Origin of the sequence: Paenibacillus sp. FSL R5-0378, assembly GCF_038009285.1 — a bacterium.
GTDB lineage: Bacteria > Bacillota > Bacilli > Paenibacillales > Paenibacillaceae > Paenibacillus_AQ > Paenibacillus_AQ favisporus.
In genome coordinates this window covers 1,380,330-1,495,672 of sequence record NZ_JBBPAY010000001.1, presented here as the reverse complement: position 1 = coordinate 1,495,672, position 115,343 = coordinate 1,380,330, and the positions used below count along the sequence as shown (strand labels likewise).

Sequence of the window (115,343 nt, the reverse complement as noted above, 5' to 3'; positions counted from 1 at the left end):
TTCAGGACGATCTTATCTCCAGACTTGCTTGCACGATATCCGACCCCAACCAACTCCAGAGATTTCGAAAAGCCTTCAGTTACTCCGCTCACCATATTGTTGACAACGCTGCGGGTCGTGCCGTGAAGCGAACGATGCGCTTTGTTGTCAGATGGGCGCTCAACGACGATTTCGTTGTTTTCTACCGTTACCTTCATGTCTTTATGAAGTTCACGAGTCAAAGATCCTTTCGGTCCTTTAACCGTAATAACGGAATTGTTCAGTGTGATATCCACACCGCTTGGTACTGCGATTGGTTTGCGACCAATACGGGACATGTGTTGCACCTCCTTGTTCTGTGACGTGTATTACCAAACGTAGCAGACAACTTCTCCGCCAGCTTTGGATTGACGAGCTTCTTTGTCGGTCATAACTCCCTTGGATGTGGAGATAATCGCAATACCCAAACCGCCGAGGACACGAGGAATTTCGTTGCTCTTCGTGTACACGCGCAGACCTGGTTTACTGATTCTCTTCAAACCGGAGATGACGCGTTCATTGTTGGCACCGTATTTCAGGAAAACACGGATAATCCCTTGTTTGTTGTCATCGATATATTCTGCATCACGGATGAAACCTTCACGCTTCAAAATGTCAGCGATTTGTTTTTTCATCGTCGAAGCAGGCATTTCAACCGTTTCGTGACGCACAGTGTTGGCGTTACGAATACGAGTCAGCATATCTGCAATTGGATCAGACATAGTCATTTTGTGTGAACCTCCTTCCCGATTGTAAACTTCTTACCAGCTTGCTTTTTTCACGCCAGGGATCTGGCCTTTATAAGCTAATTCACGGAAACAAATTCTGCAAATTTTGAACTTTTGCAGTACCGAATGTGGACGACCGCAACGTTCGCAGCGTGTATAAGCACGCACTTTAAACTTAGGCGTACGTTGTTGTTTTACTTTCATCGAAGTTTTTGCCACTTAGCCTGACACCTCCTAAAAATTTTCGGAGAAATGGATTTGCGAATTACTTCGCAAAAGGCATTCCCAATTGAGCGAGCAGCTCGCGGGACTCTTCGTCAGTTTTAGCCGTCGTTACGATAACGATATCCATACCACGGACTTTATCAACTTTATCATACTCGATCTCAGGGAAGATCAGCTGTTCCTTGAGGCCAAGCGTGTAGTTGCCGCGTCCATCAAATGCTTTGGTAGACACGCCGTGGAAGTCACGGACACGTGGAAGGGTAACGTTGAACAATTTGTCCAGGAAGTAGTACATACGCTCTCCGCGCAGTGTTACCTTCACACCGATCGGCATATTCTCACGCAGTTTGAATCCGGCGATGGATTTTTTAGCACGAGTAATTACCGGCTTTTGACCAGCAATCAGCTGCATATCATTAACTGCGGCATCCAGTACTTTCGAGTTGGATACGGCATCACCCACACCCATGTTGATGACAACCTTCTCGATTTTAGGTACCTGCATTACCGTAGAATAACTGAACTTCTGCATCAAAGCAGGAGTAACTTCATTCAAAAAACGTTCTTTCATTCTTGCTGCCATGAATTATGAACCTCCTTTCTAAACGATTCGATTAGTCGATAACCTCTCCGGACTTCTTCGCAACACGGACCTTTTTACCGTTATCCAGCGTTTTGTAACCGATACGGGTTACTTTGCCGCTCTTCGGATCGATATGCATCACGTTGGATACATGGATCGGTGCTTCCTGCTCGATGATTCCGCCTTGAGGGTTGGATTGGTTCGGCTTTTGGTGTTTCTTCACCATGTTCACGCCTTCGACAAGCACACGGTTTTCACGAGGATACGCTGCGATGACACGGCCTTTTTTGCCTTTGTCTTTACCGCTGATGACCATAACCGTATCTTCTTTCTTCACGTGCAGTTTGTTGCTGTGCGATTCCAGAACCTTTTTCACTTTCGGCATTTTGTTACACCTCCTATGACTGCATGTCAGCGATTTATCGGGATCCCGTAACAGCTCACTGTCCGGGAATCAGCTATTAGATTACTTCCGGTGCCAAGGAAACGATTTTCATGAAATCTTTGTCGCGAAGTTCGCGAGCCACTGGTCCGAAAATACGAGTTCCGCGCGGGCTTTTGTCTTCTTTAACAACAACCGCTGCGTTTTCGTCAAAAGAGATGTAAGATCCGTCTTTGCGGCGTACAGAACGCTTCGTACGAACCACAACAGCTTTAACAACATCACCTTTTTTGACAACGCCGCCTGGTGTTGCTTGTTTGACGGAGCAAACGATCAAATCACCGATGGCTGCTGTACGACGTCCTGTACCACCCAGCACGCGGATACACATCAGTTCCTTCGCACCAGAGTTGTCAGCTACTTGAAGACGTGTAAATGGTTGAATCATTGAAATTTCCTCCTTTCGGAAAAACTAACTCTATCTTTAGATGATAACCGCTTTTTCAACGACTTCTACCAGTCTCCAACGTTTGTCTTTAGAGAGTGGACGAGTTTCCATGATTTTAACGGTATCTCCGATTTGTGCTGTGTTGTTCTCATCATGCGCTTTAAATTTCTTCGTGTATTTAATGCGCTTGTGGTAGAGATCATGCTTTTTGTAAGTTTCAACGGCTACAACAATGGTTTTATCCATTTTGTCACTGACAACTTTACCGATTTGCACTTTACGAGCATTGCGTTCTTCGCTCATAGTTAGCCTCCTTCCTGATTACAGACGAGCACGGCTGTGATCTATTAACTAATCCCAAGTTCTCTTTCACGGATGACGGTTTTAGCACGAGCTATTTCCTTGCGTACATCACGGATCCGAGTTGGGTTATCAAGCTGTCCGGTAGCCAATTGAAAACGGAGGTTAAAGAGTTCCTCTTTAAAGCCCGCAATCTTTTGCTCGATTTCTGCAGTGGTCAAGTTACGCAGATCATTAGCTTTCATTTGCTTCACCACCCAATTCTTCACGTTTCACAAACTTCGTTTTGATCGGCAGCTTGTGAGCGGCGAGACGCATCGCTTCGCGAGCGATTTCCTCAGACACGCCTCCAAGTTCAAACATAATCTTGCCTGGTTTGACAACTGCGACCCATTTCTCAACGTTACCTTTACCGCTACCCATACGAACCTCAAGAGGTTTTTGAGTGATCGGCTTGTCAGGGAAAATCTTAATCCATACTTTACCGCCACGCTTGATGTAACGCGTCATCGCAATACGCGCTGCTTCGATCTGACGGTTCGTGATCCAAGTTGGCTCCAGAGCTTGCAAACCGAATTCACCGAAGTTCAGTTCAGTTCCGCCTTTTGCCATACCCTTCATGTGACCGCGTTGTTGCTTGCGGTGTTTTACACGTTTTGGTACCAACATGATTAGTTGCCTCCTTCCTGAGCAGCTTGTTTCTTAGCCGTAGGAAGAACCTCTCCACGATAGATCCATACTTTTACGCCGAGACGGCCATAAGTTGTATGTGCCTCAGCCGTACCGTAGTCGATGTCAGCACGAAGCGTATGAAGTGGAACAGTTCCTTCACTGTAGCCTTCCGAACGAGCGATCTCGGCGCCGCCAAGACGTCCGCCCACTTGAGTTTTGATTCCTTTAGCGCCAGCACGCATCGTTCTTTGGATCGCTTGTTTCAATGCACGACGGAAAGAAACGCGGCGCTCCAATTGCTGAGCAATGCTTTCTGCAACCAGGACTGCGTCCAGGTCAGCTTGCTTAATTTCAGAGATGTTGATGTGAACTTTTTTACCGCCTGCAATTTTCGTAACTTGGCTGCGAAGTACTTCAACTTCGGAACCACCTTTACCGATAACCATGCCTGGTTTCGCAGTGTGGATAGTGACGTTCACACGATTTGCCGCTCTCTCGATTTCGATGCGAGAAACAGCAGAATCCTTCAATTTATTTTTCAGGTATTCACGGATTTTGACATCTTCCAGCAAAAGATTACCGAAATCTTTGCCAGCATACCATTTCGATTCCCAATCACGGATGATCCCGATACGGAGTCCGACTGGATTTACCTTTTGGCCCACACGTTATCCCTCCTTATTTTTCAGATACCACCAAAGTAATGTGGCTGGTGCGTTTATTGATCCGGCTCGCACGACCCATGGCGCGTGGACGGAATCTCTTCATTGTTGGGCCTTGGTTAACGAAAACCTGGCTCACAACCAAATTGTTAATATCCATCGAGTAGTTATGCTCAGCATTGGCGATCGCTGAGTTCAGCAGCTTCTCCACAACCAGGGAAGCCGATTTCGGAGTGTGGCGGAGAATGGCGATGGCCTCACCAACTTGCTTACCGCGGATCAAGTCAACAACGAGCTTGACTTTACGAGGAGCAATCCGAATAGATCTGGCATGTGCTTTTGCTTCCATTTGTTTTACCTCCTCTCAAACAAAGAGCTTCGAAATTATCTTCTTGTTTTCTTGTCATCGTCCGTATGACCCTTGTAGGTACGTGTTGGAGCGAATTCACCCAACTTGTGTCCTACCATGTCTTCCGTTACGTATACCGGAACGTGCTTGCGTCCGTCGTATACACCGAACGTGTGACCGATAAATTGTGGGAAAATCGTAGAGCGACGGGACCAAGTTTTGATAACCGCCTTCTTGTTCGATTCGTTCATCACTTCTACTTTTTTCAGCAGGTACCCGTCAATGAAAGGCCCTTTTTTCAAACTGCGACTCATCTATAAAATCCTCCCTTCATCCAATCTTCTCGTTACTTTCGGCACTTCACAAAGTTATGCACAGCGTGCATTATTTTGTGCGGCGGCGAACGATATATTTGTCAGAAGCTTTGCCTTTTTTACGCGTTTTGTAACCAAGGGTTGGTTTGCCCCATGGAGACATTGGCGATTTACGTCCGATTGGAGCGCGGCCTTCACCACCACCGTGAGGGTGATCGTTAGGGTTCATAACTACCCCGCGAACTTCAGGACGTTGTCCGAGCCAGCGGCTGCGGCCTGCTTTACCGATTTTGATCAGCTCGTGGTCTTCGTTACCAACGGAACCGATTGTAGCACGGCAAACTTTAAGCAGTCTGCGAACTTCGCCCGAAGACAAACGTACGGATACGTATTTATCTTCTTTACCAAGAAGCTGAGCTTCGGTACCGGCTGCGCGAACCAATTGTCCGCCTTTGCCAGGCTGCAGTTCGATGTTGTGGATAACAGTACCTACCGGAATGTTCTCCATTGGAAGTGCGTTACCGATTTTGATGTCGGCGTTTGGACCGGATTCAATTTTGTCTCCCACTTTCAGACCTTTAGGAGCGATGATGTAACGCTTCTCTCCGTCTGCGTAGTGGATCAGAGCAATATTGGAAGTACGGTTCGGGTCATACTCGATCGTAGCAACGGTACCTGGTATGCCGTCTTTCGTACGTTTGAAGTCGATGATGCGGTATTTACGCTTGTGTCCGCCGCCGTGGTGACGAACCGTAATTTTACCTTGGTTGTTGCGGCCAGCTGTTTTGCTGAGCGGTGCAAGCAACGATTTCTCCGGCTGATTTGTCGTGATCTCTTCAAAAGTAGACACGGACATGTTACGTCTAGCCGGGGATGTCGGCTTATACTTTTTAATAGGCACGTGATTTCCTCCTTACTCTACAGATTCAAAAAACTCGAGCGCTTTGCTGTCTTTGCTCAGCGTTACGATGGCTTTTTTCCACTCGGTTGTGTAACCGTTGTAGCGGCCATAACGTTTCGGCTTAGCAGGGACGCGCATTGTATTTACATTCGTTACTTTCACTTTAAAGATCGATTCAACAGCTTGTTTGATCTCGGTCTTGTTCGCACGGATATCCACTTCAAAGGCATACTTCAAGTCGCCCATGTATTCAGCAGTACGTTCAGTGATCACCGGACGTTTGATAATATCACGAGGATCTTTCATTACGCGAGCACCTCCTCTACCTTCTGAACTGCTTCTTTCGTAATGATCAGTTTGTCGTACAGAAGTACGTCAAGAACATTAATGCCGTCTGCTGCAACAAATTTCACGCCAGGAATATTCCGTGCGGAAAGAGCCACATTATCATCATAGCCAGGAGCTACGATCAGAGCCTTACGTTCTACTTTCAGATTGTTCAGGATCGCTGCGAATTCCTTTGTTTTAGGCGTGTTCAGAGCGAGTTGGTCCAGAACGATCAGATTGTTAGCGATCACTTTGGAAGACAATGCAGATTTAATAGCCAGACGACGAACTTTCTTAGGAAGCTTGAACGAGTAGCTGCGTGGTGTTGGACCGAATACAGTACCGCCGCCCTTCCATTGTGGTGAACGGATCGAACCTTGACGAGCACGGCCGGTTCCTTTTTGTTTCCAAGGCTTACGTCCGCCGCCGCGTACTTCAGAACGGCCCTTCACTTTGTGTGTACCACGACGCAAAGATGCTCTTTGCAGCAATACCGCTTGGTTCATCACGTGTACGTTTGGCTCTACGCCAAATACCGCATCGTTCAGTTCCAATTCTCCTACTTCGCTACCGCTGACATTAAACAGGGTTACTTTTGGCATTATGTGTTCCTCCTTTCCTTAGGTGATTATTTCTTCACCGTTTCGTTAATTTTAACGAAGCTGTTTTTAGGTCCAGGAATAGCACCTTTAACGAGCAATACGTTGCGTTCAACGTCAACTCTAACAACTTCAAGTTTTTGTACAGTTACCGTAGCATTACCCATGTGACCTGGCAGACGCTTTCCTTTAGGAACACGGTTAGCCTGGATCGAGCCCATGGAACCCGGTCTGCGATGGTAACGCGAGCCGTGAGCCATTGGTCCGCGGCTTTGTCCCCAACGTTTGATAACGCCTTGGAAGCCTTTACCTTTGGAAGTACCGGTTACGTCAACAAATTCGCCTTCTGCGAAGACATCCGCCTTCAGTTCTTGGCCAACCTCGAAAGCTCCGAGGTCAACACCGCGAATTTCGCGAACGTAGCGCTTAGGTGCAGTGTTAGCTTTTTTAGCATGTCCTGCTTCTGGCTTGTTTGCACGCTTCTCCTTCTTATCGGCGAAACCGATTTGAATAGCTTCGTAGCCATCGTTCTCAAGATCTTTCTTTTGCAGAACAACACAAGGACCTGCTTCGATAACCGTCACAGGAATTACATTACCTTCTGGAGTAAATACTTGAGTCATTCCGAGTTTTTTTCCTAAGATACCTTTCATGTTGACACCTCTTTTCCCGTCTTAATTCATTTCGAATTACAATTTGATTTCGATATCTACACCGGACGGCAGGTCCAAGCGCATAAGAGCATCCACAGTTTGTGGAGTTGGGTTAACAATGTCGATCAGACGCTTGTGTGTGCGCATTTCGAATTGCTCCCGAGAATCCTTATACTTGTGTACCGCACGGAGAATAGTAATGATTTGTTTCTCAGTTGGAAGCGGAATCGGTCCAGATACACCAGCACCCGAACGTTTTGCAGTTTCAACGATTTTCTCAGCGGATTGATCAAGAATTCTGTGATCGTAAGCTTTCAAACGAATACGAATTTTTTGCTTTGCCATTTTAGTCCCTCCTTCTATCGCCCAATTTGGTATCGGACATACTCCGTGAAAATTTTCTAACCCACCGCTCCATGGCAAAGGGGCCGGGTGTGTCAGTAACCTCTCACATCATCGCAACGTCTCAGAACAACATTCACTATTATATATAAAGAATGGGCATAATGCAAGCTTTTAATGAAAAGGTGTTGTTGTTCTTTTCTTCCTATATATAAAGAAAGGAATCCTCCCGCCAGGAGAGGATTCCTCTGTATCTCTTGCGTTTACAACACAGCGTTACTCGTTCCAGCACATCGTTGCTATATAGAAGGCAATTTGCCTTTTAATTATTTGCTGATTGTTGCGATGGCACCAGCAGCTACTGTACGTCCACCTTCACGGATCGTGAACTTCGTTCCTTCTTCAATCGCGATTGGAGCGATCAGTTGAACGGATACAGTGATGTTGTCGCCAGGCATAACCATTTCAGTTCCTTCTGGAAGGTTAACCACACCAGTTACGTCCGTTGTACGGAAGTAGAACTGTGGACGGTATCCAGTGAAGAAAGGCTTGTGACGGCCACCTTCTTCTTTAGTCAAAACGTATACTTGAGCAGTGAACTCAGTATGCGGTTTAACGGAAGCTGGTTTGCAAAGTACTTGACCGCGCTCGATTTGGTTACGGTCTACACCGCGAAGCAGGGCACCGATGTTGTCACCAGCTTGAGCGGAATCCAGCAATTTACGGAACATTTCAACGCCTGTAACGACGGATTTCTTAGTTTCTTCAGCGATACCAACGATTTCAACTTCGTCGCCCACTTTAACCGTTCCGCGTTCTACACGGCCTGTAGCAACCGTACCACGACCAGTGATGGAGAATACGTCCTCGACTGGCATAAGGAAAGGTTTGTCAGTGTCGCGCTCTGGAAGAGGAATGTACTCATCGATGATGTTGAACATTTCGATGATTTTTTGTGCCCACTCGCCGTCTGGGTTTTGCAGAGCTTCACGAGCAGAACCTTGGATGATCGGAGTGTCGTCGCCTGGGAACTCATATTCGTTCAGCAGGTCACGAACTTCCATTTCAACCAGTTCAAGAAGTTCAGCGTCTTCAACCATGTCGCATTTGTTCAGGAATACGACGATGTAAGGTACGCCTACCTGACGGGAGAGCAGGATGTGTTCGCGAGTTTGCGGCATTGGGCCGTCAGCTGCGGATACAACCAGGATCGCTCCGTCCATTTGAGCAGCACCAGTGATCATGTTTTTAACATAGTCGGCGTGCCCTGGGCAGTCAACGTGTGCATAGTGACGGTTAGGTGTTTCGTATTCCACGTGTGCAGTGGAGATTGTGATACCGCGTTCGCGCTCTTCTGGAGCTTTGTCGATTTGATCGAATGCTACTGCAGCACCACCGTAAGTTTTGGACAATACAGTCGTGATAGCAGCAGTCAGAGTTGTTTTACCATGGTCGACGTGACCGATAGTACCGATGTTAACGTGCGGTTTAGTACGTTCAAACTTAGCCTTTGCCATTTGAACAATTCCTCCTTAAATGGATTGAATATAGGTTTTATGTTTGAACTGACCGGTGTTTATGCAAGCAGTTCTGGATGTAATCGTACCGGTCAGGGTTTAAAACTCAAAAGCAGATATTACTCGTCAGATCCTTTGGACTTCGAAACAATTTCTTCAGCAATGTTCTTAGGAACTTCTTCGTAGTGGGAGAGTTCCATGGAGAACACGCCGCGTCCTTGGGTACCGGAACGAAGTGTCGTCGAGTATCCGAACATTTCGGAAAGAGGCACTTTCGCACGGATGATCTGAGCGCCGGAACGGTTATCCATACCTTCGATACGTCCGCGGCGGGAGTTCAGCATACCCATTACGTCGCCCATGTATTCTTCAGGCACCGTAACTTCGACTTTCATGATTGGCTCGAGCAGGACAGGTTTACACTTGTCTTTAGCCGCTTTAAGCGCCATGGAACCGGCAATCTTAAACGCCATCTCATTGGAGTCGACATCATGGTAGGAACCGTCTACGATTGTAGCTTTGATGTCTACAAGCGGGAAGCCGGCAAGAACACCATTCTTCATGGCTTCTTCAATACCATTCAGTGCAGGCTGGATGTATTCTCTTGGTACAGAGCCACCGACGATCTTGCTGTCAAACTGGCTGCCAGTACCTGCTTCGAGAGGTTCGAACTCAACCCAGACGTGACCGTATTGACCACGACCACCGGACTGACGAACGAATTTACCCTCAACGCGTGCAGCTTGACGGAAGGTTTCACGGTATGCAACCTGTGGTTTACCCACGTTGGTTTCTACCTTGAATTCACGACGCATACGGTCAATGATGATGTCGAGGTGAAGCTCACCCATACCAGCCAAGATTGTTTGGCCAGTCTCTTCATCTGTATGAGCACGCAGCGTAGGATCTTCTTCTGTCAATTTGCCCAAAGCAACGCCCATTTTGTCTTGGTCGGCTTTGGTTTTAGGCTCAACTGCGATTTCGATAACCGGATCCGGGAAGTTCATGGATTCCAGGATAACCGGAGCTTTCTCGTCGCAGAGTGTGTCGCCCGTACCGGTATCTTTCAAGCCTACGGCAGCCGCGATGTCACCGGAGTAAACTTCGCTGATCTCTTGACGGCTGTTCGCGTGCATCTGAAGGATACGTCCGATACGTTCGCGTTTGCCTTTGGTAGCGTTCAATACGTAAGAACCGGATTGAAGGATACCAGAGTATACGCGGAAGAACGTCAATTTACCAACATAAGGGTCGGTCATGATTTTGAATGCCAGAGCCGCGAACGGTTCTTCATCGGAAGAATGACGCTCAACTTCCGTACCGTCTTCAAGGTGACCTTGAATCGATGGTACATCAACTGGAGCTGGCAGATAATCGATAACAGCGTCCAGCATCAGCTGAACCCCTTTGTTGCGGTAAGAGGAACCACAGATAACCGGGAAGATCTTAACTTCGCAAACCCCTTTGCGGAGGGCTGCTTTCAGTTCCGGAATGGTGATTTCTTCACCTTCCAGATACTTCATTGTCAGGTCTTCGTCGAGTTCTGCGACTTTTTCGATCAGTTCAGCGCGAAGTTCTTCAACTTTGTCTTGGAACTCGGCCGGAACATCGACCACCTCAATGTTTTGACCCAGGTCGTCTTTGTACATATGAGCTTTTTGCTCAACCAGGTCGATGATGCCCACGAAGTCGTTCTCCGCACCGATCGGCAATTGAATCGCTACTGCGTTCGCTTGCAGACGATCGCGCATGTCGTTAACGACGTTCAGATAGTCGGCACCGATAATATCCATTTTGTTTACATATGCGATCCGCGGAACGCCGTAGCGGTCAGCCTGTCTCCATACGGTTTCAGACTGAGGCTCAACGCCCTCTTTCGCACTGAAAACACCTACTGCCCCATCCAATACACGAAGGGAACGTTCAACTTCAACCGTGAAGTCAACGTGCCCTGGGGTGTCAATGATATTAACGCGGTGACCTTTCCACGAAGCGGTCGTCGCAGCGGAAGTAATCGTGATCCCGCGCTCCTGTTCCTGCTCCATCCAGTCCATTGTAGCCGCACCCTCGTGAACTTCACCGATTTTGTGCGTACGGCCTGTGTAGAACAAGATCCGCTCTGTGGTGGTCGTTTTACCAGCGTCAATATGCGCCATGATCCCGATGTTGCGTGTATTTTTCAAGGAGAACTCTCTTGCCATGAAAATAGTCTCCCTTCAAAATTGAAGTGTAATTTGTTGAGCCGAATCCTACCAGCGGTAGTGAGCAAACGCTTTGTTCGCTTCAGCCATTTTGTGAGTGTCCTCGCGTTTCTTAACGGAAGCGCCTGTGTTGTTGGAAGCGTCGATGATCTCAGCCGCCAAACGCTCTTCCATTGTCTTCTCACCGCGGTTGCGGGAGTAGTTCACGAGCCAACGTAATCCCAAAGACGTACGTCTTTCAGGTTTTACTTCAATCGGCACCTGGTAGTTGGCACCGCCGACGCGGCGAGCTTTAACTTCCAGTACTGGCATGATATTTTTGATAGCTGCTTCAAACACTTCCATAGGATCTTTACCCGTACGTTCTTGAATCAGGTTGAACGAATTGTAAAGGATGCTTTGGGCAACACCTCTTTTACCATCCAGCATGATGCGGTTGATAAGGCGTGTAACCAGTTTGCTGTTGTACACCGGATCCGGCAATACGTCTCTCTTACTAACTGGACCTTTGCGTGGCATGGATATCCCCCTTTCTCAAGTCTTTGAATTCTTATAGAAATCAATTACGATTTTTTAGCTTTCGGACGTTTCGCGCCGTATTTGGAACGAGCTTGCATCCGGTTGTTCACACCTGCAGTATCAAGCGCACCGCGAACGATATGGTAACGTACACCTGGAAGGTCTTTTACCCGTCCACCGCGAACCAATACCACGCTGTGCTCTTGCAGGTTGTGTCCGATCCCCGGAATGTAAGCAGTCACCTCGATGCGGTTCGTCAAGCGAACACGGGCATATTTACGAAGCGCGGAGTTCGGTTTCTTCGGAGTCATTGTACCTACACGGGTGCAGACACCACGTTTTTGAGGAGCGCTAAGTCCTGTCTCTTCACGCTTCAGAGCGTTGTATCCTTTCTGCAATGCAGGGGACTTCGACTTGTAGATCTTAGCTTGACGTCCTTTGCGAACTAGCTGGTTAATTGTTGGCATGTTAGCCACCCCCTTCCCATAATACTTATCCTCATTACAAACCTCTTTTTAAGTCCACAGACCCAGGCGGTTCATAAAAGAACAAATGAAAAGTCTTTGCCGGAAGAACTCTGTTGATTTCCCCAACAAAAACGTTCCTTACCCTATGATTTAACGATGGCAGCCATCGCTGCGCCCACTTCAATTCCACATGCTTTACCCAAATGATGCATAGTATCCACATAGGTGATCTTCACTCCATGCTTACTGCAAAGAGCTTCAACCTTTGAAACGAGCCGGTGTTCCGCATCTTCCGCCACAAACACTTCGGCGGCTTGGCCCAATTCTACGAGTTTCATCGTTTGTTTGGCACCGATCTTGACATGAGCATCCTGTAATCCTTTATCATTAGACATTTTAATATCCTCCAAAAGCACAGGGGTACTTAACTACTCACGCACCTTTGCTATATTAGCACTTGCATTAGGCGATGTCAAGAATGTTTCAGGAAAGTTTTCGCGGAAGCAGCCCTTTTTCATGCCGCCTCCGCGCAAAACCGCCTGTATAGCAGTCTATTACTCTACTGTTGCCGTTTCAAGCTCTTTGGAGTCCTGATCTTCGGCGTTCGGATCATCGAACTTGACGCTGCGGTAACGGTTCATACCGGTACCTGCAGGGATCAATTTACCGATGATGACATTTTCTTTCAGGCCGAGCAGCTGGTCAACCTTGCCTTTGATCGCCGCATCGGTAAGAACGCGTGTCGTCTCTTGGAAGGATGCCGCGGACAAGAAGGAATCGGTCTCCAGGGAAGCCTTGGTGATACCGAGCAGAACCGGTTTAGCCACCGCAGGCTCTTTTCCGGACAGGATTGCTTCTTTGTTCGCTGCTTCATATTCATGAATGTCGGTGAATGATCCAGGAAGAAGCGGTGTATCTCCCGCATCGACGATACGGATTTTACGCAGCATCTGCTTGATCATTACTTCGACGTGCTTATCGTTGATTTCTACGCCCTGGTTACGGTATACGCGCTGTACTTCCTGCAGAATGTAGTTCTGCACCCCGCGGATGCCTTTAATGCGCAGCATTTCTTTCGGGTCGATGGAACCGTCTGTCAGCTCGTCGCCGGCTTCGATTTCCTGACCTTCGCTTACGCGCAGACGGGAACCGTAGGTAACGGAGTACACTTTCGTTTCCGCTTCACCTTGGACTTCGATTTCACGACGGTCTTTCGCTTCGCGGATTTCCTTCACGACGCCGTCGATTTCACTGATAGTTGCTTGACCTTTCGGATTCCGGGCTTCGAAAAGCTCCTGAATACGCGGAAGACCTTGGGTAATATCGTCCCCTGCGACACCACCGGTATGGAACGTACGCATGGTAAGCTGGGTTCCTGGTTCACCGATGGATTGCGCGGCGATGATGCCGACTGCTTCCCCGATTTCCACGAATTTGCCTGTGGCCAGGTTGCGTCCGTAGCACTTCTTACATACGCCGTGACGGGCACGGCAGCTGAGTACCGAACGGATTTGCAGTTTTGTTACGCCGGAGTTGACGATCAGGTTTGCTTTATCCGAATCGATCAGCTCGTTGCGGTTAACCAGAATTTCGTTGGTTTCCGGATGACGAACCGTCTCGAAGCAGTAGCGTCCTTCAATACGGTCATACAGATCCTCGATAACTTCTTTACCATCCTGAATCCGGCTGACGGTAAAGCCTTTATCGGTACCGCAGTCTTCTTCGCGGACGATAACATCCTGGGCAACGTCTACCAGACGGCGTGTCAGGTAACCGGAGTCCGCTGTACGCAGCGCGGTATCCGCCAGACCTTTACGGGCACCGTGCGTCGACAGGAAGTACTCGAGGACGGTCAGGCCTTCACGGAAGTTGGATTTGATCGGGAGTTCGATAATCCGGCCGGATGGGTTCGCCATCAGACCCCGCATGCCGCCGAGCTGAGTAATCTGCGATTTGTTACCCCGTGCTTTGGAATCAACCATGAGCATGATGGAGTTAAAGCGGTCCATGGATTTCATCAGGATGTCAGTAATGTCATCCTTCGCCTTGGACCAAATATCGATAACGCGGTCGTACCGTTCTTCGTTCGTAATCAAGCCGCGGCGGTATTGGTTTGTAACGACTGCAACCTTCTCGTCGGATTCCTTCAGGATCGCCTGTTTCTCATCAGGAACGATAACGTCGGATACCGCAACGGTTACGCCGGCACGCGTCGAATACGTGAAGCCGAGCTGCTTGATTTTGTCCAGAATAACGGAAGTTTCCGTCGTGTGGTAAATCTCGAAGCAGCGGGCAATGATTTGACCCAGATACTCTTTACCAACAGCGCTGCTTATAGGCAGGTCGTACATGCGCTCGCGGATGTCCGCGCCTTTTTCATAGACGAAATATTTTTCCGGCGTTCCGTTGAACAGATTGTCGCGGGTTGCTTCGTTAATGTACGGGAAGCTGCTCGGAAAAATTTCGTTGAAAATGATGCGTCCGACGGTCGTCAAGAGCATTGCGTCCTGCTGCTTGTCGGTAAAGCTCGTTTTACCAAGCGCTTTTACCGGAATGGCTACCCGTGCATGCAGACCTGCGGTTCCGCGTTGGTAAGCCGATACGGCTTCGTTCACGGAGCTCAGGATCATACCGGAACCTTTCTCTTCCTTGTTGTCCATGGTCAGATAGAAAGATCCGAGAACCATATCCTGCGAAGGAGTTACGACAGGTTTACCGTCTTTAGGGTTCAAAATGTTGCCGGAGGCCAGCATGAGGATACGGGCTTCAGCCTGTGCCTCAGCGGACAGCGGAACGTGAACCGCCATCTGGTCACCGTCGAAGTCGGCGTTGTAAGCCGTACATACGAGCGGATGCAGACGGATCGCGTGACCTTCCACCAGGATCGGTTCAAACGCCTGGATACCGAGACGGTGAAGCGTAGGGGCACGGTTCAGCAGAACCGGATGCTCTTTAATGACTTCTTCGAGAACGTCCCAGACTTCCGGACTCACGCGCTCAACCTTACGTTTGGCGCTCTTAATGTTATGGGCGAGGCCCTTGTTTACAAGTTCTTTCATGACAAACGGCTTGAACAGTTCCAGCGCCATTTTCTTCGGCAGACCGCACTGATACATTTTCAGGTACGGACCAACGACGATAACGGAACGGCCGGAATAGTCAACACGTTTACCGAGCAGGTTTTGCCGGAAACGTCCTTGCTTACCTTTCAGCATGTGGCTGAGGGATTTCAGCGGACGGTTGCCTGGCCCAGTAACCGGACGGCCGCGGCGGCCGTTGTCGATCAGGGCGTCAACCGCTTCCTGCAGCATCCGTTTTTCGTTCTGAACGATGATGTCCGGAGCTCCCAGGTCAAGCAGACGCTTCAAGCGGTTGTTCCGGTTGATCACGCGGCGGTACAGGTCGTTCAGGTCAGACGTTGCAAAACGTCCGCCGTCCAGCTGTACCATCGGGCGCAGTTCCGGAGGGATAACCGGCAATACGTCCATGATCATCCACTCTGGCTTGTTGCCGGAGTTGCGGAAAGCCTCGATGACTTCCAGACGCTTGATCGCACGGTTACGGCGTTGGCCTTGAGCCGTGCGCAGCTCTTCCTTCAGAAATTCGAGTTCCTTTTCGATATCGAGATCCTGCAGCAGCTTCTTGATCGCTTCAGCACCCATGCCCGCTTGGAAACCGTAGCCGTATTTTTCACGGTAGCTGCGGTATTCTTTCTCGGACAGAAGCTGTTTCTTCTCCAGAGGCGTATCTCCAGGGTCGGTTACTACATAAGATGCAAAGTAAATGATCTCTTCCAGAGATCTTGGCGACATATCCAAAGCGAGACCCATACGGCTCGGAATGCCTTTAAAGTACCAGATATGGGATACAGGAGCTGCCAGCTCAATATGGCCCATCCGTTCGCGGCGCACCTTCGCGCGGGTAACTTCTACGCCGCAGCGATCGCAGACTACGCCTTTGTAACGGACACGCTTATATTTGCCGCAATGGCATTCCCAGTCTTTTTGCGGTCCAAAAATCCGTTCGCAGAACAGGCCTTCTTTCTCCGGTTTGAGCGTACGGTAATTGATGGTTTCCGGCTTTTTCACTTCTCCGCGGGACCATGAACGAATTTTCTCCGGGGATGCAAGCCCGATCTTCATGAATTCGAAATTGTTAACGTCCAACAAGGAGCAACCCTCCTTAACCTAGTCCTAATGATTTGAACCGTGAATGAGGACGGACGGTATTCCCGCCCGCCTTCACACGGTCTTTATTCCACTCCGACTTCTTCGCCTTCCAGGTTGAGGCTCAGCTTATCGCCGGCTGCCTCGTCTTCATCATCGAGCTCTTTCATCTCGATCTCCTGCTCGTCACCGCTCAGGATCTTAACATCCATACCGAGGGATTGAAGCTCTTTGATCAGAACCTTGAACGATTCAGGAACACCCGGTTCCGGAACGTTCTCGCCTTTAACGATGGACTCGTAGGTTTTCACCCGGCCGACCACATCGTCGGATTTGACGGTCAGGATCTCTTGCAGTGTATATGCGGCGCCGTATGCTTCCAGCGCCCAAACTTCCATCTCACCGAAGCGCTGTCCGCCGAACTGGGCTTTACCACCCAGAGGCTGCTGCGTAACGAGCGAGTATGGTCCAGTTGAACGAGCATGGATTTTATCGTCAACCATGTGGGCCAGCTTGATCATGTGCATGACGCCGACGGTAACTTCACGTTCGAACATCTCGCCCGTGCGGCCGTCGTACAGACGCGTCTTACCGTTGCGCTGCATGCCGGCTTCTTCCATGGTGTCAAATACGTCATATTCATTGGCACCGTCGAATACCGGCGTAGCCACGTGAATACCAAGACGCATGGCTGCAAAGCCCAAGTGGACTTCCAGAACCTGCCCGATGTTCATCCGGGAAGGTACCCCCAACGGGTTCAGTACGACCTGTACAGGCGTACCGTCCGGCAGGAACGGCATATCTTCTTCCGGCAGGATGCGGGCCACGACCCCTTTGTTACCGTGACGTCCGGCCATTTTGTCACCTTCAGAAATCTTACGCTTCTGAGCGATGTACACCCGAACCAGTTGGTTTACACCAGGAGGCAGCTCGTCGCCGTTCTCACGGGTAAACACTTTGACGTCCACGATAATCCCGTCACTACCATGCGGTACGCGCAGGGAGGTGTCGCGCACTTCACGCGCCTTCTCACCGAAGATGGCGTGCAGCAAGCGCTCTTCCGCCGTCAGCTCCGTTACGCCTTTCGGTGTAACTTTGCCGACGAGAATGTCGCCAGCGCTGATTTCGGCACCGATCCGGATAATTCCGCGCTCGTCGAGGTTCTTGAGAGCTTCCTCGCCGACGTTCGGAATATCGCGGGTAATTTCTTCCGGTCCGAGCTTGGTGTCGCGTGCTTCGGATTCGTATTCCTCAATGTGAATCGAAGTGTACACATCTTCCTTCACCAGCTTCTCGCTAAGGAGGATGGCATCCTCGTAGTTATAACCTTCCCAGGTCATGAATGCTACGACGACGTTACGTCCAAGAGCCAACTCGCCCATTTCCGTCGAAGGTCCGTCCGCAAGGATGTCGCCCTTCTTAATGACGTCGCCTCTCTTCACGATTGGACGCTGGTTGATGCATGTGCCTTGGTTCGAACGCATAAATTTGTGTAATTTATGTTTAACGATGTCGCCTTTGACTTCTTTGCCGTCCACGGTCTCAATGCGGCGCACCCAAATTTCGTTGGCGGAAGAACGTTCAACTACACCGTCATATTTGGAAACGATACATACTCCGGAATCCTTCGCAGACTTGTGTTCCATTCCTGTACCAACCAGCGGAGCTTTAGGTACGAGAAGCGGCACAGCCTGACGCTGCATGTTCGATCCCATCAGGGCGCGGTTGGAGTCATCGTTCTCGAGGAACGGAATGAGCGCCGTTGCGACCGATACGACCTGTTTCGGCGAAACGTCCATGTAGTCCACGCGATCGCTCGGCATCGGCAAGATGTTGTCGGACTGCTTGTTGTAACGGACGATAACCATATCCTCCGCGAACGTGCCGTCTTCATTCAGCTTCGCGTTTGCCTGTGCGACCACATAGTTGTCTTCCTCGTCAGCTGTCAGGTAGTCGATCTGGTCGGTTACAACACCCGTCTTCGGATCGACCCAACGGTACGGAGCTTCGATAAAGCCGTATTCGTTGATCCGTGCGAACGTAGACAACGAGTTGATCAAGCCGATGTTCGGACCTTCCGGCGTCTCGATTGGACACATCCGGCCGTAGTGACTGTGATGGACGTCACGAACTTCAAAGCCCGCGCGCTCACGCGTCAAACCGCCGGGTCCGAGTGCAGACAGACGGCGTTTGTGCGTCAGTTCAGCAAGCGGGTTGGTCTGGTCCATAAACTGGGACAGCTGGGAGCTTCCGAAGAACTCTTTGATCGACGCGATAACCGGTCGAATGTTGATCAGGGCTTGCGGCGTGATGACATTCGCATCCTGGATGGACATTCTTTCGCGTACGACGCGTTCCATACGGGACAGACCGATACGGAACTGGTTCTGCAGCAGTTCACCGACCGAACGCAGACGACGGTTACCAAGGTGGTCGATATCGTCCGTGTCGCCAATGCCATGCAGCAGGTTAATAAAGTAGCTGATCGAGGAAATAATATCAGCAGGCGTAATATGTTTAACCGATTTATCAATATTTCCGTTCGCAATCACTTTAACGACCTTGCCGTCTTCGATCGGGGAGAATACGTCGATGCTCTGCATCGGAATGTCATCGGCATCAAGCACACCATTGGCAACATGGTACGTCTTGTGTCCGACATTCTTCTCCAGGTGCGGCAGGATTTCGTCAAGGAGACGGCGGTCCACCATTTGTCCGGCTTCGGCAATGATCTCACCGGTATCGGTATCGATCAGTGATTCAGCAAGACGCTGGTTGAACAGACGGTTCTTGATATGCAGCTTTTTATTGATTTTATAGCGGCCGACATTGGCCAGGTCATAACGCTTTGGATCAAAGAAGCGCGCTACCAGCAAGCTCTTCGCATTGTCGAGGGTAGGCGGCTCGCCCGGACGGAGGCGTTCGTAAATTTCGATGAGCGCTTTTTCCGTGGAATCGGTGTTGTCTTTGTCCAGCGTGTTGCGGATGTATTCGTCGTTGCCGAGCAGGTCCAAAATTTCGGCGTCGCTGCCGAAACCAAGCGCCCGCAGCAAAACGGTAACCGGGATTTTACGGGTACGGTCGATCCGGACATACATGATGTCCTTTGCATCCGTCTCCAGTTCAAGCCAGGCACCACGGTTTGGAATCACTGTTGCAGTGTAGGTTTTCTTACCGTTTTTATCGACTTTCGTGCTGAAATAGACGCTAGGAGAGCGTACCAACTGGCTGACAATGACCCGTTCTGCACCGTTGATAATAAATGTACCGGTCTCCGTCATCAGCGGGAAATCTCCCATGAATACTTCCTGTTCTTTGACTTCTCCGGTTTCTTTGTTGATGAGCCGTACTTTCACCCGAAGCGGCGCCGCATACGTCACGTCACGCTCTTTCGCGTCATCGACGGTGTATTTGGGTTCGCCCAGGCTGTAGTCGATGAACTCCAGCACCAAATTGCCCGTAAAATCCTGAATTGGCGAGATATCCTGGAACATTTCGCGCAATCCTTCCTCCAAAAACCATTCATATGATTTCTGTTGGATTTCGATCAGGTTCGGAATCTCAAGTACTTCATTAATTCGTGCATAACTTCGCCGAGTGCGTCGACCATACTGAACAAGATGTCCTGCCAACTTTAACTCACCCCTCATGTCTACTCACTTTAAAAATTGATTGCGAACCTCTGTTTGGAACCTTATAATGGATTCATGCAGAGGATTCATCCACAAATAAAGAAAAGCCCTTACCCGAATGCTTTCGAACAAAGAGCAACTTATCCATGGTCTTGCCTTCTAAACATAGAAGTGACTTCATATCCAGTAGATTTGCCCAAAATGTACATATTATACGTGGACATGCCCTATTTTATGCATATCTCCGCATAAAAACTATTGACATTTCAGCCAACTAAAGACAAGAAGCCTATCCTAATACTGACATTTTATAATAATATCACACATGATTTTTCAAGTCAATAGTCCTATTGCATATTATTGAAAAGATTTTGTAGCCTTAAAAATCCGGTACCCTTTATCTTTGGTGACTTCCTCCACCTGTGCGAACAAGCTCTCCAGCTTCGCCTTTGCCGATGGTGCCCCCTGCTTCTTCTGAATCACGATCCACAAGGTTCCACCTTCATGAAGATGCTCATACGCTTGCTCGAAAATCCGATGCACCGTTTCCTTGCCCGCACGAATCGGCGGATTGGTCAGGATGACATCGAAAGCTTTCCCTTCTACCTGCTGCAGCAGATCGCTCTCCAGAATCGTCACGTTCGTAATTCCGTTCAGCCTGGCGTTTTCCTTGGCGAGTTCCACTGCACGGCTGTTCACATCCAGCATCGTCACATGCCCATCCCCGGCCAGTCTTGCCGCCACCAGTCCGATAGGACCGTACCCGCAGCCCACATCCAGAACCTCAGCCCCCTGCGGAATATCCATCGCTTCGATCAGTACCTTGCTGCCAAAATCAATTCCCTTCTTAGAAAACACCCCGGCATCGCTCGTGAACTTGTAGACTGCACCCCGCAGTCGCTCTTCCAGACTCCGCCGGTCATGTCCGGCTTCGGGCTGGTTGGAATAGTAATGCTGTGACATGCTTTCCCTCCGAATCCTTGGTTTCATTACACAGGATCCCCTGGTTCTAGTCGTTTAGTCACAAGGGATGCGGTTTTACAAAAACAAACCCCTTGAATGATCAAGGGGTTTGCTATGTGCTTCAACTGAGAAGGAATTACTTCACTTCTACAGTAGCGCCTGCTTCTTCCAATTTAGCTTTAACGGATTCAGCTTCTTCTTTACCCACTTTTTCTTTCAGTGGTTTTGGAGCGTTGTCAACGAGTTCTTTAGCTTCTTTCAAGCCAAGACCTGTGATTTCGCGAACGGCTTTGATAACGTTGATTTTGGAAGCACCAGCGTTAGCCAGGATTACGTCGAATTCAGTTTGCTCAGCAGCTTCAGCTGCGCCAGCGCCGCCGCCAACTACAGCTACTGGAGCTGCAGCAGTTACGCCGAATTCTTCTTCGATTGCTTTAACCAGGTCGTTCAGTTCCAAAACAGTCATACCTTTGATTGATTCCAAGATTTGCTCTTTACTCATGGTTGAACCTCCATTTTATAATAAAATTATTTTTTGTTTACTTTTAAGCTGTCAGAACGGGAAGCTTACGCTCCTTGTTCTTCCTTCTCAGCCACAGCCTTAACTGCAAGCGCGAAGTTGCGAACTGGAGCTTGAAGCACGCTGAGGAGCATGGAAAGGAGACCTTCGCGGGATGGCAGTTCTGCCAACGCCTTGATTTGGTCAACGCCGACTACACGGCCTTCAACCACGGCACCTTTCAGTTTCAAAGCTTCGTTCTTCTTAGCAAAATCGTTAAGGATTTTAGCTGGTGCTACGGCGTCTTCTGCACTGAATGCGATAGCTGTTGGACCGGTCAATACTTCGTCCAGTTCAGTCAGCTCAGCAGCGGCAGTCGCACGGCGCAGCAAAGTGTTCTTCAACACTTGGAATTCAACACCCGCTTCGCGAAGCTGCTTACGCAGTTCGGTAGCTTGGGCAACGTTCAATCCGCGGTAGTCGGCCACTACTGTCGTTGCACTTTCGCGCAATTTCGCAGTTACCGCATCTACAGCTTCTTGTTTCGCTTGAATCACTTTTGCGTTTGCCAATGTCTACACCTCCTGAAAGTTTCAATGACTGTCCAGCCGGACTTGCCGGCCGCCAGTTCGATCTACGTCGGAGTCCGCTTCGAGTCTGAGTACTCTTGGCTTCTCCGATTTCATAGGCAAGTAAAAAGCCTCCGTAGATTTACGAAGGCCTGATGAATGATGATTGTCCGGGCAAAGCGCAGGAAAATCATATATATTCTATCACAACACCTCGGTAGGAAATTAAGCCCTTAGGCACCTACTGTCTACGGTAAGCATATTCAACTTTAGTGGTCGGTCACAAGGACCTAAACAACAACTTTTATATAGTAACAGATAACTCAGAACGAGTCAACGATAACTTATTTAAAGGTTGCTGTATTCACGCGTGCGCTTGGTCCCATCGTCGAGGATACGGCGATCCCCTTCAGATAAACACCTTTTGCAGCAGCTGGTTTAGCACGGTTGAGTGCGTCGATGAGAGATTTGAGGTTCTCATTCAGTTTGGCCGCATCAAAAGATACTTTACCGATCGGTGCGTGAATTTGACCTGCTTTGTCCAGACGGTATTCGATTTTACCGGCTTTGATTTCTTGAACAGCCTTGGCAACATCGAACGTAACTGTTCCTGCTTTAGGGTTAGGCATAAGGCCTTTACCACCGAGCAGACGACCCAGTTTACCGACTTCGCTCATCATATCAGGTGTAGCGACGCAGACGTCGAATTCGAACCAGCCTTGTTGGATCTTGTTGATCATGTCTTGATCGCCAACAAAATCTGCGCCAGCCGCTTCCGCTTCCTTCGCTTTGTCACCTTTCGCAAATACCAATACGCGTTGTGTTTTACCCGTGCCATGAGGCAGGACAACAACACCACGAACGGCTTGGTCTTGTTTACGTGGGTCAACGCCCAAACGAACTGCAACTTCAACGGTTTCGTCGAACTTGGCAGTCGCAGCCTTTTTCACAAGCTCTACAGCTTCTGCTGGCTCGTATACTGCTTCACTGTCGATCAGCTTGGCAGCTTCAACATACTTCTTACCATGTTTAGCCATGTTTGTTCCTCCTTTGTGGTTTTAGCGGATATTCCTCCCACATGTGCCGGCCTCATAGGCCGGGTGTCGCAAGAAAAACCGGATTAGTCTTCGATTGTGATACCCATGCTGCGTGCAGTACCTTCAACCATACGCATAGCTGCTTCAACGGAAGCTGCGTTCAGGTCAGGCATTTTTTGCTCAGCGATTTCACGGACAGTGCTGCGTTTAACGGTAGCGACTTTCTTCTTGTTAGGTTCGCCGGAACCCTTCTCGATTTTGGCAGCTACGCGAAGCAGAACTGCAGCCGGTGGAGTTTTGGTAATGAACGTAAAGGAACGATCCTCAAATACCGAAATTTCAACCGGAATGATCAGACCAGCTTGATCAGCGGTACGAGCGTTGAATTCTTTACAGAATGCCATGATGTTGACACCTGCTTGACCCAATGCTGGACCTACTGGCGGCGCCGGATTCGCTTTACCTGCAGGGATTTGCAGTTTAACAACCTTGATTACCTTCTTTGCCATGTAAGACACCTCCTTCAAAAGTGGTTAGCGGGCCTCGAGGCCCTCCCACAAGAAACCTGAAGAACTTTATATCTTCTCCACCTGAGTATAATCCAGCTCAAGCGGGGTTTCCCGTCCAAACATGTTGACGTGTACCTTCAGCTTGCTCTTGTCGACGAGAATTTCTTCTACCGAGCCAACAAAATTCGCAAAAGGACCAACTTTGATACGTACGGATTCTTTAATATCGAATTCGATCTTCGGCTTCGGCTCTTCCATACCCATATGCTTCAGAATCTGTTCCACTTCTTCCGGAAGCAAAGGCGTCGGCTTGGAACCCGAACCCGTCGAACCGACAAATCCCGTAACCCCTGGCGTATTGCGTACAACGTACCAGGAATCGTCAGTCTGGATCATTTCCACCAAGACATATCCGGGGTAAACCTTTCTCATGACGACCTTTTTCTTGCCGTCCTTGTTTACCACTTCTTCTTCCATCGGAACAAGAACGCGGAAAATCTTGTCTTCCATGCCCATGGACTCAACGCGTTTTTCCAAATTGGCTTTGACCTTATTCTCATACCCAGAGTAGGTATGAACTACGTACCATCTTTTTTCCATATCAAGCCACCCGGGACCCTTCTTAAATAATCGCTTCGATCACAGCGGAAATGCCGATATCTAGAACCCAAAAATAAATCGTGACGATCGCAATGGTGCCAAGTACGATAAGCGTGTAATTCGTCAACTCTTTACGATTAGGCCAGCGAACTTTTTTAAGTTCCGCCCAGCTTTCAGAGAAAAAGGAAAACAGAGACTTGAAACCTTTCACGCCGACTACACCTCCAAAAAACTATCTGGTTTCGCGATGAGGAGTTTGCTCGTTACAAAACTTGCAAAATTTCTTCATCTCCATGCGGTCGGGGTGATTTCGCTTGTTTTTGGTAGTCGTATAGTTTCTTTGTTTGCAATTCGTACAAGCCAAAGTGATAATTACCCGCATGCTGTGCACCTCCCGAAGACGTCCTTCTATTTCAGAAGAGTCAATATTGATCCCTAGTAGGAAACAGCCTAAACTTTTCATCGCTGAAAAGAAAAAAAACCGTTCCTGCGAAATGAACGATTAAGCTCGTGCCGAAGCCTTTGCTCTCTCATTCATTAAAACACGCGAATTTAGGCCTACCTAAAACACTTTATCACAAGGGTCAAACCATGTCAACGAAAGAATGGCCTTGTCAATACGCGTTTAAAAACCACGATTCCCTGTCGTTTCAAGCCTTTTTTCTCATCATAAGCCGCCTGCATTCATTTACCAGTATGATTCATTCGTCCAGAGGTTAAACCTCGGCACTTCCGAGTGAATAAAAAAAGACTCCTTACGAGCCTTTCTTCACCTTAGCGTCTGTTCAATTGTCGCGAACTTCCAAATATCTCTCCAGCTTGCGCTTGACCCGCTGCAGAGCATTATCGATCGATTTCACATGCCGTTTCAAATCCACCGCAATTTCCTGATAGGAGCGGCCGTCCAAATACAGCATCAGCACTTTGCGCTCCAAGTCGCTCAGAATCTCGGACATCTTGTCCTCGAGTCCGACGAACTCTTCCTGGTTAATAATCAGCTCTTCCGGATCGCATACCTGCGAGCCGCAAATCACGTCAAGCAGCGTACGGTCGGAGTCCTCATCATAGATAGGCTTGTCCAACGACACGTAAGAATTCAGCGGGATATGCTTCTGTCTCGTCGCGGTCTTGATCGCCGTAATGATCTGCCTCGTAATGCACAGCTCGGCAAAAGCCTTGAACGAGGACTGCTTGTCCCCTCTGAAATCACGGATCGATTTGTATAAACCGATCATGCCTTCCTGGATGATATCCTCGCGGTCGGCGCCGATCAGAAAATAAGATCTGGCTTTGGCCCGCACGAAATTCCGGTACTTGTTAATCAAGTACTCCAGCGCTTCACTGTCACCTTCGCGGAAATATTCGACTACGTCCTCATCCGTCTTGTAATCATAATCAGATAACATTAACTCTTTAAGGTCGACGCTCACCAAGAAACCCCCCGGCTGCAACGCAAGGTACCCGTTACTCGTGAAATATACGAACAGTATAAATGATGCTCTCCAAGCCGTCAACCACGGATTATCCAAAAAAGAACAGCGATAGCAAAATTGTCAAGAGCTGCAAATTTGTCATTTCATACAAAAGTTGGCTATTCCCGCCGCCATCGTTCGAAGATTTCGCGGATGTCCGGCGACAGCTTGCTGTCCAGCGTATTGCGCGTCGATCTGGCCTGATCTTCCTTGATCCGCTTCTGGATCATCTGCTCGCTGTTCTCCACTTCGATCAGCAGCTCCCGGGCGGACAAGCGAAGCGCTCCCCGCGCGAAGATGACATGCTGTTCGATCAAATCGCTGGTCGCCACATAAATCTGCCTGCTTCGCCGGGTCAGCTCTCCAACAAGACGCTCAATGCATTCGTCCGCCGTCTCCTTCTCCTTCGTAAAGTACACCTGGACCTTGCTCTGCGAAAAGGATTTGCCCAGACCCGGCACCCGGTAGGCGTCAAATACCGCGATCACTTTTCTTCCGGAAAAAGCCTGGTAATCGGCCAGCCTGGCCAGCAGCTCGTCCCTGGCCTCCTGCATGCTGATCTGCGACAGCTCTGCAAGGGACGGCCATCCGCCGATCATGTTATAGCCATCGACCAGAAGCACATCGCGCAAAGCCGCCATTCCGGCTAACCTTGGGTGCGGCGCCGGCGCAGAACTTCGTACATCACGACTCCCGCGGCCACGGAAGCGTTAAGCGAGTTGATTTGACCTTTCATGGGGAGTTTCACCAAAACATCGCATTTTTCGCGGATCAGTCTGCCCATGCCTTTCCCTTCGTTACCGATGACTACGGCGACGGGGCCGTCAAACACATTCGTGTCGTACATCTCGGAGGAAGCCGACACGTCGGTACCGACGACCCAAATCCCTCTCTCTTTCAGCTCCTCAATGGTCTGCCCCAGGTTCGTTACGCGTGCGACCGGGACGTATTCGGCGGCGCCGGCGGACGTCTTGGACACGGTCGCGGTAACCTGCGCCGACCGGCGTTTCGGCACGATTACCCCATGAACGCCGGTGCAGTCTGCGGTCCGGAGAATCGAGCCGAGATTGTGCGGATCTTCGATTTCATCCAACAGCAAGATGAACGGCGCTTCCCCCTTGGTTTCCGCGGCCTGCAGGATGTCCTCCACTTCGGCGTAGGCGTAAGGCGCCGCCTGCGCGACTACCCCTTGATGCTGCATACCCGGCGCCATCTGGTCCAGCTTGCGCTTGTCCACCTGCTGAATGACGACGCCAAGCTTTTTGGCCTCGAAAATGATCGGCTGCGTCAGATGCTTTTGGGCATTTTCCGCAATCCATATTTTATTGATCGTCCGCCCGGATCGAAGCGCTTCGGTGACCGAATGCTTCCCGGCAATGATTTCTTCCTCCATCGATTTTCCTCCTGATTCTTATTGCCTGTGATGGCCTGCCATCTTATTTCTTCTTGGGCTGCTGCTCTATGAACTTGATCCCCGTGTCGATTAACTCCTGCATGCGCTCGAACTGCCCGGTATAGTACAAGTATCCGATCAGGGACTCGAACGCGGTGGCATGCCGGTATTCCAGCACATCGGCATTTTTCGGAATGGTGCCCGACTTGGCGTTGCGGCCTTGGCGGACTACGTCGCGCTCCTCTTCAGTCAGCATCTCCTCCAGCGCGCCGATAATCCGGCTTTGGGCCTTGGCCGAGACAAGTCCGGTCGCCGAACGGTGCAGCTGATTGGGCCGCAGGTTCGTCTTGGAAATCAAATATTGGCGGATGGCCACCTCATAGATAGCATCGCCAATATAAGCCAAGACGATTGGCGGAATCAGCCGGGCCGGCTTGGATGGCGGGTAGCTGAACATCCAGCTTCCCGCACTTTCCGGCAGCAGTTCGTTGCCGTCCGCCCCGCTCATTTGCGGCGCCAGCGCATGCCCTGCGCCGTATCCTCCAGCAGAATTCCCTTGGCCGCGAGCTCGTCGCGGATTTCATCCGCGCGGCCCCAGTTTTTGTTCTTCCGGGCTTCGGCACGCTCGGCGATCAGCTGCTCCACTTCCTCGTCCAGAAGCTCGGCCTTTTCCTCGAAATAGAGCCGCAGCACCGCGTTCAATTCGTCAAAAGCCGCCAGCATCGCCTGCAGTTCCGCAGGGTTCGCCACAGGCTCCTGAAGCAGCAGATTGGCTTCGCTCACCCATTCGAATACGGAGGTAATCGCATCCGGCGTATTGAAATCATCGTTCATTTTTTCATAGTAGGAAGCGAGAATCGCATCCAGCTTCTGCTGCACGGATTCGCGGACCGGACCGTTTCCGTCCGGAGCCACCGTATCCAGGCGGTGCTTCATATTCGTGACGGCGTTGGCGATCCGCTCCACGCTGTTCATCGCCTGATCCATCGTCTCGCTGTTGAAGTTGAGCGGATTGCGGTAATGCGTGGACAGCATGAAGTAGCGGATTGCTTCTTTTTTATATTGGGCGCGCAAATCCTTGACCAAAATGCCGTTTCCGAGCGATTTCGACATTTTCTCGTTATTGATCTTGATGTACCCGTTATGCATCCAGTAGTTGGCCAGCGGCTTACCGGTCAAAGCTTCCGACTGCGCAATTTCGCACTCGTGATGCGGAAACTGCAGGTCCTGTCCGCCTCCGTGGATATCCAGGGTGTCGCCAAGGTAGCGGCGGGCCATGGCCGAGCATTCGATGTGCCAGCCAGGGCGGCCGTCGCCCCAAGGGCTTGCCCAGTAAATCTCCCCCGGCTTCGCCGCCTTCCAAAGCACGAAGTCTTCCGGGCTTTCCTTCCGCTCGTCGACGCCGATCCGGATGCCGAACTGCAGCTCCTCCAGCTTCTGATGCGAAAGCTTGCCGTAACCCGCAAATTTGCCGGTCCGGTAGAAAACGTCGCCCCCTTTTTCATAAGCGAAGCCTTCGTCTTCCAGCTCCTTGATAAAGGCGATGATGTTATCCATGTTCTCCGTCACCCGCGGGTTGATCGTCGCCTTATGAATGCCCAGCCCGTCGAGGTCCTCGTAGTACGCTTTAATAAACGTATCGGCCACCACCGGCACGGTGCTGTTCATCTGCTCGGCTTTGCGGATCAGCTTGTCGTCCACGTCCGTGAAGTTCACCACGTAATTGACTTCGTTGCCGATCTGCTCGAGATACGAGCGAACGACGTCGAAAAAGATCATCGGACGCGCATTCCCGATATGAATGTAGTCGTATACGGTCGGACCGCACACGTACATGTTCACTTTTCCCGGCTGCTTCGCCACAAACTCTTCTTTCGCCCGGATCATCGTATTATAAATTTGAAGGGACATATCCACATTTCCTTTCATCCATGAAATTCGCTGCTTCTTTATTTCGAACGTGCTCCAGCCGGGGTTTCCTCCTGCTGCAGCCGGTTGTTTTCCGTTTGTAGTCTTTCCAATTCACCGCGAAGCTGTTCGATCTCCTGCTGCATGCTGCGCAGCGAATCGACGATCGGGTCAGGCAGCTGGTGGCTTAGACGGTCCACCCGGCGCCCGTCCTGCTTCACGATTCTTCCCGGAATGCCCACCACCGTGCTGTTCGAGGGGACTTCCTTCAGAACGACCGAGTTGGCTCCGATGTTGCACTGGTCGCCGACCGTAAACGATCCCAGCACTTTCGCGCCGGACGCAATGACGACATTGTTGCCGATGGTCGGATGCCGTTTGCCTTTTTCCTTCCCGGTGCCCCCGAGGGTAACGCCCTGGTAAATGACGACGTCGTCCCCGATCTCACAGGTCTCCCCGATGACCACACCCATGCCATGGTCGATGAACAGGCGCTTGCCGATCTTCGCTCCGGGATGAATCTCGATCCCCGTCATGAAACGGCTGACCTGGGAAATCACGCGCGCCAGCGTATACCACCGGCGTTTGTACAGTGCATGCGCAACCCGATGAGCCCAGATGGCATGCAGTCCGGAATAGGTGAAAATGACCTCGAACAGACTTCTGGCCGCCGGATCATTCTCGAATACGGTTTGGATATCCGATTTCATGTGCTTGAACATATCCGTTCCCCTCTTTGCTTCTTCTGTTCTCCATCGTTACGTGGAGGCACAACACCCTTCTCATCCTGACAACAAAAGCGTTCATCGACGTTTCTTCATCGACGCTTGTTCATCGAGTCCCAACACGCTCAGCGAAGATTCTTTCAACAAAAAACGCCCCTGCAGCATCATGCTGCAGAGACGTTATACGCGCGGTCCCACTCTGCTTGGGCCTTGCTGCTGACGTGCCCGCCGGTAATTCCGGCAGACTGCATCGCAAACGAAAAGCCCCACTTTCTGTCCTCATAACGGCGGACGTCCGGCACAGTCTAACGGGGGAGATCCTCCTCCGCTCATCCATGCAGCTCACAGGTGCATTTCCACTGCCGGCCAATAGGTAACTTCCAGCCTAAAGGAAGACTTGCGCCTCCCTTGCGGTCACCCTCTCTGTCAATGGCGTGATCAATGTACTTCTCCTGATCTTCGCTGATCGCACATTGGATCATTCGGCACTCCCAGTAACAGCGGGGCCGAATTGATTTTGCTTGTAATTATAGCCGATAAGTCGTCTTACTGACAAGAAGTGTTTCAGGGAGCTTATGGGTTAGAATATGCTGTGATTACAAGAAAGAATCCACTTATGCTCCCTTAATTTGCGATTTAAGCCGCTCGATCACGCGTCCGCGGCCCAGCAGGAAGATCGTCTCGTTCAGATCGCGGCCATGCATCTGGCCGGTCAGCGCGACACGGATCGGCATAAAGAGCTGCTTGCCTTTCACGCCGGTCTCCTTCTGAACCTCTTTGATAAGCGCGGCAATATGCGAAGCGGTATACTCCTCCGAAGCTTCGATCTTCGCCAGCAGCGCCGACAATACGGTAGGTACCTGCTCCTCAGCCAGCACCGGCAGGGCTTCCTGATCGATTTCCAGATGGGTGCGGAAGAACACCTCCGACAGATCGACAATATCCGATGCGGCTGTCATCTGTTCCTGATAGAGGGCGACCAGCTTGCGCGTCCATGCCTTCTGCTCCTCATCCAGTTCGGCCGGCAGGCGGCTCGCTCGCTGCAAGTGCGGTATCGCCAGCTCCGTAATCCGGTCGGTATCGGCATTCTTAATGTACGTATTGTTCAGATGAGCCAGCTTGTTCTGATCGAACACGGCCGGGCTCTTCGACAGGCGGTCCGGATTGAAGATCTTGATCAGCTCTTCTCTGCTGTAAATCTCTTCTTCACCTTCCGGAGACCAGCCCAGCAGGGCGATAAAGTTCACCATCGCTTCCGGCAGATAACCCAGCTGGTCGTACTGCTCGATGAACTGGATGATCGACTCATCCCGTTTACTGAGCTTCTTGTGGTTCTCATTCACGATCAGCGTCATATGACCGAACTGCGGCGGCTCCCAGCCGAACGCCTCGTAGATCATCAGCTGGCGCGGCGTGTTGGAAATATGGTCTTCCCCGCGCAGGACGTGGGAAATTTCCATCAGATGGTCGTCGAGCACCACCGCGAAGTTGTAAGTCGGAATGCCGTCCTTTTTCACAATGACAAAGTCACCGGTGTCCTGGGTATTGAAAGAAATCGTTCCTTTGACCATATCGTTGAACGTGTACGTCTTATTGTCCGGTACCCGGAAGCGAATGCTGGCCACCCGGCCTTCCGCTTCGAATGCCTGGCACTGCTCAGGCGTCAAGTCACGGTGCTTGCCGGAATAGCGCGGCGTCTCGCCGCGGGCGATCTGCTCTTCCCGTTCCTTCTCCAGCTCTTCCTCAGTGCAATAGCAGCGGTAAGCCAAGCCGCGGTCCAGCAGGTCCTGCCAGTATTTCTTATAAATGTCCAGACGTTCGGTCTGGCGGTAAGGGCCATACGCCCCGCCCACATCAACGCTTTCGTCCCAGTCCATGCCAAGCCATTTCAAATACTTCAGCTGGCTTTCTTCGCCGCCTTCGATATTCCGCTTCACGTCCGTATCTTCGATTCGGATAATAAACTCTCCGCCCTGGTTACGGGCATACAAATAGTTAAACAGCGCCGTTCTGGCATTGCCAATATGTAAATGTCCGGTTGGACTCGGTGCATAACGTACACGCACTTTGCTCATCCTGATCCCCTCCGTCATATCATTGATCAATAAAGTCCGTTCAGAAATACTTTACCCTATTCCAGCTTAAATCCTTCAAGATGATAGCACATCTTGGATCAAGCATACAACCGATTGGGCCGCAATGCCTTCTCCCCGACCGGTGAATCCGAGCTGCTCCGTCGTAGTTGCCTTCACATTGACCTGTGTCACGTCGGCATCCAGCGCCTTGGCGATGATTTCAGCCATCTGCGGAATATAAGGAGCCATTTTCGGACGCTGGGCGATAATGGTCGAATCGATGTTGCCCAGGCGGTACCCCCGCTCCTTGGCGAGGTCCCATACATGCAGCAGCAGCTTCAAACTGTCCGCGTCCTTGAATTCCGGATCCGTATCGGGAAAATGCTTGCCAATGTCCCCCAGCGCAAGCGCACCCAAAATCGCATCCGCAACGGCATGCAGCAGCACGTCCGCGTCGGAATGTCCCAGCAGCCCCTTCTCGTACGGAATCGTGACTCCGCCAATGATGCACGGCCTGCCCTCCACCAGCTGGTGAACGTCAAACCCTTGTCCTACACGTATCATCCCTTTTTCTCTCCCTTGCGTTTCTGCATAAATGCGGCGTACTCCAAATCTTCCGGCGTCGTAATTTTGATATTCGTATAGCTGCCTTCCACAACCGCCACGGGAATGCCCAGCCGCTCCACGAGCATGGAGTCGTCGGTGCCGGCGAAGCCGTCCGCTGCGGCGCGTTCATGAGCTCTTTTCAAATCGGAAAGACGAAAAGCCTGTGGGGTGTGAATGGCCCACAGACTCCGGCGATCAGGGGTCGCCAGAATCGTCCCCGAATCGTTCACCTGCTTGATGGTATCCTTCACCGGCACCGCCAGCACGGCCGCTCCTTCCTGGAGCGCCTTCCGGTAGCAGGCCTCAATGTGTTCAGGTTCCACGAACGGGCGAACCCCGTCATGAACCATTACCCATTCTGTGCCGATTTCCATCAAGCCGTTGTATACGGATTGTTGTCTTTCGCTTCCGCCGGCGATGACCTTGGTTACTTTACCAAGTCCGTAATCCCGGATCCACTGCTCGCAGCGCGGAATATCGTCCGCACCGGTGACCAGGACCACTTCTTTCACCAGCGGCATTTGTTCAAAAATGTCCAGCGTATGCATAATGATGGGCTTGTCTTCAAGCATAAGGTACTGCTTGCTTTCCTGCGTCCCCATCCGGGAGCCGCGGCCCGCGGATACCACAATGACGCCCACCTGATTCTCTGTGCCCAAGTCGATGCAAAGCCTCCTCAACAACTGACCGAAAAAGAGTATACCCCCATCATACCGCGTTTACTGGGCTTTTTCCAACAGTTTCGGTTTGGCGAAGATCATCCGCCCCGCGGAGGTCTGCAGCACGCTCGTTACCAGCACTTCCATCATATTGCCTATATAGTCGCGTCCGCCTTCAACCACAATCATGGTTCCGTCGTCGAGATAAGCCACTCCCTGGCCATGCTCTTTGCCGTCCTTGATCACCTGCACCATAATTTCTTCCCCCGGCAGGACGACCGGCTTCACGGCGTTGGCCAAATCGTTAATGTTCAGTACGGATACGCCTTGCAGCTCGCACACCTTGTTCAGGTTAAAATCGTTGGTCACCACTTTGCCCTGCAGCACCTTGGCGAGCTTCACCAGCTTGCTGTCCACTTCGGAAATTTCTTCGAAATCCCCTTCATAGATCAGCACCCTGACGTCCAGTTCCTTCTGGATCTTGTTCAAAATATCGAGTCCTCTTCGTCCGCGGTTCCGCTTCAAGAGGTCAGAGGAATCCGCGATATGCTGAAGCTCTTCCAGTACAAATTCGGGAATGACGATCGTTCCTTCGATAAAACCGGTTTTGCAGATGTCCGCGATCCGGCCGTCGATAATGACGCTTGTATCGAGAATCTTATGCTCCTCAATCCGGCGTTCCTCCGGCAGCTCGCCCCGGCTCCATTTACCGGAAGTCCACAGGGAAGCGAGCTCCTCTTTCTTTTCCAAGCCAATCCGAAGTCCCATATAACCGCACACAAACGTCACGCCGACAGCCAGTAAATCCCCGGCATGTCCAATCCAGGCAAGGCTGGGGTAGATTAATAGAGCCAGCAGCAGTCCTCCGATCAGACCCGACGCTCCGGCCGCCAGTTCATTCATCGGCGTGTTCGAGAACGAAGCGATAAACGAATGCAGACGATACGATACAGCTTGAGCACACAGGGAACCAATCAACATAAATAAAATTGCGCCAACCACAGCGAACATCAGGCTGCCCCACAGCGAATCATCAATTCCAATTCCAGGGAACGACCAGCCTGCTGCATGATGCAGCGAGTACCCGATCCATGCCCCGCATAATCCGGCAAATGCCGTGATCGATTTCCTCAGCATCAGTTCCCTCACCTCCTTAAATCCATATTTTTAATAGTTGCAGATTTCATTAGCAGTATGGTCCATTTTGCAGCAACCTAATCCTGTATATTCCAATTTTTATTGGACGGCTGAACCTTTCTTTTGTACCATCCTACAGAAGTCTCGTTTTTGGTTGAAAATGGGGAATTGACTGGAATATAATAAGTTCAATTCAAAAAACTAGAGGTTAGAGGTGAATAGGTTACATGGGCACACCAAGTTTACAAGACTTTCAAGATCAGGTTTCCGAACTGTTGCTCCGTCACCGCAGTCTGCTGGATGTATTGTCAAAGAATGGACAAAGCAGTGCCTCCGTGAACCGGTCCGTCGCCAAAGCGATTACCGATTGCGGCTGTATTGAACTTCATGCCACCAAACAAACCTTTGCTCCGGGACTGAACCTCGAGGAAGCCAAGGAAACGGTACGGACCCATGTCCAAGGGGAGCTGTGCGAGAACTGCCGCGAGGTGATCAGCACCGAGCTCGGGCGGAACCTGTTCTATATGTCGGCGCTGTGCAATCTGCTCGATATCAATATGGATGAAGTGGTCCGGAAGGAATCGCAAAAATGCTCTACCCTCGGTCTGTTTAACATGTCATAGAAGACAAGATTTTTTTATACATCAAAAAAAGCATTTATCTCGCTGCTCCGGGCAGGAAATAAATGCTTTTTATTTTTGCATCCCGTTCTATTAAACAGGACGTCGTTTATGAGGAGTGGTCGTTGAACACTTTATCGGACTGCTCGCGATGGCGCCGGCGTCTCCGCGACAACCTTCTCACGTTCTCCTTCACACCGTAAGCGGCATACAGCACCAGCGGCAGGAAAATCAGCTTGGAGAGCTGATCCGGGAACGTAACGGCGACCGCAACTCCGGCAAGGATGACGAACGGCGCGTACATCATCGCTTTCTTCGGAAAACCGATTTTCTTGAAGTTCGGATACCGGACCGTGCTGACCATCAGGTATGACAGCAGCAGCATGGCGATGATCATATAGGGGGCGGAAATATCATCACGGAACAAAGATAATGTTGCAAGCACACCGCCCGCTGCCGGTATAGGCAGACCTATAAAGTAGCCCGGGCTGCCTGATTGGACGTTGAAGCGGGCAAGCCGAAGCGCCCCGCACATGGGAAATACGGCGGTTACCGTCCAGATCAGCGCATGATGCATATCGTGGAAACAAGAAATGTACATGATAAGAGCGGGTGCAACACCAAAGGAAATTACATCCGAGAGGGAGTCCAGTTCCTTGCCCAACTCACTCTGTGCATTGAGCGCCCGGGCCACCCGGCCGTCCAATCCGTCGAGAAGCATTGCAATGATAATCATGATGGCCGCCAAGCTCAGCTTGTTGTCGAGGGCCAGCATAATCCCTACCATTCCGAGAAACAAGTTACCCAAGGTACACATGTTCGGAATTGATTTCGTAAACATTTTCTCACCTCAAATATCGTAGTACCCCCATGTCATCCATTGATTGTATGGCATTTAAATTTGTCTGTCAATGAATACTTGTTCCTGCAAGCGTTTCAGTCCCTCTTTAATATTGCGGGCTCTGACTTCGCCAATTCCATCCACTTCATCCAATTCTTCGATCGTAGCCATCATGATATGCGGCAGCCGTTCAAAGCGTTCCACCAGGTTGTGAATGATGACGTTCGGCAGACGTGGAATTTTATTGAGGATCCGGTAACCACGGGGTGCTACAGACTCTTCTGAGGTTGCCGCCGACAACGGATATCCCAGCAGGCGGACGACATAGTGGATATCGAGCAGCTCGTCGTCGGTCGCCCGTTTCAGTCCGGCGATCATCTCGCGGATCTTCTCATCGTTGTCGTCACGGGCATAGTCTTTGTACAGGAGCCAGGCTTCTTCCTCCATGTTGCTCACGAGCTCTTCCATCTGCATGCTGATCAGGCGCCCTTCGTTCCCCAGCTCGTTGATGTAGCGCTTGATTTCCATCTTGATGCGCAGAACCATCTCCACGCGCTGGATGACGTTGACCACTTCGGGTACGGTGACCAGCTCTTCGAATTCGGAAGCCGACAGATTCGTCAGCGACTGGTTCAGCACCGCCCGGTACTTCTCCAGTGTCTGAAGCGCCTGGTTGGCTTTGGTTAGAATGACGCCGATCTCTTTCAACGCGTAGCGGAGCGTCCCTTGGTACAAGGTAATGATGTTCCGGCGCTGGGAAATCGACACGACCAGCTTGCCGGTCTGTTTGGCGACCCGCTCGGCCGTCCGGTGCCGAATCCCCGTTTCGATCGAAGATATGGACGAGTCCGGAATCAGCTGGGTGTTGGCATAAAGAATCCGCTTCAGGTCTTCACTCAAAATGATGGCCCCGTCCATCTTGGCCAGCTCATATAAGTAGTTGGGCGAGAAATCGCAGTTGATGGAGAAGCCTCCGTCCACAACCTCCATCACTTCGGGACTGTAGCCGACCACCAGCAGTCCCCCGGTTTTGGCGCGCAGCACGTTTTCCAGGCCGTCGCGAAACGGCGTGCCGGGTGCCACGAGCTTCAATAAATCGTTCATTTTCTCCAATTGGCTCGGTTCTTTCATCTTCATTTGCCCCCTAATCTAACGCGACCGCTAGTGCATCTGCAACGGTACTCACTCCGATGATTTCAATACCTTTGGGGTGCCTCCATCCTTTCAAACTTTTCTCCGGTAAAATAATCCGCTTGAACCCCAGCTTCTCCGCTTCCCGGACGCGCTGTTCCACACGGGAGACGCCCCGGACTTCGCCGGTCAGGCCGACTTCGCCGAACATGACGTCATACGGCTTTGTCGGAATATCCCGAAAGCTGGAGGCGATGCTGACAGCGATGGCCAGATCGACTGCCGGTTCGTCCAGCTTGACGCCCCCCGCCACGTTCAGGTACGCATCCTGATTCTGCAGGAACATGCCCATCCGCTTCTCCAGCACTGCAATGATCAGTCCCATCCGGTGATGGTCGATCCCGGTGCACATGCGCCGGGGTGACGGAAAATGCGTGGAAGAGATCAAGGCCTGAAGCTCGACCAGGACGGGTCTGGTGCCCTCCATGCTGGCCACGACCGTGGATCCCGCCACGCCGAGAGGACGTTCGGACAGAAACAGCTCCGACGGGTTCCCTACTTCGACCAGCCCGACCTCGTTCATCTCGAAAATGCCGATCTCATTCGTCGATCCAAAGCGGTTCTTAACGGCTCTTAACAGCCGGTAGGTATGATGACGCTCGCCTTCAAAATAAAGCACACAGTCCACCATATGCTCCAGCAGCCTCGGTCCGGCGATGGCCCCTTCCTTTGTAACATGCCCCACAAGGACGGTGGCGATGCCGAGCCCCTTGGCTACCCGCATAAACCGGGCCGTACATTCCCGGACCTGCGCCACGCTTCCCGGCGCGCTGGTCACCTCGGGAATGTAGACCGTCTGGATGGAGTCGATCACCAGAAACTGAGGCTTTACACTCTCGATCGCCTCTTCGATCAGATCCATATTCGTCTCGCACAGAACGTACAGTTCCGGCGACAGGGCACCGAGGCGATCCGCCCGGAGCCTGGTCTGACGGACCGATTCCTCACCGGACACGTACAGCACGCGCAGGCCGGACTGCGTCAGGGCGTGCGACGTTTGCAGGAGCAGGGTCGACTTGCCGATGCCGGGGTCGCCCCCGACAAGAATGAGCGATCCGGGAACGATCCCGCCGCCCAGAACGCGGTTGAGCTCGCCGATCCCGGTCAGCACCCTTGCTTCCTGGCTGCTCTCTATATTTATGATCGAAAGCGGCTTTTCTTTACTATGAAAAAGCGGGGAATTCATCCCCTGCGTCTTGATGATGCTTTCCGTTTCTTCTACCATCGAGTTCCAGGCCTGGCAGCCCGGACACTTTCCGTACCACTTGGCAGCTTCATAGCCGCACTCGGTACAGTAAAATTTCGTTTTCGATTTGGCCATGCTCTCTCCTTTGCTGCCGCCAATTTGTCTAATTATGTCGTTACCTCAGAATTTTGGCATTATTTTAAGTTTACCATTTATTAAGATTTATCGTAAAGTCTATCCAAAAACTTTACATTGATTTATCACTGCGATACAAACAGAAAAGGGACCGACCCGCCGGGTCCATAAAAACCGGCGGGGCAATCCCTTGTTGTTTCAGGCTTCGTATGAAGTCACCGGCTCATTTACGACTGTGTATTGGCCGATACATTTTCGTTTTTGCTGACCGTCAGCGCGCCGTTCTCTTCATCGATAATCAGCGAGTCGCCCTTGGACACATGGCCCGTGAGCAATTCTTCCGACAGACGATCCTCAATATGCTTCTGGATCGCCCGGCGAAGCGGACGGGCACCGAATGCCGGGTCGTAGCCTTCTTTGGCGAGGAATGCCTTGGCTTTATCCGTCAGGGTAAAGTCGACATTGAATTCGCGCAGGCGTTTACGCAGCTCTTCGGTCATCGTCGTCACGATTTCGGCGATGTGCTTCTCTTCGAGCGAGTGGAAGACGATGATTTCGTCGATCCGGTTCAGGAACTCCGGACGGAAGCTCTTCTTCAGCTCTCCCATCACTTTATCCTTCATGTTGTTGTAATCGGCCCCGGCGTCAGCGGCGGCCGTGAAGCCCATCGTGGAGTTCCGCTTGATCGCTTCCGCACCGACGTTAGAGGTCAGAATGATCAGCGTGTTGCGGAAGTCCACCACACGGCCCTTGGAGTCGGTCAGACGGCCGTCTTCCAGCACTTGAAGCAGAATGTTGAATACTTCAGGGTGTGCCTTCTCGATTTCGTCCAGCAGAACGACCGAGTACGGCTTGCGGCGTACTTTTTCGGTCAGCTGGCCGCCTTCGTCATAGCCGACGTATCCCGGAGGCGCTCCGACCAGCCGGGACGTGGAGTGTTTCTCCATGTACTCGGACATGTCGATGCGGACTACCGCATTTTCGTCGCCGAACATCGCTTCGGCCAGCGCACGGGCCAGCTCGGTTTTACCGACACCCGTAGGTCCAAGGAAGATGAACGATCCAATCGGACGTTTCGGATCCTTCAGACCGGCACGAGAACGTCTTACCGCGCGGCTGACCGCCTTGACGGCTTCTTCCTGGCCGATAACGCGCTCGTGGAGAATGGTCTCCATATTCAGCAGGCGTTCCGTTTCTTCTTCCTTCAGCTTGCTGACCGGAATACCGGTCCAGCTGGCTACAACCTGGGCGATATCCTCAGGCGTCACTTCGGAGTCCGTACGGCCCTGTTTCTCTTTCCATTGGTTCTTCGTAACGTCGAGCTCTTCGCGGATCTTCTGCTCCGTATCGCGAAGGGCGGCCGCTTTCTCGAATTCCTGGCTTTGCACGGCCGAATCTTTTTCCTTGCGGATATCTTCAAGCCGGCTTTCCAGTTCTTTCAGATTCGGCGGAATGGTGTACGTGTGAAGCCTTACCTTGGAGCCCGCCTCGTCGATCAGGTCGATCGCTTTATCCGGCAGGAACCGGTCGGAAATGTAGCGGTCCGACAGCTTCACGGCTTCCACGATCGCCTCATCCGTAATTTTCACACGGTGATGCGCTTCGTAGCGGTCGCGCAGGCCGAACAGAATTTGAATCGCTTCTTCCGGAGACGGCTGATCCACCGTGATCGGTTGGAAACGGCGCTCCAGAGCGGCGTCCTTCTCGATATATTTGCGGTACTCATCCAGCGTGGTGGCACCGATGCACTGCAGCTCGCCGCGGGCAAGCGACGGCTTCAGAATGTTGGATGCGTCGATAGCGCCTTCCGCGCCGCCGGCACCGATCAGCGTGTGCAGCTCGTCGATAAAGAGGATGATGTTGCCCGCTTGGCGGATCTCATCCATGATTTTCTTCAAGCGGTCCTCGAACTCGCCGCGGTATTTCGTACCGGCTACAACCGATCCCATGTCCAGCGTCATGACGCGTTTGTCGCGCAGCGTTTCCGGGATTTCGTTGTTGATGATCTTTTGCGCTAGGCCTTCGGCGATGGCGGTTTTACCGACCCCCGGCTCACCGATCAGCACCGGATTGTTTTTGGTCCGGCGGCTGAGGACCTGGATAACTCTTTCAATTTCGTTGCTGCGTCCGATAACCGGATCCAGATTGCCTTCCTTGGCAATCGCAGTCAAGTCACGGGCCAGGCTGTCGAGCGTCGGCGTGCTGACGTTGGATTGGTTGCCGTGATGGCTGGATACAGCCTCGCTGCTGCCCAGCAGCTGCAGCACTTGCTGGCGTGCCTTATTCAGGCTGATGCCAAGATTATTCAACACACGGGCGGCTACGCCTTCGCCTTCGCGAATGAGGCCGAGCAGGATGTGCTCTGTGCCCACATACGTATGACCCAATTTGCGCGCTTCGTCCATGGACAGTTCAATTACCTTTTTGGCGCGAGGGGTATAAGCGATATTCGTCGGCTGTTCCTGCCCCCGTCCGATGAGCGTCTCCACTTCATCCTGGATTTTTTCAAGGCCAAGTCCGAGTCCGATTAAAGCTTTAGCGGCTATGCCGTCCCCTTCCCGGATCAGTCCGAGCAAAATATGCTCCGTACCAATGTTGTTATGCCCTAAACGAACCGCTTCCTCTTGTGCCAATGCGAGCACCTTCTGCGCACGTTCCGTAAATCTTCCGAACATCATATCTCCTGCACCTCCATGAGTTTTATCATCGCTTCTCCACTTGCGTTCTTCATCGTAAAGCTGTATATCATAAAGGCTCAGCGCTTTCCGAGGGTTTCCCGGATGAGCTTCGCCCGGTAAATATCGCGTTCTTCGGTGTTCATCTCGTGACCGTAAGTTTTCTGCAGGAAGCCCGGCTGGGTCATCACATTCAGTTCATTCATCACCGAAATAGACGGTCCCTCAAGAATCCCGAGATCCACTCCAAGGCGCACGTCGGAGAGACGCTGCCCTGCCTCTTTCGAATCCATCACTTCCGCGTAGGATAAAATCCCATAGGACCGTTTGATGCGGTCGGTAATGCGGAGTCTGGAATCGTTCATAAGCCGCGTGCGTGCATTTTTCTCATGCTCGATAATCTGCAGCACAACGCTGTGGAGGTTGTCGATGATTTCATTCTCGGTCTGTCCCAAGGTAATCTGATTCGAGATTTGGAACAGGTTACCTATTGCTTCGCTGCCTTCCCCGTAAATTCCTCTAACGGTGAGCCCAACTTGTGAAACAGCGGATAAAATCCGGTTGATCTGCTGGGTCATCACCAGCGCCGGGAGGTGCATCATGACCGAAGCCCGCAGGCCTGTGCCCACATTGGTTGGACAGCTGGTCAAGTACCCGTGCTTATCGTCAAAGGCGTAATCGATATATTCCTCAAATTTATCGTCAATGCTCGAGGCCTTCTCCCAGGCTTGGCGGATTTGAAAACCGGGGTATAGACATTGAATGCGAAGATGGTCCTCTTCGTTAATCATAATGCTGACCGATTCGTCCTCACTGAGGATGACCGCGCCGTTCTGGGATTCATTCGCCAAATTGGGGCTGATCAAATGCTTCTCTACCAGCACCCTTTTGTCCAGCGGATCGATGTGGTCGAGCTCCACGGTATAAAAAGTTCCAAAAGACTGAAGGTGATCACTGGGAATACCCGTCAGACGTTTGAGCACTTCCTCCGCCTGCTGGCGAGTGGCCAATAGCGGAAAAGGAAGATGCTGCAGGTTGCGCGCAACCCGAACCCGGCTGCTGATGACGATTTCGGAAGCATCGGCTTGGCCGCGCATCCAATCGCTCAGCGCTTTCTCGGTAAACCGGAGATTTGGCATCACGCATTCCTCCTCCTTCGAGTGAACTTTACTGTTCCGACAATTCTTTCTCAAGCTTACGGATCTGGTCGCGCAGCTTCGCAGCCTCTTCGAATTCCTCTTCGTGAATACGCTGCTGAAGCTCGAGCTTCAAGCCGTCGATTTTCCGTTTGGCTTGAATTTTGCTGCCGCCTCTCTTAGGCAGCTTGCCGACATGTACGGTACTGCCGTGAACTCTTTTGAGCAGAGGGTCCAGGCGGTTGCCGAAGTACTTATAACAGGAGCTGCAGCCGAACCGGCCGATCTTGCTAAACTGCGAGTACGTCATCCCGCACTCTTCACATCTCAGCGATTGAGCAGCCTTGGCGCTGCTTGCCGCCCCTTTGCCGGCCATGTCAATGTCCATGAGACCAGACAGCAGGCTGTGTATAGAAAATCCGCCAGAGGTTCCGGGGATCATTTCCCCTTTCTCCCGGGCACAGGATTCGCAAAAATGAAACTCCGTCTTCTCACCATTCACAATCTTGGTAAAATGGAGAGTCGCCGGTCTCTTACCACATTCTTGGCAAAGCATACCGATGTACCTCCTTTTTCTCCGTAAGCCTATTTGCCTAACAAAGAAATCAGCATCGCCTTCATCAGCCGAGCACGTATCTCATCCCGGTAAGGAAGCTTGATCATCAGGCACTCTCTGGATATCGCGGCGCGCATAATGCTCGCTTCGCGTTTGCTAAGGATGCGTGCCTCCTCCAACTGATAGATCAGCCCTTCGGCCACGTTCTGATCGATGCGTTCCCCAATCGTTTGGTGGAGATGCGTATGAAGCGCCGAGTATTGCGGGAGTTCAATCCGTTGAATCCGGATATACCCTCCGCCACCGCGCTTGCTTTCCACAAGATAACCTTTTTCCAGCGTGAATCGTGTACTGATCACATAGTTGATCTGGGATGGAACGCATGAGAACTGATCAGCCAGATCGTTGCGCTGAATTTCAATCATTCCTTCGGGACTATCATGCAGAATACCCTTCAGATATTGTTCAATAATATCAGAGATATTACGCATTGTTCATCCTCCATTACGTTAAAACGTCAAGACCTTCATGGTCATTCGTTAGTCCGTTCGCATACCCAAACCATCTCCTTTAAACTTAACCAATGGTCTTGGGCTCGAATCTGGATCTTAACCCGGTGAATATGTTATAACTGATCTAAACCTTGCGCATTCACTATTGTGAGTTCAACCGTAAACAAACATACATTTGAATTTACGTTGACTTTGACTTTCTTTGATCTAAATTATAACATATTCTCACGTTTTGCCAAGAGGGTGTATCTTCATTTTTGACGTTCTCCTTCTTTTTATACCGCACCGATACGAAATAACCCCCTGCAACGTATGCAGAGGGTTATTATTCTGACCGGATCCCGGCTCATTAGAATTGTACAGCAAGGTATTTTATTCCATAATTAAAAGAAGTCCATAAACAAGGTCTGTCGGACGGGGATCCGCGCTTCCAGGATGCTCACTGCCTTCGCACTGCCTGCAATTCGTCCGGATTGGTATAGTTCAGCCGGCCGTTTGAACCCCGTCAGCAGGACGGTCAGTGCCTGGATGTCGCAGCTAAGGATCTCTTCCTGCTGTTCTTGAGATGAATCCAGGGGAGAGACCGATGCGGTTCCGTCCGATGAGAACGCCCAGCTCCAAACGCCTTCATTCCAAGGTGCATACATATCCGTCAGCTGAATCGTTAGACGCTCGGATCCCCCCTCGCCGGAGGCTGTAAAAGGATACGTTTCGACGAGTTTCTTCATATTTACGACACGGGCCATCCCATATGGGATAATCTCCTGGTTAATCCGCGGATCGGCCAAATGATATGTAAGACTGTCATCCATCGGCATGAAATTGACGATTACTAGCGTCACCATTGAATCGTGATTGGCGATATATGTCCATAGCGCACGGCGTGCCTCATCCGTGACATAAACGAGTTCATCGATGGTAAACTCCTTGTTTTCCACCTTATAAAGAACATATCCTTCCGGCGCACCTGAAGCCGAATAATAAACCGCCGTATGTCCATCCTCGTCCAGTACCGAACGGGTCCACCATTCCCGCGTCCGAACCATTAATCCATTATAACGTTTGGAAAATGCAGCATAGACCGTATCCAGAACATCCACGTCTTTGATATCCCGCCGAACCGCACCTTCAGTGGTGACCTTTGCCGGCAATTTATCGGTCGAAATGACATATTTCTTGTACTCGCTGAACATTTCCCAGCCGTATTTCCGGTAAAACGGGTAGGAAAAAGGATGCAGCATGGAAAAGACCTGCCCGTTCTCATTCATCTGCTGCAGCGCGTGCGTCAACAGATGCTTAATATAACCCTGCCGGCGGTTCTCCGGCCATGTGGAAACGCTCGCAATCCCGCCCATAGGAAAAGTCTCACCTTGAACCGATACCGTAAACGGGATTAACACCAGCTTAGCCGCCAGTTGCTCATCTTCGTCAAAAATGCCCCACACCTGCTCAGGTTTAAATCGTTCTTTGGCCAGCTGCTTCCGATCGGGAGTCATCTTGTATTGAAAAGCATATTCGCTTAGCCGAGTGCTTTGCTCAAATTCTTCTTCCCGTAAATTCCGGATTTCCATGCTTCCACCTCGCCTATTAAGGATGTGCCTGCGAATTCAGTCTGACCATCATCGTCCTGACAATCATTGAATTCAAAGACGAGTATGGCAAAACCTGTGTGCAAAGTCAATCCATCCTGCAATCTATCCTGTTTACCTGGGGACAACTTATATAAAGAATAGGATCTTGTCGTGGTTATTCACGATCATCTGTGGGTTATGGGGATCATTTTGTGTATTTGTGGATGGTTTTTTGGCGAAACGGGGAGTCGAAAACGTTATCTGTGCATAATTAAGATGAAGAAATGTTAAAAACATTGGAGCCTGTGGATGAAAAAAGCCCCTTATCAACAGGAGCGGGGGAACAAAAAAACCACTGTCGATGTTATCAACAGTGGTTCTTCGCTTGGCAACGTCCTACTCTCCCAGGACCCTTCGGTCCAAGTACCATCGGCGCTGGAGGGCTTAACGGTCGTGTTCGGGATGGGTACGCGTGGAACCCCTCCGCTATCGCCACCAAACGTTCAAGTGTTTGATCACCTGAAAACTAGATACGAAACGAATCTGCGAATTAATAAGCATATGCTTCCGTAGCAAGCTTTCTTTCAGAAAGCTTTTAGGATAAGCCCTCGACCGATTAGTATTGGTCAGCTCCATGCATTGCTGCACTTCCACCTCCAACCTATCTACCTCGTCGTCTACAAGGGGTCTTACATACTGGGAAATCTCATCTTGAGGGGGGCTTCACGCTTAGATGCTTTCAGCGCTTATCCCGTCCGTACGTAGCTACCCAGCCATGCTCCTGGCGGAACAACTGGTGCACCAGCGGTACGTCCATCCCGGTCCTCTCGTACTAAGGACAGCTCCTCTCAAATTTCCTACGCCCACGACAGATAGGGACCGAACTGTCTCACGACGTTCTGAACCCAGCTCGCGTACCGCTTTAATGGGCGAACAGCCCAACCCTTGGGACCTACTTCAGCCCCAGGATGCGATGAGCCGACATCGAGGTGCCAAACCTCCCCGTCGATGTGGACTCTTGGGGGAGATAAGCCTGTTATCCCCAGGGTAGCTTTTATCCGTTGAGCGATGGCCCTTCCATGCGGTACCACCGGATCACTAAGCCCGACTTTCGTCCCTGCTCGACTTGTAGGTCTCGCAGTCAAGCTCCCTTCTGCCTTTGCACTCTTCGAATGATTTCCAACCATTCTGAGGGAACCTTGGGGCGCCTCCGTTACTCTTTAGGAGGCGACCGCCCCAGTCAAACTGCCCACCTGACACTGTCCCCATACCGGATCACGGTACCAGGTTAGAACCTAGATACGATCAGGGTGGTATCCCAACGGCGCCTCCACCCAAGCTGGCGCTCAGGTTTCAAAGGCTCCCACCTATCCTGTACAGATCGTACCCAAATCCAATATCAAGCTGCAGTAAAGCTCCATGGGGTCTTTCCGTCTTGTCGCGGGTAACCTGCATCTTCACAGGTATTAAAATTTCACCGGATCTCTCGTTGAGACAGCGCCCAAGTCGTTACGCCATTCGTGCGGGTCAGAATTTACCTGACAAGGAATTTCGCTACCTTAGGACCGTTATAGTTACGGCCGCCGTTTACTGGGGCTTCGGTTCACAGCTTCGGGGTAAACCCCTAACCGCTCCCCTTAACCTTCCAGCACCGGGCAGGCGTCAGCCCGTATACTTCGCCTTGCGGCTTCGCACAGACCTGTGTTTTTGCTAAACAGTCGCTTGGGCCTTTTCACTGCGGCCCCCTCGTGCTATTCACACTACCGGGGCACCCCTTCTCCCGAAGTTACGGGGTCATTTTGCCGAGTTCCTTAACGAGAGTTCTTCCGCGCGCCTTAGAATTCTCTTCTCGCCTACCTGTGTCGGTTTGCGGTACGGGCACCTTCACCTGGTTAGAGGCTTTTCTTGGCAGTGTGAGATCATGACCTTCGGTACTATAATTTTCCCTCCCCGTCACAGCCCAGCCTTAAAGTGTGCGGATTTGCCTACACACCAGCCTCACTGCTTGGACGAGCATCCATCAGCTCGCGTCACTACCCTCCTGCGTCACCCCATCACTCATAACGGTTTACGGTGGTACAGGAATTTCAACCTGTTGTCCTTCGATTACGCCTGTCGGCCTCACCTTAGGTCCCGACTTACCCTGAGCGGACGAGCCTTCCTCAGGAAACCTTGGGCTTTCGGCGGATCAGATTCTCACTGATCTTTTCGTTACTCATACCGGCATTCTCACTTGTATACGCTCCAGCACTCCTTACGGTATACCTTCAACGCTGTATACAACGCTCCCCTACCCCTGATGCATACGCATCAAGCCATAGCTTCGGTGGTGTGTTTAGCCCCGTTACATTTTCGGCGCAGAGTCACTCGACCAGTGAGCTATTACGCACTCTTTCAATGGTGGCTGCTTCTAAGCCAACATCCTGGTTGTCTGTGCAACTCCACATCCTTTCCCACTTAACACACACTTGGGGACCTTAGCTGATGGTCTGGGCTGTTTCCCTTTTGACAATGGATCTTAGCACTCACTGTCTGACTCCCGGTTACAAGTCAATGGCATTCGGAGTTTGACTGAGCTTGGTAACCCTTGCGGGCCCCGCACCCAATCAGTGCTCTACCTCCACGACTCTATTCACCGAGGCTAGCCCTAAAGCTATTTCGGGGAGAACCAGCTATCTCCGAGTTCGATTGGAATTTCTCCGCTACCCCCACCTCATCCCCGAATTTTTCAACATTCGTGGGTTCGGGCCTCCAGTGCGTGTTACCGCACCTTCACCCTGGACAGGGGTAGATCACACGGTTTCGGGTCTACGTCCACGTACTTAATCGCCCTATTCAGACTCGCTTTCGCTGCGGCTCCGGCTTCTCACCTTAACCTTGCACGGGAACGTAACTCGCCGGTTCATTCTACAAAAGGCACGCCATCACCCATAAACAGGGCTCTGACTTCTTGTAAGCACACGGTTTCAGGTTCTATTTCACTCCCCTTCCGGGGTGCTTTTCACCTTTCCCTCACGGTACTGTTTCACTATCGGTCGCTAGGGAGTATTTAGCCTTAGCAGATGGTCCTGCCAGATTCATACGGGGTTTCACGTGCCCCGCACTACTCGGGATCCGTCTCGGAGGGAACTGACTTTCGGCTACAGGGCTTTTACCTTCTATGCCGGGCCTTTCCAGACCTCTTCGCCTAACCAATTCCTTTGTAACTCCATGTGAGACGTCCCACAACCCCGGCCAGCAAGCTGACCGGTTTAGGCTGTTCCGCGTTCGCTCGCCGCTACTGACGGAATCACTCTTGTTTTCTCTTCCTCAGGGTACTTAGATGTTTCAGTTCCCCTGGTATGCCTCACCATAACCTATGTATTCAGTTATGAGTGACTGACTATTACATCAGCCGGGTTTCCCCATTCGGACATCCCCGGATCAAAGCTTGCTTACAGCTCCCCGAGGCAGTATCGTTGTTCGCCACGTCCTTCATCGGCTCCTAGCGCCTAGGCATCCTCCGTGTGCTCTTAGTAGCTTAACCATGCTACTTTTAAAACTTAAACTTGTTGACACAAGTTCAGCTAAAAGGATATTTCTAAAACGCAGATTCGTTTCGTTATCTAGTTTTCAAGGATCAAATCGATGAAAGATGATTGGTGGAGCTAAGCGGGATCGAACCGCTGACCTCCTGCTTGCAAGGCAGGCGCTCTCCCAGCTGAGCTATAGCCCCTCAAATTCCATCAAAACTGAACAAATGGAATGATGTTTGGTTGCTTTGCTTACGCAAATCGGGTACGGCGACTTGCGTCAACCGTTATTTGAATGCTTCCATCGCAGGAAGCGATTCTCCATAGAAAGGAGGTGATCCAGCCGCACCTTCCGATACGGCTACCTTGTTACGACTTCACCCCAATCATCTACCCCACCTTCGGCGGCTGGCTCCTTGCGGTTACCTCACCGACTTCGGGTGTTGTAAACTCTCGTGGTGTGACGGGCGGTGTGTACAAGACCCGGGAACGTATTCACCGCGGCATGCTGATCCGCGATTACTAGCAATTCCGACTTCATGCAGGCGAGTTGCAGCCTGCAATCCGAACTGAGACCAGCTTTGATAGGATTGGCTCCACCTCGCGGCTTCGCTTCCCGTTGTACTGGCCATTGTAGTACGTGTGTAGCCCAGGTCATAAGGGGCATGATGATTTGACGTCATCCCCGCCTTCCTCCGGTTTGTCACCGGCAGTCATTCTAGAGTGCCCACCCGAAGTGCTGGCAACTAAAATCAAGGGTTGCGCTCGTTGCGGGACTTAACCCAACATCTCACGACACGAGCTGACGACAACCATGCACCACCTGTCTCCTCTGTCCCGAAGGAAAGGTCTATCTCTAGACCGGTCAGAGGGATGTCAAGACCTGGTAAGGTTCTTCGCGTTGCTTCGAATTAAACCACATACTCCACTGCTTGTGCGGGTCCCCGTCAATTCCTTTGAGTTTCAGTCTTGCGACCGTACTCCCCAGGCGGAATGCTTAATGTGTTAACTTCGGCACCAAGGGTATCGAAACCCCTAACACCTAGCATTCATCGTTTACGGCGTGGACTACCAGGGTATCTAATCCTGTTTGCTCCCCACGCTTTCGCGCCTCAGCGTCAGTTACAGCCCAGAGAGTCGCCTTCGCCACTGGTGTTCCTCCACATATCTACGCATTTCACCGCTACACGTGGAATTCCACTCTCCTCTTCTGCACTCAAGTCACCCAGTTTCCAGTGCGAACCAAGGTTGAGCCTTGGCCTTAAACACCAGACTTAAATGACCGCCTGCGCGCGCTTTACGCCCAATAATTCCGGACAACGCTTGCCCCCTACGTATTACCGCGGCTGCTGGCACGTAGTTAGCCGGGGCTTTCTTCTCAGGTACCGTCACTCCGATAGCAGTTACTCTATCGGACGTTCTTCCCTGGCAACAGAGCTTTACGATCCGAAAACCTTCATCACTCACGCGGCGTTGCTCCGTCAGGCTTTCGCCCATTGCGGAAGATTCCCTACTGCTGCCTCCCGTAGGAGTCTGGGCCGTGTCTCAGTCCCAGTGTGGCCGTTCACCCTCTCAGGTCGGCTACGCATCGTCGCCTTGGTGAGCCGTTACCTCACCAACTAGCTAATGCGCCGCAGGCCCATCCGCAAGTGACAGATTGCTCCGTCTTTCATCATCCCCTCAGGAGAGGAAATGAGATATCCGGTATTAGCTCACGTTTCCGTGGGTTATCCCGGTCTTGCAGGCAGGTTGCCTACGTGTTACTCACCCGTCCGCCGCTAACTATCAGGAGAGCAAGCTCTCCATCAAGTCCGCTCGACTTGCATGTATTAGGCACGCCGCCAGCGTTCGTCCTGAGCCAGGATCAAACTCTCCAAGAAAGTTTGTAGCTCATTTTGAATCTGACGAGATTGATTTAATCTCAGTTTAAAACATCATCCATTTGTTCAGTTTTCAAGGAACTTGATCGCTGCATTCGACATTATTTTCAATTCCGACGCAGGATTATATTGTATCATGTCATTCATATCGTGTCAACACTTATTTAGCAAGCATTGAGAAGATTTGAATCACCGCCTTGTTTAGCGGCAAGAAATAATATATCACGGATACCGCCTATTATGCAACGGTTTTTTTAAATTTATGTTGTGGTAAAATTTACTTACTTATTGTTAGCCAATTCTCTTCTTCACTGACGTATCTATTTTGCATTAACTGTTGATCGCCTGTCTTAGAATTCTGTTCTTGCTGAAATTGGTTCTTACCATGTGCTTATCTACTCAAAAGAATCATAAGTAGAAGCCATACTCGCAGTACCGTTACTTTGTGTTTTCTTAAACAAGGAGGCTGACAAATGAGCGATTGGTTAAACAAGATCCGCAAGGGCATCGGCAAGAAGCTGGCCGCCATTCACCGCTGGAACGCATTGATGGTTGCTTTTCTGGCATTTAGCGGAGTGATTCTTCCCCTTGGGTTCTGGCGCGAGGTGCTTGGCGGAGGCAGGGTCTGGCTGAAATGGCTTCATATCGGTGTCGGCTTGGCCCTGCTCCTTCCCGTCGTCTACTACCTCTTTCTGGCGGGCAAGCATTGGAAGCTGCTGAAGGACCGCCCGAAGCAGAAGTGGAATGTCATCATCGTACTATTCCTGCTGGCCGGCTGGTTCCTTTCCGGGGTGGTATTGTGGCAGTTCAGAGCATTCGGCCCGGCATGGTCCAACCCCGCTCTGACGATTCACGACCTCTTTACTTGGGTGGGTCTGCCTTATATCATCTACCACTCGGTTACCCGTACCCAATGGCTCAAAGAGCCTCACCGGCGGACGGTAAAGTCCGGGGCTGACCGGCCAGCGGCAGCAAATACTGCAAACGAGCCGCTCTACACGCGCAGAGCTTTCATCCGATCAGCGATCGGGGTAGGTATGGCGGTAGCGTTCGGGCCCTCTTTTATCAAATGGCTGGGCAGCAGTATCGGTTCGTCACAGCAAAACATGGAGGAGCTGCTCGAAAGGGATGCCAACCATCTGGTCCCGGCACCCACACCTGCGGCAGAATCCCTCACTCCAGTCGGTGGAGGCGCTAAAGGAAATTTTCGCATCTACACCGTAACCCCCATTCCCTCATTCGATAATACCAACTGGTCTTTTACTGTAGATGGGCTCGTCAATAAACGGCTGCAGTGGAACTGGGAACAATTCGTTAAGCTTTCGCGTGTGGTCCAGGTCAGCGATTTTCACTGCGTCACCGGCTGGTCGGTGTACCATAACACTTGGGAAGGCATCCCCCTTAAAAAATTGTTGGATGAAGCCGGGGTTCAGCCAGCGGCACAAACTGTGAAGTTTTATTCGGGCGATGGGGTCTACACGGACTCTATAACGATGGAACAGGCTCGCATGGATGACATTATGGTAGCCGTTCTGCACGACGGCAAGCCCATTCCAAGCGATCTCGGCGGTCCGGTACGGCTGATCGTTCCCCAAATGTATACTTATAAGTCCGTCAAATGGTTAAACCGGATTGAATTGATTCAAGGCGACCATGTCGGCTATTGGGAAGAGCGGGGTTACGATAAAAATGCCTGGCTTCCGAACGCCAAAAGGACATAACTCGCTCCTTGCAGCCCTTCAATCAACGCTCAAGCCCCCTCCTCATGACCGCTGAAAACAAGGCGGCGGCCTTCCCGCTGCCTGCGGTCATGTAATGATCCGCATCCGTTCTGTCAAACCCCATCCATACAGCCCCGGTCCATTCCGGCGTATAGCCGACGAACCAAAGATCGCGGTTTCCCTTGCTGCTTACGCCGGGCAGGCCAAGCTGCGTCGTGCCGGTTTTGCCCGCTACCGGCCGGTTCATCCTCGCTTTCATCCCTGTGCCCTCGTTCACGACACCGCGCAGCATGCTCGTCATATTTTCCGCCGTCGAGTGCGAGATGACTTGGCGCTCATTCGGACGGTAGGCATACAGCACCCGACCTTTTGAATCCGTAACCTGCCGTACGAGATGCGCATCACGATAAATCCCTCCGCTGGCAAACACGCTGTACGCCTGCGCCATTTTCAAGGGAGAGACGCCGGAATGAACGCCGCCAAGCGCAATGGACAGATTAGCATCCTCAGAGGTAAGCGAAATGCCCAGCTTCGCCGCGAATTGTATCGCCTTTGTAATCCCTACCTGCTGCAGCAGCCATACGGCCGGAGCATTTACAGACTGCTGCAGCGCTTGCCTCATGGTCATTTGCCCCTGATAGGCTCCGCCCAAATTCTGAGGCCTGTAGCTCCCGTAAGCTATCTTGCGATCCTGAAGCATGCTGTCCGGCGAAAATTTACCGCTCTCAAGGGCCGGGCCGTAAGCGATAATCGGCTTAAAGGCAGAACCCGGCTGCCTGGCATCAACCACAGCCCGGTTCAAGCTGCCTGCAGCCGGATGCCTGCCTCCGGTCAGCGCCACAACCTCTCCCGTCCGATGATCCATAATCACCATCGCTGCTTCAACCTGCTGATCCTTGCCGTCCGGCGGAAAGAAATCCGGGTTGGCAAACGTATCTTCCAGCGCAGCCTGTGCAGCCATATTCATTCCCGTTACGATGATATACCCACCCGTCTTCAACTCTTCCAACGTTTTGCCTGTTCGGAGCGCGGCTTCCTTGAGAGCAGCATCCATATAAGAGGCCCCCAGCACAGGAGGATTCACCTTCGCCGGCGGCTGATATTTCGTATTCATAGCAGACATCATGTCATCACGGGTAATCAGACCTTGACGCTTCATAATGCCAAGCACTACGTTGCGCCGTTGTATGGGCAGGTCGCCCTTATATAACGGATTGTAAATGGACGGTCCCTTCGGTATGGCGGCCAAGGAGGCGATTTGCGCCACACTGAGCTTTTTCAGATCCGTCACTCCGAAATAATGCTCCGCCGCAGATTTGATGCCGAATTGCCCATCCCCCATGTAAATCTCATTCAAATACATTTCCAAAATGTCATGCTTGGACAAGCGTTTCTCCAGCGACAAAGCGATGGAAGCCTCGTTCAGCTTGCGCAGCAGCGTTTGATCCCGGTTCAGATACAGATTTCGGGCCAGCTGCTGCGTAATGGTGCTACCGCCTTCCGAAATCCGCATATGGATGGAGTTGGTGTATACCGCACGTGCAATCCCTTTGTAATCCAGCCCATGATGTCCATAAAAACTCCGGTCCTCCACCGCCAAAAAAGTGTTCAGCAGCAAATCAGGCATTTCTTCCAGTTGTGCCTTGGCCCTGTATCCCGACTCCGGCAGTGGTATTTTTCGAAGCTTGGTCCCATCCGAAGCCACCAGGATGCTCGACTCCGGCAATATCAGTTTCTCGGGATGACGCCCCACGACGATACCTCCGTACGTATGTACATAAAACAAACCAGCCAGTACGATCACCGCACCGATGACCGCTATATCGAATGAGAGGTAGAACCCCCTCATCACCTTACGCCAAACCTTTGCCTGCAGGCTGTTCATGACGCCGTCATCAGGCTTTCCAGAAGCCTCTCCAATCCTTGCGCTTCCCGTTTCACGGATTCCATATCGAAATCTGGCAGCCGCTGACTGTCCAAATCCGCAGCCTCCAATGTGCGGAGCAGAGATTTGATTCGCAAAATGACTGCCATGACCTCTTCGTTGTCCAGAAGTGGAGTCGTTTCGTTTTGGATGGGCGGTGTGGATATTCGATCGGCTAAAGATGTTGTCATCCATCTACGAATGCCTTGTAAGTGGCTTGCCAATGCTTTTAACTCACCACCGGAGGCAACTTTCAGTTCACGAAAGGATCCTCGATCTGCCAGCTCCTCCGCCGCTCTCACGATCTGTTTCATATCATCCGCAAGTTTTTGCGAGCGAAACATGAACAAACCGGCAAACACGATCAAAAAAACAACGGCGGCTATCGGCGTTCTACCAATATAGTTCACCAAACCACGGGCCAGCCTGGCAAAAAATGAGTCGGGCGAAACATGTGCATAGGACCACACAAAGACACGGTATGTCAAAAAAAGTACGATACCGCTTAACAAAGCGCTGCCCGTCACTGTATACAGATAAGCAGTCCGAACCGTTAACCATTTCCTCAAAACTCAGGCCTCCTCTCAGCAAAGCGGAAAACTCACCCACTTATGTGCAAAAGGATACCAGACAATTCTTAACAAACACCCGCGAAATCCTTAACATTCCCTTAAAATTCCACCGCAAGCAGAAATCCGGCTCCATGCAGAGTGCCCCTTCATGCGAGTTCCATCGACGATCAAAACAGCAACATCCGCATGAGAAAAAAGAAAAAGCCCTAGGCCCATTTTTCAATGAGCCCGGACTTTGTTGGTCACGTTCAATAACTAGTTCGCTTCTTCGTTCAAAAGACGAATGAACTCGTCCTCGTCCTCGATCACCTGGATGCCGAGCTGCTTCGCTTTGGCCAGCTTGCTGCCGGCCTTCTCTCCGGCAATGAGCAGGTCCGTCTTGGCCGAGACGCTGCCCGTCACTTTCGCTCCCAGCGCCTCCAGCTGCGCAGACGCCTCGTCGCGGGTCATTTGGTGCAGCGTGCCGGTCAATACGACCGTTTTCCCGCTGAAGAAGGAGTCGGTTTTAACCGCCTGAGGTGCCTCAGGCGCCTTCGCTTGTACGCCGAGAGAGAGCATTTTCTCGATGCCCGCCACCACAAACGGATCGGCAAAGAAGTTCACGATGCTCTCGGCGACAATGCCGCCGACATCCGGAAGAGCGATTAACTCCTCTATGTCGGCTTTCATCACAGCATGGAGATCCCGGTAATGGTCCGCCAGCATTTTGGCCGTGGATTTGCCGGTGTTGGGAATACCCAATGCGTACAGGAAGGAAGCGAGATCCCTGCCCTTGCTTTTTTCAATCGCCTCCAGCAGATTCATCGCCTTTTTCTCGCCAAAACGATCCAGCTTCACCAGCTGCTCAAACGTCAGCTCATACAGTTCCGCCGCTTCGTGCACGTTCAGTTCGTCGTACAGCTGTCCGGCTGTCTTATCGCTGAACGTCTCGATATCCATCGCGTCACGGGAGGCGAAATGCGTAATCCGCCCGATGATTTGCGGCCTGCAGTTCAGCTTGTTGTTGCAGAACAGATGGGCGCCGCGCATTTCCAGCGGGAAGCCGCACGCCGGGCAATGCTCCGGATAAATGATTTCACCGCCGTCGTTCTCTTCGGTCACCTTACCCAAAATCTCCGGAATGACGTCGTTGGAACGGCGGATAAACACGCGCGTACCCAGCGCATATTTCAGGTTTTTGCGCTCGATGTCCCCCACGTTGTTCAGCGTACAGTTCTGAACGGTAACGCCTGCCAGCTCCACCGCTTCTACCCGGGCGAGCGGAGTTACTTTACCGGTACGGCCTACGTTCCAGCTGACGGACTCCAGCACGGTTGTCGTCTCTTCCGCCTCGAATTTGTAGGCTACCGCCCAGCGAGGGAATTTGTCCGTATACCCGAGCGCCTCGCGCGTGCGCATGTCGACGATTTTGATAACGGCTCCGTCAATGAGATAGTCCAGGCTGGAACGGCGCTCCTGAATTTCGGCCAGCTGCTCCATCACATCGTCGAAGTTATCGAAATACGTGATGTACGGATTGACTTTAAAATGATTTTCCCGCAGAAAATCCATCATTTCCTTATGGCTGTCGAACCGGATGTTATCCGAATAGCCCACGTTGTAGAAATAGGCATTCAACCGGCGCTCGGCCGTCACCTTCGGATTCAGGTTGCGCAGCGCTCCCGCCGCCCCGTTCCGGGCGTTCTTGAGCGGCTCTGCCGCCGTCTTGTTGTACTCCTCAAGCACAGAGAGGTTCATTATCCCTTCGCCTTGGACCTCGATCGTTCCGTCCTTATATGGAATGCTCAAAGGCACAGACTTAATCGTCTTGATCTGCGGAAGGATGCCTTCGCCGACCACGCCGTTTCCACGCGTAGCCGCCTGAACCAATCTTCCGTTGGTATAGGTCAAATTGAGCGTGAGCCCGTCAAACTTCAGCTCCACCGCATAGCTCAGCTCGGGCAGAGGGTTATCCGGGTTTTTCTTGTTATAGTCTTGAACCAGCCTTACAGCCCTTGCGTTCCAGCTGCCAAGCTGTTCGATATTTTGGGCCTTATCCAGGCTCCACAGCGGAGCCAGATGACGATGCTGGACAAATCCTTTGAGCAGCTCTCCCCCTACACGCTGTGTCGGAGAATCCGGCAGCGTCATGCCGGTCTCCTTCTCCAATGCAACGAGCTGGTCGTACAAAGCGTCGTACTCTTTATCGCTAATGACAGGCGCATCCAGCGTGTAGTATTGATAATTGTGCTTATTCAGCTCGGCTACGAGCTGCTCCATGGTCAACTTCGGATCCATGCAGGGTCATCCCTCCGTCTATAGATTCATAATTTTAATTTTCCACTTTAGTGATCGGCGCAAACCCGGCCAAAAGGCGTTTCACGCCAACCGGCGCTGGAAAAGCGATCTGCAGCTCCGTATCGTTGCCGCTGCCTTTCACTGAAACGACCGTCCCGATGCCCCATTTGCCGTGGGAGACCTTGTCTCCCGCCTTCAGGGCGGTGAGGTCCGAGGTGCTGCTCGCCGCTGCCATTTTGGCCGGAGTGGAGGTAGTCACCGTCACCCGGCTCTCCCGGCCAACCGAAGTGGCCGTCGAACCGCTCTGCGAGGATGGGGCAGCACTTCTGCCGAAGTTGCTGCCTCCGCTGCCAAAACCTCTGCCGCCATAAGAACCGCCAATATTGCCTCCGCGGCGGTAGCGGTCACGGGCAACGACCGTATCTTCCTTCAGCTCTTCCGGGATCTCATCCAGGAAGCGGGAAGGCGGGTTCGCCGTCGTCCGGCCGAACAAGGTGCGCATCTGCGCGCAGGATAGGAACAGCTGCTGCTCCGCGCGGGTAATCCCGACGTAAGCCAGCCGGCGCTCCTCCTCCAGCTCCTCATTATCCTGGAAGGCCCGGCTGTGCGGGAATACGCCTTCTTCCATGCCGATGATAAACACCACCGGGAATTCCAGCCCCTTGGCGCTGTGCATCGTCATCAGGACAACTGCATCCGTGCGGTCCTCCTCGCTGTCGTTCATACTGTCGATGTCGGCGATGAGCGCCAAATCGGTCAGAAACGCCACCAGCGACTTATCTTCATTATTCTTCTCAAATTCCATCGTAACAGACAGGAACTCGTCGATATTTTCCAGGCGGGACCGGGATTCGATCGTATTCTCACGCTGCAGGTCGATCCGGTACTGGGTCATCTCCAGCATTTTCTCGGTCAGCTCAGTGACCGACAGATACTCCACCATCTGGTAAAGGGCCGAAATCATATCGTAGAACTCCACCAGTGCGTTGCGGGTCCGTCCGGCAAAGCCGAGATCGTCAACGAACTCCAGCACACGGAAGATGGACACTCCCCGCTCCGTCGCTGCGGCTGAAAGCTTCGCCACTGTCGTATCGCCGATACTCCGTTTAGGAACGTTAATGATCCGCGTCAAGCTGATATCGTCATCCGGATTGGAGAGCAGGCGCAGATAGGCCAGCATATCCTTGATCTCTTTGCGGTCGTAGAACTTGATGCCGCCGACGATTTGGTACGGAATGTCCGACTTGATCAAAATTTCCTCGATGACCCGGGACTGGGCGTTGGTCCGGTACAGGATGGCATGATCCTGGTACGACTTGCCCTGATTTACGTTCTTGCTGATTTCCGAGGTGACGAAATACCCTTCGTCATGCTCCGAGTCCGCCCGATACACTTTAATCTTCGCGCCTTCGCCTTTATCGGTCCACAGCTTCTTCGGTTTGCGGCCGGTGTTCTGTCCAATGACCTCGTTCGCTGCGTTCAAAATCGTCGCGGTGGAGCGGTAGTTCTGTTCGAGCAGAATGGTGCGCGCTTCCGGATAATCCTCTTCAAAATTCAAAATGTTGCTGATGTCCGCGCCGCGCCAGCGGTAAATGGACTGGTCGCTGTCACCCACAACGCAAATCCGGTGATGGCTGTCGGCCAGCATCCGGCACAGCATGTACTGCGCCCGGTTCGTATCCTGGTACTCGTCGACATGAATGTACTGGAACTTTTTCTGATAAAAATCCAGCACTTCCGGCACTTCCTTAAACAGCTGAATCGTAGCCATGATCAAATCGTCAAAGTCCAGCGAGTTGTTGGCCTTGAGCCGCTTCTGGTACATCGTGTACACCTTGGCGACCAGGCCTTCGAAATAGTCCCCCGCCTTCTGTTCATACTGCGCCGGCGTCACCAGTTCGTTCTTCGCCGTACTGATCACGGACTGGATCGCTTTCGGCTCGAATTTCTTCGTGTCGAGGTTCAGATCCTTCATGCAGTTGCGGATAACGGACAGCTGGTCTGTGGAGTCCAGAATGGAAAAGTTCGAGGTGAATCCGATGCGTTCAATATCTCTCCGCAAAATGCGGACGCACATCGAGTGGAACGTGGACACCCAAATGTCCCGGCCCTCATTGCCGACCAGCTTCGCTACCCGGTCCTGCATCTCGCGCGCGGCTTTGTTGGTAAACGTAATGGCCAGAATGCCCCAAGGCGGAGCTTTGCGGGTTGCGATCAGGTAAGCGATCCGGTGTGTGAGCACCCGGGTCTTGCCACTGCCCGCGCCGGCCATGATGAGCAGCGGGCCGTCCGTGGCTTCCACGGCTTGGCGCTGCTGCGGGTTCAGTCGTTGTATTGCCTGTTGTATATCAATAGGTTGCATGCGTGCATGCTCCTTCCTGCTATAGAAATTCACAAATAAGATAGGACATCATAAAAGCGGTATGCAGTGTGGCCCAACGGCCAGCATCTATTATACCGGTTAGCGGTGATATGCATTTGGGGATTAGAGGTAGTACCGAGAACGGTCTAAATCCACTTACTTTTATTCCTTAATAGCCTTAACCGTCAGCAGCGCCTGCTTCAAATCTTCGTAAACGGCGTTGCCGACGACGATGGTGTCGCAGACGTCAGCAGCCTGACGGGCCGAATCAGCATCCTTGATGCCTCCGCCATAGAACAGCTTGGCCCCGTTAAGCGAGCGGTGAATGTGACGCACGGTCTCCATGTCCCCGAACGTCCCGCTGTACTCCACATAGACAACCGGCAGAGACATCAGCTTGTCCGCGACCTGGGCATACGCCGCTGCTCCGGCCGCATCCAGCTGGGTCTGCGCACCGGTCAAGCGGGCAACCGTGGAATCAGCGTTCAGGACGATATAGCCTTCGGGAACGAGCAGCTCCCACGGGATCATGTATCCATACTCCTCTACCGCCCGCTGATGATGGCCAACGAGCCATGCCGAATCCGAAGCATTGAGCACCATGGGGATCATATACAGATCAAAACCCGGTACGATCGCCTCCAAGTCGGACACCTCCAGCACGCAGGGGACCTCATATCGCCTAATACGTGACAGCAGCTCTACGGTGTTATCAAACGTTACCCCGCTGGACCCGCCCACCATGACGGCGTCCGTACCGGACATGCACACCGCATCCAGCGCCTCATCGGCGATCCCCTTATCCGGGTCAAGCTTAAACACATGCCTCCATGGCATAATCATTTGCATCAAAGGGCATTCCTCCACGACAAATCTTCATAAATCTAGTCTATGTCAGCACCGGGTGAGTGTCAATTTGTGTTCGCATAAAATGCGAACATTTTTTCGCCAATCCGCCGTACACAAAAAAGAAGATATGCTCCGGGTAGAGAAGCATATCTTTCAAGTCATAAACGATTCATCAGGTGAACAATATGGATGTAATTACCACCCGAGCGCAACCAGCCAGCGGTTGTCCCCAAGCTCTTGCTCCGTTACAAAGTCGGAATACACGCCCGTAACCCCCATTCGCTGCAGCCTGCCAATTTCGGAAGGATCGTTAATCGTATTCACATAAGCCGTAATTCCCGCCTTCTTCAGCTTGGCCAGAAAATCCGGCTTCGCCCGGGATTCCGGGATCGTAACCGCCTCAATCGAATGGCTGGCAGCAAAATCGATGACTTCCTGATCCGTATCCTTGGTCGCATACAGCGTGTATATAATGGACGGAAACTCATAAATACCGTTCACCATGTCCAGCATCGGCTGATCGTAAATTTGCGGCACGACCCTTTTCAGCAGCGCGGGATCGCGTTTTTTCGCCGTATCTACGAGGATCTCCAGCTCTTTTTGCATATCCGCCGGCTCCTGCTCCTTCGTATCTGTCACGATATAAATATCGGGATAATGCTCCATCAGGTCCAAAATATCCGACCAATCCAGCGGCTCGTAGGTGCCGAGGATTTTGCTGTTCTTGAAGTCGCTGTAGGTCAGTCTTCCCGACTGCTTGTCCTTCGGAAGCTCACCCTTTTGCCCCAGCAGCTCGGTCATGTACTGCGTCCATTCGTGCCTGGCCACCAAATGGCCGTCCGCCGTCAGTAGCAGATCCACCTCGAATACACGGTTTCCTTTTTCGTAGTTGGCAATAAACGCCTCATAGGAATTCGTGTACGCATGCTCGCGGATCCCGCCCATCGCGTGGGAAATGACCCGGTAGTCGGTAAAATTGTTGTTGATGTCCTTGGAGCTTCCCTGGGGAACCCACATCATCAGGCCGGCCGCTACGACCAGCGCCAGCAATGCCACCCATTTCCTCATCGATATCACATCCTTTTCACCAGCGTAAGCGTGAGGGGAGCGTGTCTGATTCGTTGGGAGACGAAGAAAGAGATTCGTTAGTAGAGATTACCCGGACGGGAGGGGTGTCAAACGATGAGGGGGGTGGGGAAAGATGGGAATGCCCTATGGGAAAAGAAAAAAGCACCGCAGCAGCCGGTGCCAGATCGAACTTTTCATTATAGAGTTCTAATCTACTCTATTCCTTGATTTCTGGTAGATAGATCTTGAATAAAATCATGCAGTCCCTCCCGCCAATCCCTCAAATCAGTCAGCCCATTGGCCCGAATCGCCATGTGATCCATGACCGAATATGCAGGACGGGGAGCAGGACGGGGAAATTGAGCCGTTGTGCAGGGTTCAAGCCGGGCGGTCAGCTGGATTCCAGCTTTGCCCGCTTCGTCAAAAATAGCCCGGGTGAAGTCAAACCAGGTACACTGCCCCGCATTGGAGGCGTGATAAATCCCGTATTTCTCCGTTTGGACGAGTTCATGCAGAAAGCGGGACAAATCTACTGTGAACGTAGGAGAACCCAGCTGGTCGTTGACGACCTGCAGCACGGGTTTTTCTTGACCGAGGCGCAGCATCGTTTTGACGAAATTGGCTCCATGCGCACCATATACCCAAGAGGTGCGGACAATGAAGTACCTGGTAGACAGGCTCTGCACGAATTGCTCACCAGCCCGTTTGGTTTTGCCGTAGACGCTTTGGGGATCAGTCTCGTCATATTCCCGGTAAGGAACAGAAGACCTTCCGTTAAAAACATAATCCGTGCTGATGTATACCAGCTTGGCTCCGCAGTTCTCCGCTGCCGTCGTCATATTCCTGGTGCCGATCGCATTAACCCGGTAAGCCCCGTCAATGTCCGTTTCTGCCGCATCCACGGCCGTGTAGGCCGCGCAGTGGACAATCGTGTCCGGCCCAAAATCATTAACGGCCTGCTGGCACGCATCCCAACGAGTAATATCGAGCATGGAGCGCCCGCAGCCCAGAACCTGATGCCCCGCTTGCTGAAACAAGGCGGTCACATCCCGGCCAAGCTGTCCTTCGGCTCCTGTCACAAGGACTTTCATAAGCTGTCCCCCAAACGCGAACCGTACTGCTTCTTGTAATAATCCTGATACTCACCGGACTGAATTCGCGCCCACCAATCTTTATGATCCAGATACCACTGAATCGTCTCCTTGATGCCGGATTCAAAATCGTACTTCGGCTCCCAACCGAGTTCCCTCGTTATTTTGGCAGGATCGATTCCGTAACGGCGGTCATGCCCCGGCCGGTCCTGAACATGCGTAATTAATGACTCCGGTTTACCCAGTTCCTCCAATATCGTTCTGACGATATGAAGGTTCGTCCGCTCATTGTTGCCGCCAATGTTATACACCTCGCCCGGCTTGCCCTGATGGATGACAAGGTCGATGGCAGAGCAGTGGTCTTCGACGTACAGCCAGTCCCGGATATTCAACCCGTCGCCGTAAACAGGCAGCGGCTGCTCGTTGAGGGCGCGGGAAATCATGAGCGGGATCAGCTTTTCCGGAAACTGATACGGACCGTAATTGTTGGAACAGCGGGTGATATTTACGGGCAGTCCAAATGTTTCATAATAGGCCCGGACCATGAGATCTCCTCCGGCTTTGCTCGCGGAGTAAGGACTGTTTGGAGCCAGCGGTGTTTCTTCCGTAAAAAGTCCCGTATCTCCCAGCGTACCGTATACCTCATCGGTGGATACCTGAACGAATTTGGTCACCCCATGCTTCCGGGCTGCATCAAGCAGCACCTGCGTCCCCAGCACATTCGTCTTCACGAAAATATCCGGTTCCAGAATGCTCCGGTCTACATGGGATTCAGCCGCAAAGTTGACGACGATATCGATCCCTTGCTGAAACCATGATTCCACAGCCTCCGCATCGGTAATGTTGGTCGCCGTAAATGTGTAATGGGGATGATTCTGGATGGAGCTGAGGTTTTCGAGGTTGCCGGCATACGTCAGTGCATCCATATTGACGATTTCCAATTCAGGATACTTTTGCAGCATGTATATAATAAAATTACTTCCGATAAACCCCGCTCCGCCGGTAACGAGCATTTTCCTTCCCATCGTTTGATCCCTCCTGGTCGTAATCAAAAGTTAAGCTCCGCATCCTTCAGCAGAGGATGGCGCTGATCTTTATCCGACAGGATCGGACTGGAGACCGGCCAGTCGATGCCAAGCGCAGGGTCGTTCCACAAGATGCCCCGGTCATGTTCAGGAGAATAATATTCATCTACCTTATACAGAACCTGCGTACCCGGAACCAGCGTGCAGAATCCGTGGGCGAACCCTTTGGGGACAAGCAGCTGCCGCTTGTTATACTCACTAAGAATCACGCCGGTCCACTCTCCAAACGTCGCTGAATCCCGCCGGACATCCACAATCACATCATAAATCGCACCGCTCAGAACGCGGACCAGCTTGGTCTGGGCTTTGGGGTTCAATTGATAATGAAGGCCGCGGATGACGCCCGCCTCTGCGGAGAGCGATTGATTATCCTGAACGAATGTGTGCGTAATCCCCTGCTGGCGCAGTACAGCCTCGTTATACCCCTCCATAAAAAAACCCCGGTTGTCACCATGAACAACAGGTTCAATCCATACGGCATCTGCCAATCGTAATTGATTCACTTTCACACGGTAGGCCCCCTAATGGTAGTCTTGTAATTAACCAAAATCGAATTCATTCTTATTAATATATGATGCTACCAAACCGTAGGGTGATCTATTGGTCCGCCCTTTTTAAGTCATAAATCATCTTAGGGGAAACTGTTTCAATTGAGTGGGGCCAGAGAGGTTTAGGGGAGAATCGAATAAGCTGTAGTAACACTTCTAAATTCCATATATATACAATACACCATACATCCAGCACGAGGAAATGAATATTTTAGAGATAAAAAAACAAGCCATTATCATAAGTATTAGCACATAAAAAAGGCAGAATCCGCACGACATGGCGGGATTCTGCCTTCATTTATTTTTTCTTACTTCACCAGCTGTCCACGAGTTACCCCCAGCTGATTCGTCGCCTTCAGCGTCTTCCACACCTGCGTGCCGCTGATTTCGCCGCGCAGAGCACGGTTGTACAGGTCGATGACCTCGTGCACCTGTTCAGGCGTTTCCTCCAGGAACTCGACGCGGTAGGTCGAGACGCCGAGGTCCATGAAGTTCGTCAGGTACTCGGCACCGGACTGCTCGATGGCGTTGTAGACCGTGTTGCGGCAGCCCTCGTCCACGCGGACCGGATGAGACATGCCGATGCGGTCCTGCAGGGACGCCCGGTGAGATTCGCACGGACGGCCGCAGTTCGTGAAGTCGGTGCCTTCGCTCAAGAAGGTACAGTATACGCAGTGCTCCGTATGGAACATCGGCAGATGCTGGTGGATGACGATCTCCATCTGCGACGTTTTGGAGCGCTCCAGCAGATCGACCATCTGCTGGATGTTCAGGTCGTAAGACGGCGTGACCAGGTCACAGCCGGCTTCGAGGAACAGATCCACCGCTTTGTGGTTGGCGATGTTCAGCGAGAAATCGCCAATCAGCTGCGGATGATCGGCATCCGGGTTTTCCATCCGGTGGCGCAGGTAGAAATACAGCGCCCCGGTGTTGCGCACAAGCACGGCGTCCGGCTTGAGGCGCAGGATGTTTTTGTGGTAGCCGTTCTCGTTCGGCATATGAATGCGCGGCGTCGCCAGCGCGATCCGCTTGCCGGCGGCATGAACGGCTTCCACCGCTGCCGGGAACTGCTTGATGAACTCGAAGTCGGCGTATATCATCTCTACGCCGGCTTCGAGCGCAGCCTCCACCTGCGGGAGGCTGCGGCACAGCGCGGTGAGCTTCGCCTCACCGCGGGCCACCGGCGATGCGCTGCGCGTGGCATCGCCATACACGGTCGCCGCCCGTTTCACGTACACGGGCGGCTTCGGGCGCTCGCCTGCGAGCAGCTCCACCGCCCGGCGGCGGATATTGTTCAGCTCGCGCATCGGCACGATGACGTCGCCCTGCAGGTCGACGTCCAGCTTCTCGAGCTGGTAGACGGTACCGCCCAGGCGGCCGAACTGCTCTTCGAGCAGAGCGTAATCCATCGGCCGCTTCTTGGCGATTTCCAGCTCCATCTCCGAGTCCACCTGCACCGTTGTGCCCTTCTGCACGTCGGTCCAGACGGTCGTCAGGAGACCGCCGGCATGGCCTACAGCCTTCACATGTACCGGGAACACCCGGTATGGCTTCTCCGTCTCGAACGTTTGGCGCAGGCGCTTGTCGAGCGCCGGATCGTTTGTTTTCCAGATACGGTCGCCGACATGCAGCTTACGCAGGTCCACGTCGCTCCGGCCCGGGACGATGTCCACGATCCAACCTTCGCCGGCTTCCCCGTCAACCTTGACGCCTTTGCGGCGCAGGTCGTAAATCCGTCCGCCCTCTTCCTGCTTGGTCGGGTCGCCGGCATCGAACACGATGCCGTCCCCGCGCTTCAGCGGAGCTTCGATCTTGCAGACGACGCCGTCGCGCAGGATCTTTTCGACCCGGCCGACGTACACGCCGCGGCTTTTCGGGAACGTGCCGTCGACCAGCTTTTTATTGTTCGTGCCTTCGAGGAATCCATGCGTAAAGCCGCGCGAAAAGCTCTGCTGCAGCTCGCGCATTTCCTCTTCGCTCGGCGGCGTATTGTCGCCGTCAAAGTAACGGTCGATCGCCTTCCGGTACTTGCTGACCACGTTGGCCACGTACTCGGGGCTCTTCAGGCGCCCTTCGATTTTAAAGGACGTGACCCCCGCCTCGATCAGCTCCGGCATCAAATCGATAGCCGCCAAATCTTTTGGTGACAGCAGATAAGCCACATCGCCCATCGGCTTCTGCTCGCCGTCCACGATCAGGTCGTACGGCAAGCGGCAGGCCTGCGCGCATTCGCCGCGGTTGGCCGAGCGGCCGCCCCACATTTCCGACGTCAGGCACTGACCGGAATAGGAAACGCACAGGGCGCCATGAACGAACACTTCCATCGGAAGTTTCGCCTGTTCTCCGATTTTTTGAATCTGCTTCAGGTTGTTCTCGCGCCCAAGCACGACACGCTCCATGCCCCACGGCTTGGTGAATTCCACCGCTTCCGGCGAAGTGATCGTCATCTGGGTCGAGCCGTGAATCGGGAAGTCCGGGGAAATTTCCCGGATCAGCTTCACCAGCCCCAAATCCTGCACAATCACAGCATCCACGCCCGCATCGATACAGGCGTCGATCAGTTCCTTGGCATCCTCCAGCTCGTTTTCAAACACCAAAATGTTAAACGTCAAAAAGCCCTTCACACCATAGCTGTGAAGAAACGACATGATCTCCGGCAGCTCCGCCATCCGGAAGTTGTTCGCCCGGGCACGGGCGTTAAACTTTTCCACGCCGAAAAAGATCGCATCCGCTCCGTTGGCCACCGCCGCACGCATGCAGTCCCAGTCGCCGGCCGGCGCCAGAAGCTCCACGTCTTCCCTTCTTAATGCTTGTTTGTTCATCTATATCCTCCCAAACCGGTCCTGCCGGTTCAAATTCTAGAATTCTCGTACTCATTGCTGACCAAACGAAAAGAATCACCAGCACAACTTCTGCTTTAACTTATCTAGTGTACCAGACATCTTCCGATCCTTCTACTATCCCCACGAATTATCTCGATTCCCATAGGAAGGCAGCAAATTCCGCATTTGCATACTATCAGGTTATCCGCGTTTGGTAGGGTGCAAACCACGATTATGGACCAGCGTGTCTTACATGATGTGAAAAACTCCATATGCAGCAAAACCGAAGCACCTCTAAGACGTTTCCACAGACGCCCGGCACAGCACAAGCAATTAGACCATCTACATCCTCTAACGCATCCCTCATCAAGCCGGCACAACAAAAAACCGGAACAGCCTTTGGCTATACCGGTTCCTGGTCAAACTTATTTTCTGCTCCCTTATTCGGCAGCCGCGGTTGTCTTGACATCATCTTTTTTCGTGAACGTAAAAGAATTCAGCGTCTCATCCAGCGTCTTCTTCTGAATATCCGTGGCGTTGGCGTCATTCAGGGACGCGGACAGCGTATATACCGTGCCGTTATGCTGCACAACGATTTGGCGCGCGCTGTACGGAATGCCGTCCTTCACCTGATGAATGGAAAAGACGACAGCCGGCTCGCCGGCAAAGGTCGTGTTCTCTACCTTTTCCAGCTTCAGATCTTTCTGATACTTCACGGCTTCATTGTAGAACGCCTTCAGTTGGCTTACAGCCTCTTCAAAGGAGCTATCCTTCTCGGCCGTGATCATCATGCGTCCGCCCACGAACTGATACTCCACCGGCGACAGCTCAAACTGGTCGCGATTTGCGCTCCAGTACTGCGGAATACGAATTTGGTACTGATAGGTTTTGGACGTTTTGGTCGTTCTCTTGGATTTATCGATCAGGAACGTATTCTCTTCCATACTCCCGAAGGATTCCGGCACGACGGTAAAATCAATGTTGATCCCGTTCATCAAATCCTTGAACTTGGCCACATCCGCCGGCTGGTCTTCCGGAGCTGCATATTCCACATAATAGCGGTAACCGTCCTTCAAAATCATCACTTCATATTCACGGATCCAGCCGTCACCGTAGTTATACCTGGCTTCGTTCACCAGCGCCTGTTCCCCGGATACCTCCAGCGGGTAAGTATTGACGACCTCATACGAAGTTTTGACGAAGGATTCCTCCAGCCATTTCTTCATCTGTCCGCCCCACTGTTCAAGCGAGTCGCCTTTGGGTCCAGTGGACACGTTCAACTTCAAGTAGCTGCCGTCCTTGCTTTCATAATACATGTCCGCATTGTCCATGCTCCAGGCAGCCGGGATGTCTAAAGCAATGCCGTAGTCCTCGTTATACACGCCGCGCATGCCATTTTTGACAGTCGACAGATCCTTCACGGTTTTGTCCGCCGGATTAAAGCTTGTATCAAAAGAGTTCAGCAGCCCGGCATATTTATTCAGGTCCTTGTAGTTGGACGCCTGCAGATCAGCAAAATACAGCTCGTACAGACGATTATGGCTCGAATACATCCGGCATTCCCAGAAGGTTCCGTCCCCGTCCTTGGTCACAATACGGGCATACGGCACCTTTGCTTTCGGGAAGGTCCCCCGGTCCACTACCATCTCGCCGCCTTTTTTGGCGTCCTCCACCAGCCGATCCAGCAAATCATCGGTGCTTAGATCCGCATCCTCATCGGAAGCGTGGACTTCAATGTAGTACTTCTCCTCTGCATCGTTAAAAGACGCGATACTCTCGGTCTCATCGCCGCTGCCGACGATCAGGCCGCTCGGATAATTCATCGTCCAGCCGTAGTAGCTGTTGCCGATCTTCGTCTTGCCTACATCCGAATCGATCCCCGGATCTTGCGGACTGGCATCATCCTCCGAAGGTTTCAGGCTGATCACCCATTCCCCCGCCGACCCTGTATTCATTTGCGCTCCGATGCCTTGCGCCACCACACGAAGCGGAACCATCAGGGTGCCGTTCATCATGGACGGGGCAGCCTCCAGCTTCACTTTACGTCCGTCCACCCAGGCCAGATGGCTGTCGATCGTTAAGCTGATCTGATGAGGGCCGTATCCGATTTTGACCACATTGTTTTTTTCCAATTTCACTTCGCTGCCGAACGCTTTGCTGAACACGCCCAGCGGAACCATCACGGTTCCATTTTTCTTGAACGGCTTCAAAATTTGTACCGTCTGCCCGTTAATCACCGCCGCGGTGCTTCCCGTCTTGAGCTGCAATGTCAGCTTGTCCGAGCTGCTGTCCGCCCACGCGGGCAGTGCGGCTGCCAGCATGATGATGCCGGCCAGTGCCGCCGATCCGATGTTACGCAATGCGCTTCCCTTCATCCGTGACTGTCCCTTCTTCCCCATTAAAATTCCTCTCCCGGTCCGCTCTCGTCATTGTAGGCATCACCATCGGCGCCCGCCTGCGACAGAACCAGCTTCCGCTCCACGATATCCCCGCCGCTCTGCATAAGCAGCTTAACCGTTTGCCCCGGTAAAAAGGACTTAAACATTTCGTTGATGTCCACGACCGAGGTCACCCGCTTGCCGTTAATGCTGTAGAGTACGTCGTCCTCCTGAATGCCGGCTTTTTTGGCCTGATCCGAAAAGACCTTCGTTACGGTTAACGGATCGTCCGTTGGCAGTCCGACAATGGCAGACCAGCTCTCTTCCATGTTGAAGCCGAGGCTTGGGCGCTTCACTTCCCCATACTTGAACAGTTGTCCCATCACGTACTGTACCGTATCTGAAGGGATGGAAAAGCCCATATTTTCCACGCCGACGGCTGCGAACTTCAGGCTGTTGATCCCGATCACCTCGCCTCGCATATTAACGAGCGGCCCCCCGCTGTTGCCCGGGTTAATTGCCGTATCGCTTTGGATCAGCCGGTAAAAAGCGTTCACGCCCCGGTTCAGACCGCTGACAACGCCCACCGTCGCTGAATTGCGCAGGGAAAAAGAGATCGGCGTACCGATCGCAATGACCTTCTCCCCTACCTGCGCAGTTTGTGCGGACTTGGCAAAGACCGCAGGTACTAAAGATTTGGCATTGATTTTGATTAAGGCAATATCACTTGTTTCGTCTATGTATGAATCTACAATGCTATACGATTTGCCGTCGGATGTGACGACCAGCGTACCTTCCAGTCCGTTCACCACATGCGCGTTGGTAACGATCCAACCGTTGGACTTCACGATGACTCCTGTACCGTGCGCCAAATTGTAGCGGTTGGTCGCGCCTCCCGTCAGCGTCGTATCCGTCGAGCGGCCGATAATCCCTACAACCGAAGGCGATATGTCTTTGACGATTTGCGGGACCGGATCCGCTGCCACCTGGACGTTGACCTTCTTTGCTGTAGATGCGCTTGATGCTGCTGTTTTTGCCTTCTGCGCAGCTTGTCCCGCCTTGGATGCCGCTGTGGCCGTTTTGCCTGTGCTCTGTGCCTCGGCCGCCGCGCTTCCACTGACGAGCACGATCGTGCTGAGCAGCGTAATGACCCACTTTTTCCCCGTCGGTTTCATTCCCTCACCTGACCTTATCTTTATCTTGATCTGCAGATCTCCGGAGTCTATCCTTTCCCCTGAATCATAGCCTCAATGTATCACACAAACCGGGCGTGTACAATTGCTGGAAGCCCTATATTTAATAGGAAATTTCCACAGCCAGAATCCCAATGGCTTAAACAAAAAAAGACCCCTTGTCCGCCGGTTAGCGAAAGGTGTCTTCATTCGTCGCAATTTCGTTGGAGTTGTATCCGATTAGCTCATCCAGTTCTGGATCATCGCAAAGTCGGACGCTAAAAAGACCAGCAAGCAAATCACGCTGAATCCGATTGCAAATTTGTTCTTAACCGGTTGCTTCACCAGACGGATAATCCCGATCAGGATCAAAATCGTAAACAGGATCATGAATACGTCAAACGTATTGAATTTGGATGCAGCCGATGCAGCAGCTTCTGCAAGCAACATGGTTGGACCTCCTCTTGTGGCTTCGCTCAATTTACATATCTCTCTACATGTTATCGTTCTGGGCGATGAGATGCAAGGCTTCGGATGTAAAAAATTGAAATTGTCATAAAATCGCCTTTTTCTGGTAATTGAGGCTCGTTGCCTCCGATCAATTACCATGTGCATGTGTAGAAACCTAATCATTAATATTATTCCCCCGGTTGGCTTCAATTTATGAAAAATGGCGCTTATTTCCGGAACTGCCCTTCATCCAACTCTGTTACTTGGATATCGGGAAGGCGGAAATTTCTTACGGTATAAATTGAATTGGATGATGGGGCAAGTACGTAAAATGTCCCTACGATCCCTCTTGTTTTCGGATTTCTTGATTTTATGGAACCCACGTAAGGTAGAAATCCGAAAGCCAAATGTGACCGCTTCGCTTCTTCGGAATCATTTTACTCCCTTGCTTACATCTTATTCTTTGGTTCAACTTACACAGAATCTCCAGAGCATATACCTTCTTCATTACAAAAAAAATCATGCCTCCCCCGCCTGACGGCGGAATGGAGACATGATCTGGTCTATATCCTTATTTCGCGTAATCGTTCCATACCAAGCTCTGATTACGGCATTGGTACAAGCTGGTCGCTATTAGCTCGTCACCTTCAAAGCTTCGCTGCGCGCCGTGTCGCGCTCCAGGACCGGCTTCAAGTACTTGCCTGTGTACGACTGCTCCACCTTCACGATTTGCTCCGGCGTACCGGAGGCAATGATCGTTCCGCCACCGCTGCCGCCTTCAGGCCCCAGGTCGATAATGTGGTCGGCCGTCTTGATGACGTCCAGGTTGTGCTCAATGACGAGCACGGATTCCCCGGAATCGACCAGACGGTGAAGCACAGTCAGCAGACGGTCGATATCGTCGACATGCAGACCGGTTGTCGGCTCATCCAGAATGTAGAGTGTCTTGCCGGTGCTGCGCCGGTACAGCTCGGAGGCCAGCTTCACACGCTGCGCCTCGCCGCCAGACAGCGTCGTGGCCGGTTGTCCCAAGGTGACATAGCCCAGGCCCACGTCGAGCAGCGTCTGTAGCTTCCGGTGGATCTTCGGAATGTTTTTGAAAAACTCCGTCGCGTCCTCTACCGTCATTTCAAGCACGTCGGCAATGCTCTTTTCCTTATACTTAACCTCCAGCGTTTCCCGGTTATAGCGTTTGCCTTTGCAGACTTCGCACGGCACGTAGACGTCCGGCAGGAAGTGCATCTCGATCTTGATGATGCCGTCCCCGCGGCAGGCTTCGCATCGTCCGCCCTTCACGTTAAAGCTGAAGCGTCCCTTTTTATAACCGCGGATTTTGGCCTCGTTCGTCTGTGCATAAATATCACGGATATCATCAAACACACCGGTGTAGGTTGCCGGATTGGAACGCGGCGTGCGGCCGATCGGCGACTGGTCGATGTCGATGACCTTCTCCAGATGCTCGAGTCCGCGGATTTCCTTGTGCTGTCCGGGTCTGACCTTGACCGCCTTGTTGAGCTCCCTGGCAAGCGTTTTGTACAGAATCTCATTCACAAGCGTCGATTTGCCCGAACCGGAAACCCCTGTTACTGCCGTGAAGACACCCACAGGAATTTTGGCATTGATGTTCTTCAAGTTGTTCTCTTTCGCTCCGCGGATCTCCAGCCAGCGGTTATCCGGCTTACGGCGTTCCGTATTGACCGGGATGAACTTGCGTCCGCTCAGGTATTGGCCGGTCAAGGAATTCGGATCCTTCATGATTTCCTCCGGCGTGCCTTGAGCGATGACACGACCGCCGTGAATGCCCGCACCCGGACCGATATCGATGATATAGTCGGCGGCCATCATCGTGTCCTCGTCATGCTCTACGACGATGAGCGTATTGCCGATGTCCCGCATATGCTCCAGCGTAGAAATCAACCGATCGTTGTCCCGCTGGTGCAGACCGATGCTCGGCTCATCGAGAATGTAGAGCACGCCCATCAGGCTGGAGCCAATCTGCGTAGCCAGGCGGATCCGCTGGGCCTCTCCCCCGGAGAGTGTGCCCGCGGCCCGGCTCAGCGTCAGGTAATCGAGCCCGACATTCACGAGGAATCCGAGACGCGCGTTAATTTCCTTCAGGATCAAGTTCGCAATCGAGCGTTCCTTCTCGGACAGCTCGAGCTGATCAAACAGCTTCATCGCTTCGCCGATGGACAGGCTCGTCACATGCGCCATGTTGTAGTCATTGACGGTTACGGCAAGCACTTCTTTCTTCAAACGGTGACCCTTGCAGACTTCGCACGGCTTCGCGCTCATGAAGTTTTCGATAAATTCGCGGATGCCTTCGGAAGCCGTTTCACGGTAGCGGCGCTCCAGATTGGGAATGACGCCCTCAAACACCACAAACGCTTCTTTCCGCTGTCCGAAGTCATTTTCGTAACGGAAGCGGACCTTCTGGTTTCCCGTTCCATACAACAGCTTGTTCATATCTTCTTCCTTCAGCTGGCTGACCGGAACATTCTGAGGAATGTTATAATGCTCACATACCGATTTCAAAAATTGCGGATAATAGTTGGACGTACTGCCTGTCCACGCCAGAAAAGCGCCGTCATCGATCGATTTCTCCCGGTCCGGAATCAGCAGCTCAGGGTCGACGATCATCTTCACGCCAAGTCCATCGCATTCCGGACAGGCCCCGAACGGACTGTTAAACGAGAACATCCGCGGGGACAGCTCCTCAATGCTGAATCCGCAGATCGGGCAGGCGAAATTGGAGCTGAAACGCAGCTCTTCCTGGCCCATAATATCGACCAGCAGCTGGCCTCCGGACAGCTTCAGAGCCGTCTCGATAGAGTCCGCCAGACGCGCTTCCACGCCTTCCTTAACGACGATCCGGTCGACAACGACCTCGATCGAGTGCTTTTTGTTTTTCTCCAGTTCGATATTTTCGGAAAGATCGCGAAGCTCGCCGTCTACCCGTACGCGTACGAAGCCCTGCTTGGCCACGTCGGTAAACAAAGACTTGTGCTCACCCTTCCGGCCGGAAATCATCGGTGCCAGCAGCTGCAGACGCGTCTTCTCCGGATACTGCATAATCCGGTCGACCATCTGCTCCACAGTCTGGGACGTGATTTCAATGCCGTGCTCCGGACAGTGGGGATGGCCCACACGGGCAAAAAGCAGCCGCAGGTAATCGTAAATCTCGGTTACCGTTCCGACGGTAGAGCGCGGGTTGCGGCTCGTCGTCTTCTGGTCAATCGATATGGCCGGAGACAGCCCGTCGATCGAGTCGACGTCCGGCTTCTCCATCTGTCCCAAAAACTGCCGCGCATACGCAGACAGTGACTCTACATAACGGCGCTGCCCTTCGGCATAAATCGTGTCAAACGCCAGGGAAGACTTGCCCGAACCGCTCAGTCCGGTTAAAACGACGAATTTATCACGGGGAATCGTGATATCTATATTCTTCAGATTGTGGGCCCTGGCACCCTTAATGACGATATTCTCGCTGGCCAATGGTCGCTCATCTCCTTTGAAAGGATCTATTTATGGGATTTATCCACAAAGAGAACGACCAGTACAAGCGGCCGTTCCCTTATCATATCCTTGTTCTTGTTTATTCCGCCTTCAGTTCCAGCAGGGCGTCACGCAGCTCGGCGGCGCGCTCGAACTGCAGGTTCTTCGCGGCTTCTTTCATTTCCGCTTCCAGACGCTGGATCACCGACTGGCGCTCCTTCTTCGACATCTTGCCGCCGGTTCCGGTCAGATACTCTGCCTTCGACTCGGCCACTTTTGTCGCCTCGATGACGTCGCGGACCTTCTTGCGAATCGTTTGCGGCGTGATTCCGTGCTGCTCGTTATAGGCGATCTGCATGGTGCGGCGGCGCTGGGTTTCCTTAATCGCTTTGTCCATCGACTCCGTAACGTTGTCGCCATACATCAGAACAAAGCCCTCAGAGTTCCGGGCCGCGCGGCCGATCGTCTGAATGAGCGACCGTTCCGAACGGAGGAAGCCTTCCTTGTCAGCATCCAGGATTGCAACCAGCGATACTTCCGGAAGGTCAAGGCCCTCCCTCAGCAGGTTGATACCAATCAGCACATGGAACGTGCCCAAACGCAGGTCGCGCAGTATCGCCATCCGCTCCAAGGTCTTGATATCGGAATGCAGGTACCTGACCTTGATTCCGATCTCCTTCAGATAGTCGGTCAAATCCTCGGCCATCTTCTTGGTCAGCGTCGTCACGAGGACCCGCTCGTCGCGGTCGATCCGCTCCCGGATCTCCCCGATCAGATCGTCGATCTGCCCTTCGGTCGGCCGGACTTCGATCACCGGATCCAGCAGTCCCGTCGGCCGAATGATCTGCTCGACCATCGTATCGCAGTGTTCGATCTCATAAGGCCCCGGCGTCGCCGATACGTAAATGATCTGGTTTACTTTATTCTCGAACTCTTCGAACGTCAGCGGCCGGTTGTCCAGCGCCGACGGCAAACGGAATCCGTGTTCCACCAGCACCGTCTTGCGCGCCCGGTCCCCGTTGTACATTGCCCGAATCTGCGGCAGTGTCACGTGGGATTCGTCGACCACAATCAGCATATCGTCCGGAAAATAGTCCAGCAGCGTATACGGAGTAGCCCCACGCTCCCGGAACGTCAGCGGTCCGGAATAGTTCTCGATCCCCGAACAGAAACCGACTTCCTTCATCATTTCAATGTCATAGCGCGTGCGCTGTTCCAGGCGCTGCGCTTCAAGCAGCTTGCCTTGGGAACGCAGCTCCTCGAGCCGCTCCTCCAGCTCCCGCTCAATATTGACCAGAGCGACTCGCATCGTTTCTTCCTTCGTTACGAAGTGAGACGCCGGGAAAATCGCAATATGATCGCGTTCACCGATCAGCTCGCCGGTCAGGACGTCGATCTCCGTAATCCGTTCGATCTCGTCCCCGAACAGCTCCACGCGGACCGCCTGCTCCCCTTTGGAAGCCGGGAAGATCTCAATGACATCACCGCGCACGCGGAACGTCCCCCGCACGAAGTTAATATCGTTGCGCTGATATTGGATGTCCACCAGGCGCGACAAAATCTGATTGCGCGGCTTCTCCATGCCTACGCGCAGCGACAGCAGCATGCTGGAGTATTCCATCGGCGAACCCAAGCCGTAAATACACGAGACGCTCGCCACGATAATAACGTCCCGCCGCTCGAACAGCGAGCTGGTCGCGGAGTGGCGCAGCTTATCGATCTCCTCGTTGATGCTCGAATCTTTCTCAATATACGTATCCGAAGAAGGGATGTATGCTTCCGGTTGATAGTAATCATAGTAACTCACAAAGTAATCGACGGAGTTGTTCGGAAAAAACTCCTTAAATTCGCTCGCCAGCTGGGCGGCAAGCGTCTTGTTATGCGCGATGACCAGCGTCGGCCGCTGCACCTTGGCGATGGTCTGCGCAATGGTAAAGGTCTTGCCGGTACCGGTCGCACCGAGCAGCGTCTGATGCTTCTTCCCCTGCTTCAGGCCTTCCACCAGCTCGGTAATGGCCTTCGGCTGGTCGCCCTGCGGTGTGTATTCCGACTCAAGCTCAAACGTCTTGGTACTGACGACAATATCGCTCATTGCCCAACATCACCCTTATCATCTAAAATAGATATTCTAAACTATATGTCGAGATTTCCCGATATAAGCTATAGGAAATCATTGTTGAAATAAGAATATTTGTTCCCGTCCATTATACTCTGATCAAGTGCCGTATGCAAACCCTAACTCATGAACAGGAGTGATAGCACAACATGGAAATCACAACAATACTGGGCATCCTGGCGGGACTTGCCGCGCTGGTAGGTGGCTTTTTATGGGAAGGAGGTCAGATTAATGGATTAATGCAGGCAGCGGCCGCCCTGATCGTATTCGGGGGTACCATTGCCGCTGTCGTTGTCAGTTACCCGCTTCACCGGCTCAAGACGATTCCCAAAGCGCTGCGCTTTGCCTTCAGCAAACCGGCCGAGGATACGAACCAGCTGATCGAAGACTTGGTCGGCATGGCCACGGCGGCCCGACGCAACGGAGTGCTCTCCCTTGAAAGAATGGCGATGGACCATCACAACTCGTTCCTTCGCGAAGGCATTCAGCTGGTCGTCGACGGAACGGAAGAATCCCAGATCAAACAAATCATGGAGCTCGAAATGGACGCCGTAGAGCAAAAGCACGAAAACTACGCCAAAATATTCGAGTCCGCGGGCGGCTACGCCCCGACCATGGGTATCATCGGCACCGTTATGGGGCTGATCCATGTCCTCGGCAGCTTGTCCGAGCCGACCGATCTGGGGCCGTCGATCGCGGTTGCTTTTACCGCTACGTTATACGGCGTGGCGAGCGCCAATATTATCTTTTTACCCATTGCGTCGAAAATTAAGTCCCGCAGCGCCGATGAAATTCAGCAATTGGAACTTTTGATGCAGGGCATTCTGGCGATTCAGAACGGCGAGCACCCCAACATGGTGCGTAAAAAGCTCGTTTCCTTCACACCGGTGGACAGCTATCATGCCCCTGCCGTGAAGGAGGAATTCATCGATGAGACAGCGGAATAGACGACAGGGCCGGAGAAAAAGTGAAGGAGACGGCGGCCGGGACCGGTGGCTGATCACTTATGCGGACCTGATCACGCTGCTCCTGATCTTTTTCGTCATGATGTTCGCGATGAGCCGGCTGGACGTTGAGAAGTACGAGGCGATTACCCAATCCCTGCAGCATACGTTCAAAAGCGGCGATTCGATCCTCGAGAAGGGATCCGGCATCACCGGCCAGGCGGACAAAAATACGCATCGAAATCCCGACACGGCTAAAAAGCCGCAGAACAGCGGCTCTCAGGAACTGACCGAACGGGAACTTGCCTTCCGCAAGCAAGAGCAGGAGCTCCAGAACCTGATGCAGGTCATTTCACAGTATGTGAAGGATAACCGGCTGGAGGACCAGATATTTGTGGCGGACGAGCCTCAAGGCATCTCCATTACGCTGAGCGACCAATTTTTGTTCGATGTCGGCAAATCGGACCTAAAGCCCGGCTCAGCACCGGTGCTGGACAAGCTAGCAAGCCTGTTTAAGAACCTGAGCACGGTGATCAGCATTGAGGGTCACACCGACAATCTGCCGATCGTGCATGCTTCGAATTACAAAGACAATTGGGAGCTTTCCGGAGCGCGGGCGCTGTCGGTCCTGCGGTTTTTCATTGACCAGAAGCATCTGAACCCGGACGAATTCCAGTACGCCGGATACGGCGACACGCGTCCTGTCGGGGATAATGGCACCAAAGCCGGAAGGCAGAAAAACCGCCGGGTGGAGATCATCGTCCTCCGCCAGCTTCAGGAATAGTCCGTAACCTCCTGCTTCGCCGGTAAATCATCCGTTGGTCCTTTCATAAGACAAAAAAAGCGTGGAAGCTCTGAAGCTCCCACGCTTTTTGCGTTCTTGCCTTACATGTCGGCTTCCCGCGCATCATGCGATGCAGGGGTGGACGACTTGCTGCGGGCATGAATTTTCATGCCGATCAGCTGAAACAGATTGACCGGCTTCAGCACCAGCGCCACGCCGGCATCCGGGTCCGGAGCCAGAATAACGCCCAGCTGGTGATGATCCCCGTCGTAGATTGCCCGCTGCAGGAACTTGACTTCACCCTGCAGGTTTTGCACTTCCAGCTTGCAAAAGGCCGGGTTTTTGCGGATCGCCAGATGCAGCTGCTCTTTGGACCGGATCGCCATGCCGTTGACCTTCACAATCGATTCGCCGGCCGCAATGCCCAGCTCTTCGGCAGGGCTCCCGGGAATGACGGCCAGCACCTTCAGCCCCTGCACAGGATGGACAAACACCGGACTCCGGTGCTGCTCCTCATACCGGCTGTACCAGGCCAGCCCTTCATGAAGCACAAAGGCGATCAAGGCTGCCACAAGCGCGAGCGGGCTCCACCATGCCGACAGAATGCTGAAAGCCAGCAGAACGACGCCATAGATAAGGAGGCGTTTGAACGTCCGATCGGCCTTCACCTGCGGAAGCAGGCTCTGCGTCATTTCGCTGAAGCCGATCACTACCGGCAGCGCCATCATGCTGAAGCCGCTGCTCCATCCGTCTCCTCCAAATAAAGGCGTCCAAGGCAGAACGTTATCCGAAGCTCCCGGAATCAGCAGAAACAGAGGAATCGGCCAGAACACCTGCATCTGATAGCCTCCAACGAGCTTGCCTCGCTTCCCTTCAATAAAGAGCGGATTGGCGAAGGATGCTCCCTGCAGGCGAATAAGCAGCGCCTCGGCCAAGTGCAGCACCGCGACCAGGGCAAGCAGGGCAGGGATATCCAGACCCGCTACCGTATCCTTCACCGTTTTCAGGAACCCGTCCGGACTCCAGGAAAACAACCCCATAACAAACTGAATCACGCCCAGGATCCCGATGGCGTAGGCAAAGCATAAATACCTTACCCGGAACAGCAGCAGCACGATGGCTACCACCCAAATGCAGATGACCGCTTCCGTGGTCAGCGAAATTCCCAAAAACGCCGCTGCCACCGAGACGCCGATCCCGGCCAGCAGTCCTCCCCAAAAGGTTCGCCATGTCTGCAGCCCCCAGCTGTGCAGCCGGACGGAGAACAGCTTTCTCTCCAGCAGCACCTGCCTGCGGTACACAAGTGCCATCAAAATGATCGAAATATAATAAAACGGCTGCGTCAGCAGCTGTAACAAAGCATCCCCCAACTTCCACAGCAGTTCCAATGCGACATCCAATCCGTCACCACGCTCCTTTACCATGACATTTACGCATATCCAAGGACAGACATCAGACGCAAGAAAAAAAGAAGGCTAAAGATCAGCCTTCTTAACGATTCGACGCGGCAGCGGCAATTTCCTTCCGCACCTCGTCAATCCCGCGGTTCAATTGATTATCGTATTTCGGATCGCGGATGTGCTCGATCAGCGCGTTCTCGAGTGCTTCCGCCGTCTTCGCGTCAATGACGCCGTTCGCGCTCAGCTTCGCGCTGCTTTGGAACGACTTGACGGCCGCCACGGTTTTCTCATCGAAGAATCCGTCTTTGCGTCCAGGCTTGAAGCCAAGTCCGTCCAGCATGATCTGCGCACTCTTCACGTCAGTGTTGTTCATGTTGTATTCCAGCGATTTGTCCTTGTTGATCGGAGCCACCGAGAAGTAATCCGGCTGATCCACCGCAATGTCAGGCTTGATCCCCTTCTTGTGGATCCAGCTGCCGTTTGGCGTCAGCCATTTCGCGATCGTAATCTTGAGCAGGCTGCCGTCGCCCATTTGCTTGTCGAAGCTCGTCTGTACGGTTCCTTTACCAAAGGAGTTTTCACCGATCAGCTTCGCTCCGGCCGATTGCTGCAAGGCACCTGCCAGAATTTCGGATGCGCTGGCGCTTCCCTTGTTCATCAGGAGGGCGACCGGATAGTCTTTGCCCGTTCCCTTGGACTCGCTCTTCTCGCGCTTCTTGTTCTTGTCTTCAACCTGAACGATCAGCTTGCCTTTCGGCACGAATTGCTCGGCGATATCGATCACGACGGACAGCACGCCGCCGGGGTTGTTCCGGACATCGATGACGAGGCCCTTCATGCCTTCGCTCTCGAGCTTCGCCAGCTCTTCCTTGAAGCGATCGCCCGTGTTCAGGGAGAACTGGGTAATTTCAATCACGCCTACTTTACCCGGTTCCATGTGGGCATTAACGGTCTCCAAATCGACATCGTCGCGCACGATAGTGTACTGAAGCGGAGTCGATACGCCGCTGCGGCGGACCGTCAGCTTCGCCTCGCTGCCTTTCGGACCGCGGATTTTCGAAACCGCATCGTTCAGCTCAAGCCCGCTCAGTGATTCTCCGTTCACCGTCAGGATGATATCCTTGGCGCGGAGTCCTGCTTTTTCCGCAGGCGATCCCTTGATCGGAGACACGATGACGACATTGCCGTCTTCCGAGGACACTTCGGCACCGATGCCGCTGAACGAGCCCTCGATGCTCTCCTCAAATTCCTGTGCCGTTTGCTTACCCATATAAGTCGAGTACGGATCTTCCAGCGATTCCATCATGCCGTTGATGGCACCGTCCACCAGCTTGCTCCGGTCCACATCCTCATAATAGTTGCCTTGGATGAGATCCAGAGCCGTACCGATTTTCTTCGCTTCATCCTGCTTCAAGCCGCCGCTGACCACACTCGCTAACACGCCCTGGCCCGTCGAGGCCTGATTCGCAAAGCTTGCGCTTGTTAACACGAGGGTCAGTACGCTTCCCAACAGCATACCTACGACGACCAACAATGCGACCGTACGTTTCTTCAAAGTAAGTTTCACCGCCTTTTATTTTCCGGCCGAACCTCTTATGACCAGACTTAACCATCCTAGTATATGTTCGGCTTGTACGGAATATTTATACGGTCTACAGATACGGCATCGGGTCCACAGGCGTTCCATTCTGACGGACTTCAAAATGAAGGTGAGGCCCCGTGACTTGTCCCGTTGCGCCGGATTCTGCAATCACCTGACCGCGGCTGACATGCTCGCCTACCTTTACTTTAATACCGCCTTCACGTATATGTCCATAGAGGGTCCACATTCCGTCCCCATGATCGATGATGACACAATACCCGTAACCGCTCCACCATTCGGCCAGCGTGACGGTTCCCGTTTCAGCGGCGTGAATCGGCGTTCCCTGCGGAACGGCAAGGTCCACCCCTTTATGCATCTTGCCGACTTCCCCCGTAACCGGATGGACTCTTCGGCCGAAAGACGAAGAAATGCGGGCTCCGCTAACCGGCATATACAGCGGTCCGCCGCTGCCCGTGAAGCCGCCCGAGCTTTCAACCGTCGTTGTCGCGCTCCTCTTCTTGGCCGCTGCCGCTGCTGCAGCCGCTCTCTTCGCAGCAGCCGCTTTGGCTGCCGCCGCCTTTCTCGCCGCTTCTTCAGCCTTCAGCTTGTTCTTCTCCTGCTCCAGGGAAGCACGCTTGCTGACAAGCGTGACGAGCAGCTGATCCTGCTCTTCACTGGTGTCGTCGGATTCTTCAATCTTCTGGTCGTACTGCGCGATCAGAATCTGCTTCTGCCGCTCGTTTTCAGCCAGAATGGCCTTCTGGTCTTCCATCTGGGCATACAAATTCTTGGCTTTGGCGTAATCCGACTCCAGTTCCTTTTTCTTAGCCAGCACCAGCGCCTTATCCTTCTTGTGCTGCTCCAGCAAGTCCTTGTCCTGGTCTACGAATTCCTTCAGCGCATCGGCCCGTTCCAGGAAATCGGAGAAGCTGGTCGATGAGAGCAGCACCTCCAAATAGGATACATTACCGTCGGTATACATAAGACGTACCCGGGACTCCAGCATTTTCTCCCGCGACTGGATCCGCTCCTCGGCGGCATCCAGCTCGGCTGCGGTCTGATGGAGCTTGTCCTGCGTGTCGTCAATTTGAACCGTCAATTTGGTCATCGTGTTGCTCACCGTACTAATCTGGTTCATAACGTACTGCAGGTTTTGGGTCGTTTTATTTTTGTAATGCTGCGCTTCCTGCTTCTGGGCTTCCGCCTTGCTCTTCTGCTGCTTGGCGGTCTTCGCCTGCTGCTGCAGCACTCTCAGTTCATGGTCGATCTCATCGACCGTCTTTTTCTTTGCCAGACCTTCCGAAGGCTGAAATACAGCCGCTGCGATCATAACTACAGCCAAACATGTGGCGATCTTTTTCAACTTGCGTTCCCCGTCCTTTTCCAAAAGTTTCTCCTGTATAACCAAGACTCTCCGTCAGCCGCTTATCGTTCTTGTTCTTATACCTTCAAAAATTTGCGAATAGATAGGGTCGTTCCCCACATGCCGATCAGCACGCCGAGGACAATCAGTAATCCTCCCCACTGCCACAGCTGGCTCAGCGGGAGAAGGGACATCTGGAGCGTAAAATCCGAGCCGATGGAGGCGGCCAGCCGGTCATAACCGACGAACAGCAGCGCCACCGTGATGACGGACCCGATCAGCCCGATCAAGGTGCCCTCCACGAAGAACGGCCAGCGGATAAAATAATTCGTCGCCCCGACCAGCTTCATAATGCTGATTTCCCGGCGGCGGGCAAGAATCGTAACGCGAATGGTGTTGGAGATCAGGAACATCGACATGACGGCGAGGCCGGCCACGAAAATAAACCCGATGTTGCGTACCAGGCGCGTCACTTTAAACAGCGTTTCGATGGTGCCTTTGCCGTACTTCACTTTCATGATCGGCTGCTCCGTATGGCTCGTGTTCAGCGCCTCGATCTTCTGGGCGACGAACGGAACCGTCGTCGGCTCAATCACCTCAACCATAATCGTGTCCGGCAGCGGGTTGTTATCCTTGCTGAAGCCTTCCAGCAGCTCCTTCCCCTCGTCTCCCATACTGTTGCGGAAATCGGTGAGGCCCTGCTCCTTGGAAATAAACTGCACCTTGCTGACCTCCGGCATCGCGGAGATTTCGTTCTGCACCTTCTCGCGCAGCTTCTGGTCGACGTTCAGGTTGAGATAAGCGCGGATCTGCACTTGTTTATCGGCCTTGTCGGCCAAAGCGTTGACATTGAGCACCAGGATGATAAATACCCCGAGCACGAACAGGGATACCACGATGGAGGTAACGGAGGCTACGGTCATCCACCCGTTGCGGAAGATGCTGTTAAAACCGACCCGCAAATGCCGCAGAAAGGTGTTAAAAGTCATACCCGTACTCCCCTCTCTGCTGGTCGCGTACAATGTTGCCGTGCTCGATCGCGATAACGCGCTTGCGCATCGTGTTCACGATCTCCTTGTTGTGGGTGGCCATGACGATGGTCGTTCCGCGGAAATTGATCTCATCAAGCAGCTGCATGATGCCCCACGACGTTTCGGGGTCGAGGTTGCCGGTAGGCTCGTCCGCGATAATGACCGCCGGGTTGTTCACGATGGCTCTGGCGATCGCGATCCGCTGCTGCTCTCCCCCGGACAGCTGCGCCGGAAGGCGGGCGGCTTTGGACTTCAGCCCGACCAGCTCCAGCACCTCCATCACGCGCTTTTTCATCTGCCGCTTCGGTGCTTCGATGACTTCCATGGCAAAAGCCACGTTTTCGTAAGCCGACAGCGTCGGAAGAAGGCGGAAATCCTGAAAAATGACGCCGATATTCCGGCGCACATACGGAATTTTCCGCTGCTTCAGCTTGCCGATATTAAAACCGTTCACAGAGATTTGCCCTTTGGTCGGCACTTCTTCTCTATAAATAAGCTTCATGAATGTCGATTTGCCTGCGCCGGACGGTCCGACGACGTATACGAATTCGTTGCGGTCGATCTTGACCGATACGCCTTGCAATGCATGGGTTCCATTCTGGTAGGTCTTCCACACGTCCTGCATTTCAATCACTTCGTTCATCACTTCCTAATTACATAATCAGCCATTATAAATTCGACACATTCCAGCTAATTCCTTTAAAAAAGCGTAGGAATCATCACGATGTGTTTCATTGTAACAAAATTGTTACCTTTTGAGTACCCGAAATTTTTCCACTTTGCCTACATATATATGGAAAGACAGCATCAATCACGATGAAGAGGAAGCGAAAGAGGTGGGAACCCTATGAAAAAAATTCATTTGAGCCTGATCATTATCGCCAGCATCCTGCTGATCGGTTCCGTCACCGCCGGGTGGGTACATCTTTATATCGGACAAAACACCCTTCCGGATAAGATCCAGGTTGCCGGCTACCCGCTCGGAGGAAAAGATTCGGATGAGGCGCTTAAGCTGTTGGACGCCCGTCTCAGACAGATGGAGAGCATTCCCTTGACGCTGTCCGTGGCCGCCAAAGGCATTCCCAATGCCCAGCTGACGCTGAAGGAAGCCGGCGTTTCGTTTGAAGCGGACGCCTTTAAAGAGGCGGTTGCGAAGCTGCATGAAGGAAGCTGGCTGGACCAGCTGAAATACCGCTGGCATTTTCAGACGGACTGGAACATCGTGCCGCACTGGGACATTTCCGCGCTGAAGGAGAAATTTACGCCGGAGTGGGAGCAGGAGCACTTCGGGCTTCCGGTGGAAGCCACGCGGCGGATCTCAGGGAAAGACGAGGTCGTATACACGCCGGAGGTTTCGGTCTCGCGGATTGACTGGAACACGCTCAAGGAGCAGATGACGGCGCTGATTCCGAAGGACTTCGCCCTGATTGCCGGCGGTGAAAAGCCCAAGCTCAGCCTGGACCTTCCCCTGTACCGGATGGTGCCGAACGTCACGATCGGCAGCCTCAAGGAAGAAGGAATCGAGCGAAAAATCATCGAGTTCTCCACCGGTCTCGGTTCGAGCGGGCCGGGAAGGGTATACAATGTCGATTCCGCCGCCAAGGCGGTGAACGGCATGGTGCTGAAGCCGGGTGACGTGTTTGACTACAGCAAGGTCATTGCCAAGGCGGAGGAAAAATACGGGTTCCAGGAGGCGCCGGTCATCCTGAACGGGAAGCTGGTGCCCGGGGTAGGTGGAGGCATCTGCCAGGTGTCCAGCACGGTGTACAATGCGGCGGTCCGGACCGGACTTGAAATCGTCGAGCGGCGCAACCATTCCCTGCCGGTCAGCTACCTGCCGAAAGGGCAGGACGCTACGTTTGCCGAAGGCTCGATCAACTTCCGCTTCCGGAACAATACCGGGAAGTCGCTGCTGATTCAGGCCGAAGTCAAGGATCGGAATCTGATCGTCAAATTTTTTGGCACCTTCCCGAAAAATGTCACCTATGACCTCATGTCCCGCACGGTCGAAACACTTCCGGTCACCGAGAAGTTCGTGCAGAATCCGACCCTTCCGGTCGGCGGCCAGGAGATCCTGCAGAGCGGCAAACCCGGCTACGTCGTCGAGACCTATCAAATCAAGAAGGTGGACGGCAAGGAGGTATCGCGCAAACGTATTTCCCGTGATACGTACCGCCCGCAAAACCGGCTGATCGCGGTCCATACGGAAGATTCGGGAGAGGGCAGCCCCGCTCCAGGCTCGGAAGAGCAAATTGTGGAGGACGGCGTAAGCGGGCCGAACTTCTGAGGTCAGTTGGAGGGCAGTAATGGATTGTCAGCTATAATCCAAACGAAGCAAAAGGGTGCCTCCGCCGGTTTAACGAAACCACTGGAGACACCCTTTTTATAATCATATGTGAGCTCTACTGAATAATCCCGAGCCGGCGCGCCTGCTCCTCCGTCATAATGTATTCCTCGCTTGGCCACACTTCCTCTTCGGCCTCGACGCCGAACATCTTCATGACTTCGCCCCAGATGCCCTTTTCTACCGCTTCCGCCTGCGTAATAATGATTTTCATGACGCTCACTCCTTTTCTGTTCTTTTACCCTTTTATACCCCGTTTTGGGTGGGTTGATTCGCTTGGCGCCAAAAGGAGTGCTTCTTGCCCAACACTTTCGAACTGTGTTAGATTAGAATTAGAAAATATTTGAAATAGGTTACCTTATTCAAACAGGAGGCATGATCATGGAGCCGCGCAACAAAGTAAAAATCGGCATCCCCGATGAGGAAGGGCAGTTGAGCTTCATGTTTACCCGTGGCGGAGCACGTCGAGGAGCAGGCAGAAAAGGGATCGGGACGACCCGCAAAGTATCGTTAACTTTATCCGAGGTAACATGGGACCGTCTGGATGCCTACTGCGACGACCATCAGTTTACTCGGTCCGAGGTTCTGCGTGGAATGATCGAACATTATTTTTCCGACCAAAATTAAAAGAAAAAGGTGACGCCCGTGTTCGTCCGTATCCCAGGTGATCTTCTGGCTCAAACCGTTCAACAGGTTGCCGTCGCAGCTTCGGTATCCTCGGCACAGCCGCAGAACTCTATGATTCATTTACATACGAGTCTGAATGGACTGACTCTTACATCAGGAACAATCTCGGGAATGGTCATTCAAGCAAAGCTTCCACTCGATGAGGGACACTGTCAAACGGAATCCATTGCCGTGCCTTCGCGTCTATTTGCGGACATGATTCGCAAGCTGCCTGCCGGAGTGGTGACCCTGGAAACACAGCCGCCTTTCCTATTAAAGATTAGCTCAGGCAGTACTATATTCCGACTCTACGGAATGGATCCAGAGGATAGCTGTTCCGTTCCAGACCTCAGAAGCCACCTGTTGGATGTGGAGCTATCGAGCTCTCAATTTAAAAAAATGGTTCAGCGGGTCGTTTTTGCATCTGCCAGTTCCAATGAAGCCAGGCCAGTATTAACCGGCGCCCTGTTTCACATTGCAAATGGCTCAATGAAACTGATGGCTACAGACGGTGTGCGCCTGGCTTCATGCACAATCCTTCTTAACCGCAATCTGAGCAATGAAGTTGAGGCCATCATACCTTCCGCATATTTAAAGCATGTCTCCAAGCTGCTGTCCGGAGAGAAGCTGCGGATCTCCTTCAGCAATCACCGGATGGTTATACAGAATCAAGATCTCGCGGCTTACATTCCTCTAATGACCGGATCCTTCCCGCCAATGGAAACGATGACCAACGCCACATATGTAACAGAAGTTCAGGTTTCCTCAGCAGCCTTTCTCAGCGCGATCGAGCGGGTTAATTTGGTTGCGGGCGGACAAATGGTTCTGCTGAATGGAACACCCCCTTCCTTGGAATTAAGCTCCAATACGCCAGAAGTTGGCGATGTTAACGAGACTACTCCTGTGCAGAACTTTCAAGGGGAACCATTTCGTATTGCTTTCAACGGGAAGTATATGCAGGACATCATACGTGCAGTTGATAGCGAATGGATCAATATTCAATATGCAAGTCCTTTAAAACCCTTGATCGTTACTGCTGCTTCTACAAATGAGTCCCTGGTTTATCTGATCACTCCGCTAAGAACTAGAGCTACATCGATACATACACCGTGAATTGCAAGCATCTGCCAAAATAAAAGAAGAAACCAGGGCTCGCCCCAGCTTCTTCACGTCCAAGAAAGAAAGTTTCCAAATCACGGTTTCATTAATGATGCGCCCCATCCTTACGCGCTCCCGGCCCCATCTGGGACATTTGCAGCCGTGATCCGCCCATCAGGGAGACCGAAACGAGCGCCAGCGCCGCCGGTATTACGGCCCACAGGAACGCATGGTCCACGGAGACGGACAGCGCGCTGCTGATCTTCTCCATGACCGGTGCCGGAATAAGCGCTCTGCGCTCCGGCGAGAGCATCTGCTGCGGATCCATCGTGGCCGGCATATTCTGGCCGGAAGCTCCGCCCAAGGTGCTGCTCAGCCGGTCATGGAAGTCATTTCGCTGGATGATGCCGAAGATCGTAATCCCCACGGTCATTCCCAGCGAACGCAAGAAGGAAATCGTCGAGTTGGCTGAGCCGCGCTGTCTGGCGTCCACGCCCTGGATAGCCGACATCCCTAGCACGGAGAACGAAAATCCCATCCCGAAGCCGGCGACCAGCATATAGATGGACAGCATCGTCCGCGTCGTCTCCGGCGTAATCGTGCCGAGCAGCAGCATGCCGCCGCCGAAAATGACCGCCGACAGGATCATGACGCTGCGGAACGACATTTTAGTGGACAGCATGCCCCCTACTTGCGAGGCAACTACGGAACTCAGTGTCATCGGAAGTAGTATCAACCCGGAGTTAGTTGCATTTCCACCCATGACCCCTTGCACGAAAATTGGAATGTACACGGCTGCGGTAATGAAAGCCGCCCCATAGAACAAGGCCGCTGCGCTGCTGAAGGCGAACAGTCTTTTGCGGAACATGTCGTAGGACACGATCGGTTCGGCCACCTTGGCCTCCACGGCCAGGAAGACGATCATCAGCACGGCAAACGCGGCGAACAGTCCGATAATGACCGGTGAGTCCCAGGCATATTTGCTGCCGCCCAGCTCCAGCGCGAACATCAGGCTGACCACAGAGCCCACCAGCGTAGCGGCTCCCCAAATGTCGATCTTTTGCTTGGAATGCTCATGAGACTCATGATAGAACAGCACCACCAGCAGAAAGGCTGCAATGCCTAAAGGCAGGTTAATATAGAAAATCCAGCGCCACTCCAGATAATCGGTGATATACGCTCCGAGAAGCGGCCCGAACAAGCTCGACACCCCGAATACGGCGCCAAACATGCCCGCCATCTTGCCTCTGGACTCCACGGGGAAAATATCAAACACGATCGTAAATGCAATCGGCACCAGCGCCCCGCCGCCGATTCCCTGAATCGCCCGGTAAATGCTCAGCTCGGTAATGCTGTGTGCCGTCCCGCACAAGGCCGAACCCAGCAGGAACATGATGATTCCGAATACGAAAAATCTTTTCCTTCCATACATATCGGACAATTTGCCGAAGATCGGCATGCCGGCCATCTCTGCCACCATATAGGCGGAGGTGACCCAGACGAATTGGTCCAGACCGCCCAGCTCGCCGACGATCGTCCCCATTGCGGTGGAGACAATCGTGTTGTCCATCGCGGCGATCAGCACGCCGAGCAGCAGACCGGCAACGATCAGACCCAGCCTGTTCTTTTTCTCTGCCATGTTTACGCACTACCCCTTTATATTTTTTGTAAAATATCTTATCCCAGCCGGACAAACCGGCCTACACTTGCCGCAGTGTCCTGCTTGAATTCGTCCGTATACTCCACCAGTCCGATCTCGCATCCGCTCCCGATGTTCACCCTTCTGCCCCGGACGACGGCAGCCTTGGTGTTCTCCAGATAAACGACGTCGCCTTCAATGCTCTCCGCGCTGAGCTCCCCGCCGTCGTAATGGGAAGTCATCTTCCCGATCAGCGGAATCTCCAGCCCTTTCTTGACGGTGATCTTGGCACCTACGAGCTCTCCGATCCGGCTCGGTCCATACATTTTAATCTCGACGAGCTCGCCGTTCAGCATGCCCGGGACTTCCACCACGCCCCGCACGAGCAGCTCCTCCGTCTGGCCGGACGCCGCCCGAAGGCCACCGTTAATCTTGACGAAATCCGAAGACACATTGCCGCCGACGGCCAGCTCGCCGTTAATGCTGATGCTTTTCAACTGCAGATCCCCGGACACGCTTACCTCGCCCTGAGACTTCAGCAGTCCGCCCTGAAGGTTCTCCCGGACGTTCAGTGTTCCGTTGACGGATGCGGTTTCCGCGATCAGGGAGCCGTTCACCTGAGCCGTGCCCAGGCATTTAAACAGCCCGCAGTCCGCCGTACTGCTGATTTCCGCGTCACCCATAATTTTGACCTGGTTAAAGGTTCCGCCTCCCGAGCTCCCGCTGCCCGTTATTTTGATATCGCCAAGCCCTTGGCGGTTTCCATTTGCCGTCATGACCTTTTCCTCCCTTATGAATACCCGGTCGTCCGGGCATTCCCTGAATGTTATCTAATGCACCCCTGTTGGAACGTTGCTCTATTGCTGCCTAGCAGCTGGTTTCAGCGCAGATTCAAATCTGCTTCAACGCTGCTTCAGATCTGCTTCGCCGATCCGACCTGAGCGTCTCCGTCCCGCTTGAAGTCGACCTTATATTCAACCCTGCCGATTTTGCAGCCGGGGCCGATCCGTACTTCGCTGCCGCGGACGACATCCGCTTCGGTATATTCCAGGTCCACGAAGTCCCCTTCAATGAGATCGGCCATCAGGCGGTTGTTGAAGACCGGGGCCAACTGCAGCAAAATAGGCGCTTTCTTCAACCGGCGCACGGTAATATGATCCCCGCCAATTTCCTTGGCTTTGCTGGCCAGGCTCATCTTCAAGTCGATCTCGCCGGCGTTCACCAGCCCATCCACGTTAAAGCCGCCATGAACCGAAAGCACCTCGCACTGCACGCCCCCTCTCGACTTCAGGCTGCCCGACACTTCCACTTTCTCGCTGATGAGCCCCTTTTCCAGGGTGACCTGGCCGTTGATCGCAGCCGATTCGCTGCAGCGGGTCATCTCTTTGACCGATCCCATGCCGTCCAGAATCAAACGTTCGGCCGATAAATTGCCGCCGATCGACATCGTCCCGTTGATCTTGACCGTTTCTCCCAGCACCGAACCCGAAATGTTCAGGGTGCCGTTGGAATCCAGCGTAATGCAGTCGATATCTCCCTTCACCTTGCTGATCCCGTCAATCCTAACCGTTTTATACACACCGGACGCCACCGTTCCGATGCCCGACATCGACATGTCATGTCTTTGTTCCCGCTCCATCGCCTCAAACCTCCGATTGGTTGATTTTTAATTTCAATTCCTCGATACAGCCCCTTAAAGGCAGGCGGAACACCCACCTGGCATCCCGGTCCACATATACATGCTCGGTAGTCTCGATTAGCAGCAGCAGCGGCACGCCCATTTTGCGGACGAGCGCCAGCTCGCACGGTCTGCTGGCCACTTTAGCGTAATGATCCCGCATGAGGGATAACAGCATCTTGCCTTCATCCCGGGTTATTTCTCCGCTCTTGAGCAGCTTCTCCAGTACATAGACCGAGAGAATATCGGCGAACGTCAGCACGTCCTGCTTCCCCAGCTCCTGTTCAAACAGATCCAGCGTCATATTTGTAACAATGTTACGTTGTATAAGCTCACCTGGGGTGATTGATACTTCGCCGGAGCTCGGCGAAAACACATCGGCCAGCTCGTCGAGGGACAAACCGTCCTTCATATTGATAATACGGTCTATGCGCTGCAGTATTTTTTGCTTCGGAAAAAAGGTCTCCTGTCCCGTGAAGGAAGACTTGCGGATAAACCATTCCTCGGGAATGAGGTTTTTCCGCTTCCAACGGTACAGCTGTCCATAGGAAATTCCGGTCAGCTCCAGCAGATCTTTTTTGGAAATCTCTTCTTCGTTCATTGCACATCCTCCTCGCAGAAATAATGTAACATAACATTGTTACGTTGTAAATACGGCAAATGAAAAATATGGGGGACCTAATGAAAAAAGACGCCTCCACAAGGGAAGCGCCTTTTCTTATCTGCTATTTCTGATCTGCTCAATCACATAACCACACCGTTACGGCTATCGTTTAAACATGCTCGGCAAGCCACTGCTCAGTCATGCTGAGCAGCACTTCGCCGCGTTTAATCGCCTCAGCCACCTGATCCGTCGCCGTGCCCCCGTACACATTGCGGGCGTTCACGACGGTTTCCGGCCGCAGTACCTCATAAATCGTGTCGTCGAACAGCGGCGAAAACTGCTGGAACTCCTCCATCGTCAGGTCAAGCAGGTACTTGCCCTGCTGGATGCAGTACAGCACCGTTTTGCCGATGACTTCATGCGCCTGGCGGAACGGCAGCCCTTTGCCGACGAGGAAGTCGGCGATGTCCGTCGCGTTCGAGAAGTCCTGGTTGACCGCTTCGCGCATGCGGCTCTTGTTCACCTTCATCGTGGCGATCATCGGCGCAAACAGCTGCAGGGCTCCCTCCAGCGTGGCCACCGTGTCGAACATGCCTTCCTTGTCTTCCTGCATATCCTTGTTGTACGCCAAAGGCAGCGACTTGAGCACCGTCAGAAGGCCCATCAGGTTGCCGTATACGCGGCCGGTTTTACCGCGAACCAGCTCCGGCACGTCCGGGTTTTTCTTCTGCGGCATGATGCTGCTGCCGGTACAGAAGGCGTCGTCCAGCTCGATAAAGTTAAACTCCGTGCTGCTCCACAGCACCAGCTCTTCGGACAGGCGGGAGAGATGCATCATGATGATGGACGCGTGGGACAGGAACTCCACGATAAAATCGCGGTCGCTGACCGCATCCAGACTGTTCTCGTAGACCCGGTCAAACTGCAGCTGCTCCGCCACGAAATGGCGGTCGATCGGGAACGTCGTCCCGGCCAAGGCGCCGGCGCCGAGCGGCAGGACGTTAATGCGCTTATAGCTGTCCATGAGCCGCTCGATATCGCGCTGGAACATGGAGACGTACGCCATCAAATGATGGGCGAACAGAATCGGCTGTGCCCGCTGCAGATGCGTATACCCCGGGATGATCGTATCCAGGTTGTCCCTTGCTTGTCCGATCAGCGATTTTTGCAGCTCATGCAGCATGCCGACCAGCAGGGCGACTCGCTTTCGCAAATACAGGTGCATATCGGTCGCCACCTGATCGTTCCGGCTGCGTCCCGTATGCAGCTTGCCGCCGACCGGGCCGATCTCGGCGATCAGATTTTTCTCCACGTTCATATGGATGTCCTCGTCCGCCACCGAAAACTCGATTTCACCGCGGCGGATTTTGTCCAGCACGGTTTGCAGCCCCGCCTTAATCGTCTCCACGTCTTCCTGCGGAACGATTCCGCATTTGCCCAGCATCGTCACATGAGCCAGGCTGCCTTGAATATCCTCCTCGGCGAGCGCCTGGTCAAAACCGATCGAAGCCGTATATTCGTCTACCAGATGGTTGGTCTGCTTCGTAAAGCGCCCTCCCCACAGTTTGCCCACTATCGTTCTCTCCCCTCTTGCTTGACAGCAGAGGGCCGCTCCTTCCCGTGACCGACAAGGAACGGCCTCCCTACGACATGCTTGTGCTGTTGATTATATCATGGAAAAATTATTTGTTCTGTGCCACGCCTGTGCCGACTTTAAGACGCAGGGCGTTCAAATGGATAAAGCCGGTAGCATCCCCTTGATCGTACGCTTGGGTCGGATCGGCTTCCATCGTGGCGATGTCCGGGTTGTACAGGCTGACCGGGCTCTTCACGCCGGCAGCGATGATATTGCCCTTGTACAGCTTCACGCGCACCGTACCGGTCACGTTCTTCTGACTTTCGGTCACGAGCGCCTGCAGTGCCAGACGTTCCGGTGCGAACCAGAAGCCGTTGTACACGAGCGTGCTGTAACGGGTGATCAGGCTGTCGCGCAGGTTCATCACTTCGCGGTCCATCGTGATCGACTCCATTTTGCGGTGCGCGGTGAACAGGATCGTGCCCCCTGGCGTTTCATACACGCCGCGGCTCTTCATGCCGACAAAACGGTTCTCCACCATGTCCACGCGGCCGATGCCGTGCTTGCCGCCGAGCTCGTTGAGGCGCTCCATTACGGCCAGCGGGTTCAGCTTCTCGCCGTTAATGGCGACGCAGTTGCCCTGCACAAAATCGAGCTCCACGTATTCCGCCTCGTCCGGCGCATCCTCAGGAGACACGCTGAGCAGGTACATGTCTTTATTTTCCGGAGCGCTGGCATCGAACCAAGGATCCTCGAGCACGCCGCTCTCATAGCTGATATGCAGCAGGTTGCGGTCCATCGAATAAGGCTTCGCCGCCGAGGCTGTTACCGGAATGCCGTGCTTCTCGGCAAAAGCGATCATTTCCGCGCGTCCCGGGAACTCGTTACGGAACTCCTCCAGACGCCATGGAGCGATAACTTTGATGTCCGGAGCCAGGGCCGCAGCCGCCAGCTCGAAACGCACCTGGTCGTTCCCTTTGCCCGTTGCGCCGTGCGCGATTGCCGTTGCGCCTTCCGCGCGGGCGATGTCCACCATGCGCTTGGCGATCAGCGGGCGTGCAATGCTCGTGCCGAGCAGGTACTGCCCTTCATACAGCGCTCCCGATTGGAACATCGGGAAGATGAAATCCTGTGCGAACTCGTCGCGCAGATCGTCAATATATACTTTCGAGGCGCCGGTAGCCAGTGCCTTTTCCTCCAAACCGTCCAGCTCTTCCTTCTGTCCGATATCGGCCGTAAATGCGATGATTTCGGCATCATACGTTTCCTTGAGCCACTTCAGAATGACCGACGTATCCAGACCTCCGGAATACGCCAGTACGATTTTTTCTTTTGCCATGTCTTAACTCCCTCTCCTGACTAATCTTAACCCATCAATGCGGCCATCAGCGCTTTTTGCGCATGCAGACGGTTTTCGGCCTGGTCGAAAATAACCGAGTTTTTGCCGTCGATGACCCCTTCGCTCACTTCTTCCCCACGGTGTGCCGGCAGGCAGTGCATGAACAGGTAGTCTGCCTTCGCCAGCTGCGCCAGCTTCTCGTCGACTTGATAGTTTTTGAACGCCGCCTCGCGGACCTTCTGCTCTTCTTCAAAGCCCATGCTTGCCCATACGTCGGTATAAATGACGTCCGCGTCCTTCACCGCTTCTTCCGGACTGTGCGTAACGACGATCTGCGCGCCGCTTTCCTTGGCAATCTCTTGGCTTACCTTCACCACGGCCGGATCCGGGGTGTACCCTTCCGGACTTGCGATCGATACGTTTACGCCCAGCTTGGCGCCGCCGATCATCAAGGAATGGGCCATGTTGTTGCCGTCGCCGATGTAGGCGAGCTTCAGGCCTTTCAGCTGGCCCTTGTGCTCATAGATCGTCTGGTAATCCGCCAGCACCTGGCACGGATGCGCCAGATCGCTCAGGCCGTTGATCACGGGGACGGAGGCGTATTTTGCCAGATCCGTCACATTGTGATGCCCGAAGGTGCGGATCATGATGCCGTCCAGATAACGCGACAGCACCTGCGCCGTATCGCTGATAATTTCTCCGCGTCCGAGCTGAATGTCGTTTTTGCTTAAAAAGAGCGCGTGGGCTCCGAGCTGGAACGCCCCCACCTCGAACGATACCCGGGTACGGGTGGATGATTTTTCAAAAATAAGTCCGATCGTTTTGCCCTTCAGCGGCTGGTATTCCTCGCCGTTCTTCTGCTTGCGCTTGAGTTCGATCGCCAGATCGATCAAGTACTGAATTTCTTCCGTTGTATAATCGTCGAGCTCCAGCAGGTCTCTTCCCTTCAGGTCGATATCCTGCAGCAGCCCGGTTTGGCTCAACATCGTTACGTCCTCCTTTATCAGTGCATGCTCTAATGCTGCCCGGCTACGCCTTGTTTACTGCGGTATGATCATGGATCAGCTCGGCAATCATGCTGACGGCCTGATCGATTTCTTCTTTGGAAATATACAGGTTTGGAAGCAGGCGGATCACGTTCGGACCGGCGGTTACGAACAGCAGCCCGCGTTTCTGCCCTTCCAGCACGATGTCGTTCACCGGCTCCTTGCACTCGATGCCGATAAGCAGCCCTAACCCGCGCACTTCATTGACAAAAGGATGCACAGCCACCTTTTCGTTCAGCTGCTGGATCAAATACTCGCCCATGTCCGCGGCGCGCTGCGGCAGCTGATCCTCGAGAATCGTCTCGATCGTGGCGATCATCGCCGCCGTCGCGATCGGCGTGCCGCCGAAGGTAGAGCCGTGGCTGCCCGGCGTAAACGCGTCTTTCAGATAACCTTTACCGAGCATCGCTCCTGCCGGGAACCCGCTGGCAATGCCTTTGGCGAGTGTGAAAATATCCGGCTCAATGCCGTAATGCTCATACGCAAACAGCTTGCCTGTACGCCCCATGCCGGTCTGAATCTCGTCAACGATGAGCAGAAGCCCATGCTGCTCGCACAGCGCCTTCACTGCCTTCAGGAAGTCCGGCTGCACGACAAGCACGCCGCCTTCCGCCAGCACCATCTCGATCATGATCGCAGCCGTATCCGGTCCGATGGCTGCTTTCAGCGCATCCAGATCATGCAGCGGTACGCTCTTGAAGCCGGCAGGCAGCGGCAGAAAGCCGTCTTTTACCTTATCCTGGCCGGTTGCCGTCAGCGTAGCCAGCGTACGTCCGTGGAAGGATTGATGGAAGGTGATGATTTCAAAGCGTCCGGTGCCTTTCACCTTCTGGTGGTAGCGGCGGGCCAGCTTGATGGCCGCTTCGTTCGCTTCCGCGCCGCTGTTGCAGAAGAACACCGCATCCGCGCAGCTGTTCGCCGTCAGCAGAGAAGCTGCTTTTTCCTGGTTCGGAATGTGGAACAGGTTCGATACATGCCACAGCTCATCCAGCTGGGCTTTCAGCTTCTCGGTCACTTTCTTCGGCGCATGGCCCAGATTGGTCACCGCTATACCGCACATAAAGTCGAGGTACTTGTTCCCTTTATCGTCCCACAGCCAGCTCCCTTGCCCTTTCACCAGGCTGATCGGATATCTGGCATAGTTCTGAAACAATGAGCTTGCCTGTTCGCTTGCGCTCATCCCTAATCACTCCTTCTCCCGGAGCCGCAGGTCCCTCCCTGTGCCCCTGTTTAAATGGTCCTGACTTTATCTTAATCCCTCACGATACGGGTACCCAACACTTCACCCTGCAGCACCCGGCTCAGTACCCGGGGCTCACTTCCGTCCACGATGACGACTTCCTGCACGTCTCCTTGAATGCAGCTCACCGCGGCCCGAACTTTCGGAATCATGCCGCCGTAAATATCGCCGCTGGCGATCATGTCTTCGATTTGCTGCACCGTCACCGACGGCAGCACCTGCTTCTCGCCGTCCACGGCTTTCAGGATGCCGGGCACGTCCGTGACCACGATCATCCGGTCGACTCCCAGATGGGAAGCGACGGCGCCCGCCGCGGTATCGGCGTTAATGTTGTAACGCTGCCCGGCCGCGTCCACCCCGACCGGTGCGATGACCGGCATGTAGCCCATAGCCGTAATGCCTTTAACGATCGCCGATTCCACGTAGGTCACGTCGCCGACATGGCCAACCTCGGCCGCGTTCGCAACCGGCTCGGCCTGGATCAGTCCCCCGTCGACGCCCGACAGGCCAAGAGCCCGGCCGCCCGTGCTCTGGATCCGCCGCACGATCTGCTTGTTGATCGTTCCGGCCAGCACCATTTCCACCACGTCGAGGACGTCCTCGGTCGTCTTGCGCAGGCCGTTCACGAATTCCGTTTCAATGCCCAGCTTGGCGAGATTGTCCGAAATGGCCGGACCGCCCCCATGGACGATGACCGGCTGTACGCCCTGCTGCTGCAGCTGCTTCAGATCTTCAAAGAAAGAATCCGGCAGTGACGCCAGCGTGCTTCCCCCGCACTTCATGACAAACGTCTGCTGGCCATCCGCTCCAATATGGGAGCCCTGCTCATTCTCCAGCGTCTTCATATGCATTCACTCTCCCCTGCAGCTGCCTTCGCCTTATGTCCGGTAAGCCGCATTGATCCGTACGTAGTCATAAGTCAAATCGCAGCCCCAGGCGGTGGCTTGCCCGGCTCCGCCGTGCAGATCCACAACGATGCGGACGGTGTCCCCTTTCAAGTAAGCCAACGCTTCATCTTCATCAAAAGCGACCGGACGCGATTGTTCCAATACGCTGATATCGCCCAGCCGGATGTCGACCGTTTCTGGATTTACCGGCTCGCCCGCACGTCCGACGGCAGCGATGATCCGTCCCCAGTTGGCATCGGCGCCAAATACGGCCGATTTGACCAAGCTCGAGCCGATAACCGTCTTGGCAATCGCCCGTGCCGACAGGTCGCTGACTGCGCCGGTGACGCTGACCTCGACCAGCTTCGTCGCGCCTTCACCGTCCCGCGCAATCGCTTGGGCCAAGCTCCGGCACACATACGTAAACCCTTCGGCAAACGGCTCCCAGTCCGGATGCGCTGGCGTCAGCACTTCGTTCCCGGCCAGCCCGCTGGCCATGGCGATCAGCATATCGTTCGTGCTCGTGTCGCCGTCTACCGTAATCATGTTGAACGTCACGTCCGTCGCCTGCCGCATCAGCTGCTGCAGTGCCTCCTGGTCAATGGCCGCGTCCGTCGTCATAAAAGCGAGCATCGTCGCCATGTTCGGATGAATCATCCCCGAACCCTTGGCCGCGCCGCCAATTGTCACCTCTTTGCCGTTCACCAACACCGATACGCAGGCTTCTTTTTTCACCAGGTCCGTGGTGAGGATCGCCTGCGAGAAGTCCTCCGCGCCCGAATTGGCGCTGCTGAGCCGCGGCGGCAGCGACTCGATGCCCGCGTTCACGCGGTCCATCTTCAGCAGCTCGCCGATCACGCCCGTGGACGCGACGGCCACGTCCTGCTCCGCCACGCCGAGGTGGCGGGCCGCGGCCGCCCGCATGTCATAGGCATCGGCTTCGCCCTGCTGCCCGGTGCACGCGTTGGCGTTGCCGCTGTTCACGATCACAGCCTGCAGCGTGCCGCTTCGCAGGCTCTCGCGCGTCACCTTCAGCGGTGCCGCTTGAAACACATTCGTGGTGTACACGGCCGCAGCCACGGCCGGCACCTCGCACAGGATCGCGCCAAGGTCATGGCGATCCGTCTTCTTGAGTCCGCAGTGCACGCCTCCCGCCGAAAAGCCTTTCGGCGTGACGATCGATCCGTCCTTCACCTGCGTAAACGTCGTTAATTGTCCCATGTCTATGTTCATCCCGCTTACGGATACACCGGAGTATAGCCGAGTCCGAGATTCTCCTCCCATCCCATCATCAGATTCAGGTTCTGTATCGCCTGGCCTGCCGCACCTTTGACGATATTGTCAATGACCGAAATAATGGTGACCCGGCCCGTCCGCGGATCCGCCGCAAAACCGATATCGCAATAATTGGAGCCCAGCACTTCCTTTGTCGCCGGCCAAATGCCCGTGTCGCGCACGCGCACGAACGGCCGTCCTTGGTAATACTGCCGGTACAGCTCCACAAAATCCTCGTCGTTATACACGCCGTTCAAGTTTGCATACATCGTGCTCATAATGCCCCGGGTCATCGGTACCAGCTGGGTCGTAAACGTCACGGTCACCTGCTCACCGGCTACTTGGCTTAGAACCTGTTCAATTTCCGGGATATGCTGATGTTTATTCACTTTGTAAGCTTTGAAATTTTCATTAATTTCCGCAAAATGGGTCGTCAAGCTCGTTCCGCGTCCCGAACCCGATACGCCGGACTTGGCATCAATGATAATGCTGTTCGGGTTAATCCAGCCGGCGCTGATAGCCGGAACCAGACCGAGCAGGGTAGCCGTCGGGTAACAGCCGGGATTGGAAATAAAGTCCTTGCCGGCGACTTCTTCCCCAAACAGTTCGCACAAACCGAAAACGGCTTCTTCCAAATAGGCCGCATCCGGCGCGGTGTGCTTATACCATTTTTCGTACGTGGCGCCGTCCTTGATCCGGAAATCCCCGGACAAATCAATGACCTTAAGTCCTTCTTCCAGCAAGCCCGGCACCAGCTTGGAGCTCACGCCCGAAGGGGTAGCCGTAAAGACGACATCCGCCTTGGCGGCGATTTCCTTCGGATCGGTACCGTCCAAATTTTGCACGATAATATCCGTTAAATGCGGAAAACCTTCCGAAATCGGCGTTCCCGCGCTCGATGATGAAATCACTGACGTAATGACTGCTTTGGGATGCCCCTGCAGCAGCCGGATCAACTCAACCCCGCCGTAGCCGGTCGAACCGACAATCGCAATCCTAACCTTCTCCCCAGTACCGTGTTCTCCCATTCCCCGCGTTCCCCTCTCTACTGCCGCTTCTGTATAAATCATGAATAATTATGTATTATTATACGACCGCTTTTATATAAATACAACACTTTGGAACGAATTTCCCTTATCCTGTAAGGGCTTTTCCGCTCCCGTCTCCTATGGTCCGAGCCTACGTACCTTTCAATCTCCAAGAAAAAAAGACCCTGCTCAAGGTCCGCTTCGCTTCATGCCTATTGAAAACTTACGCGTCGCTCATTCATTGACTGTATGGATATCTGCTCGGAGTGCCGCCATCTGCACCATTCATATGCAGAAAACTCCCCTTGTTATGTATGCTGTTATTTATTTTTGATGCCGTATCGGTCCGGACAGGTGTGAACATCTAACCATTCCCTCCAACCTTTTCATAATGAAAAAGAGGCTGCCCAGTCCGCATGGATAACTGTTCGCCTCTTTTTGTTGTTCATTATTAAGCTATGATGGGTTGTAAAAAAATGCTCAGCTGCCCTGCAGCTTAAAGCCCTCGCCCAGCACCTCATGCGCATTGCTGATGATAACAAAAGCCTCCGGGTCCACCGACTGCACCAGCGTCTTCAGCCGCGTCGTTTCGCTCTGGCCGATGACGACCATCAGCACGGTCCGGTCCGTCCCGGTATAGCCGCCGGTGGCGTTCAGCTTGGTACAGCCGCGGTCCAGGTCCTTCAGCACCGCCGCCGTTATCGGCTCGATATGGTCCGAAATGATATAAGCCACCTTCGAGTAATTGAAGCCGAGCTCAATGGCGTCGATCACCTTACCGGTGACATACAGTCCCACCAGCGCATACAGCGCCTTCTCCAGAGACAGCGTACAGGCAGCCAAAACAATGACCGATCCGTCCAGGATCACGACGCACAGGGAAAAGCTGAGTCCGCTGTATTTCTGAATAATTTGGGCCAGCGTCGTCAGTCCGCCAGTGGAGCCCCGTCCCCGGTACACGATCCCGATGCCGAGACCGACCGCAATCCCGCCGTAAATCGAAGCGAGCAGCGGGTTGCTCGTCGGCAGCGGCCAGTCCTTCGTCAGATAGACGAACAAAGGCAGCACCACGCTGCCCAGCAGCGAGCGGATGCCGTAATTTTTTCCGAGCAGCAGGATGCCCAGGATAAACAACGGGATGTTGAGGGCCCATTGGGTAAAGGCCGGTTCCATGCCAAACCAGGCTTCGGTTAATACGGAAATCCCGGATACCCCGCCGGAAGCAATCCCGTTCGGCAGGAAAAACAAATTAAATCCTAAAGCGATAATAAAGGAACCGACAATGATGAGCAGCGTGTCCACCACGTGGCGCCGGGGTCCGCTCATAGGCAGAGATGCCTTTCTGCGGTTCGATGACTTCTGAGACATGAACAATTTTCTCTCCTTACCTAAAATATAAAATAGGCCATCCAACAGCCAAGCCTTCCGGAATGCTAAAATCAGTCCTTTACACCAAAAAATTCCTACACGAATAGCGTGTAGGAATTCACTTGGTTTTATTCGGTTTCCACCTTGATTTGGCTGCGCAAATAACCGTCGATGAACAGATCCAGGTCCCCGTCCATGACAGCGCCGACATTGCCGGTCTCCACTGAGGTGCGGTGGTCCTTTACCATACTATAGGGATGAAACACGTAGGAGCGAATCTGGCTGCCCCAGGCAATATCCGACTGTTCCCCTCGGATTTCATCCAGCTGTTTTTGCTGCTCTTCGAGTTTGCGCTCGTACAGCTTCGAGCGAAGCATCGTCATCGCGCGCTCCCGGTTTTTGATCTGCGAGCGTTCGTTCTGACAGGTTACGACCACGCCCGTCGGGATGTGGGTAATCCGAACCGCGGAGTCTGTCGTGTTGATGTGCTGACCACCAGCGCCGCTGGCCCGGTACGTATCGATCTTGAGATCCTCTGTCCGGATCTCTACGTCGACGTCCTCGGTAATCTCCGGCACGACATCGCAGGAGACGAACGACGTATGGCGGCGTCCCGACGAGTCGAACGGCGAGATGCGCACCAGACGGTGCACGCCCTTCTCGGCTTTCAGATAGCCGTAAGCGTTAAAGCCTTTGATCAGCAGCGTAACGCTCTTGATCCCGGCCTCGTCACCCGGCAGATAGTCCAGCGTTTCGACTTTGAAGCCATGCTTCTCTGCCCAGCGGGTGTACATCCGCAGCAGCATCTGTCCCCAATCCTGGGACTCGGTGCCGCCGGCACCCGGGTGAAGCTCGAGAATGGCGTTCATTTTATCGTAAGGCTGGCTCAGCAGCAGCTTGAGCTCAAAATCGTCCAGCTTCTTGGTTAACGACTCCACCGCTTCGGCGATTTCGGAGGCCAGCGATTCGTCGCCTTCCTCGTCGGCCAGCTCCGCCATCATGGAGGCGTCGTCGTATTCCTGCTGCAGCTTCTCATACTCGTCAACAGATGACTTCACCGCGTTCATTTCTGCGATGACCGATTGAGCCTTTTCGTTGTCATCCCAAAAGTCGGGAGCCGACATTTTCTCTTCGAAGTTCGCGATCATTTCCTGCTTCAGATCTAAGTCAAAGAGACCCCCTAAGATTGGTGAGTTTCGTTGCAATTTCCCGCAGGTCGTGCTTAACGCTTGGATCTAACATGGTTTACTCTTCACCTCTTTATCGACATAAACTCCCTTAAGCGGAAAGACCCTGCGGTACCCTCCTCTTCAGAGCAGCGCCCGCATTGGGTCTCCCGGTTTAAGGGAGTTTTGGCTCCGCTTCTTAGAGTTGCCTAAGAAACGGCTGTTGTATGAATGACTTTAACATTTGCTTCTATATTATCTTATGCTTCTTGACCGTGGCAGTGTTTGTACTTCTTGCCGCTGCCGCAAGGGCACAAATCGTTGCGTCCGATCTGTTCGCCGACTTGCACCGGCTTCTTCTCGGTCGGCTCGCCATTTGTGGAAACCTTGCTCTCTTCCACAACCGCCTGGCGCTCCTGGTTTGCTTCGATATGGGCCTTCATCACGTACATAGCCACTTCCTCCTGGATGCTGGCTGTCATCGTGTTGAACATCTCGAAGCCCTCGAACTGGTATTCACGGAGCGGATCCGTACCGCCGTATGCACGGAGGTGGATACCTTGACGGAGCTGATCCATCGCGTCGATGTGGTCCATCCACTTGCTGTCGACGGAGCGGAGCACGATAACTTTCTCGAACTCACGTACCAGCTCGGAACCGATCCGCTCTTCGCGCTCTTCGTACTTCTTCTTCACCTTATCGAAGATAAACTCTTCAATCTCCTCAACCTCTTTACCCCACAGATCGTCGCGGGTAATGGAGCCTTCGTCGAGGAGCTTGCTGTTTACGTAATCAGCCACTTCCTGGAGCTCCCAGTTTTCCGGAATATCGTCGGAGCAGTGTACCTCAACCGCACGGTCAATGACCGGCTTGATCATCTCCATGACGATATCCTTGATGTTATCGGATTCCAGAATTTCACGGCGCTGCTTGTAGATGATTTCCCGCTGCTGGTTCATGACGTCGTCGTATTGGAGGACGACCTTCCGCAGGTCGAAGTTGTTGCCTTCGACGCGTTTTTGCGCGGATTCGACCGCACGGGTAATCATCTTGCTCTCAATCGGCTGGTCTTCCTCAAAACCGAGGCGTTCCATCATGTTCAGCACGTTGTCGGCGCCAAACCGCTTCATGAGCTCATCGCCCAGCGACAAGTAGAACTGCGTCGAACCCGGGTCGCCCTGGCGTCCGGCACGGCCGCGAAGCTGGTTATCGATCCGGCGGGATTCGTGGCGCTCTGTACCAATGATATGCAGACCGCCCACATCAGCCACACCTTCACCCAGCAAAATATCGGTACCCCGTCCGGCCATGTTGGTCGCGATCGTTACCGTACCCGGCTGACCGGCGCGGGAGATAATGTCCGCTTCTTCGGCATGGTATTTGGCGTTCAGCACCTGGTGCTTGATGCCCTTACGCTTCAGCATTTCCGAAATCAGCTCGGAGTTCTCGATAGATACCGTACCAACCAGCACCGGCTGGTTCTTTTTGTGGCGTTCCACGATCTCGTCGACAACGGCCTTGAACTTGCCGTTCACGCTCTTGTACACGATGTCCGGCATGTCGTTCCGCTGGTTAGGTTTGTTTGTCGGTACCTGGATAACTTCCAGGCCGTAAATTTTCTTGAATTCTTCTTCCTCTGTCTTCGCCGTACCGGTCATGCCGGCCAGCTTGCGGTACATCCGGAAGTAGTTCTGGAAGGTAATCGTCGCGAGCGTCATGCTCTCGTTCTGCACCTCGATGCCTTCCTTCGCTTCGATCGCCTGGTGCAAACCGTCGCTGTAGCGGCGTCCAGCCATTAGGCGGCCGGTAAACTCGTCGACGATCACCACTTCGTCCTCGGTTACGACGTAGTCGACGTCGCGGCGCATGATGACGTTCGCCTTCAGCGCCTGCACGATGTGGTGGTTCAGCGTAATATGGCTGTGGTCATACAGGTTCTCGATGCCAAAAGCGCGTTCCGCTTTAGCCACACCCTTTTCCGTCAAAGCAACGGATTTAACCTTAATATCGACCGTATAGTCTTCTTCCTTCTGCAGCTGCTTCACAAAGCGGTCCGCTACGTAATACAGCTCCGTCGATTTCTGGGCTTGTCCTGAGATGATCAGCGGCGTACGCGCCTCATCGATCAGAATCGAGTCCACTTCGTCAATCGTACAGAAGTACAGCGGGCGCTGCACCATTTGTTCCTTATACAGCACCATGTTGTCACGCAGGTAGTCGAAACCGAACTCATTGTTCGTACCGTACGTAATATCACAGGCATAAGCCAATTGTTTATCCGCATGGTCCATGCCGCTCAGGTTCACCCCGACGGTCATGCCCAGGAATTCGTAAATTTGTCCCATTTCCGCGCTGTCCCGCTGAGCGAGATAGTCGTTGACGGTGACCACGTGCACACCTTTGCCGAGCAGGGCGTTCAGGTATACCGGCAGGGTACCTACCAGCGTCTTCCCCTCACCGGTCTTCATTTCGGCGATCTTGCCTTCGTGCAGCGTCATACCGCCGACCAGCTGAACGTCGTAATGACGCTTACCGAGCACGCGCTTGGATGCTTCGCGTACGGTGGCAAACGCTTCAGGCAGGAGATCATCGAGGGTTTCACCCTTCTCCAGACGCGCACGGAACTCCTCCGTCTTCCCTTTCAGCTGCTCATCGGAAAGGTTGACGAATTCCGGCTCTAATTTGTTGATCTGATCAACCGTCTTCATCAGACGCTTAACCTCACGATCGTTGACGTCACCGAAGATTTTTTTGACAATACCTAGCATGGTTAACCCCTTTCGCGCAAAACAATTGTTAGAATCAACTTCAGTTATTTCAGGGTTATGTTCAAATGAAATAGATTCTTCATGAACCAATTCACACAGACACCGGCTGAATGAGATGGATTCAAAAAGAATCGATTCATACAGGAGTATTGAAGATCTGCTGCTTGTTGAAATTGATCCGGACAGAATCGGCTTCATACAGACAAAATGCAACTGCTTGAAGTTCATTCCAATCGTGTTCAAACCGGTAATTAAAATAAAAACGGGTTTGCATAAATTGTAACAGTTTGTAAGAGATGCCGCAACAACTTACAGCCCTTACAAACGGCCTCTATTTATATACGCACGAAGAGCCCCATCCGTTGCAGGACAAGGGCTCTTTTTTTACTCGAAACTCAATAAATATTTACATAATCATGAAAATTGTTACAACGGACCGTCATTTTGTTAATACGCGCTGCGTTCATTTTGTTCGATCAAACCGTATTTTCCATCATTCCGTTTGTAAACGACATTCACTTCCTGGGTATCAATGTTCGAAAAAACAAAGAAATTATGTCCGACCATGTTCATCTGCAAAATGGCTTCTTCCACGTCCATCGGCTTCAGGGTGAAGCGCTTCGTGCGGACCACTTCCAGATCGTCGTGCTCTTCCTCCGTCATCGTCGGCAGCAGGCCGGTACCGGTCGCGGCTTCTTCCGTGAACAGCATCTTCAGGCTTCCTTCCTGGCGGAACTTGCGGTTGAGCTTGGTCTTGTGCTTGCGGATTTGACGTTCCAGCTTGTCCACGACGGCATCAATAGACGCGTACATGTCATCGCTGCGGTCCTCGGCCCGGAGCATCACTCCAGGGAGCGGAATCGTTACCTCCACACTGTGCAAACCTCGAGTAACTCCAAGTGTCACATTTCCTTCTGAGGCGGGGGGTGCATCGAAATACTTCTCAAGCCTGCTGAGCTTCTTGTCGACATAGTCCTTCAAAGCGTCAGTAACCTCGATTTGTTGACCTCGAATAGCTAAATTCATAGGGCACTCCTCCTTTGCAGTTCCATTATATCACAATTGTTAACGCTAAGTAAAAAGGCGTTTTTGGGCGGCTGTCCGCCAAATGAAAGCCCTTTACTCACCCCCGCTGTCCGCCTAAAGCAGGGTAAAATTCCTTAACCGCACAGGAGGAAATGAAACAGGTTCGATCGTGGTAAAATCCGCCGGAACACAAAGAAAGACCCTGGAGATCCAGGGTCTTATCGCTACCGTTCTTCAATTACTTAACCATCGAACCGTATATGTAGGTCGGCCTTGCCGGATGATTATAATTTGATTACGTTAGCTGCTTGCGGTCCACGAGCGCCTTCGACGATGTCGAATTCAACGTCTTGACCTTCTTCCAAAGTCTTGAAGCCTTCAGATTGGATTGCGGAGAAGTGTACGAATACGTCGCCACCTTCAACAGTCTCGATGAAGCCATAACCTTTTTCTGCGTTGAACCATTTAACTTTACCTTGCATGCACTAACATTCCCTTCGTCGTCAAATAAAGTGTGACTTACGCCCACATTCCTGAATATACCACCCAAACTTGTCCATTGTCAATTGGAATGGAAAGGGGTTTAATTGTATAAAATTCCAGATCATTTGGCTTTAAGTAACATAGGAGTAATTATTCCTAGGTACCGTTAACTATCAGCAAAAACAAAAATTTGAGCAAATCAGCCCAAAGAAAATTATAATTTTGTTACGTTTGCAGCTTGTTGACCACGAGCACCTTCAACAATGTCAAATTCGACTTCCTGACCTTCATCCAACGTTTTAAACCCCTCAGATTGGATAGCGGAGAAGTGCACAAATACATCATTGCCCTCAGCAGTTTCAATGAACCCGTAGCCCTTCTCGGCATTAAACCACTTAACTTTTCCCTGCACGCGATAACGCCCCTTTCATTATCAGATAATGTGACAACCTCCATATCTCTTAACCTTATGAACTTTCTATATTGAAAAAGGGAGGCAGTTGAGCCTCCCCCTTTAAGAATAATACTGTGAAGAGACATGCGAAGCATCACACAATTTACTTATCTTATAACCAGGAGAAATTATTTTGAATCATAAACTTGGCGCATTTACTCTTCTTGATTATTCAGTCCCTCTACGGTAGCTTCAACTTGTTTTACTTCACTGACATTTCCTGCGTTGTCTGTTACTTCGATCTTCACCACATAGGTCGCTGGCTTCGTCCAGTCAATCGTGACATAGTCCATATCTCCGCTGCTATGGTACCCCTGTCTTACCAGCGTGGCCAGTTTTGTATTGGCTGTGATTTCATCCAAGTATGCTTCAACTCCGGCAGTCCCTTTGGAGTAGTTCTTTCCTGTCTCGACTCCAAACAGATAGCCGTCCCACGTTTTGTCTTTGACTAAATCTCCTCCAGTTATGGAGTTTTGGATCGGCACTAAGTTTTCGCCGTTCTTCTCGAAGTAGCTAATTCTCACATCCGCATCTGTCGAGAGGTCAATGTCCTCGTCGATGCTAAAGTTCAGTACCAACCCATTGTCTACCGCCAATGAAGCATCTTGAATTGTCGGGGCCACAGTATCTTTTGGTCCCTCTACGGTAGCTTCAACTTGTTTTACTTCACTCACATTTCCTGCGTTGTCCGTTACTTCGATCTTCACCACATAGGTCGCTGGCTTCGTCCAGTCAATCGTGACATAGTCCATATCTCCGCTGCTATGGTACCCTTGTCTTACCAGCGTGGCCAGTTTTGTATTGGCTGCGATTTCATCCGAGTATGCTTCAACTCCGGCAGTCCCTTTGGAGTAGTTCTTTCCTGTCTCGACTCCAAACAGATAGCCGTCCCACGTTTTGTCTTTGACTAAATCTCCTCCAGTTATGGAGTTTTGGATCGGCACTAAGTTTTCGCCGTTCTTCTCGAAGTAGCTAATTCTCACATCCGCATCTGTCGAGAGGTCAATGTCCTCGTCGATGCTAAAGTTCAGTACCAACCCATTGTCTACCGCCAATGAAGCATCTTGAATTGTCGGGGCCACAGTATCTTTTGGTCCCTCTACGGTAGCTTCAACTTGTTTTACTTCACTCACATTTCCTGCGTTGTCCGTTACTTCGATCTTCACCACATAGGTCGCTGGCTTCGTCCAGTCAATCGTGACATAGTCCATATCTCCGTTGCTGTGGTACCCCTGTCTTACCAGCGTGGCCAGTTTTGTATTGGCTGTGATTTCATCCAAGTATGCTTCAACTCCGGCAGTCCCTTTGGAGTAGTTCTTTCCTGTCTCGACTCCAAACAGATAGCCGTCCCACGTTTTGTCTTTGACTAAATCTCCTCCAGTTATGGAGTTTTGGATCGGCACTAAGTTTTCGCCGTTCTTCTCGAAGTAGCTAATTCTCACATCCGCATCTGTCGAGAGGTCAATGTCCTCGTCGATGCTAAAGTTCAGTACCAACCCATTGTCTACCGCCAATGAAGCATCTTGAATTGTCGGGGCCACAGTATCTTTTACCGCTTCTACCACAACAGTTCTTGTCACTTCTTTCGCTTTATTCCCTGCTGCATCACTCACATTGTAATGAATGGTGTAGGTACCGGCCACTTCCGTATCGATCTTGTCTACCGATTGACCATCTTTCGAATAGGTGACTTTTGCTTGCAGGCCCGTATCTTTGTTGTCCGTAATGGTAACACCTTCATCGACATATTCTGCGCCATATGCCAGAGTTACGGTAGACTCGCCTTTCAGGGTAATAACGGGAGCTACTGTATCCGCTGGAGTCGTCGTTCCCCCGCCATTATTACCTCCGTCATTCGATCCGCCGGAAGAACCGCCGCTGTTGCCCCCGCTACTGGCGCCACCGGAACTTCCGGAAGAAGCAGGAGTGTTCACTTGAATGGAGTCCTTTTGAGAACCTTCCGTTTGGTTTGGCTTGGTTTGGAAAGTTGAGCCTTTGGCGCCATCATTAATCGTTGCGGTTTGAATCTGGCCGGAGCCGAGGAGTTTCGCTACCGCATCCAAAACAAGTCTCACGATCTTCGCTTCCCTGCTCAGTTCGATCGATGTATTTCCTGCAGAACCATCAACTTGAACATTTTCGATCGAACCTTTAACCAATTGAACGGAAATGGATGCAGCAAAAACATCAACATCATCGAATGTTCCGTTCAGCGTAACTTTTGCATTAGCCGGGAGATCATTGGACAATTCAACATTTGTAAAGCCCTCGCCGCTGGCATGGTCTTCTTCCAATTTGGCCGACGACTTCACAACGACGCTTTGGGTGACCGTGGAACCTTCAGCCACAATACGCACGGTTCCGTCCTTTTTGTTCACAACGATATTCACCAGCACGGAGTCAACGAAGTGGATCGAGTTTTCGCCGCCGCCCTCAACGTTGGTGGTTCCATGAACTTTGACGTTTTTCAGGGTAGCATCTCCGCTGCCGATTCCTTCGGCAAGGGTCAGGTTGCCTTGGATCTCTACATTTTGGAGTATCACTCCTGGAGCGCTGATGACAACGTTTCCATGAATCACCTGGATTTCTTGATCCGTACCGCCATAAGTGCCAGCATGATCAAAGGTCACGGTCTCAGACGCTTTCTTCGCAAAAGCTGCATTAATCAGCACAACCGCTTCGGCTCTCGTCAAACTTTTCTGCGGTTCAAATGTTTGGTCCGGGTAGCCGTTCATGATTTTACTATCCAGGACTGCGGCGACACCTTGCTTGCTCCACGCAGAGATGCGGTCGGCATCCTTGAAGGTAGACAACAAATCCGTCTGTCCCGCTGTCAGTCCCACAACTTTGGCAATCATAGCTGCAGCTTCTTGACGGGTGACATCAGCAGAAGGGTGAATCGTCTGATCTTGGTACCCTTGGACGTATCCAGCTTTAACCGCTTTGGCCACATCTGTATAGGCCCAGTTGCTGCTGGACAGATCGTTAAATTGAACTTGAGCAGATTCGGTGTATCCAAAAATACGATTGACCAATACAATAAATTCAGCCCGAGTAATCGATTGATTGGGTCTAACCGTACCATCCTCAAAACCTTTCAGAGTTCCTTGGTTTACCCACTCCTGCAGCTGTTTTTCAGCCCAGTGACCGTTGATATCCTTTGCGGGTTGTGCCGCAAATGCGGGACTAACAGCCCCCAAAGTCATCCCCAAACCTAGCAATCCGGTTAACGTACCATGCAAACCTTTTTTCACTAGAATATCCTCCTATAGACTTATGTAGTTATGCGTTAAAACGAAAATATGAACTAAATCGACATTATTTTCATTCAAAGTTGCTTCACCCGACCTCCATTTCTCAAAAAATCAGAAAACTTATAACATTAGAACCAGGACTTAAAGACTATCAATACTTCTTGTATCCTACCATATTTAGACAAAGGAAATCTATACTTTTGTTCCTTTTGTTTCCTATTACTTTTTTTATTGCTAGGGTTGAATTAAAAAATAAAAACAAAAAAGACTAGAATATGGATTCTAGTCTTTTCAGTGTCTTGCTATATGTGGCTTTTTTGTCAGGCTAACATATTACTTCCTTTGGTCCATCAAAAAGCTATCCGGTGTGTATGCTGCTTCATAAGCGCTCCGCTGCATCTTGGCTTGTCCTCTGTGTTGAAGCCAGTCGGAGGCTTCCATTTTAAGCTGGTTCATGCGGTTAAGGATGAGCGGATCCGCCTGTAAAATACTTTGTAATTGCTCAACTTGGCTCGGTGAAAATGGTGTGTGCTGCTTGAGCCGGTTCAGTTCATCAATCAGCTGCTGGCGCTCCTGGACAAAATCCTGCAGCTCCTCATATGCCGTATATTGCAGGCGTGCTAGGACGGTTTCGGTTAACGCTTGGAGCGAAGAGATCAGGTTATCCATTCGCCGTCTCTTGGCTCAAGCTGCCGGCTGTCATTTTAGCGGCTTCGGCAAAGGTTTCCCGCAGATCCATCAAATACCCTAGCGCCTCTTCAGCAGGTGCTGCCGTCTTCTTCACATTGGACTCAATCAGCAGATGATTAATATATTCATATAAGGATGCGAGCCCTTCCGAAACGGCATAACTTCGGTCCAGCGTAGACAGCAGCTCGTTGACGATGCTTTGGCTTTTGCCTAAATTCAAATTGGCTTTCTGCAACTCTTTCTTCTGCAAGCTGTCGATTCCAGCACGGACAAAGCGGATTGCTCCATCATACAGCATCAGAAGCAGCTGCCCTGGCGTAGAGGTTTGAACGGATGACTGACGGTATTTTTCATAAGGAGATGTTATCAAGTGTCTTCACCCTTTACTTAAAAAATTATTGGGTAGTTCCGAACAGACTGGACGACTGGGACTGCAGTTGGTTCATGGCCGTTTCCATGGCACTAAATTGCTTGTAATACCGGTCTTCCTGATCATCAAGCCGCTTAATCAAATCACTGATGCGCGACGTATATTCCTTCATTTGTTTCCCCATGACACTCTCGTCTTTAAAAGCAGCACTGAGGTCCCCGCTAAAGCGGTTCGTACCGGCGCGATCGGAGAACTTTTGAAGCGTGCTAGTCATGGTCGTGGACAGTTTGTTGACAATTCCATCTGAACCTTGGAATATGTCGGAGAGCTGCTGCGGGTTGCTCTGTAATGCTTGCTTTAGCTTGTCCTCGTCCAGATACAGCTTGCCGCCTTCGTAGTATTGGCCCGTGGTGATGCCCATTGCGCTTAATTGTCCCAGGCTGTTGTTAATCACCGAACGCATAGCGCTAATGGTATCTTTGAGGATGTCGTCATTTTTCAGAAGGCCACTCTTCGCTTTAGCTTCCCAGGCTGTGATATCTGTCTCTTTCATGGCCGATTTTTGCTCGTCCGTCAGCGGCGGGTAGTCACGATATTTCTCCTCGTCTACCTTGGTATTCATGGTGTTCAGCAGGTCGTTGTAAGTATCGATGAAGGACTTTATTGTGTCAACAGCCTTGGTCGGATCGATAGTTGTCGTAATTGTGGAGGGTTTGGACAAATCAGCGGTAACCTTTTGAACTGTTATAGCGATACCGTTCACCACAATATTATTACTGTTGTCCGATGTAAATGTTTTACTGTCGCTGCCAGAGGTAACTTTAATCTCTGCACCATTTCCTATAGTAGTTTTACTCTCATCGGCAGCTCCGAGTTTTAGTAAATTGAGCAGCTTCGCTCCACTTGGAGTACTGCTGCTTTCCTCTATATCTACTTTCCCGCTGTCACCAAAGGTTTTTGACGATATGGAGAACTTCCCACTCACTTCATCGAATGACGCTGTAACATTCGCCGAAGAGTTGTTAATTCTACTAATTACATCAGATAAGGTGTCCGTGCTTGAAAACTGGATATCAGTTCCGTTGATTTTCAACTTAAATGTTTCGGCAGCAGAGCCCTCCGCAGTGGTTGGGTAATCAGTCAATGATTTAAGATTTGTTGTCAGCTTAGCCGTACCAGCCGCTGTTGTCATGGATTTGGTTGCGGCTATCGTTGTTTTGGTGGCAACCTGGGTAACAATCACTTGCATAGGAGTAGTTATTGCGCTTGAAGAAGCATCTGCTTTAATTGCTTCCGTATCTCCACTTACAGCAGCTGTTTGTGAAGTCATGCTGTTACTCTTGGCAAAAATATCTGTGAGCTTGGTTTTAAAACCAAAAACCTTACTATTCATTTCCCTGTAGCTATCACGCTGCCAGGAAAGGTATGTTTTCTGCTGATTTAATTTATCTAGTGGAGCACGTTTAGCAGTCATTAGTTCCTTGACCATGCTGTCGATATCCATGCCCGAAAAACCGTTAATACGAAGTGTCATTTTCGGAATACCTCCTTACACTTTAGCGTCAATCATGATGCCCGCCAGTTCCATCATCTTGGCAACCAAATCCAAGGTTTTCTCCGGCGGAACTTCTCTGATCACTTCTCCTGTTTCTTTATTGAGAACTTTGACCATGATTTCATGGGTTTTATCGTGAATACTGATATCTAGTGTTGTTTCCGGCCCTTGCAGAGACTTCACGGCCCGGTCAATGTTCCGGATCAGTTGCTCTTCCCCAATTGAAACCGAAACACCCTGCTTTTCTTTCAATGCTAAATCTTCACCGTTTCGAATCATGGATGCTGCACCGATCATAGATGCCGCTGAATCTGTTTTATTCTGAGATGACGTACTCGCAGTCAAGGAAAATTGTACATTCATCCTGGCTACCTCCGACTAAAGGATATATATACTATTATCGGCTTCTATTGCTTGGAGGTTTAGTTGATGTTGCATAATTGTAGAAAATAAAAAGAGCCCTGGGAAAATCCCCAGAACTCTTAATGATAATTCTAAAATTAACGGAGCAATTGCAGAACGCCTTGTGGCTGTTGGTTGGCTTGAGCCAGCATTGCTTGTGCAGCTTGAGCAAGGATGTTGTTCTTCGTTTGTTCCATCATTTCTTTTGCCATATCAACGTCACGGATACGGGATTCAGCAGCTGTCAGGTTCTCGGAAGCTGTTCCCAAGTTGTTGATCGTGTGCTCCAGACGGTTTTGAACGGCACCCAGTTTAGAACGCGCGCTGGAAACGGTTTGAGTAGCTTTGTCCAGAACTGCGATAGCAGCAGCTGCGTCTTCTTTTGTGGAGATGTTCAGAGCAGCTTCATTCTTAACGTCGTTTGTTCCGTCAGTTACACTATTTTCTTTCGTGAATCCCGCATCACCAGCTTTACCAGTAATACCCAGAGCATTGGAACGCATGTCACCAATGGACAGGCTCATGGATTGACCAGTGTTAGCACCGATTTGGAAAGAAGTTTGGAAGTCCTTTTGAACCCCGCCATCTTTGATTGTAATTCCATTTCCGGCTTCACCTTTTGCAGTTGCTGTAACTGTCAACTTGCCAGCGTTGTTAGTTGCATCAGCGGAGAGTTTAACACCGTCAATCTTGTCACCGAGAGTATCCACGATGGCTTTGATTACTGCATCTCCATTTGCTGCACCGCTGATATTTACGCCAAGTGCGTTTCCTTTGTAAGAGCCTTTAGTTGCATCGTAAAACTCGATTTGTTGACCATTAATTGTGAGTCCTTTACCAACGAGGGCTGCCGCTGTATCAGCATCAGTAATGCTGGAGAAATCAACGTCAGTAGTCGCTTGTGTGTATGTTGTCGTACCAACAGATGCCGCATTACCAGTAAAAGCAACTGTACCAGTTTTCGCTGCTGCAGTCATATTTCCGAGTGCACCGTCGAATTTACCGCCATTTTCTTTAGAAACTGCTTCAATCTTAATCGTACTAGCTGTTGCATTCCCAGTTACAGTGAAGCTTCCTTTCAGTGTGTCATTTGCGTCGATAGCTTTCTGTAAGGCAGTTGCAAAAGAAGTAGCCGTGTCGCCAGTAGCTGTTGCATCAGCATCCAGTTTGGCAGTAATTTCTTGGCCGTTAATTGTAAGAGTGATCGTGTCGTTTGCTTTACCTGCTGTACCAACAGTCAGGGTCTGAGATGCAGGTGTGTTGACAGTTTCCCCATCTTTCAAGAAACCATCTTTAATTACTCCAGTGCTGGTGAGGTTTTGTGTTCCGTCACCTTTCAGCAACTTCTGAGTGTTGAACTCAGTTGTGTTACCGATACGGTTGATTTCGGAAGTCAATTGGTTCATTTCGTCTTGCAGAGCTTGACGATCTGTGTCCGTGTTCGTTCCGTTCGCAGATTGGTTGGAGATTTCGCGCATACGTTGCAGAATGCTGTGAGTTTCGTTCAGAGCGCCCTCAGCTGTTTGGATCAAAGAGATGCCGTCTTGAGCGTTACGGGAAGCTTGGTCCAAACCGCGGATTTGGCCGCGCATTTTTTCGGAGATTGCCAGGCCGGCAGCGTCATCGCCCGCACGGTTGATGCGAAGACCGGAAGACAGTTTCTCGATATTTTTGTTTGTGTTTGCTGTGTTAATGGACAGCTGGCGGTGAGTGTTCAACGCCGCAATGTTGTGATTGATAATCATTGGGTATTTCCTCCCTGAAATATAGTTAGTACCACGTCCATGTGGTAACGCTGCCTCTTTAAGGTCGGCCGCCCCGCCAAAGCAGCGTCTAAACTATATATCGACACAGCGAACAACTCTTTTTAGACTTTTCTCGTGATTTTTTTATTTTTTATTCGGATCACGCAATTTTCCCAGGAGAGCTTCCAGCATGGCCGGAGCGGGTGCCGCCGACTCCTGGTTGCTCTCTTTGATCGAGAGGTAGATCTCTTTACGGAAAATATCAATATGCGGCGGAGCGGAAATACCGACTCTCACCGTATCCCCTTCCACACTCAATATCGTGATTTCGATTTGATCCTGAATGACGATGGACTCATTTTTCTTACGCGATAATACCAGCACGATTATTCACCCGCCTTTGCTGAGGGTTGGGAGCCGCTTTCGCTCCAAAGTGGATGCCGAGTCTGATATGGAGAATGATGCAGCACTACCTGTTTGCCTAGGTTCTTCTCTGGGTTCAGCACGACAGGCGCGAGCAAATTCATCGTGGACTGATCTATCTGCTCTTTTAACGAAATGATGCAGCGAATCACGACCTGGGATTGAATATCAAGCTCCTCTGTATCTGCCTCCGGCAGGTCGAACTCGTACTGT

At 52.3% G+C, this 115,343-nt stretch carries 103 protein-coding genes, 1 tRNA gene, 3 rRNA genes and 1 other annotated feature (2 of these 108 cut by a window edge); of the genes, 7 read left to right on the top strand and 100 right to left on the bottom strand.

The features are described 5' to 3' along the window. The 42 genes from rplF to MKY74_RS06420 all read right to left on the bottom strand — a co-directional run. Positions 1 to 317: the 5' portion of a 50S ribosomal protein L6 gene (gene rplF / locus MKY74_RS06625; RefSeq protein WP_076176748.1), read on the bottom strand. Its footprint begins 226 nt before the window's first position; only the first 317 of its 543 coding nucleotides appear in the window; it begins with the start codon at positions 315 to 317; its stop codon lies off the left edge, out of view. Between the two features lie 30 nt (positions 318 to 347). Continuing rightward, positions 348 to 746, bottom strand: coding sequence for a 30S ribosomal protein S8 (gene rpsH / locus MKY74_RS06620; protein WP_076176747.1), 399 nt, complete (start codon positions 744 to 746; stop codon positions 348 to 350). A 33-nt stretch (positions 747 to 779) separates the two neighbouring features. After that, positions 780 to 965 carry a type Z 30S ribosomal protein S14 gene (locus MKY74_RS06615; RefSeq protein ID WP_013312154.1) on the bottom strand — a complete coding sequence of 62 codons (186 nt, stop codon included), beginning with the start codon at positions 963 to 965 and terminating at the stop codon, positions 780 to 782. Positions 966 to 1,011: 46 nt separating this feature from the next. Further along, positions 1,012 to 1,554, bottom strand: a complete 543-nt coding sequence (rplE, locus tag MKY74_RS06610) for a 50S ribosomal protein L5 (RefSeq protein ID WP_076176746.1) — start codon at positions 1,552 to 1,554, stop codon at positions 1,012 to 1,014. 31 nt (positions 1,555 to 1,585) lie between these two features. Continuing rightward, the gene (gene rplX, locus MKY74_RS06605) at positions 1,586 to 1,939 is read right to left on the bottom strand and encodes a 50S ribosomal protein L24 (RefSeq protein ID WP_076176745.1); all 354 of its coding nucleotides are present in this window, start codon (positions 1,937 to 1,939) and stop codon (positions 1,586 to 1,588) included. 76 nt (positions 1,940 to 2,015) lie between these two features. Beyond that, complete coding sequence (rplN, locus tag MKY74_RS06600; RefSeq protein ID WP_076176744.1) at positions 2,016 to 2,384, bottom strand: 50S ribosomal protein L14; 369 nt, start codon at positions 2,382 to 2,384, stop codon at positions 2,016 to 2,018. Positions 2,385 to 2,420: 36 nt separating this feature from the next. Further along, the gene (rpsQ, locus tag MKY74_RS06595; protein WP_025336666.1) at positions 2,421 to 2,687 is read right to left on the bottom strand and encodes a 30S ribosomal protein S17; all 267 of its coding nucleotides are present in this window, start codon (positions 2,685 to 2,687) and stop codon (positions 2,421 to 2,423) included. 44 nt (positions 2,688 to 2,731) lie between these two features. Continuing rightward, the gene (gene rpmC / locus MKY74_RS06590) at positions 2,732 to 2,929 is read right to left on the bottom strand and encodes a 50S ribosomal protein L29 (protein ID WP_076176743.1); all 198 of its coding nucleotides are present in this window, start codon (positions 2,927 to 2,929) and stop codon (positions 2,732 to 2,734) included. Next, the gene (rplP, locus tag MKY74_RS06585; RefSeq protein WP_076176742.1) at positions 2,919 to 3,353 is read right to left on the bottom strand and encodes a 50S ribosomal protein L16; all 435 of its coding nucleotides are present in this window, start codon (positions 3,351 to 3,353) and stop codon (positions 2,919 to 2,921) included. The genes rpmC and rplP overlap by 11 nt, the downstream gene beginning before the upstream one ends. Positions 3,354 to 3,355: 2 nt before the next feature. Then, positions 3,356 to 4,021 carry a 30S ribosomal protein S3 gene (rpsC, locus tag MKY74_RS06580; protein WP_076176741.1) on the bottom strand — a complete coding sequence of 222 codons (666 nt, stop codon included), beginning with the start codon at positions 4,019 to 4,021 and terminating at the stop codon, positions 3,356 to 3,358. 13 nt (positions 4,022 to 4,034) lie between these two features. Further along, positions 4,035 to 4,367 carry a 50S ribosomal protein L22 gene (gene rplV / locus MKY74_RS06575; RefSeq protein WP_076176740.1) on the bottom strand — a complete coding sequence of 111 codons (333 nt, stop codon included), beginning with the start codon at positions 4,365 to 4,367 and terminating at the stop codon, positions 4,035 to 4,037. A 35-nt stretch (positions 4,368 to 4,402) separates the two neighbouring features. Continuing rightward, positions 4,403 to 4,681, bottom strand: a complete 279-nt coding sequence (gene rpsS, locus MKY74_RS06570) for a 30S ribosomal protein S19 (protein ID WP_076176739.1) — start codon at positions 4,679 to 4,681, stop codon at positions 4,403 to 4,405. Positions 4,682 to 4,751: 70 nt separating this feature from the next. Beyond that, complete coding sequence (gene rplB / locus MKY74_RS06565; RefSeq protein WP_076176738.1) at positions 4,752 to 5,582, bottom strand: 50S ribosomal protein L2; 831 nt, start codon at positions 5,580 to 5,582, stop codon at positions 4,752 to 4,754. Positions 5,583 to 5,594: 12 nt separating this feature from the next. Further along, positions 5,595 to 5,888: a 50S ribosomal protein L23 gene (gene rplW / locus MKY74_RS06560; RefSeq protein ID WP_076176737.1), complete on the bottom strand. Its 294-nt coding sequence runs from the start codon at positions 5,886 to 5,888 to the stop codon at positions 5,595 to 5,597. Further along, entirely contained in the window at positions 5,888 to 6,511 is a 624-nt protein-coding gene (gene rplD / locus MKY74_RS06555) for a 50S ribosomal protein L4 (RefSeq protein ID WP_076176736.1), read from the bottom strand. Before rplD ends, rplW begins: the two co-directional genes overlap by 1 nt. A gap of 26 nt (positions 6,512 to 6,537) precedes the next feature. Beyond that, on the bottom strand, positions 6,538 to 7,161 hold the full coding sequence (gene rplC / locus MKY74_RS06550) for a 50S ribosomal protein L3 (RefSeq protein ID WP_076176735.1): 624 nt from the start codon (positions 7,159 to 7,161) through the stop codon (positions 6,538 to 6,540). 36 nt (positions 7,162 to 7,197) lie between these two features. Beyond that, positions 7,198 to 7,506, bottom strand: coding sequence for a 30S ribosomal protein S10 (rpsJ, locus tag MKY74_RS06545; protein ID WP_005544556.1), 309 nt, complete (start codon positions 7,504 to 7,506; stop codon positions 7,198 to 7,200). 323 nt (positions 7,507 to 7,829) lie between these two features. Continuing rightward, complete coding sequence (gene tuf / locus MKY74_RS06540; protein ID WP_076176734.1) at positions 7,830 to 9,020, bottom strand: elongation factor Tu; 1,191 nt, start codon at positions 9,018 to 9,020, stop codon at positions 7,830 to 7,832. A 119-nt stretch (positions 9,021 to 9,139) separates the two neighbouring features. Then, entirely contained in the window at positions 9,140 to 11,221 is a 2,082-nt protein-coding gene (gene fusA / locus MKY74_RS06535) for an elongation factor G (RefSeq protein ID WP_076176733.1), read from the bottom strand. A 48-nt stretch (positions 11,222 to 11,269) separates the two neighbouring features. Continuing rightward, the gene (gene rpsG / locus MKY74_RS06530; protein WP_076176732.1) at positions 11,270 to 11,740 is read right to left on the bottom strand and encodes a 30S ribosomal protein S7; all 471 of its coding nucleotides are present in this window, start codon (positions 11,738 to 11,740) and stop codon (positions 11,270 to 11,272) included. Between the two features lie 44 nt (positions 11,741 to 11,784). Then, the gene (rpsL, locus tag MKY74_RS06525; RefSeq protein ID WP_076176731.1) at positions 11,785 to 12,207 is read right to left on the bottom strand and encodes a 30S ribosomal protein S12; all 423 of its coding nucleotides are present in this window, start codon (positions 12,205 to 12,207) and stop codon (positions 11,785 to 11,787) included. 143 nt (positions 12,208 to 12,350) lie between these two features. After that, positions 12,351 to 12,602, bottom strand: a complete 252-nt coding sequence (locus MKY74_RS06520; RefSeq protein ID WP_076176730.1) for a ribosomal L7Ae/L30e/S12e/Gadd45 family protein — start codon at positions 12,600 to 12,602, stop codon at positions 12,351 to 12,353. Positions 12,603 to 12,761: 159 nt separating this feature from the next. After that, positions 12,762 to 16,376 carry a DNA-directed RNA polymerase subunit beta' gene (rpoC, locus tag MKY74_RS06515; RefSeq protein ID WP_076176729.1) on the bottom strand — a complete coding sequence of 1,205 codons (3,615 nt, stop codon included), beginning with the start codon at positions 16,374 to 16,376 and terminating at the stop codon, positions 12,762 to 12,764. A gap of 83 nt (positions 16,377 to 16,459) precedes the next feature. Continuing rightward, positions 16,460 to 20,005, bottom strand: coding sequence for a DNA-directed RNA polymerase subunit beta (gene rpoB, locus MKY74_RS06510; RefSeq protein ID WP_076176728.1), 3,546 nt, complete (start codon positions 20,003 to 20,005; stop codon positions 16,460 to 16,462). A gap of 357 nt (positions 20,006 to 20,362) precedes the next feature. Continuing rightward, positions 20,363 to 20,968, bottom strand: coding sequence for a class I SAM-dependent methyltransferase (locus tag MKY74_RS06505; RefSeq protein ID WP_076176727.1), 606 nt, complete (start codon positions 20,966 to 20,968; stop codon positions 20,363 to 20,365). A gap of 136 nt (positions 20,969 to 21,104) precedes the next feature. Beyond that, the gene (rplL, locus tag MKY74_RS06500) at positions 21,105 to 21,470 is read right to left on the bottom strand and encodes a 50S ribosomal protein L7/L12 (protein WP_076176726.1); all 366 of its coding nucleotides are present in this window, start codon (positions 21,468 to 21,470) and stop codon (positions 21,105 to 21,107) included. 65 nt (positions 21,471 to 21,535) lie between these two features. Next, on the bottom strand, positions 21,536 to 22,039 hold the full coding sequence (rplJ, locus tag MKY74_RS06495) for a 50S ribosomal protein L10 (RefSeq protein ID WP_076176725.1): 504 nt from the start codon (positions 22,037 to 22,039) through the stop codon (positions 21,536 to 21,538). Between the two features lie 112 nt (positions 22,040 to 22,151). Continuing rightward, positions 22,152 to 22,308: a sequence feature (ribosomal protein L10 leader region), on the bottom strand. A 72-nt stretch (positions 22,309 to 22,380) separates the two neighbouring features. After that, positions 22,381 to 23,073: a 50S ribosomal protein L1 gene (gene rplA / locus MKY74_RS06490; RefSeq protein ID WP_076176724.1), complete on the bottom strand. Its 693-nt coding sequence runs from the start codon at positions 23,071 to 23,073 to the stop codon at positions 22,381 to 22,383. A gap of 83 nt (positions 23,074 to 23,156) precedes the next feature. Next, positions 23,157 to 23,582, bottom strand: coding sequence for a 50S ribosomal protein L11 (gene rplK / locus MKY74_RS06485; protein ID WP_076176723.1), 426 nt, complete (start codon positions 23,580 to 23,582; stop codon positions 23,157 to 23,159). A gap of 66 nt (positions 23,583 to 23,648) precedes the next feature. Further along, entirely contained in the window at positions 23,649 to 24,182 is a 534-nt protein-coding gene (gene nusG, locus MKY74_RS06480; RefSeq protein WP_076176722.1) for a transcription termination/antitermination protein NusG, read from the bottom strand. A gap of 22 nt (positions 24,183 to 24,204) precedes the next feature. Further along, positions 24,205 to 24,393: a preprotein translocase subunit SecE gene (gene secE, locus MKY74_RS06475; RefSeq protein WP_076176721.1), complete on the bottom strand. Its 189-nt coding sequence runs from the start codon at positions 24,391 to 24,393 to the stop codon at positions 24,205 to 24,207. A gap of 21 nt (positions 24,394 to 24,414) precedes the next feature. Beyond that, positions 24,415 to 24,564, bottom strand: a complete 150-nt coding sequence (rpmG, locus tag MKY74_RS06470) for a 50S ribosomal protein L33 (protein WP_076176720.1) — start codon at positions 24,562 to 24,564, stop codon at positions 24,415 to 24,417. Positions 24,565 to 24,967: 403 nt separating this feature from the next. Further along, on the bottom strand, positions 24,968 to 25,612 hold the full coding sequence (gene sigH / locus MKY74_RS06465; RefSeq protein WP_076176719.1) for an RNA polymerase sporulation sigma factor SigH: 645 nt from the start codon (positions 25,610 to 25,612) through the stop codon (positions 24,968 to 24,970). A gap of 161 nt (positions 25,613 to 25,773) precedes the next feature. Next, positions 25,774 to 26,295: an NYN domain-containing protein gene (locus tag MKY74_RS06460; protein WP_076176718.1), complete on the bottom strand. Its 522-nt coding sequence runs from the start codon at positions 26,293 to 26,295 to the stop codon at positions 25,774 to 25,776. A 5-nt stretch (positions 26,296 to 26,300) separates the two neighbouring features. Next, positions 26,301 to 27,047 (bottom strand): 23S rRNA (guanosine(2251)-2'-O)-methyltransferase RlmB, encoded by a 747-nt coding sequence (gene rlmB / locus MKY74_RS06455; protein ID WP_076176717.1) that lies wholly within the window; start codon positions 27,045 to 27,047, stop codon positions 26,301 to 26,303. 43 nt (positions 27,048 to 27,090) lie between these two features. After that, positions 27,091 to 27,555 (bottom strand): Mini-ribonuclease 3, encoded by a 465-nt coding sequence (locus MKY74_RS06450; RefSeq protein WP_076176716.1) that lies wholly within the window; start codon positions 27,553 to 27,555, stop codon positions 27,091 to 27,093. Then, positions 27,552 to 28,958: a cysteine--tRNA ligase gene (gene cysS / locus MKY74_RS06445; RefSeq protein ID WP_076176715.1), complete on the bottom strand. Its 1,407-nt coding sequence runs from the start codon at positions 28,956 to 28,958 to the stop codon at positions 27,552 to 27,554. Before cysS ends, MKY74_RS06450 begins: the two co-directional genes overlap by 4 nt. A 38-nt stretch (positions 28,959 to 28,996) precedes the next feature. Next, positions 28,997 to 29,677, bottom strand: a complete 681-nt coding sequence (gene cysE / locus MKY74_RS06440) for a serine O-acetyltransferase (protein ID WP_076176714.1) — start codon at positions 29,675 to 29,677, stop codon at positions 28,997 to 28,999. A gap of 617 nt (positions 29,678 to 30,294) precedes the next feature. Continuing rightward, positions 30,295 to 31,755 (bottom strand): glutamate--tRNA ligase, encoded by a 1,461-nt coding sequence (gene gltX / locus MKY74_RS06435; protein WP_076176713.1) that lies wholly within the window; start codon positions 31,753 to 31,755, stop codon positions 30,295 to 30,297. A 75-nt stretch (positions 31,756 to 31,830) separates the two neighbouring features. After that, a complete protein-coding gene (gene ispF, locus MKY74_RS06430) occupies positions 31,831 to 32,319 on the bottom strand; it encodes a 2-C-methyl-D-erythritol 2,4-cyclodiphosphate synthase (RefSeq protein ID WP_076176712.1) in 489 nt (162 codons plus the stop codon). Beyond that, complete coding sequence (gene ispD, locus MKY74_RS06425; RefSeq protein ID WP_373309649.1) at positions 32,316 to 33,026, bottom strand: 2-C-methyl-D-erythritol 4-phosphate cytidylyltransferase; 711 nt, start codon at positions 33,024 to 33,026, stop codon at positions 32,316 to 32,318. The genes ispF and ispD overlap by 4 nt, the downstream gene beginning before the upstream one ends. 54 nt (positions 33,027 to 33,080) lie before the next feature. After that, a complete protein-coding gene (locus MKY74_RS06420; RefSeq protein ID WP_076176711.1) occupies positions 33,081 to 34,157 on the bottom strand; it encodes a PIN/TRAM domain-containing protein in 1,077 nt (358 codons plus the stop codon). A 227-nt stretch (positions 34,158 to 34,384) separates the two neighbouring features. On the opposite strand from MKY74_RS06420, the gene MKY74_RS06415 reads away from it, so the two are divergent. Then, positions 34,385 to 34,780 carry a DUF1573 domain-containing protein gene (locus tag MKY74_RS06415; protein ID WP_076176710.1) on the top strand — a complete coding sequence of 132 codons (396 nt, stop codon included), beginning with the start codon at positions 34,385 to 34,387 and terminating at the stop codon, positions 34,778 to 34,780. A gap of 106 nt (positions 34,781 to 34,886) precedes the next feature. Here MKY74_RS06415 and pssA read toward each other — a convergent pair whose 3' ends face one another. The 12 genes from pssA to MKY74_RS06355 form a co-directional block, all read right to left on the bottom strand. Then, positions 34,887 to 35,618 carry a CDP-diacylglycerol--serine O-phosphatidyltransferase gene (gene pssA / locus MKY74_RS06410; protein ID WP_076176709.1) on the bottom strand — a complete coding sequence of 244 codons (732 nt, stop codon included), beginning with the start codon at positions 35,616 to 35,618 and terminating at the stop codon, positions 34,887 to 34,889. Positions 35,619 to 35,672: 54 nt separating this feature from the next. Next, positions 35,673 to 36,749 (bottom strand): DNA integrity scanning diadenylate cyclase DisA, encoded by a 1,077-nt coding sequence (gene disA / locus MKY74_RS06405; protein ID WP_076176708.1) that lies wholly within the window; start codon positions 36,747 to 36,749, stop codon positions 35,673 to 35,675. 13 nt (positions 36,750 to 36,762) lie between these two features. Beyond that, positions 36,763 to 38,130, bottom strand: coding sequence for a DNA repair protein RadA (gene radA / locus MKY74_RS06400; RefSeq protein ID WP_076176707.1), 1,368 nt, complete (start codon positions 38,128 to 38,130; stop codon positions 36,763 to 36,765). A gap of 227 nt (positions 38,131 to 38,357) precedes the next feature. Then, positions 38,358 to 40,808, bottom strand: a complete 2,451-nt coding sequence (gene clpC, locus MKY74_RS06395; RefSeq protein ID WP_076176706.1) for an ATP-dependent protease ATP-binding subunit ClpC — start codon at positions 40,806 to 40,808, stop codon at positions 38,358 to 38,360. 77 nt (positions 40,809 to 40,885) lie between these two features. Then, positions 40,886 to 41,944, bottom strand: a complete 1,059-nt coding sequence (locus MKY74_RS06390) for a protein arginine kinase (protein ID WP_076176705.1) — start codon at positions 41,942 to 41,944, stop codon at positions 40,886 to 40,888. A gap of 28 nt (positions 41,945 to 41,972) precedes the next feature. After that, positions 41,973 to 42,497, bottom strand: a complete 525-nt coding sequence (locus MKY74_RS06385; RefSeq protein WP_076176704.1) for a UvrB/UvrC motif-containing protein — start codon at positions 42,495 to 42,497, stop codon at positions 41,973 to 41,975. Between the two features lie 29 nt (positions 42,498 to 42,526). Then, positions 42,527 to 42,988 (bottom strand): CtsR family transcriptional regulator, encoded by a 462-nt coding sequence (locus tag MKY74_RS06380; RefSeq protein ID WP_076176703.1) that lies wholly within the window; start codon positions 42,986 to 42,988, stop codon positions 42,527 to 42,529. Between the two features lie 404 nt (positions 42,989 to 43,392). Then, positions 43,393 to 44,580 (bottom strand): GNAT family N-acetyltransferase, encoded by a 1,188-nt coding sequence (locus tag MKY74_RS06375; RefSeq protein ID WP_076176702.1) that lies wholly within the window; start codon positions 44,578 to 44,580, stop codon positions 43,393 to 43,395. Positions 44,581 to 44,963: 383 nt separating this feature from the next. Further along, a 5S ribosomal RNA gene (gene rrf, locus MKY74_RS06370) occupies positions 44,964 to 45,080 on the bottom strand. A 96-nt stretch (positions 45,081 to 45,176) separates the two neighbouring features. After that, positions 45,177 to 48,106 (bottom strand): 23S ribosomal RNA (locus MKY74_RS06365). A gap of 113 nt (positions 48,107 to 48,219) precedes the next feature. Continuing rightward, positions 48,220 to 48,295: transfer RNA gene (locus MKY74_RS06360), tRNA-Ala, on the bottom strand. Positions 48,296 to 48,419: 124 nt separating this feature from the next. Then, positions 48,420 to 49,972, bottom strand: a 16S ribosomal RNA gene (locus MKY74_RS06355). The 16S, 23S and 5S rRNA genes sit together here with 1 tRNA gene alongside, the layout of an rRNA operon. Positions 49,973 to 50,445: 473 nt before the next feature. Between MKY74_RS06355 and MKY74_RS06350 the strand changes: the two genes are divergently transcribed. Next, complete coding sequence (locus MKY74_RS06350; protein WP_076174492.1) at positions 50,446 to 51,693, top strand: molybdopterin-dependent oxidoreductase; 1,248 nt, start codon at positions 50,446 to 50,448, stop codon at positions 51,691 to 51,693. Between the two features lie 22 nt (positions 51,694 to 51,715). On the opposite strand, the gene MKY74_RS06345 is transcribed toward MKY74_RS06350, so the two are convergent. The 15 genes from MKY74_RS06345 to uvrB all read right to left on the bottom strand — a co-directional run bounded on the left by MKY74_RS06345 (position 51,716) and on the right by uvrB (position 75,878). Further along, positions 51,716 to 53,578, bottom strand: a complete 1,863-nt coding sequence (locus tag MKY74_RS06345) for a transglycosylase domain-containing protein (protein WP_076174494.1) — start codon at positions 53,576 to 53,578, stop codon at positions 51,716 to 51,718. After that, complete coding sequence (locus tag MKY74_RS06340) at positions 53,575 to 54,186, bottom strand: hypothetical protein (protein WP_076174496.1); 612 nt, start codon at positions 54,184 to 54,186, stop codon at positions 53,575 to 53,577. The genes MKY74_RS06345 and MKY74_RS06340 overlap by 4 nt, the downstream gene beginning before the upstream one ends. A gap of 258 nt (positions 54,187 to 54,444) precedes the next feature. Further along, positions 54,445 to 56,466 carry an NAD-dependent DNA ligase LigA gene (gene ligA, locus MKY74_RS06335; protein ID WP_076174498.1) on the bottom strand — a complete coding sequence of 674 codons (2,022 nt, stop codon included), beginning with the start codon at positions 56,464 to 56,466 and terminating at the stop codon, positions 54,445 to 54,447. A gap of 34 nt (positions 56,467 to 56,500) precedes the next feature. Next, positions 56,501 to 58,828, bottom strand: coding sequence for a DNA helicase PcrA (gene pcrA, locus MKY74_RS06330; RefSeq protein ID WP_076174500.1), 2,328 nt, complete (start codon positions 58,826 to 58,828; stop codon positions 56,501 to 56,503). A 162-nt stretch (positions 58,829 to 58,990) separates the two neighbouring features. Beyond that, a complete protein-coding gene (locus MKY74_RS06325; RefSeq protein WP_084204120.1) occupies positions 58,991 to 59,677 on the bottom strand; it encodes a heptaprenylglyceryl phosphate synthase in 687 nt (228 codons plus the stop codon). Between the two features lie 195 nt (positions 59,678 to 59,872). After that, complete coding sequence (locus tag MKY74_RS06320; protein WP_076174504.1) at positions 59,873 to 60,745, bottom strand: phosphatidylinositol-specific phospholipase C/glycerophosphodiester phosphodiesterase family protein; 873 nt, start codon at positions 60,743 to 60,745, stop codon at positions 59,873 to 59,875. Positions 60,746 to 60,957: 212 nt separating this feature from the next. Further along, positions 60,958 to 61,836 (bottom strand): dTDP-4-dehydrorhamnose reductase, encoded by an 879-nt coding sequence (gene rfbD / locus MKY74_RS06315; protein WP_076174506.1) that lies wholly within the window; start codon positions 61,834 to 61,836, stop codon positions 60,958 to 60,960. Further along, the gene (rfbB, locus tag MKY74_RS06310; RefSeq protein WP_076174508.1) at positions 61,833 to 62,861 is read right to left on the bottom strand and encodes a dTDP-glucose 4,6-dehydratase; all 1,029 of its coding nucleotides are present in this window, start codon (positions 62,859 to 62,861) and stop codon (positions 61,833 to 61,835) included. Before rfbB ends, rfbD begins: the two co-directional genes overlap by 4 nt. 23 nt (positions 62,862 to 62,884) lie before the next feature. Further along, a complete protein-coding gene (gene rfbC / locus MKY74_RS06305; RefSeq protein WP_076174510.1) occupies positions 62,885 to 63,430 on the bottom strand; it encodes a dTDP-4-dehydrorhamnose 3,5-epimerase in 546 nt (181 codons plus the stop codon). A gap of 347 nt (positions 63,431 to 63,777) precedes the next feature. Then, positions 63,778 to 66,291: a U32 family peptidase gene (locus tag MKY74_RS06300; RefSeq protein ID WP_076174512.1), complete on the bottom strand. Its 2,514-nt coding sequence runs from the start codon at positions 66,289 to 66,291 to the stop codon at positions 63,778 to 63,780. Between the two features lie 440 nt (positions 66,292 to 66,731). Then, entirely contained in the window at positions 66,732 to 68,690 is a 1,959-nt protein-coding gene (locus tag MKY74_RS06295) for a copper amine oxidase N-terminal domain-containing protein (protein ID WP_244169406.1), read from the bottom strand. Further along, the gene (locus tag MKY74_RS06290; RefSeq protein ID WP_076174514.1) at positions 68,690 to 69,844 is read right to left on the bottom strand and encodes a S1C family serine protease; all 1,155 of its coding nucleotides are present in this window, start codon (positions 69,842 to 69,844) and stop codon (positions 68,690 to 68,692) included. Before MKY74_RS06290 ends, MKY74_RS06295 begins: the two co-directional genes overlap by 1 nt. Before the next feature lie 237 nt (positions 69,845 to 70,081). Continuing rightward, positions 70,082 to 70,291 (bottom strand): hypothetical protein, encoded by a 210-nt coding sequence (locus MKY74_RS06285; protein ID WP_076174517.1) that lies wholly within the window; start codon positions 70,289 to 70,291, stop codon positions 70,082 to 70,084. 633 nt (positions 70,292 to 70,924) lie between these two features. Beyond that, positions 70,925 to 73,786 (bottom strand): excinuclease ABC subunit UvrA, encoded by a 2,862-nt coding sequence (gene uvrA / locus MKY74_RS06280; protein ID WP_076174519.1) that lies wholly within the window; start codon positions 73,784 to 73,786, stop codon positions 70,925 to 70,927. A gap of 100 nt (positions 73,787 to 73,886) precedes the next feature. Beyond that, positions 73,887 to 75,878 (bottom strand): excinuclease ABC subunit UvrB, encoded by a 1,992-nt coding sequence (gene uvrB / locus MKY74_RS06275; RefSeq protein WP_076174521.1) that lies wholly within the window; start codon positions 75,876 to 75,878, stop codon positions 73,887 to 73,889. Between the two features lie 173 nt (positions 75,879 to 76,051). Between uvrB and MKY74_RS06270 the strand changes: the two genes are divergently transcribed. Continuing rightward, positions 76,052 to 76,849, top strand: coding sequence for a flagellar motor protein (locus MKY74_RS06270; protein WP_076174523.1), 798 nt, complete (start codon positions 76,052 to 76,054; stop codon positions 76,847 to 76,849). Then, positions 76,833 to 77,630 carry an OmpA/MotB family protein gene (locus tag MKY74_RS06265; RefSeq protein ID WP_076174525.1) on the top strand — a complete coding sequence of 266 codons (798 nt, stop codon included), beginning with the start codon at positions 76,833 to 76,835 and terminating at the stop codon, positions 77,628 to 77,630. The genes MKY74_RS06270 and MKY74_RS06265 overlap by 17 nt, the downstream gene beginning before the upstream one ends. Positions 77,631 to 77,731: 101 nt before the next feature. Here MKY74_RS06265 and MKY74_RS06260 read toward each other — a convergent pair whose 3' ends face one another. The 5 genes from MKY74_RS06260 to ftsE form a co-directional block, all read right to left on the bottom strand. Continuing rightward, positions 77,732 to 79,030 carry a PDZ domain-containing protein gene (locus tag MKY74_RS06260; RefSeq protein ID WP_076174527.1) on the bottom strand — a complete coding sequence of 433 codons (1,299 nt, stop codon included), beginning with the start codon at positions 79,028 to 79,030 and terminating at the stop codon, positions 77,732 to 77,734. 91 nt (positions 79,031 to 79,121) lie between these two features. Beyond that, positions 79,122 to 80,546, bottom strand: a complete 1,425-nt coding sequence (locus MKY74_RS06255; protein WP_076174778.1) for a S41 family peptidase — start codon at positions 80,544 to 80,546, stop codon at positions 79,122 to 79,124. 136 nt (positions 80,547 to 80,682) lie between these two features. Further along, the gene (locus MKY74_RS06250; protein WP_076174780.1) at positions 80,683 to 81,975 is read right to left on the bottom strand and encodes a murein hydrolase activator EnvC family protein; all 1,293 of its coding nucleotides are present in this window, start codon (positions 81,973 to 81,975) and stop codon (positions 80,683 to 80,685) included. Between the two features lie 77 nt (positions 81,976 to 82,052). Further along, a complete protein-coding gene (gene ftsX / locus MKY74_RS06245; protein WP_076174530.1) occupies positions 82,053 to 82,964 on the bottom strand; it encodes a permease-like cell division protein FtsX in 912 nt (303 codons plus the stop codon). After that, positions 82,954 to 83,640, bottom strand: coding sequence for a cell division ATP-binding protein FtsE (gene ftsE, locus MKY74_RS06240; RefSeq protein WP_076174783.1), 687 nt, complete (start codon positions 83,638 to 83,640; stop codon positions 82,954 to 82,956). Before ftsE ends, ftsX begins: the two co-directional genes overlap by 11 nt. 213 nt (positions 83,641 to 83,853) lie before the next feature. Here ftsE and MKY74_RS06235 point away from each other — a divergent pair, with 213 nt between their 5' ends. Then, a complete protein-coding gene (locus tag MKY74_RS06235) occupies positions 83,854 to 85,293 on the top strand; it encodes a VanW family protein (RefSeq protein WP_076174532.1) in 1,440 nt (479 codons plus the stop codon). A 115-nt stretch (positions 85,294 to 85,408) separates the two neighbouring features. Here MKY74_RS06235 and MKY74_RS06230 read toward each other — a convergent pair whose 3' ends face one another. After that, on the bottom strand, positions 85,409 to 85,564 hold the full coding sequence (locus MKY74_RS06230; protein WP_167372917.1) for a hypothetical protein: 156 nt from the start codon (positions 85,562 to 85,564) through the stop codon (positions 85,409 to 85,411). 167 nt (positions 85,565 to 85,731) lie between these two features. On the opposite strand from MKY74_RS06230, the gene MKY74_RS06225 reads away from it, so the two are divergent. Together MKY74_RS06225 and dnaN are read left to right on the top strand one after the other, a co-directional pair. Further along, positions 85,732 to 85,977 carry a hypothetical protein gene (locus tag MKY74_RS06225; protein WP_244169407.1) on the top strand — a complete coding sequence of 82 codons (246 nt, stop codon included), beginning with the start codon at positions 85,732 to 85,734 and terminating at the stop codon, positions 85,975 to 85,977. 18 nt (positions 85,978 to 85,995) lie between these two features. After that, positions 85,996 to 87,129, top strand: a complete 1,134-nt coding sequence (gene dnaN, locus MKY74_RS06220) for a DNA polymerase III subunit beta (RefSeq protein ID WP_076174537.1) — start codon at positions 85,996 to 85,998, stop codon at positions 87,127 to 87,129. 91 nt (positions 87,130 to 87,220) lie between these two features. On the opposite strand, the gene MKY74_RS06215 is transcribed toward dnaN, so the two are convergent. From MKY74_RS06215 to fliW, 25 genes are all read right to left on the bottom strand, one after another. Beyond that, positions 87,221 to 88,753, bottom strand: a complete 1,533-nt coding sequence (locus tag MKY74_RS06215; RefSeq protein WP_076174539.1) for an MDR family MFS transporter — start codon at positions 88,751 to 88,753, stop codon at positions 87,221 to 87,223. 38 nt (positions 88,754 to 88,791) lie between these two features. Beyond that, complete coding sequence (locus MKY74_RS06210; RefSeq protein ID WP_076174541.1) at positions 88,792 to 89,529, bottom strand: hypothetical protein; 738 nt, start codon at positions 89,527 to 89,529, stop codon at positions 88,792 to 88,794. A gap of 137 nt (positions 89,530 to 89,666) precedes the next feature. Next, positions 89,667 to 90,392: a hypothetical protein gene (locus MKY74_RS06205; RefSeq protein ID WP_076174543.1), complete on the bottom strand. Its 726-nt coding sequence runs from the start codon at positions 90,390 to 90,392 to the stop codon at positions 89,667 to 89,669. A 4-nt stretch (positions 90,393 to 90,396) separates the two neighbouring features. Beyond that, the gene (locus MKY74_RS06200) at positions 90,397 to 91,032 is read right to left on the bottom strand and encodes a YhbD family protein (RefSeq protein WP_076174545.1); all 636 of its coding nucleotides are present in this window, start codon (positions 91,030 to 91,032) and stop codon (positions 90,397 to 90,399) included. 172 nt (positions 91,033 to 91,204) lie between these two features. Beyond that, complete coding sequence (gene argH, locus MKY74_RS06195) at positions 91,205 to 92,608, bottom strand: argininosuccinate lyase (protein ID WP_076174547.1); 1,404 nt, start codon at positions 92,606 to 92,608, stop codon at positions 91,205 to 91,207. A gap of 109 nt (positions 92,609 to 92,717) precedes the next feature. Next, positions 92,718 to 93,950 carry an argininosuccinate synthase gene (locus MKY74_RS06190; RefSeq protein WP_076174549.1) on the bottom strand — a complete coding sequence of 411 codons (1,233 nt, stop codon included), beginning with the start codon at positions 93,948 to 93,950 and terminating at the stop codon, positions 92,718 to 92,720. 26 nt (positions 93,951 to 93,976) lie between these two features. Further along, positions 93,977 to 94,933, bottom strand: a complete 957-nt coding sequence (argF, locus tag MKY74_RS06185) for an ornithine carbamoyltransferase (RefSeq protein ID WP_076174785.1) — start codon at positions 94,931 to 94,933, stop codon at positions 93,977 to 93,979. A 46-nt stretch (positions 94,934 to 94,979) separates the two neighbouring features. After that, positions 94,980 to 96,176 carry an acetylornithine transaminase gene (locus MKY74_RS06180; RefSeq protein ID WP_076174551.1) on the bottom strand — a complete coding sequence of 399 codons (1,197 nt, stop codon included), beginning with the start codon at positions 96,174 to 96,176 and terminating at the stop codon, positions 94,980 to 94,982. A 71-nt stretch (positions 96,177 to 96,247) separates the two neighbouring features. Beyond that, positions 96,248 to 97,081 carry an acetylglutamate kinase gene (gene argB, locus MKY74_RS06175; protein ID WP_076174790.1) on the bottom strand — a complete coding sequence of 278 codons (834 nt, stop codon included), beginning with the start codon at positions 97,079 to 97,081 and terminating at the stop codon, positions 96,248 to 96,250. A gap of 33 nt (positions 97,082 to 97,114) precedes the next feature. Continuing rightward, complete coding sequence (argJ, locus tag MKY74_RS06170; protein ID WP_076174553.1) at positions 97,115 to 98,344, bottom strand: bifunctional glutamate N-acetyltransferase/amino-acid acetyltransferase ArgJ; 1,230 nt, start codon at positions 98,342 to 98,344, stop codon at positions 97,115 to 97,117. Positions 98,345 to 98,361: 17 nt separating this feature from the next. Then, positions 98,362 to 99,426, bottom strand: coding sequence for an N-acetyl-gamma-glutamyl-phosphate reductase (argC, locus tag MKY74_RS06165; RefSeq protein WP_076174555.1), 1,065 nt, complete (start codon positions 99,424 to 99,426; stop codon positions 98,362 to 98,364). A gap of 480 nt (positions 99,427 to 99,906) precedes the next feature. Then, on the bottom strand, positions 99,907 to 100,794 hold the full coding sequence (locus MKY74_RS06160) for a YitT family protein (protein ID WP_076174557.1): 888 nt from the start codon (positions 100,792 to 100,794) through the stop codon (positions 99,907 to 99,909). 128 nt (positions 100,795 to 100,922) lie between these two features. Further along, a protein-coding gene (gene prfB / locus MKY74_RS06155; protein WP_116233509.1) for a peptide chain release factor 2 occupies positions 100,923 to 102,036 on the bottom strand; the annotation gives its coding sequence in 2 pieces (ribosomal slippage) (positions 100,923 to 101,963 and positions 101,965 to 102,036; 1,113 coding nt in all). A 184-nt stretch (positions 102,037 to 102,220) separates the two neighbouring features. Continuing rightward, on the bottom strand, positions 102,221 to 104,728 hold the full coding sequence (secA, locus tag MKY74_RS06150) for a preprotein translocase subunit SecA (protein WP_076174561.1): 2,508 nt from the start codon (positions 104,726 to 104,728) through the stop codon (positions 102,221 to 102,223). 447 nt (positions 104,729 to 105,175) lie between these two features. Next, entirely contained in the window at positions 105,176 to 105,754 is a 579-nt protein-coding gene (gene hpf / locus MKY74_RS06145; protein WP_076174563.1) for a ribosome hibernation-promoting factor, HPF/YfiA family, read from the bottom strand. Positions 105,755 to 106,038: 284 nt separating this feature from the next. After that, positions 106,039 to 106,236 (bottom strand): cold shock domain-containing protein, encoded by a 198-nt coding sequence (locus MKY74_RS06140; RefSeq protein WP_076174565.1) that lies wholly within the window; start codon positions 106,234 to 106,236, stop codon positions 106,039 to 106,041. A 215-nt stretch (positions 106,237 to 106,451) separates the two neighbouring features. Next, on the bottom strand, positions 106,452 to 106,649 hold the full coding sequence (locus MKY74_RS06135; protein WP_076174568.1) for a cold shock domain-containing protein: 198 nt from the start codon (positions 106,647 to 106,649) through the stop codon (positions 106,452 to 106,454). 197 nt (positions 106,650 to 106,846) lie between these two features. After that, positions 106,847 to 109,945, bottom strand: coding sequence for an S-layer homology domain-containing protein (locus MKY74_RS06130; RefSeq protein ID WP_341011795.1), 3,099 nt, complete (start codon positions 109,943 to 109,945; stop codon positions 106,847 to 106,849). 333 nt (positions 109,946 to 110,278) lie between these two features. After that, positions 110,279 to 110,614, bottom strand: a complete 336-nt coding sequence (locus tag MKY74_RS06125; protein WP_076174572.1) for a hypothetical protein — start codon at positions 110,612 to 110,614, stop codon at positions 110,279 to 110,281. Then, complete coding sequence (gene fliS, locus MKY74_RS06120) at positions 110,607 to 111,005, bottom strand: flagellar export chaperone FliS (RefSeq protein ID WP_076174574.1); 399 nt, start codon at positions 111,003 to 111,005, stop codon at positions 110,607 to 110,609. The genes MKY74_RS06125 and fliS overlap by 8 nt, the downstream gene beginning before the upstream one ends. Before the next feature lie 25 nt (positions 111,006 to 111,030). Beyond that, positions 111,031 to 112,539 (bottom strand): flagellar filament capping protein FliD, encoded by a 1,509-nt coding sequence (fliD, locus tag MKY74_RS06115; RefSeq protein WP_076174576.1) that lies wholly within the window; start codon positions 112,537 to 112,539, stop codon positions 111,031 to 111,033. Between the two features lie 15 nt (positions 112,540 to 112,554). Beyond that, the gene (locus MKY74_RS06110) at positions 112,555 to 112,923 is read right to left on the bottom strand and encodes a flagellar protein FlaG (RefSeq protein WP_076174578.1); all 369 of its coding nucleotides are present in this window, start codon (positions 112,921 to 112,923) and stop codon (positions 112,555 to 112,557) included. 137 nt (positions 112,924 to 113,060) lie between these two features. Next, positions 113,061 to 114,707 (bottom strand): flagellin N-terminal helical domain-containing protein, encoded by a 1,647-nt coding sequence (locus MKY74_RS06105; RefSeq protein ID WP_076174580.1) that lies wholly within the window; start codon positions 114,705 to 114,707, stop codon positions 113,061 to 113,063. A gap of 144 nt (positions 114,708 to 114,851) precedes the next feature. Then, entirely contained in the window at positions 114,852 to 115,091 is a 240-nt protein-coding gene (csrA, locus tag MKY74_RS06100; RefSeq protein ID WP_076174582.1) for a carbon storage regulator CsrA, read from the bottom strand. A 2-nt stretch (positions 115,092 to 115,093) separates the two neighbouring features. Next, positions 115,094 to 115,343, bottom strand: the 3' portion of a protein-coding gene (fliW, locus tag MKY74_RS06095) for a flagellar assembly protein FliW (protein WP_076174584.1). The gene runs 200 nt beyond the window's last position; the window shows 250 of its 450 coding nt (coding positions 201–450); its start codon lies off the right edge, out of view; its stop codon occupies positions 115,094 to 115,096.

Bases quoted from the DNA above. Each gene is read 5' to 3' on its own strand.
- rpsH (WP_076176747.1), bottom strand. From the start codon at position 746: ATGACTATGTCTGATCCAATTGCAGATATGCTGACTCGTATTCGTAAC.
- rplE (WP_076176746.1), bottom strand. From the start codon at position 1,554: ATGGCAGCAAGAATGAAAGAACGTTTTTTGAATGAAGTTACTCCTGCT.
- rplX (WP_076176745.1), bottom strand. From the start codon at position 1,939: ATGCCGAAAGTGAAAAAGGTTCTGGAATCGCACAGCAACAAACTGCAC.
- rplN (WP_076176744.1), bottom strand. From the start codon at position 2,384: ATGATTCAACCATTTACACGTCTTCAAGTAGCTGACAACTCTGGTGCG.
- rpsQ (WP_025336666.1), bottom strand. From the start codon at position 2,687: ATGAGCGAAGAACGCAATGCTCGTAAAGTGCAAATCGGTAAAGTTGTC.
- rpmC (WP_076176743.1), bottom strand. From the start codon at position 2,929: ATGAAAGCTAATGATCTGCGTAACTTGACCACTGCAGAAATCGAGCAA.
- rplP (WP_076176742.1), bottom strand. From the start codon at position 3,353: ATGTTGGTACCAAAACGTGTAAAACACCGCAAGCAACAACGCGGTCAC.
- rplV (WP_076176740.1), bottom strand. From the start codon at position 4,367: ATGGAAGCAAAAGCACATGCCAGATCTATTCGGATTGCTCCTCGTAAA.
- rpsS (WP_076176739.1), bottom strand. From the start codon at position 4,681: ATGAGTCGCAGTTTGAAAAAAGGGCCTTTCATTGACGGGTACCTGCTG.
- rplW (WP_076176737.1), bottom strand. From the start codon at position 5,888: ATGAAAGATCCTCGTGATATTATCAAACGTCCGGTGATCACTGAACGT.
- rplD (WP_076176736.1), bottom strand. From the start codon at position 6,511: ATGCCAAAAGTAACCCTGTTTAATGTCAGCGGTAGCGAAGTAGGAGAA.
- rplC (WP_076176735.1), bottom strand. From the start codon at position 7,161: ATGAAAGGTATCTTAGGAAAAAAACTCGGAATGACTCAAGTATTTACT.
- rpsJ (WP_005544556.1), bottom strand. From the start codon at position 7,506: ATGGCAAAGCAAAAAATTCGTATTCGTTTGAAAGCTTACGATCACAGA.
- tuf (WP_076176734.1), bottom strand. From the start codon at position 9,020: ATGGCAAAGGCTAAGTTTGAACGTACTAAACCGCACGTTAACATCGGT.
- fusA (WP_076176733.1), bottom strand. From the start codon at position 11,221: ATGGCAAGAGAGTTCTCCTTGAAAAATACACGCAACATCGGGATCATG.
- rpsG (WP_076176732.1), bottom strand. From the start codon at position 11,740: ATGCCACGCAAAGGTCCAGTTAGTAAGAGAGACGTATTGCCGGATCCG.
- rpsL (WP_076176731.1), bottom strand. From the start codon at position 12,207: ATGCCAACAATTAACCAGCTAGTTCGCAAAGGACGTCAAGCTAAGATC.
- MKY74_RS06520 (WP_076176730.1), bottom strand. From the start codon at position 12,602: ATGTCTAATGATAAAGGATTACAGGATGCTCATGTCAAGATCGGTGCC.
- MKY74_RS06505 (WP_076176727.1), bottom strand. From the start codon at position 20,968: ATGTCACAGCATTACTATTCCAACCAGCCCGAAGCCGGACATGACCGG.
- rplL (WP_076176726.1), bottom strand. From the start codon at position 21,470: ATGAGTAAAGAGCAAATCTTGGAATCAATCAAAGGTATGACTGTTTTG.
- rplA (WP_076176724.1), bottom strand. From the start codon at position 23,073: ATGGCTAAACATGGTAAGAAGTATGTTGAAGCTGCCAAGCTGATCGAC.
- rplK (WP_076176723.1), bottom strand. From the start codon at position 23,582: ATGGCAAAGAAGGTAATCAAGGTTGTTAAACTGCAAATCCCTGCAGGT.
- nusG (WP_076176722.1), bottom strand. From the start codon at position 24,182: ATGGAAAAAAGATGGTACGTAGTTCATACCTACTCTGGGTATGAGAAT.
- rpmG (WP_076176720.1), bottom strand. From the start codon at position 24,564: ATGCGGGTAATTATCACTTTGGCTTGTACGAATTGCAAACAAAGAAAC.
- MKY74_RS06460 (WP_076176718.1), bottom strand. From the start codon at position 26,295: ATGGCGGCTTTGCGCGATGTGCTTCTGGTCGATGGCTATAACATGATC.
- rlmB (WP_076176717.1), bottom strand. From the start codon at position 27,047: ATGGAGGAAGAAATCATTGCCGGGAAGCATTCGGTCACCGAAGCGCTT.
- MKY74_RS06450 (WP_076176716.1), bottom strand. From the start codon at position 27,555: ATGAGCGGGGCGGACGGCAACGAACTGCTGCCGGAAAGTGCGGGAAGC.
- cysS (WP_076176715.1), bottom strand. From the start codon at position 28,958: ATGTCCCTTCAAATTTATAATACGATGATCCGGGCGAAAGAAGAGTTT.
- cysE (WP_076176714.1), bottom strand. From the start codon at position 29,677: ATGTTCAAGCACATGAAATCGGATATCCAAACCGTATTCGAGAATGAT.
- gltX (WP_076176713.1), bottom strand. From the start codon at position 31,755: ATGAGCAAAGTGCGTGTACGTTATGCACCGAGTCCAACCGGACATTTA.
- ispF (WP_076176712.1), bottom strand. From the start codon at position 32,319: ATGATACGTGTAGGACAAGGGTTTGACGTTCACCAGCTGGTGGAGGGC.
- MKY74_RS06420 (WP_076176711.1), bottom strand. From the start codon at position 34,157: ATGCTGAGGAAATCGATCACGGCATTTGCCGGATTATGCGGGGCATGG.
- MKY74_RS06415 (WP_076176710.1), top strand. From the start codon at position 34,385: ATGGGCACACCAAGTTTACAAGACTTTCAAGATCAGGTTTCCGAACTG.
- pssA (WP_076176709.1), bottom strand. From the start codon at position 35,618: ATGTTTACGAAATCAATTCCGAACATGTGTACCTTGGGTAACTTGTTT.
- disA (WP_076176708.1), bottom strand. From the start codon at position 36,749: ATGAAAGAACCGAGCCAATTGGAGAAAATGAACGATTTATTGAAGCTC.
- radA (WP_076176707.1), bottom strand. From the start codon at position 38,130: ATGGCCAAATCGAAAACGAAATTTTACTGTACCGAGTGCGGCTATGAA.
- clpC (WP_076176706.1), bottom strand. From the start codon at position 40,808: ATGATGTTCGGAAGATTTACGGAACGTGCGCAGAAGGTGCTCGCATTG.
- MKY74_RS06390 (WP_076176705.1), bottom strand. From the start codon at position 41,944: ATGCCAAATCTCCGGTTTACCGAGAAAGCGCTGAGCGATTGGATGCGC.
- MKY74_RS06385 (WP_076176704.1), bottom strand. From the start codon at position 42,497: ATGCTTTGCCAAGAATGTGGTAAGAGACCGGCGACTCTCCATTTTACC.
- MKY74_RS06380 (WP_076176703.1), bottom strand. From the start codon at position 42,988: ATGCGTAATATCTCTGATATTATTGAACAATATCTGAAGGGTATTCTG.
- MKY74_RS06375 (WP_076176702.1), bottom strand. From the start codon at position 44,580: ATGGAAATCCGGAATTTACGGGAAGAAGAATTTGAGCAAAGCACTCGG.
- MKY74_RS06350 (WP_076174492.1), top strand. From the start codon at position 50,446: ATGAGCGATTGGTTAAACAAGATCCGCAAGGGCATCGGCAAGAAGCTG.
- MKY74_RS06345 (WP_076174494.1), bottom strand. From the start codon at position 53,578: ATGAACAGCCTGCAGGCAAAGGTTTGGCGTAAGGTGATGAGGGGGTTC.
- ligA (WP_076174498.1), bottom strand. From the start codon at position 56,466: ATGGATCCGAAGTTGACCATGGAGCAGCTCGTAGCCGAGCTGAATAAG.
- pcrA (WP_076174500.1), bottom strand. From the start codon at position 58,828: ATGCAACCTATTGATATACAACAGGCAATACAACGACTGAACCCGCAG.
- MKY74_RS06325 (WP_084204120.1), bottom strand. From the start codon at position 59,677: ATGCAAATGATTATGCCATGGAGGCATGTGTTTAAGCTTGACCCGGAT.
- MKY74_RS06320 (WP_076174504.1), bottom strand. From the start codon at position 60,745: ATGAGGAAATGGGTGGCATTGCTGGCGCTGGTCGTAGCGGCCGGCCTG.
- rfbD (WP_076174506.1), bottom strand. From the start codon at position 61,836: ATGAAAGTCCTTGTGACAGGAGCCGAAGGACAGCTTGGCCGGGATGTG.
- rfbB (WP_076174508.1), bottom strand. From the start codon at position 62,861: ATGGGAAGGAAAATGCTCGTTACCGGCGGAGCGGGGTTTATCGGAAGT.
- MKY74_RS06300 (WP_076174512.1), bottom strand. From the start codon at position 66,291: ATGAACAAACAAGCATTAAGAAGGGAAGACGTGGAGCTTCTGGCGCCG.
- MKY74_RS06295 (WP_244169406.1), bottom strand. From the start codon at position 68,690: ATGGGGAAGAAGGGACAGTCACGGATGAAGGGAAGCGCATTGCGTAAC.
- MKY74_RS06290 (WP_076174514.1), bottom strand. From the start codon at position 69,844: ATGAAACCGACGGGGAAAAAGTGGGTCATTACGCTGCTCAGCACGATC.
- MKY74_RS06285 (WP_076174517.1), bottom strand. From the start codon at position 70,291: ATGTTGCTTGCAGAAGCTGCTGCATCGGCTGCATCCAAATTCAATACG.
- uvrB (WP_076174521.1), bottom strand. From the start codon at position 75,878: ATGAGCGATATTGTCGTCAGTACCAAGACGTTTGAGCTTGAGTCGGAA.
- MKY74_RS06270 (WP_076174523.1), top strand. From the start codon at position 76,052: ATGGAAATCACAACAATACTGGGCATCCTGGCGGGACTTGCCGCGCTG.
- MKY74_RS06265 (WP_076174525.1), top strand. From the start codon at position 76,833: ATGAGACAGCGGAATAGACGACAGGGCCGGAGAAAAAGTGAAGGAGAC.
- MKY74_RS06255 (WP_076174778.1), bottom strand. From the start codon at position 80,546: ATGCTGTTGGGAAGCGTACTGACCCTCGTGTTAACAAGCGCAAGCTTT.
- ftsX (WP_076174530.1), bottom strand. From the start codon at position 82,964: ATGACTTTTAACACCTTTCTGCGGCATTTGCGGGTCGGTTTTAACAGC.
- MKY74_RS06235 (WP_076174532.1), top strand. From the start codon at position 83,854: ATGAAAAAAATTCATTTGAGCCTGATCATTATCGCCAGCATCCTGCTG.
- MKY74_RS06230 (WP_167372917.1), bottom strand. From the start codon at position 85,564: ATGAAAATCATTATTACGCAGGCGGAAGCGGTAGAAAAGGGCATCTGG.
- MKY74_RS06225 (WP_244169407.1), top strand. From the start codon at position 85,732: ATGGAGCCGCGCAACAAAGTAAAAATCGGCATCCCCGATGAGGAAGGG.
- MKY74_RS06215 (WP_076174539.1), bottom strand. From the start codon at position 88,753: ATGGCAGAGAAAAAGAACAGGCTGGGTCTGATCGTTGCCGGTCTGCTG.
- MKY74_RS06210 (WP_076174541.1), bottom strand. From the start codon at position 89,529: ATGACGGCAAATGGAAACCGCCAAGGGCTTGGCGATATCAAAATAACG.
- MKY74_RS06205 (WP_076174543.1), bottom strand. From the start codon at position 90,392: ATGGAGCGGGAACAAAGACATGACATGTCGATGTCGGGCATCGGAACG.
- MKY74_RS06200 (WP_076174545.1), bottom strand. From the start codon at position 91,032: ATGAACGAAGAAGAGATTTCCAAAAAAGATCTGCTGGAGCTGACCGGA.
- MKY74_RS06190 (WP_076174549.1), bottom strand. From the start codon at position 93,950: ATGGCAAAAGAAAAAATCGTACTGGCGTATTCCGGAGGTCTGGATACG.
- MKY74_RS06180 (WP_076174551.1), bottom strand. From the start codon at position 96,176: ATGAGCGCAAGCGAACAGGCAAGCTCATTGTTTCAGAACTATGCCAGA.
- argB (WP_076174790.1), bottom strand. From the start codon at position 97,081: ATGAAGACGCTGGAGAATGAGCAGGGCTCCCATATTGGAGCGGATGGC.
- argJ (WP_076174553.1), bottom strand. From the start codon at position 98,344: ATGGGACAATTAACGACGTTTACGCAGGTGAAGGACGGATCGATCGTC.
- argC (WP_076174555.1), bottom strand. From the start codon at position 99,426: ATGGGAGAACACGGTACTGGGGAGAAGGTTAGGATTGCGATTGTCGGT.
- MKY74_RS06160 (WP_076174557.1), bottom strand. From the start codon at position 100,794: ATGTCTCAGAAGTCATCGAACCGCAGAAAGGCATCTCTGCCTATGAGC.
- secA (WP_076174561.1), bottom strand. From the start codon at position 104,728: ATGCTAGGTATTGTCAAAAAAATCTTCGGTGACGTCAACGATCGTGAG.
- hpf (WP_076174563.1), bottom strand. From the start codon at position 105,754: ATGAATTTAGCTATTCGAGGTCAACAAATCGAGGTTACTGACGCTTTG.
- MKY74_RS06140 (WP_076174565.1), bottom strand. From the start codon at position 106,236: ATGCAAGGTAAAGTTAAATGGTTCAACGCAGAAAAAGGTTATGGCTTC.
- MKY74_RS06125 (WP_076174572.1), bottom strand. From the start codon at position 110,614: ATGGATAACCTGATCTCTTCGCTCCAAGCGTTAACCGAAACCGTCCTA.
- fliD (WP_076174576.1), bottom strand. From the start codon at position 112,539: ATGACACTTCGTATTAACGGTTTTTCGGGCATGGATATCGACAGCATG.
- MKY74_RS06110 (WP_076174578.1), bottom strand. From the start codon at position 112,923: ATGAATGTACAATTTTCCTTGACTGCGAGTACGTCATCTCAGAATAAA.
- MKY74_RS06105 (WP_076174580.1), bottom strand. From the start codon at position 114,707: ATGATTATCAATCACAACATTGCGGCGTTGAACACTCACCGCCAGCTG.